Source organism: Mesorhizobium sp. WSM3879, assembly GCF_002294915.1.
GTDB lineage: Bacteria > Pseudomonadota > Alphaproteobacteria > Rhizobiales > Rhizobiaceae > Mesorhizobium.
This window is the reverse complement of record NZ_NSFZ01000001.1, coordinates 1-110135: the sequence shown is the minus strand read 5'-3', so window position 1 is coordinate 110135 and position 110135 is coordinate 1. Positions and strand designations below refer to the sequence as shown.

Annotated in this window: 107 protein-coding genes, 1 tRNA gene and 3 pseudogenes (1 of these 111 running past the window's edge); 59 read left to right on the top strand and 52 right to left on the bottom strand. The window is 63.4% G+C overall.

From position 1 onward, the window contains the following. Both CK218_RS00585 and CK218_RS00580 read left to right on the top strand, forming a co-directional pair. Nucleotides 1–40, top strand: partial view of a branched-chain amino acid aminotransferase gene (locus tag CK218_RS00585; protein ID WP_066994408.1) — the end only. Its footprint begins 854 nt before the window's first position; the window shows 40 of its 894 coding nt (coding positions 855–894); the start codon falls outside the window, past its left edge; its stop codon occupies nt 38–40. A 338-nt stretch (nt 41–378) separates the two neighbouring features. Beyond that, nucleotides 379–1020 carry an MBL fold metallo-hydrolase gene (locus tag CK218_RS00580; RefSeq protein ID WP_066994919.1) on the top strand — a complete coding sequence of 214 codons (642 nt, stop codon included), beginning with the start codon at nt 379–381 and terminating at the stop codon, nt 1018–1020. A 66-nt stretch (nt 1021–1086) separates the two neighbouring features. Here CK218_RS00580 and CK218_RS00575 read toward each other — a convergent pair whose 3' ends face one another. The 3 genes from CK218_RS00575 to CK218_RS00565 all read right to left on the bottom strand — a co-directional run bounded on the left by CK218_RS00575 (nt 1087) and on the right by CK218_RS00565 (nt 2351). After that, nucleotides 1087–1497 carry a BA14K family protein gene (locus CK218_RS00575; protein WP_095826565.1) on the bottom strand — a complete coding sequence of 137 codons (411 nt, stop codon included), beginning with the start codon at nt 1495–1497 and terminating at the stop codon, nt 1087–1089. 190 nt (nt 1498–1687) lie between these two features. Further along, nucleotides 1688–1900: a cold-shock protein gene (locus CK218_RS00570; protein ID WP_006202521.1), complete on the bottom strand. Its 213-nt coding sequence runs from the start codon at nt 1898–1900 to the stop codon at nt 1688–1690. Nucleotides 1901–2138: 238 nt separating this feature from the next. After that, on the bottom strand, nt 2139–2351 hold the full coding sequence (locus CK218_RS00565) for a cold-shock protein (protein WP_006202520.1): 213 nt from the start codon (nt 2349–2351) through the stop codon (nt 2139–2141). A gap of 457 nt (nt 2352–2808) precedes the next feature. On the opposite strand from CK218_RS00565, the gene CK218_RS00560 reads away from it, so the two are divergent. Both CK218_RS00560 and CK218_RS00555 read left to right on the top strand, forming a co-directional pair. After that, entirely contained in the window at nt 2809–3204 is a 396-nt protein-coding gene (locus tag CK218_RS00560; protein WP_066994414.1) for a Kazal-type serine protease inhibitor domain-containing protein, read from the top strand. A 170-nt stretch (nt 3205–3374) separates the two neighbouring features. After that, nucleotides 3375–5015, top strand: coding sequence for a tetratricopeptide repeat-containing sulfotransferase family protein (locus CK218_RS00555; protein ID WP_095826564.1), 1641 nt, complete (start codon nt 3375–3377; stop codon nt 5013–5015). Between the two features lie 143 nt (nt 5016–5158). Here CK218_RS00555 and CK218_RS00550 read toward each other — a convergent pair whose 3' ends face one another. The 6 genes from CK218_RS00550 to CK218_RS00520 form a co-directional block, all read right to left on the bottom strand. Continuing rightward, nucleotides 5159–5512 carry a DUF1428 family protein gene (locus CK218_RS00550; protein ID WP_095777316.1) on the bottom strand — a complete coding sequence of 118 codons (354 nt, stop codon included), beginning with the start codon at nt 5510–5512 and terminating at the stop codon, nt 5159–5161. Nucleotides 5513–5621: 109 nt separating this feature from the next. Then, on the bottom strand, nt 5622–6038 hold the full coding sequence (locus CK218_RS00545; RefSeq protein ID WP_066994423.1) for a glyoxalase/bleomycin resistance/extradiol dioxygenase family protein: 417 nt from the start codon (nt 6036–6038) through the stop codon (nt 5622–5624). 147 nt (nt 6039–6185) lie between these two features. Then, the gene (locus tag CK218_RS00540) at nt 6186–6368 is read right to left on the bottom strand and encodes a hypothetical protein (RefSeq protein ID WP_067326607.1); all 183 of its coding nucleotides are present in this window, start codon (nt 6366–6368) and stop codon (nt 6186–6188) included. 158 nt (nt 6369–6526) lie between these two features. After that, nucleotides 6527–8053, bottom strand: coding sequence for an ABC-F family ATP-binding cassette domain-containing protein (locus CK218_RS00535; RefSeq protein ID WP_095826563.1), 1527 nt, complete (start codon nt 8051–8053; stop codon nt 6527–6529). A 391-nt stretch (nt 8054–8444) separates the two neighbouring features. Continuing rightward, a complete protein-coding gene (gene uvrB, locus CK218_RS00525) occupies nt 8445–11522 on the bottom strand; it encodes an excinuclease ABC subunit UvrB (protein ID WP_095826562.1) in 3078 nt (1025 codons plus the stop codon). Nucleotides 11523–11640: 118 nt separating this feature from the next. After that, the gene (locus tag CK218_RS00520; RefSeq protein ID WP_095826561.1) at nt 11641–12894 is read right to left on the bottom strand and encodes a hypothetical protein; all 1254 of its coding nucleotides are present in this window, start codon (nt 12892–12894) and stop codon (nt 11641–11643) included. Nucleotides 12895–13012: 118 nt separating this feature from the next. On the opposite strand from CK218_RS00520, the gene CK218_RS00515 reads away from it, so the two are divergent. Beyond that, entirely contained in the window at nt 13013–14056 is a 1044-nt protein-coding gene (locus tag CK218_RS00515) for a CapA family protein (protein WP_095826560.1), read from the top strand. 74 nt (nt 14057–14130) lie between these two features. Here CK218_RS00515 and CK218_RS00510 read toward each other — a convergent pair whose 3' ends face one another. After that, nucleotides 14131–14655: a DUF2314 domain-containing protein gene (locus CK218_RS00510; RefSeq protein WP_348626854.1), complete on the bottom strand. Its 525-nt coding sequence runs from the start codon at nt 14653–14655 to the stop codon at nt 14131–14133. Nucleotides 14656–14905: 250 nt separating this feature from the next. On the opposite strand from CK218_RS00510, the gene CK218_RS00505 reads away from it, so the two are divergent. Further along, nucleotides 14906–15394 carry a hypothetical protein gene (locus CK218_RS00505; RefSeq protein WP_245434827.1) on the top strand — a complete coding sequence of 163 codons (489 nt, stop codon included), beginning with the start codon at nt 14906–14908 and terminating at the stop codon, nt 15392–15394. 56 nt (nt 15395–15450) lie between these two features. Here the strand turns inward: CK218_RS00505 and CK218_RS00500 are convergent, their stop codons facing one another. Continuing rightward, nucleotides 15451–15972 (bottom strand): hypothetical protein, encoded by a 522-nt coding sequence (locus tag CK218_RS00500; protein ID WP_095826559.1) that lies wholly within the window; start codon nt 15970–15972, stop codon nt 15451–15453. A gap of 828 nt (nt 15973–16800) precedes the next feature. On the opposite strand from CK218_RS00500, the gene CK218_RS00495 reads away from it, so the two are divergent. Beyond that, entirely contained in the window at nt 16801–17739 is a 939-nt protein-coding gene (locus CK218_RS00495; protein WP_095826558.1) for a diacylglycerol kinase family protein, read from the top strand. 72 nt (nt 17740–17811) lie between these two features. Here CK218_RS00495 and CK218_RS00490 read toward each other — a convergent pair whose 3' ends face one another. The 3 genes from CK218_RS00490 to CK218_RS00480 are packed head-to-tail and all read right to left on the bottom strand — an operon-like array spanning nt 17812 to nt 21556. After that, entirely contained in the window at nt 17812–18735 is a 924-nt protein-coding gene (locus CK218_RS00490; RefSeq protein ID WP_095826557.1) for an NAD(P)-dependent oxidoreductase, read from the bottom strand. Continuing rightward, nucleotides 18732–19943: a mandelate racemase/muconate lactonizing enzyme family protein gene (locus CK218_RS00485; RefSeq protein WP_095826556.1), complete on the bottom strand. Its 1212-nt coding sequence runs from the start codon at nt 19941–19943 to the stop codon at nt 18732–18734. Before CK218_RS00485 ends, CK218_RS00490 begins: the two co-directional genes overlap by 4 nt. Next, nucleotides 19940–21556, bottom strand: a complete 1617-nt coding sequence (locus CK218_RS00480) for a GMC family oxidoreductase N-terminal domain-containing protein (protein ID WP_095826555.1) — start codon at nt 21554–21556, stop codon at nt 19940–19942. The genes CK218_RS00485 and CK218_RS00480 overlap by 4 nt, the downstream gene beginning before the upstream one ends. Nucleotides 21557–21744: 188 nt before the next feature. On the opposite strand from CK218_RS00480, the gene CK218_RS00475 reads away from it, so the two are divergent. Beyond that, nucleotides 21745–22140: an acyl-CoA thioesterase gene (locus CK218_RS00475; RefSeq protein WP_066994459.1), complete on the top strand. Its 396-nt coding sequence runs from the start codon at nt 21745–21747 to the stop codon at nt 22138–22140. A gap of 481 nt (nt 22141–22621) precedes the next feature. Here the strand turns inward: CK218_RS00475 and CK218_RS00465 are convergent, their stop codons facing one another. Beyond that, nucleotides 22622–22990 (bottom strand): helix-turn-helix domain-containing protein, encoded by a 369-nt coding sequence (locus tag CK218_RS00465; protein WP_066994462.1) that lies wholly within the window; start codon nt 22988–22990, stop codon nt 22622–22624. A 92-nt stretch (nt 22991–23082) separates the two neighbouring features. Here CK218_RS00465 and CK218_RS00460 point away from each other — a divergent pair, with 92 nt between their 5' ends. Further along, entirely contained in the window at nt 23083–23688 is a 606-nt protein-coding gene (locus CK218_RS00460) for an NADPH-dependent FMN reductase (RefSeq protein ID WP_067326641.1), read from the top strand. Between the two features lie 174 nt (nt 23689–23862). On the opposite strand, the gene CK218_RS00455 is transcribed toward CK218_RS00460, so the two are convergent. Further along, the gene (locus CK218_RS00455) at nt 23863–24306 is read right to left on the bottom strand and encodes a gamma-glutamylcyclotransferase family protein (RefSeq protein ID WP_095777325.1); all 444 of its coding nucleotides are present in this window, start codon (nt 24304–24306) and stop codon (nt 23863–23865) included. A 36-nt stretch (nt 24307–24342) separates the two neighbouring features. On the opposite strand from CK218_RS00455, the gene CK218_RS00450 reads away from it, so the two are divergent. Continuing rightward, nucleotides 24343–24765: a GNAT family N-acetyltransferase gene (locus tag CK218_RS00450; RefSeq protein ID WP_095777326.1), complete on the top strand. Its 423-nt coding sequence runs from the start codon at nt 24343–24345 to the stop codon at nt 24763–24765. A gap of 35 nt (nt 24766–24800) precedes the next feature. Here the strand turns inward: CK218_RS00450 and CK218_RS00445 are convergent, their stop codons facing one another. The 5 genes from CK218_RS00445 to CK218_RS00425 form a co-directional block, all read right to left on the bottom strand. Then, on the bottom strand, nt 24801–26114 hold the full coding sequence (locus CK218_RS00445; RefSeq protein ID WP_095781308.1) for a hemolysin family protein: 1314 nt from the start codon (nt 26112–26114) through the stop codon (nt 24801–24803). 94 nt (nt 26115–26208) lie between these two features. After that, nucleotides 26209–26916, bottom strand: a complete 708-nt coding sequence (locus CK218_RS00440) for an LssY C-terminal domain-containing protein (RefSeq protein WP_066994473.1) — start codon at nt 26914–26916, stop codon at nt 26209–26211. Between the two features lie 72 nt (nt 26917–26988). Further along, nucleotides 26989–27741 (bottom strand): extensin family protein, encoded by a 753-nt coding sequence (locus CK218_RS00435; protein ID WP_245425815.1) that lies wholly within the window; start codon nt 27739–27741, stop codon nt 26989–26991. A 185-nt stretch (nt 27742–27926) separates the two neighbouring features. Then, nucleotides 27927–28961: an extensin family protein gene (locus tag CK218_RS00430; protein ID WP_066994925.1), complete on the bottom strand. Its 1035-nt coding sequence runs from the start codon at nt 28959–28961 to the stop codon at nt 27927–27929. A 193-nt stretch (nt 28962–29154) separates the two neighbouring features. Next, on the bottom strand, nt 29155–29580 hold the full coding sequence (locus tag CK218_RS00425) for a DUF3775 domain-containing protein (RefSeq protein ID WP_095781310.1): 426 nt from the start codon (nt 29578–29580) through the stop codon (nt 29155–29157). A gap of 179 nt (nt 29581–29759) precedes the next feature. On the opposite strand from CK218_RS00425, the gene CK218_RS00420 reads away from it, so the two are divergent. Both CK218_RS00420 and greA read left to right on the top strand, forming a co-directional pair. Then, nucleotides 29760–30299, top strand: a complete 540-nt coding sequence (locus CK218_RS00420) for a tetratricopeptide repeat protein (RefSeq protein WP_095781311.1) — start codon at nt 29760–29762, stop codon at nt 30297–30299. Between the two features lie 276 nt (nt 30300–30575). Then, nucleotides 30576–31049 (top strand): transcription elongation factor GreA, encoded by a 474-nt coding sequence (gene greA, locus CK218_RS00415; protein WP_027168132.1) that lies wholly within the window; start codon nt 30576–30578, stop codon nt 31047–31049. A 3-nt stretch (nt 31050–31052) separates the two neighbouring features. Here greA and waaC read toward each other — a convergent pair whose 3' ends face one another. From waaC to rfaD, 3 genes are read right to left on the bottom strand one after another with little or no spacing between them, the layout of a single operon-like run. Beyond that, nucleotides 31053–32027: a lipopolysaccharide heptosyltransferase I gene (waaC, locus tag CK218_RS00410; protein ID WP_095826554.1), complete on the bottom strand. Its 975-nt coding sequence runs from the start codon at nt 32025–32027 to the stop codon at nt 31053–31055. Continuing rightward, nucleotides 32024–33031 (bottom strand): lipopolysaccharide heptosyltransferase II, encoded by a 1008-nt coding sequence (gene waaF, locus CK218_RS00405; protein ID WP_095826553.1) that lies wholly within the window; start codon nt 33029–33031, stop codon nt 32024–32026. Before waaF ends, waaC begins: the two co-directional genes overlap by 4 nt. Further along, on the bottom strand, nt 33004–33954 hold the full coding sequence (gene rfaD / locus CK218_RS00400; RefSeq protein ID WP_095826552.1) for an ADP-glyceromanno-heptose 6-epimerase: 951 nt from the start codon (nt 33952–33954) through the stop codon (nt 33004–33006). Before rfaD ends, waaF begins: the two co-directional genes overlap by 28 nt. Before the next feature lie 240 nt (nt 33955–34194). Between rfaD and CK218_RS00395 the strand changes: the two genes are divergently transcribed. The 5 genes from CK218_RS00395 to CK218_RS00375 all read left to right on the top strand — a co-directional run bounded on the left by CK218_RS00395 (nt 34195) and on the right by CK218_RS00375 (nt 38157). Next, complete coding sequence (locus CK218_RS00395; RefSeq protein ID WP_095826551.1) at nt 34195–34629, top strand: thioesterase family protein; 435 nt, start codon at nt 34195–34197, stop codon at nt 34627–34629. A gap of 47 nt (nt 34630–34676) precedes the next feature. Beyond that, complete coding sequence (locus tag CK218_RS00390) at nt 34677–35309, top strand: LysE family translocator (RefSeq protein ID WP_095826550.1); 633 nt, start codon at nt 34677–34679, stop codon at nt 35307–35309. Nucleotides 35310–35461: 152 nt separating this feature from the next. Continuing rightward, nucleotides 35462–36952, top strand: coding sequence for a D-glycero-beta-D-manno-heptose-7-phosphate kinase (gene rfaE1 / locus CK218_RS00385; protein ID WP_095826549.1), 1491 nt, complete (start codon nt 35462–35464; stop codon nt 36950–36952). 7 nt (nt 36953–36959) lie between these two features. Further along, on the top strand, nt 36960–37532 hold the full coding sequence (locus tag CK218_RS00380) for an SIS domain-containing protein (RefSeq protein ID WP_095826548.1): 573 nt from the start codon (nt 36960–36962) through the stop codon (nt 37530–37532). Beyond that, nucleotides 37525–38157, top strand: coding sequence for an HAD family hydrolase (locus CK218_RS00375; RefSeq protein WP_095826547.1), 633 nt, complete (start codon nt 37525–37527; stop codon nt 38155–38157). The genes CK218_RS00380 and CK218_RS00375 overlap by 8 nt, the downstream gene beginning before the upstream one ends. A 68-nt stretch (nt 38158–38225) precedes the next feature. Here CK218_RS00375 and CK218_RS00370 read toward each other — a convergent pair whose 3' ends face one another. Next, nucleotides 38226–38702 carry an Lrp/AsnC family transcriptional regulator gene (locus CK218_RS00370; RefSeq protein WP_066994506.1) on the bottom strand — a complete coding sequence of 159 codons (477 nt, stop codon included), beginning with the start codon at nt 38700–38702 and terminating at the stop codon, nt 38226–38228. Between the two features lie 217 nt (nt 38703–38919). Between CK218_RS00370 and trxB the strand changes: the two genes are divergently transcribed. Together trxB and CK218_RS00360 are read left to right on the top strand one after the other, a co-directional pair. Next, a complete protein-coding gene (gene trxB / locus CK218_RS00365) occupies nt 38920–39894 on the top strand; it encodes a thioredoxin-disulfide reductase (RefSeq protein ID WP_066994509.1) in 975 nt (324 codons plus the stop codon). Between the two features lie 72 nt (nt 39895–39966). Continuing rightward, nucleotides 39967–40863, top strand: a complete 897-nt coding sequence (locus tag CK218_RS00360; protein ID WP_095826546.1) for a LysR family transcriptional regulator — start codon at nt 39967–39969, stop codon at nt 40861–40863. An 822-nt stretch (nt 40864–41685) separates the two neighbouring features. Here the strand turns inward: CK218_RS00360 and CK218_RS00355 are convergent. Further along, on the bottom strand, nt 41686–43737 hold the full coding sequence (locus CK218_RS00355; protein ID WP_095826545.1) for an elongation factor G: 2052 nt from the start codon (nt 43735–43737) through the stop codon (nt 41686–41688). A 273-nt stretch (nt 43738–44010) separates the two neighbouring features. Between CK218_RS00355 and CK218_RS00350 the strand changes: the two genes are divergently transcribed. Further along, nucleotides 44011–44406, top strand: coding sequence for a cupin domain-containing protein (locus CK218_RS00350; RefSeq protein WP_066994518.1), 396 nt, complete (start codon nt 44011–44013; stop codon nt 44404–44406). A 59-nt stretch (nt 44407–44465) separates the two neighbouring features. On the opposite strand, the gene CK218_RS00345 is transcribed toward CK218_RS00350, so the two are convergent. Continuing rightward, nucleotides 44466–45668 carry a pyridoxal phosphate-dependent aminotransferase gene (locus CK218_RS00345; RefSeq protein ID WP_066994522.1) on the bottom strand — a complete coding sequence of 401 codons (1203 nt, stop codon included), beginning with the start codon at nt 45666–45668 and terminating at the stop codon, nt 44466–44468. Nucleotides 45669–45873: 205 nt separating this feature from the next. Here CK218_RS00345 and CK218_RS00340 point away from each other — a divergent pair, with 205 nt between their 5' ends. The 3 genes from CK218_RS00340 (at nt 45874) to CK218_RS00330 (ending at nt 48346) form a co-directional block, all read left to right on the top strand. After that, a complete protein-coding gene (locus CK218_RS00340; RefSeq protein ID WP_095826544.1) occupies nt 45874–46773 on the top strand; it encodes an EAL domain-containing protein in 900 nt (299 codons plus the stop codon). Then, entirely contained in the window at nt 46770–47645 is an 876-nt protein-coding gene (locus CK218_RS00335) for an EAL domain-containing protein (protein ID WP_095826543.1), read from the top strand. Before CK218_RS00340 ends, CK218_RS00335 begins: the two co-directional genes overlap by 4 nt. A gap of 86 nt (nt 47646–47731) precedes the next feature. Next, nucleotides 47732–48346: a glutathione S-transferase family protein gene (locus CK218_RS00330; protein WP_095777344.1), complete on the top strand. Its 615-nt coding sequence runs from the start codon at nt 47732–47734 to the stop codon at nt 48344–48346. A 276-nt stretch (nt 48347–48622) separates the two neighbouring features. On the opposite strand, the gene CK218_RS00325 is transcribed toward CK218_RS00330, so the two are convergent. Then, entirely contained in the window at nt 48623–48835 is a 213-nt protein-coding gene (locus CK218_RS00325) for a cold-shock protein (protein ID WP_066994534.1), read from the bottom strand. Nucleotides 48836–49108: 273 nt separating this feature from the next. On the opposite strand from CK218_RS00325, the gene CK218_RS00320 reads away from it, so the two are divergent. After that, nucleotides 49109–49438, top strand: a complete 330-nt coding sequence (locus CK218_RS00320) for a hypothetical protein (protein WP_095777375.1) — start codon at nt 49109–49111, stop codon at nt 49436–49438. A 20-nt stretch (nt 49439–49458) separates the two neighbouring features. Here CK218_RS00320 and CK218_RS00315 read toward each other — a convergent pair whose 3' ends face one another. After that, nucleotides 49459–50028 carry a methylated-DNA--[protein]-cysteine S-methyltransferase gene (locus CK218_RS00315; protein WP_095777376.1) on the bottom strand — a complete coding sequence of 190 codons (570 nt, stop codon included), beginning with the start codon at nt 50026–50028 and terminating at the stop codon, nt 49459–49461. 175 nt (nt 50029–50203) lie between these two features. Here CK218_RS00315 and CK218_RS00310 point away from each other — a divergent pair, with 175 nt between their 5' ends. The 6 genes from CK218_RS00310 (at nt 50204) to CK218_RS00285 (ending at nt 55931) form a co-directional block, all read left to right on the top strand. Next, the gene (locus tag CK218_RS00310) at nt 50204–51181 is read left to right on the top strand and encodes a lytic transglycosylase domain-containing protein (protein ID WP_095826542.1); all 978 of its coding nucleotides are present in this window, start codon (nt 50204–50206) and stop codon (nt 51179–51181) included. A gap of 44 nt (nt 51182–51225) precedes the next feature. Beyond that, nucleotides 51226–51723 (top strand): N-acetyltransferase, encoded by a 498-nt coding sequence (locus CK218_RS00305; RefSeq protein WP_095826541.1) that lies wholly within the window; start codon nt 51226–51228, stop codon nt 51721–51723. A gap of 401 nt (nt 51724–52124) precedes the next feature. Continuing rightward, entirely contained in the window at nt 52125–53393 is a 1269-nt protein-coding gene (locus tag CK218_RS00300) for an ABC transporter substrate-binding protein (RefSeq protein WP_095826540.1), read from the top strand. 5 nt (nt 53394–53398) lie between these two features. Continuing rightward, the gene (locus tag CK218_RS00295; protein ID WP_095826842.1) at nt 53399–54337 is read left to right on the top strand and encodes a sugar ABC transporter permease; all 939 of its coding nucleotides are present in this window, start codon (nt 53399–53401) and stop codon (nt 54335–54337) included. 1 nt (nt 54338) lies between these two features. Next, the gene (locus tag CK218_RS00290) at nt 54339–55163 is read left to right on the top strand and encodes a carbohydrate ABC transporter permease (protein ID WP_095823228.1); all 825 of its coding nucleotides are present in this window, start codon (nt 54339–54341) and stop codon (nt 55161–55163) included. 210 nt (nt 55164–55373) lie between these two features. Then, a complete protein-coding gene (locus CK218_RS00285; RefSeq protein WP_095826539.1) occupies nt 55374–55931 on the top strand; it encodes a DUF4142 domain-containing protein in 558 nt (185 codons plus the stop codon). Between the two features lie 28 nt (nt 55932–55959). Here the strand turns inward: CK218_RS00285 and CK218_RS00280 are convergent, their stop codons facing one another. Further along, complete coding sequence (locus CK218_RS00280; RefSeq protein ID WP_066994550.1) at nt 55960–56280, bottom strand: DUF1476 domain-containing protein; 321 nt, start codon at nt 56278–56280, stop codon at nt 55960–55962. Nucleotides 56281–56511: 231 nt separating this feature from the next. Between CK218_RS00280 and CK218_RS00275 the strand changes: the two genes are divergently transcribed. Both CK218_RS00275 and CK218_RS00270 read left to right on the top strand, forming a co-directional pair. After that, on the top strand, nt 56512–56895 hold the full coding sequence (locus CK218_RS00275; RefSeq protein ID WP_095826538.1) for a DUF6152 family protein: 384 nt from the start codon (nt 56512–56514) through the stop codon (nt 56893–56895). Then, nucleotides 56896–57363 carry a hypothetical protein gene (locus CK218_RS00270; protein WP_095826537.1) on the top strand — a complete coding sequence of 156 codons (468 nt, stop codon included), beginning with the start codon at nt 56896–56898 and terminating at the stop codon, nt 57361–57363. It abuts the gene before it with no gap. On the opposite strand, the gene CK218_RS00265 is transcribed toward CK218_RS00270, so the two are convergent. The 5 genes from CK218_RS00265 to CK218_RS00240 all read right to left on the bottom strand — a co-directional run bounded on the left by CK218_RS00265 (nt 57347) and on the right by CK218_RS00240 (nt 63584). Continuing rightward, nucleotides 57347–57736, bottom strand: a complete 390-nt coding sequence (locus tag CK218_RS00265) for a hypothetical protein (protein WP_179294409.1) — start codon at nt 57734–57736, stop codon at nt 57347–57349. The two genes, CK218_RS00270 and CK218_RS00265, sit on opposite strands and share 17 nt — an antisense overlap. Nucleotides 57737–58170: 434 nt before the next feature. After that, nucleotides 58171–61662 (bottom strand): carbamoyl-phosphate synthase large subunit, encoded by a 3492-nt coding sequence (gene carB, locus CK218_RS00255; protein WP_095826536.1) that lies wholly within the window; start codon nt 61660–61662, stop codon nt 58171–58173. 372 nt (nt 61663–62034) lie between these two features. Further along, nucleotides 62035–62823, bottom strand: coding sequence for an SH3 domain-containing protein (locus CK218_RS00250; protein WP_348628706.1), 789 nt, complete (start codon nt 62821–62823; stop codon nt 62035–62037). A 189-nt stretch (nt 62824–63012) separates the two neighbouring features. Then, the gene (locus CK218_RS31010) at nt 63013–63228 is read right to left on the bottom strand and encodes a hypothetical protein (RefSeq protein ID WP_245434826.1); all 216 of its coding nucleotides are present in this window, start codon (nt 63226–63228) and stop codon (nt 63013–63015) included. After that, on the bottom strand, nt 63228–63584 hold the full coding sequence (locus CK218_RS00240; RefSeq protein ID WP_095826534.1) for a helix-turn-helix transcriptional regulator: 357 nt from the start codon (nt 63582–63584) through the stop codon (nt 63228–63230). The genes CK218_RS31010 and CK218_RS00240 overlap by 1 nt, the downstream gene beginning before the upstream one ends. Nucleotides 63585–63776: 192 nt before the next feature. Between CK218_RS00240 and CK218_RS00235 the strand changes: the two genes are divergently transcribed. Further along, nucleotides 63777–64955, top strand: a complete 1179-nt coding sequence (locus CK218_RS00235) for an MFS transporter (protein ID WP_095779710.1) — start codon at nt 63777–63779, stop codon at nt 64953–64955. A 29-nt stretch (nt 64956–64984) separates the two neighbouring features. Here the strand turns inward: CK218_RS00235 and CK218_RS00230 are convergent, their stop codons facing one another. Continuing rightward, nucleotides 64985–65584: a LysE family translocator gene (locus CK218_RS00230; RefSeq protein WP_095826840.1), complete on the bottom strand. Its 600-nt coding sequence runs from the start codon at nt 65582–65584 to the stop codon at nt 64985–64987. Between the two features lie 99 nt (nt 65585–65683). On the opposite strand from CK218_RS00230, the gene CK218_RS00225 reads away from it, so the two are divergent. Next, nucleotides 65684–66550: a LysR substrate-binding domain-containing protein gene (locus CK218_RS00225; protein WP_082980449.1), complete on the top strand. Its 867-nt coding sequence runs from the start codon at nt 65684–65686 to the stop codon at nt 66548–66550. Between the two features lie 50 nt (nt 66551–66600). Here CK218_RS00225 and CK218_RS00220 read toward each other — a convergent pair whose 3' ends face one another. From CK218_RS00220 to CK218_RS00210, 3 genes are all read right to left on the bottom strand, one after another. Next, complete coding sequence (locus CK218_RS00220) at nt 66601–67251, bottom strand: dihydrofolate reductase family protein (protein WP_066994573.1); 651 nt, start codon at nt 67249–67251, stop codon at nt 66601–66603. A 96-nt stretch (nt 67252–67347) separates the two neighbouring features. After that, a complete protein-coding gene (locus CK218_RS00215; RefSeq protein WP_095826533.1) occupies nt 67348–68190 on the bottom strand; it encodes a protein-L-isoaspartate O-methyltransferase in 843 nt (280 codons plus the stop codon). 45 nt (nt 68191–68235) lie between these two features. Next, nucleotides 68236–69585 carry an Nramp family divalent metal transporter gene (locus tag CK218_RS00210; RefSeq protein ID WP_095826532.1) on the bottom strand — a complete coding sequence of 450 codons (1350 nt, stop codon included), beginning with the start codon at nt 69583–69585 and terminating at the stop codon, nt 68236–68238. 228 nt (nt 69586–69813) lie between these two features. Between CK218_RS00210 and mntR the strand changes: the two genes are divergently transcribed. From mntR to CK218_RS00195, 3 genes are all read left to right on the top strand, one after another. Beyond that, a complete protein-coding gene (mntR, locus tag CK218_RS00205; protein WP_066994948.1) occupies nt 69814–70266 on the top strand; it encodes a manganese-binding transcriptional regulator MntR in 453 nt (150 codons plus the stop codon). A gap of 367 nt (nt 70267–70633) precedes the next feature. Further along, nucleotides 70634–71551 (top strand): neutral zinc metallopeptidase, encoded by a 918-nt coding sequence (locus tag CK218_RS00200; RefSeq protein ID WP_067326758.1) that lies wholly within the window; start codon nt 70634–70636, stop codon nt 71549–71551. A gap of 144 nt (nt 71552–71695) precedes the next feature. Further along, complete coding sequence (locus CK218_RS00195) at nt 71696–72964, top strand: TCR/Tet family MFS transporter (RefSeq protein WP_066994589.1); 1269 nt, start codon at nt 71696–71698, stop codon at nt 72962–72964. Between the two features lie 6 nt (nt 72965–72970). On the opposite strand, the gene CK218_RS00190 is transcribed toward CK218_RS00195, so the two are convergent. Further along, on the bottom strand, nt 72971–73342 hold the full coding sequence (locus CK218_RS00190; protein ID WP_095826531.1) for a helix-turn-helix domain-containing protein: 372 nt from the start codon (nt 73340–73342) through the stop codon (nt 72971–72973). 323 nt (nt 73343–73665) lie between these two features. Next, nucleotides 73666–74865, bottom strand: coding sequence for a glutamine-hydrolyzing carbamoyl-phosphate synthase small subunit (gene carA / locus CK218_RS00180; RefSeq protein WP_095826529.1), 1200 nt, complete (start codon nt 74863–74865; stop codon nt 73666–73668). A gap of 271 nt (nt 74866–75136) precedes the next feature. Between carA and CK218_RS00175 the strand changes: the two genes are divergently transcribed. Continuing rightward, nucleotides 75137–75586, top strand: coding sequence for a GatB/YqeY domain-containing protein (locus CK218_RS00175; RefSeq protein WP_095779703.1), 450 nt, complete (start codon nt 75137–75139; stop codon nt 75584–75586). Nucleotides 75587–75595: 9 nt separating this feature from the next. Here the strand turns inward: CK218_RS00175 and CK218_RS00170 are convergent, their stop codons facing one another. Then, nucleotides 75596–76585: a hypothetical protein gene (locus CK218_RS00170; protein WP_095781339.1), complete on the bottom strand. Its 990-nt coding sequence runs from the start codon at nt 76583–76585 to the stop codon at nt 75596–75598. 294 nt (nt 76586–76879) lie between these two features. Here CK218_RS00170 and CK218_RS00165 point away from each other — a divergent pair, with 294 nt between their 5' ends. Next, nucleotides 76880–77590, top strand: coding sequence for a DNA helicase (locus tag CK218_RS00165; protein WP_095826528.1), 711 nt, complete (start codon nt 76880–76882; stop codon nt 77588–77590). 51 nt (nt 77591–77641) lie between these two features. Further along, the gene (locus tag CK218_RS00160; RefSeq protein ID WP_067326778.1) at nt 77642–78199 is read left to right on the top strand and encodes a GNAT family N-acetyltransferase; all 558 of its coding nucleotides are present in this window, start codon (nt 77642–77644) and stop codon (nt 78197–78199) included. 27 nt (nt 78200–78226) lie between these two features. On the opposite strand, the gene CK218_RS00155 is transcribed toward CK218_RS00160, so the two are convergent. Next, nucleotides 78227–78616 (bottom strand): DUF983 domain-containing protein, encoded by a 390-nt coding sequence (locus tag CK218_RS00155; RefSeq protein ID WP_245434825.1) that lies wholly within the window; start codon nt 78614–78616, stop codon nt 78227–78229. A 105-nt stretch (nt 78617–78721) separates the two neighbouring features. Between CK218_RS00155 and CK218_RS00150 the strand changes: the two genes are divergently transcribed. Further along, nucleotides 78722–80098, top strand: coding sequence for a PLP-dependent aminotransferase family protein (locus CK218_RS00150; protein WP_179294408.1), 1377 nt, complete (start codon nt 78722–78724; stop codon nt 80096–80098). A 25-nt stretch (nt 80099–80123) separates the two neighbouring features. On the opposite strand, the gene CK218_RS00145 is transcribed toward CK218_RS00150, so the two are convergent. Together CK218_RS00145 and CK218_RS00140 are read right to left on the bottom strand one after the other, a co-directional pair. Further along, the gene (locus CK218_RS00145) at nt 80124–81305 is read right to left on the bottom strand and encodes an MFS transporter (RefSeq protein ID WP_095826526.1); all 1182 of its coding nucleotides are present in this window, start codon (nt 81303–81305) and stop codon (nt 80124–80126) included. 244 nt (nt 81306–81549) lie between these two features. Beyond that, nucleotides 81550–83214 (bottom strand): Na/Pi cotransporter family protein, encoded by a 1665-nt coding sequence (locus CK218_RS00140; protein WP_095826525.1) that lies wholly within the window; start codon nt 83212–83214, stop codon nt 81550–81552. Nucleotides 83215–83576: 362 nt separating this feature from the next. Here CK218_RS00140 and CK218_RS00135 point away from each other — a divergent pair, with 362 nt between their 5' ends. The 7 genes from CK218_RS00135 to CK218_RS00105 all read left to right on the top strand — a co-directional run bounded on the left by CK218_RS00135 (nt 83577) and on the right by CK218_RS00105 (nt 90723). Then, nucleotides 83577–83939, top strand: coding sequence for an RcnB family protein (locus CK218_RS00135; protein ID WP_066994606.1), 363 nt, complete (start codon nt 83577–83579; stop codon nt 83937–83939). A 138-nt stretch (nt 83940–84077) separates the two neighbouring features. Continuing rightward, the gene (gene dnaG / locus CK218_RS00130) at nt 84078–86030 is read left to right on the top strand and encodes a DNA primase (RefSeq protein ID WP_095826524.1); all 1953 of its coding nucleotides are present in this window, start codon (nt 84078–84080) and stop codon (nt 86028–86030) included. 410 nt (nt 86031–86440) lie between these two features. Further along, complete coding sequence (rpoD, locus tag CK218_RS00125; protein WP_066994612.1) at nt 86441–88471, top strand: RNA polymerase sigma factor RpoD; 2031 nt, start codon at nt 86441–86443, stop codon at nt 88469–88471. A gap of 203 nt (nt 88472–88674) precedes the next feature. Next, nucleotides 88675–88968 (top strand): GYD domain-containing protein, encoded by a 294-nt coding sequence (locus CK218_RS00120; protein WP_066994615.1) that lies wholly within the window; start codon nt 88675–88677, stop codon nt 88966–88968. Nucleotides 88969–89043: 75 nt separating this feature from the next. Then, nucleotides 89044–89412 carry a DCC1-like thiol-disulfide oxidoreductase family protein gene (locus tag CK218_RS00115; RefSeq protein WP_066994954.1) on the top strand — a complete coding sequence of 123 codons (369 nt, stop codon included), beginning with the start codon at nt 89044–89046 and terminating at the stop codon, nt 89410–89412. A 144-nt stretch (nt 89413–89556) separates the two neighbouring features. Beyond that, nucleotides 89557–90228, top strand: coding sequence for a PadR family transcriptional regulator (locus tag CK218_RS00110; protein ID WP_066994618.1), 672 nt, complete (start codon nt 89557–89559; stop codon nt 90226–90228). 201 nt (nt 90229–90429) lie between these two features. Then, nucleotides 90430–90723 (top strand): HlyU family transcriptional regulator, encoded by a 294-nt coding sequence (locus tag CK218_RS00105; RefSeq protein WP_067326794.1) that lies wholly within the window; start codon nt 90430–90432, stop codon nt 90721–90723. Between the two features lie 30 nt (nt 90724–90753). Here CK218_RS00105 and CK218_RS00100 read toward each other — a convergent pair whose 3' ends face one another. Continuing rightward, entirely contained in the window at nt 90754–91686 is a 933-nt protein-coding gene (locus tag CK218_RS00100) for a 3-keto-5-aminohexanoate cleavage protein (protein WP_095826523.1), read from the bottom strand. Nucleotides 91687–92034: 348 nt separating this feature from the next. Beyond that, the gene (locus CK218_RS00090; RefSeq protein WP_095826522.1) at nt 92035–92679 is read right to left on the bottom strand and encodes an FMN-dependent NADH-azoreductase; all 645 of its coding nucleotides are present in this window, start codon (nt 92677–92679) and stop codon (nt 92035–92037) included. Between the two features lie 110 nt (nt 92680–92789). On the opposite strand from CK218_RS00090, the gene CK218_RS00085 reads away from it, so the two are divergent. Then, on the top strand, nt 92790–93737 hold the full coding sequence (locus CK218_RS00085; RefSeq protein ID WP_066994956.1) for a LysR family transcriptional regulator: 948 nt from the start codon (nt 92790–92792) through the stop codon (nt 93735–93737). Here CK218_RS00085 and CK218_RS00080 read toward each other — a convergent pair. Then, nucleotides 93679–94305, bottom strand: coding sequence for a TetR/AcrR family transcriptional regulator (locus CK218_RS00080; RefSeq protein ID WP_095826521.1), 627 nt, complete (start codon nt 94303–94305; stop codon nt 93679–93681). The genes CK218_RS00085 and CK218_RS00080 overlap by 59 nt on opposite strands. A 66-nt stretch (nt 94306–94371) precedes the next feature. Here CK218_RS00080 and CK218_RS00075 point away from each other — a divergent pair. Then, nucleotides 94372–94798, top strand: a pseudogene (locus tag CK218_RS00075) (VOC family protein). A 15-nt stretch (nt 94799–94813) separates the two neighbouring features. Here the strand turns inward: CK218_RS00075 and CK218_RS00070 are convergent. Further along, nucleotides 94814–95762: pseudogene (locus tag CK218_RS00070) on the bottom strand (trypsin-like peptidase domain-containing protein). Nucleotides 95763–95932: 170 nt separating this feature from the next. On the opposite strand from CK218_RS00070, the gene CK218_RS00065 reads away from it, so the two are divergent. The 3 genes from CK218_RS00065 to CK218_RS00055 all read left to right on the top strand — a co-directional run bounded on the left by CK218_RS00065 (nt 95933) and on the right by CK218_RS00055 (nt 98435). Next, nucleotides 95933–96808, top strand: coding sequence for a S1C family serine protease (locus CK218_RS00065; RefSeq protein ID WP_095781349.1), 876 nt, complete (start codon nt 95933–95935; stop codon nt 96806–96808). A gap of 8 nt (nt 96809–96816) precedes the next feature. Continuing rightward, on the top strand, nt 96817–97464 hold the full coding sequence (locus CK218_RS00060; RefSeq protein ID WP_095781350.1) for a helix-turn-helix transcriptional regulator: 648 nt from the start codon (nt 96817–96819) through the stop codon (nt 97462–97464). A gap of 104 nt (nt 97465–97568) precedes the next feature. Continuing rightward, on the top strand, nt 97569–98435 hold the full coding sequence (locus CK218_RS00055) for an NAD(P)-dependent oxidoreductase (protein WP_095826520.1): 867 nt from the start codon (nt 97569–97571) through the stop codon (nt 98433–98435). 422 nt (nt 98436–98857) lie between these two features. On the opposite strand, the gene CK218_RS00050 is transcribed toward CK218_RS00055, so the two are convergent. Next, on the bottom strand, nt 98858–100453 hold the full coding sequence (locus tag CK218_RS00050; RefSeq protein ID WP_245434823.1) for an OmpA family protein: 1596 nt from the start codon (nt 100451–100453) through the stop codon (nt 98858–98860). On the opposite strand from CK218_RS00050, the gene CK218_RS31005 reads away from it, so the two are divergent. The 3 genes from CK218_RS31005 to CK218_RS00040 all read left to right on the top strand — a co-directional run bounded on the left by CK218_RS31005 (nt 100430) and on the right by CK218_RS00040 (nt 102454). Next, a complete protein-coding gene (locus CK218_RS31005; protein ID WP_245434820.1) occupies nt 100430–100948 on the top strand; it encodes a hypothetical protein in 519 nt (172 codons plus the stop codon). The genes CK218_RS00050 and CK218_RS31005 overlap by 24 nt on opposite strands. Before the next feature lie 315 nt (nt 100949–101263). Next, the gene (locus CK218_RS00045; RefSeq protein WP_066994651.1) at nt 101264–101710 is read left to right on the top strand and encodes a YcgN family cysteine cluster protein; all 447 of its coding nucleotides are present in this window, start codon (nt 101264–101266) and stop codon (nt 101708–101710) included. Nucleotides 101711–102103: 393 nt separating this feature from the next. Then, a complete protein-coding gene (locus tag CK218_RS00040) occupies nt 102104–102454 on the top strand; it encodes a hypothetical protein (RefSeq protein ID WP_095779689.1) in 351 nt (116 codons plus the stop codon). Between the two features lie 204 nt (nt 102455–102658). Here the strand turns inward: CK218_RS00040 and CK218_RS00035 are convergent, their stop codons facing one another. Then, complete coding sequence (locus tag CK218_RS00035) at nt 102659–103369, bottom strand: SIMPL domain-containing protein (protein WP_095801601.1); 711 nt, start codon at nt 103367–103369, stop codon at nt 102659–102661. A gap of 214 nt (nt 103370–103583) precedes the next feature. Between CK218_RS00035 and CK218_RS00030 the strand changes: the two genes are divergently transcribed. The 3 genes from CK218_RS00030 to CK218_RS00015 all read left to right on the top strand — a co-directional run bounded on the left by CK218_RS00030 (nt 103584) and on the right by CK218_RS00015 (nt 107441). Then, a tRNA-Ile gene (locus tag CK218_RS00030) sits at nt 103584–103659 on the top strand. Between the two features lie 509 nt (nt 103660–104168). Further along, entirely contained in the window at nt 104169–105899 is a 1731-nt protein-coding gene (locus CK218_RS00020) for a hypothetical protein (RefSeq protein WP_095826517.1), read from the top strand. Nucleotides 105900–106820: 921 nt separating this feature from the next. Beyond that, nucleotides 106821–107441 carry a hypothetical protein gene (locus CK218_RS00015; protein ID WP_095826516.1) on the top strand — a complete coding sequence of 207 codons (621 nt, stop codon included), beginning with the start codon at nt 106821–106823 and terminating at the stop codon, nt 107439–107441. Between the two features lie 2526 nt (nt 107442–109967). On the opposite strand, the pseudogene CK218_RS31000 reads toward CK218_RS00015, so the two are convergent. Then, nucleotides 109968–110135, bottom strand: a pseudogene (locus CK218_RS31000) (IS630 family transposase); the annotation flags it as partial.

Below are 110135 nucleotides of genomic sequence, written 5' to 3'. Positions count from 1 at the left end.
TGCCGCGGTGCAGCCAAAGCACGCCATCGCCGCAGAATAGCGATAGTCGCAGCCTTTTTGTGCAACGGGGCGGTTTTCGGGCCGCCCCTTTTATTTGGGCGCCTGCGCAGCAATTCGGCGTCTCATGGGTGCGGGCGATCCGGCGACGGCAGCGGAGCAGCCGGTGGGATTGGCAGGGCGATGGACATACAAAGCATCATCGTCGGCGCCATCCTCACCGACATCATGCGCGCGGTCATGACCGTGATGAAGAATGGGCTTGGCAGAATTTCAGGCTTCCCATGGACGGCTATGGCCGCCCATTTCTTTTGGAGGGATCACCGGTGGACGCAGTCGGCTGTGCCCTCTACATCAGGGCAACACCTCGAAAGGAAAGCCATGGGTCAGCTCAATGCCGGCATCGTGCCGGTCACGCCCTTCCAGCAGAATTGCACCATTCTCTTCGACATGGACGACAAACAAGGTGTCGTCGTCGATCCCGGCGGCGACGTCGACAAGATAGTGGCGGTACTCAAGGACAACGCGATCAGGGCGAAGGCGATCTGGATCACTCACGGCCATATCGATCATGCCGGCGGCGCGATGGATCTGAAGGATGCACTCGGCATCGACATCATCGGCCCGCACGAGGCCGATCGGCCGCTGCTTGCCAATCTCGAGACCCAGGCCAAGCGCTTCGGCCTTACCGATCCGGTGCGCAATTGCATTCCGGACAGTTTTCTCAGCGAAGGCGACACGGTCTCGTTCGGAGAGCATGTGTTCGAGGTGCTGCATTGTCCGGGGCACGCGCCGGGCCATGTCGTCTACTACAACCGCGCGGCCAAATTCGCCCATGTCGGCGACGTGCTGTTTCGCGGCTCGATAGGCCGCACCGATCTGCCGGGCGGCGATCACGCCGCGCTGATCGCCTCGATCAAAGACAAGCTGCTGCCGCTCGGCGACGATATCGGCTTCATCTGCGGTCACGGTCCGGGCGGCCGCTTCGGCGAGGAGCGCCGGACGAATCCCTTTCTGGCCTGATCCTCTGCGCAAAGAAAAAGCGCCGCTGGAGGGCGGCGCTTTTGCCTGGACTGGAAACCGTAAGTCTTAGTTGGCAACACAGAAATGCTGTTCGCCATCGTTGCCCGTGAATGTGCCGGTACGCGAGTTGAAGGTGCGGTACCGGTCGGAGCAATACTCGTACCATTCGCGGGTCCACGGCTCGGCATAGCGGTCGGCATAGACGACGCGCGGCTGTGCATAGTAGCGGCGAACGGGGCGGTCGACATAATAGCCGTCATCATAGGCGGGATCGTAGTATCTCGGCCCAGGGTTGCTGAGAGCACTACCGATCAGGGCGCCCGCCGCCAGGCCGACAACGCCCGCGGCAAGGGCGTCGCCGCCATTGTGATGATGACGACGCCAGCGCCAATCATCAGCATTTGCCGCCGAGAAGGTGGCCAAAGTGGTCGCGGCGACGCCGGCGGTCACAATGGCGGTCTTGAGAATTCGGTTCATTTTCGGTCTCCTTCGCGCCGGCCCGCGTATTTCAGGGGATGCGGGTCGGCTTTAGCAGGGGTTAATAGAAGACCGTGGCTGAACGGAGGCTGAACGGCACTGCGCGAACGATTTCGCGGCTCGACAAAATTCCGAGCTCTGCGGGAGCGCCCCGCCTGCTCAGTCTCCGTCGGATCTGTCTTGAGCCGGCTTAGCCGATAGACAGGTTGACGGCCTTCGGACCCTTGCCTCGCTTGTCGGGCTCGGTGTCGAATGTCACTTTCTGCCCATCCTCAAGACCGGGAAGGCCCGACGCCTGCACGGCCGAAATATGGACGAAGACGTCCTTCGCGCCATCGTCGGGCGTGATGAAGCCGAAGCCCTTGGCATGGTTGAAGAATTTGACGGTGCCGGTCTGCGGCATGGGAAGCTCCTTTGATCCCATCAAGTCAGTCTCGGGCCGGCAAACTGCCCGAGAGGAAATTTGTCCTTTATTTTAGCGCTATCGGCAAGAGAAAGTTTTCGCCTGCCAATACAACTATTTGCCGGACAAAAAAGGGCGCGACGGAACCGTCGCGCCCTTGAAAACTCAAGCTTCCTGCGAAGCCGATTCATGATCCCGCCGCGCCGTTCATCAGCGGAAGGACGGCAGCGTCGCCCGCTCAGGCGGCGCGGAGGTTGACCGCCTTCGGACCCTTGCCCATGCGGTCAGGCTCGACGTCGAAGGTGACCTTCTGGCCATCGACGAGCGTGCGCAGGCCGGAGGCCTCGATCGCGGAGATGTGGACGAACACGTCCTTGGCGCCGCCGTCAGGCGTGATGAAGCCGAAGCCTTTGGTGGCGTTGAAGAACTTTACGGTGCCGGTCTGGGCCATGGGGGAAACTCCTTCACCCGTATCAGTCTCGTGGGCTCGCCCGCTTCCTTGGGCTGATCCCGGTGTTGCTTCGGCAGTCATGCATTCGCGCATGGTCAAAGCCCCCGCCGAAAAACGGGGCCGTCAGAGATTCACACTATCGGGGAAAGGTCGTCCAAAACGTGCCGCTCTCCGGGTCGCAAATGCCCGAACACCAAATTTATTACACGGAAATGTGATGGTTGCAAGACAGCACCGCGGGCCGCCCTCGGCGCGCCCAACGCGAGGCCATCGATAGACCCGGCGCCATGACCGGTCATCGGCCAGTGAAAAGCCGGGCATGGGCCAGTGCGAAAAGCCGACCGGCGATAAATTTCGCCCCGGGCAAAGCACAAGCCGGGGTTGCGTTCGATCCCAAAATGGCGAGGAATTGCGCGAGCTGGCGCGATCGCGCCTGAGCCAGATAGGAGAGGGACCTATGCGATTTCTTGCGGCAATCGTTTCGCGGCAGGGCCTTGTCGCCCTGCTACTGTCGGCATTGCTGGCGGCCTGTACCGTGGTCGTCGACGAAGGACCGCGTCCGCGTCCGCCGAGGCCGCATCCGCAGCTCTGCACGATGCAATACGAACCAGTGTGCGCAAGACGCGGCGGCGACCGCCAGACCTTCGCCAATGCCTGCCTGGCGGAGCGGGCAGGGTATCGTATCGTGCGTGACGGGCCTTGCCGGGATGGCGGCGGTGGCGGCGAGCAAACCTTCTGCACCCGCGAATACGCGCCGGTCTGCGCCAGACGCTACGGCGAGGTGCGCACTTTCCCGAATGCGTGCGAGGCTCGCGCGGCGGACTATCGCATCATCGGCGACGGGCCTTGCTAGCGGTATTGCGGGCAAGTCGTCAGAGCGCTGCCCACACACTTGCATCTGCCGCCCGCTTGGCTTAGGTCCGGCGGGCGGACAAATACGGCAGGTTTCCCATTAACAGAGATCAGAGAAGAGCGGCAAACGCGGGCGGCAAGCCAGGATCGGCGAGCCCCCTCGATCCCTATGTGCAACGGGCGCTGCAGCTGCATCAGGCAGGACGCCGGCAGGAGGCGGAGTCGCTTTACCGGCAGGTGCTGGGGCAGCAGCCTAATCATGCCGCCGCGCTGCATTTCCTCGGGCTCCTCCTGCACCAGACAGGTCGTAGCGAGGAAGGGCTGGACCTCATCGAGCAGTCGGTCACGCTGCAGCCCCAAAATGCCGATTTCCTCAACAACATGGGCACGGTGATGCGCGACCTCGGCCGCGTTGCCGCCGCCGTCGATTTCTTCCGCGGCGCGGTGGACATCCGCCCGGACCAACTCGCGGCGCGCGACAATCTCGGCTCGTCGCTGAAGCAGCTCGGCCAGTTCGAGGGCGCTGAGGAGATCTATCGCGGCACGATCGGCCGCAACCCGTTCCATGTCCGCGCCCGCATCGGCCTTGCCGAAACGCTGCAGGAAGCCGGGCGGCTCGACGAGGCGATTGCGCTCTTCCGCGAGTCGCTGTCGATCCGGCCCAAGGATGCCGAGCTGCTCTACGGGCTGGGCGTCGCCCTGATGGAGAAGGGCAAGCTCGCCGAGGCCGCCGATCTTGCCCGCCAGGCGGTGGCGATCGCTCCGGCGATGGCGAAAGCCTGGCTTCTGCTGACCCAGGTCAAGCGCCAGACCGAGCGCGACGCCGAGCTTGCCGGCATGGAGGCCGAGCACGCCAAGGCGCCGCAGGACAGCCTTGCGCGCATGCAGCTTTCCTTCGGCCTCGGCAAGGCCAATGACGATCTGAAGGATTATGGCCGCGCCTTCGACTATTTCGCCGAGGGCAATGCGATCCGCCGGAAGGGCATCGATTACGACCCGGTGAGAACGCGCGACGAGTTCGAAGCGATGAAGTCGGCCTTCGACAAGGACTTCTTCGAAAAGCACAGGCCGAGCGACATTTCCGACGACACGCCGATCTTCGTCGTCGGCATGCCGCGTTCCGGCACGACGCTGGTCGAGCAGATCATCGCCAGCCATCCGCAGGTCTTTGGCGCGGGCGAGCTCAGCATCCTGAAGTCGGTCGTCGGCAAGCAGTTTCCGATGAGCATGCCGGGCGGTTTTCCCTCAGGGATAGCCGACATGCCGGACAAGGCCTTTGCCGAGGCCGGGCAGGCCTATATCGACATGCTGCATGCCCGGTATCCGGGCTTCCGCCATGTCACCGACAAGATGCCGGGCAACTTCCTGCTGGTCGGCTTCCTGCACATGATGCTGCCGAAGGCGAAGATCGTGCATTGCGCGCGCGACGCCGCGGCCACGTGCCTGTCGATCTTCAAAGTGCATTTCCGCGGCGACAGCCATCGCTACGGCTACGATCTCGGCGAGCTCGCCGATTTCCATAACCTCTACACCGACATCATGGCGCATTGGCACAAAGTTCTGCCCGGCGTCGTCCACGACGTCCGCTACGAGGATTTCGTCGCCGATCAGGAAGGCCAGACGCGGGCGCTGATGGCGCATCTCGGCCTGCCTTGGGATGACAAGGTGCTGGCGTTCCACGAGACCGACCGGCCGGTGCGCACGGCGTCGGCCGCGCAGGTGCGCCAGCCGATGTATCAGGGCTCGGTCGACCTGTGGAAGCGTTATGGGGAGCGGCTGAAGCCGCTGCTCGTCAAGCTCCAGAACGGATAGGGCCGGGTTGGACTGGTAGGCCGCTTGCTCTCAGCCATCGCAGGCCTGTGAGATTAGCCGCTGCCTCGCAACCTCGGCATTCCAGGGCGAAGCAGGAGCTCCGCTCCAGCTCCGCCCGTGGATGAGGACCGAATCGGCTGTGCTCAAACCTCGATAAATGGCTGGAAGCCGCCGAAGATCATGCGCTTGCCGTCGAAGGGCATTGTTGACCAGTCCATCTTGAGACGTTCGTCGGCCATCACTTTCGCCATGACCGCGTCGCGGCTCTGCCTGGATTCGTAAACGACCCAGGCAAAGATGACGACTTCGTCATCCTTCGCTTGCACGGCGCGCGGGAACGAGGTCAGTTCGCCATAGGGCACGTCGTCGCCGATGCATTCGACATAGGCGAGCGCGCCGTGCTCCTTCCAGACGGCGCCGGCATTCGCAGCCATTTTCTTGTAGTCATCGAGATTTGCCTTCGGCACGGCAAGCACGAAACCATCGATATAGGACATGGGTAAACTCCTTCGCTGAAAACGAGCGCCGGGCCGGCGGGGATACGACCCGGCGCGGGTGAGCGCGTCAGCCCTGGGATTGGCGGGCGACGCTTGCTCGCTCGGAAACCTATTTTACCGGCGCGTTCATCGCCCAGGCGACGCCGAAGGGATCCTTCACCTGGCCCCAGCGGTCGCCCCAGAACATTACCTGGAGGGGCGTGACGACTTCGCAGCCGGCGTCTACCGCGCGCTTCCACCAGGCATCGACGTCGTCACTACCGAGATGGAGCTGGAGCGTATAACCCTGCGCCGCCTGATGCGGATGGCCGTGCTCGGGATAGGCGTCGCCCAGCATGAGCGTCGAGCCGTTGACATAGAGATGGATATGCATGGTGCGGCCCTTGTCGTCCGGCGGATAGGCAAAGACTTCCTCGGCCCCGAAAGCCTTCTTGTAGAACTCGGCCGCCTTGATGGCGCCGTCGACCTGCAGATAGGGGGTCAATCCGCCAAGAACTTTGGCGCGGGGCGGGTTCTGGTCGGTCATTTCACGTGTTCCTCTTCACGGGTTGATTGGGCGTTGCGATCAAAAGACGGACGAGGCGACAGCAATCCTACACGGGCAGCGGAATTTTTTTAGCGGGGCCGGGCCCGGACCGGCCGGGCAGCCGTCGCATGAACCCGTTGGTCACTTTCAAATGACGTCGGTCGAGAAGGTGGCTGTGCAGCGGCCGTTTCGCGTGTCGAGAATTTCCGGAAAACCGATGTCCTTGCGCAGGTCGGCCGGCAGCGAAAGCAGAATGCGCTCGCTGCGGTAGCGGGCGCGCGCCGTCGCATATTGGCTGGCGATGCGGCTGATGGATGACAAGATGGACATGATAAACTCTCCCTGGTTGGTGCCGTCAGCACCGTGTCGGCATCCCAAGGACGAGGAATGCTGCGGCAATCCGACAGGTCACCGGAATTTTTCATGCGCGCCCGGAAAGCCGGCCCGTATAGGCCGGCCCCCCGTATAGGCCGGCCTTGTCGTGGCTCTCAGCGCTCCGTCGCGGCCACCGAGCGGAAGAACCCTTCCGGACTGTCGACTTCGGTCAGCCGCCGCTTCTCGATCAGCCAGAACCGGTTGCCGATCGCGCGGATGAAGGAGCGGTCGTGCGAGGCGAGCAGGCAGCTTGCCTGATGCTTCAGCAACTCGTCCTCCAGCGCTTCCTGGCCGTCAATGTCGAGGTGATTGGTCGGCTCGTCGAGGAGGTAGAAATTGGGGTTGAGAAGCCGCAGCACCAGCAACATCAGCCTCGACCGCTGTCCGCCCGACAACGCGGCGATCCTTTTCTCCTGCATCTCTATGGCGACGCCGGCGCCGGCGAGAAGCGAGCGGGCGCGCTGCTCGCCGATCTCGAAGCGGCGCGAGACCATCGCCAGCGGGGTGGCGTCGGCGCCGATGCCGGACAGAGCCTGGTCGCTGTAGCCGAGCACGGTCGACGGCGTCACCTTGACGCTTTCTTCCGACCCCGGTTCGGCGATGGCGGCGCGGATCATCGCAATGAAGCGCGATTTGCCGACACCGTTGCGGCCGAGCAGCACGATGCGGTCGCCTTGGCAGATATGGCGCTTGCCGGTCCTGAACAGCAGCGTGCCGTCGGGCGTTTCGACCGCCGGGTCGTCGAGCGTGATCAGCACCTTGGCGTGGGTGCCGCGGTTGGCCAATCGGATCGCGCCGGCCGAACGCTCGCGATGCGCTGCCACGGCTGCATCTTCCAGCCTTTCGGCCCGCTCCCTGAGCTGCTTGGTTTTGACCGTCAGCAGGTCGCTGCCGGAATTGATGCCGATGTTGTTGAGCTTGGCTGCCTGCCGGCGCAACTGCTGTGCGACCTTCATGTCGCGCTCGAACCGCCGCGCCGTCGAGGCGTCGACCTCGTCGAGCGCCTGCCGGGCGCGCGAATAGGGCAGCGAAAACACCGGCGATTCTTCCGGGCGCAGGAAGAGCGTGCGGTTGGTGGTGGCGTCGAGAAAGGCGCGGTCGTGGCTGGCGATGATCACCGGGACCTCGCGTGGCAGCGCGTTGAGCCAGGTTTCGAGCTGGCCGATCTTGGCGAGGTCGAGATGGTTGGTCGGCTCGTCGAGCAGAAGCACGTCCGGGTTGGTGACCCAGACGCGGGCGATCAGCGCCAGCCTTTGCCAGCCGCCGCTCAAGGCCCGCATCGGCCTGTCGCGCATGTCCTCGGGCACATCGAGCGAATCCAGCACCACGTCGACGCGCCAAAGCTCGCTGCCAAGCTGCTCAGGCGGCAAGGCATCGGCAACCACCTGATGGAAGCTACGGTCGAGCTGCGCGCCGGGGACGGATTGCTCGACATGGCCGACGCGCAAGCCGCGCGTCCGGGTGATGTCGCCGCTCGTGGCGTCCAGCTCGCCCGCCAGGCATCTGAGCAGGGTGGTTTTGCCACGGCCGTTCGCCGCGACGATGCCCAGCCGGTCGCCGGCACCGATGATGAGGTCGAGGTTGGAGAAGAGCGGCGCACTCATGGTGACGCCGAGGGATTTGAGGCTGATCAGGGCCATGTCGATTTCTCTGGTCTTGCCGGAGCCCGGCTCAATGCACTTTGACGGTGCGCCGGTAGGCCATCAGGCCGAGATCAGCGGCACCACGAAGGGCAGACCAAAAATCGAAGCGGGGGAAAATTCCCGGACCGTCCTGGTCAGCCCTGCAAGCAAGCTCGCAGGGCACAGACAGGGCCGCGCTGACGGTGGTGATCGATAGACACGCAGCCCTCCTTTCCAGATGTTCGAGTTGGGGAAACTGGTACACCTGGGGAGGGGGCATGGCAAGGGGCGGCAGGACAGAGCGGGGGCGCTGAACCTACCGATCTCCCCTCTTGTGGGCCCATTGTGGGCGAGATGTCCGGCAGGACAGAGCGCTGTCCCGCCGGCAACATATCAATCTCTTCAGAAATCAGTGCCCCGGCCGCCCAGTCTTGCTCGGCCGGCGCTTTTGACGGCGCTCATCGGCTGGGTCTTCGTAAGAGCCGATGCCAGAGCGCTGGCGGACGATGGGTTTATCGTCGCGTTCCTTCGCGCCCCCCTCTGTCCTGCCGGACATCTCCCCCACAAGGGGGGAGATTGGCCGTGGCTTCGTAGGCACCGTTCCTTCGACGGGTTTTTCGGTCCGGCGCACCGTCATCTCGTCGAGCGAGTTCTTGCGGAACAGCGACCCGGTGCGGTCGCCCGGGATGCCGAAGTCGGAGCCATGCGCTTCCTGCGCCGATTGCTTCTTGAACAGCGAACGCGAGACCGCGCCAGCCGGCGTCGGCATGTCGGTGCCCGGTCCCATGTCGTCGATCGACGGCTTGGCGAAAAGCGGATTCTTCACCGGCACCGCGCCGTCGGCGCCCATCTCGTCGAGATGCGGCTTGCGGAACAGGCCCTTGGCGTCGTCATCGACGGAGCGGTGCACCGCACGTCCCTTGTTGTGCCTGCCTTTCTCGCGGCCGGAAACCGGGCTTTCCATATCGGCGTAGCGGGCAAGCGGGTCGTCCGAGATGGACAGTTCCATCTCCCGCAGCCGCTTGATCTCGTCGCGGATGCGGGCGGCCTTCTCGAAGTCGAGATTGGCGGCGGCATCGCGCATCTGCTTGTCCAGCGCCTCGAGATGGGTTTTCAGATTGTTGCCTATCATGGCGCCGGCATCGTCGGTGAACTGCGAGATGTCGGCGCGCACGTGGTCCTTCTCGTAGACGGAATCGAGGATGTCGGCGATGCGCGACTTGACCGATTCCGGCGTGATGCCGTTGGCCGCGTTCCACTCCATCTGCTTCTCGCGGCGGCGGTTGGTCTCCGCCATCGCCCGTTCCATCGAGCCGGTGATCTGGTCGGCGTAGAGGATGACCTTGCCGTCGACGTTGCGCGCGGCGCGGCCGATCGTCTGGATCAGCGAGGTCTCGGAGCGCAAAAAACCTTCCTTGTCGGCGTCGAGGATGGCGACGAAGCCGCATTCGGGAATGTCGAGGCCTTCGCGGAGCAGGTTGATGCCGACCAGCACGTCGAAGGCGCCGAGGCGCAGGTCGCGCAGGATCTCGATGCGCTCCAGCGTGTCGATGTCGGAATGCATGTAGCGGACTCGAATGCCGTTCTCATGCAGATATTCGGTGAGGTCTTCGGCCATGCGCTTGGTGAGAACCGTGACCAGCGTGCGGTAGCCCAGCCTGGTCGTCTCGCGGATTTCGCCGACGACATCGTCGACCTGGCTCTTGGCGGGGCGCACCTCGACCGGCGGGTCGATCAGCCCGGTCGGGCGGATGACCTGCTCGGCGAAGACGCCGCCGGACTGGTCGAGCTCCCAGCCGCCCGGCGTCGCCGAGACGGCGATCGACAGCGGGCGCATGGCGTCCCATTCCTCGAAGTGCAGCGGCCGGTTGTCCATGCAGGAGGGCAGGCGGAAGCCATACTCGGCCAGCGTCGCCTTGCGGCGGAAGTCGCCGCGATACATGCCGCCGATCTGCGGCACTGTGACGTGGCTCTCGTCGATGAAGATCAGCGCATTGTCCGGCACATATTCGAACAGGGTCGGCGGCGGCTCGCCCGGCTGGCGACCGGTGAGATAGCGCGAATAATTCTCGATGCCGGCGCAGGAACCGGTCGCTTCGAGCATCTCGAGGTCGAAGCGCGTGCGCTGCTCGAGACGTTGCGCTTCAAGCAGACGGCCAGCCTTTTCAAGCTCTTGCAGGCGGTATTGCAGCTCTTCCTTGATCGACTTGATAGCCTGATTCAAGGTCGGCCGCGGCGTCACATAGTGCGAATTGGCGTAGATCTTGACGCTCTTCAGCTCACCGGTCTTCTGGCCGGTCAGCGGATCGAACTCGGTGATCGCCTCGATCTCGTCGCCGAACATCGAGATGCGCCAGGCGCGGTCTTCGAGGTGGGCCGGAAAGATCTCGATCGTGTCGCCGCGCACGCGGAACGAGCCGCGCACGAAGTTGATGTCCTGGCGCTTGTATTGCTGGGCGACGAGGTCGGCAAGCAAGGCGCGCTGGTCGAGCCGGTCACCGACCTGCATCTGGAAGGTCATCGCCGTGTAGGTCTCGACCGAGCCGATACCGTAGATGCAGGAGACGGAGGCGACGATGATGACGTCATCACGCTCCAGCAGCGAGCGCGTCGCCGAGTGGCGCATGCGGTCGATCTGCTCGTTGATCGAGGATTCCTTCTCGATATAGGTGTCGGTGCGCGGGACGTAGGCTTCCGGCTGGTAGTAGTCGTAATAGGAGACGAAATACTCGACCGCGTTTTCGGGGAAGAATTTCTTGAACTCGGCGTAGAGCTGCGCGGCCAGCGTCTTGTTCGGCGCCAGGATCAGGGCAGGGCGCTGCGTTTCCTCGATCACCTTGGCCATGGTGAAGGTCTTGCCGGAGCCGGTCACGCCGAGCAGCACCTGGGTGCGGTCGCTTTGCTCGACACCCTCGACAAGGTCCTTGATGGCGGTCGGCTGGTCGCCGGCGGGCTCGAAATCCGACACCATCTTGATGGCGATGCCGCCTTCCGATTTTTCCGGCCGGGCAGGCCGGTGCGGCGTCCAAAGCTGGCCATCCTTGTGCAGCGGATTGCCGGATTCGATGAGCCTCGACAGTGCGGCGACGGTCGCGGTCACACCGCTCGAGGAAACCTGCTCGGCGTCCTCCAGGCTGATGTCGAGACCGGCCACCGGGTTGAGGCCGGCGGCGGCGCGTTCTTTCGCCGATGCCGCGCCGCCCATCGAGGTGCCGCGCGCCGTGCGCCCGGGCGCAGCAGAGCGCTCGGGGACCTTCCTCGGCGCTTTAGCCTTCGGCTGCTTTTGCGCCTCGCGCTCGATCTGCCCGGCCCAATCGGAGATCGAGCCGGTGAGAGGCGCGCCGGAGAACTCGCTTTGCGGTGCTTCGGCGAAGCCGCCGCGCTCCAGGGGCTCGGCGGCGTCGAGGAATTCGGTCAGCGGACTGCGCCGTTTCGGCGCGCCCTCTTGCGCCGGCGAGGGCGTTTTCTTGTCGGTGCGTTTGGCCATGGCCCGAATATGGGAGGACTCGGCCGAAATGGAAAGAGCGGAGTGAAATGGCGGGTGCGCGCTGCCGAGCCTGCTGACAGAAGCCTGTCAGGAGGCATGTCGCGCGCGCCGTTTCGTTTCAGTTGAACCACAGCGCGAATATCAGGAAGCCGGCGCCGCCGAACTCGCGCTGAATCTGATTGAAATCGTCGCTGGTGAGGATTTTTCCACTTTCGAGGTAAGGCGCGATGGCCGGGCCGGTGATCGACAGGACGAGGTCGAAAGGTTTCGGCTCGTCGAAGAAGCGCTTCATGTTGATGCCTTTGCCGATGACGCGGAAATGCGGCAGCAGCACGCGGCCTTCGAGAAGGTCCTCAGCCATGGTCAGGGCGGCAAGCCATGCCTGCACTTGCGCCTCGCCGACCTCGAGGCCGGTGAGCGGGTTGACGCCCTTCTGCTGCGGTCCCGGCAGCCATTCGCGGTCATTGTCGGTTTCGGCGCGTATCGCTTTCCAGTCCTCGCGCGAAAGCCGGATCATCTCCAGCAGGTGACGGCGCGCCGCCTTCCGGCGCTCCGGCTCGATCACCGGCCAGTTGACGAGATGCACCAGCGAGATGAAGTCGGCAAAGCGCCATTCCGAGGCGAAGATGCTGCCGCTCATGCCGCCATCCGGCGGGACCAGCGCGTCCTGCAGCGGCAGTTTCGCGTGCGGAAACAGCATGTGGAAAGAGCCGTCGAACATGGCTCTGAAATCATGCGCCAGCCAGAAATCGGCCTGCGCCATCAGGAACTCGGCATAACCTTGCAGCCAGAAACCGTCGGCGCGGTCGAAGCGGAAGGTAAGCGAAGGGGCGGCATCGCTTGCGTCGACGCCGCCGCGTGAGAGCGAGGCCATGATCGCGGCGATGCTTTCGTCCGGCGCGATGCTGCCGTCCTCGTTGAGATCGATACCGGCATGAGCGAGGTCGACCACCATGCCGATATCGGCGTCGGTGGGCACCGAGCCCAGCGTGGCGGCGGATTTCTCCAGACGGTCGCGGAAAGCGATCAGGATGGCGCGGAACTTTTCATAGGTGAGCGGCTCGGGACTGGGATTGTCCGGCACGGGCAGCCGCATCAGCGGTAGCATGAAGGATTGCGGGCTCTCGAAACCGTGCCGATGCAGACCGCTGGCCAGGATTTCCAGCGCGGTAAAGAATTCGCCGGCGCCGGCGGCATAGGCCGATGCCGGATCGCTCGGTGCCGCCGCCTCCAGTGCCGCCAAGGCAGTATTCCGATCCGCTACGGTCTTCGCCTCGAACAGGGCGGCCGGGTCGGGGCTAGCCGCTTTGGCGTAAGCAAACGGCAGGAGCAGCAAGAGTGTGAGTGCCACAAGGCCCGACAGTCGCTTCACGATGGATCCTCCCGTCCCAATCCCGCCAGCCACAATATACGGATTTGCGGCGCTTCGCCTGCAGCTTTCTCCTGTCGCGTAGACGGTCTACACACGATGGCAAACGGTTGGGCATCGCGTGTCGAATTATCCGCTCTCCTACAAATTGTCGTGGCTGCCGCGTTTTCTGAAGCCGTCGCTTGGCGGCGACAGAAACGGTTTCGCGGCCCCGGCAGCGACGCTGATGGTGCCGGGGCCAACGCAAACTGTGCGGCTTGCCTTCATCGGCGACCTGTCGGCGGTCGCCAATCGCAGGGTGCCGGAATGCGACCCTGCGATCGCGGCGCTGCTCGCTTCGGCCGATCTCGTGGTCGGCAATTGCGAAAGCCCGATCGTCGAGCGGCCGAGCGCGGTGGCGGGCACGCGGCTTGGCACGCATCACGCGATGAGCGAACGCTTCCTGGCGGATTCGCTGGCAGCCGTCGGCATTGCCCGTGACAGGCTCGTGCTGTCGCTCGCCAACAATCATGTCCTCGACCAGGGCGTTGCCGGCTTCGACGAGACGGTCGCGGCGCTGAAGCGGCTCGGCATCCGCACCATCGGCACCGCGGCCGGCGGCCCGGTCCAACACCAGGCCGCCGGGCCGCTGACGATCGGCTTCGCCGCGTTCACGCTTTGGCGCAACGCTGACGAGGCCGAATTTCGGGCGCGGATTTCCATGGCGGGCGATCCGGCCGAATGGCCGCTCGGGATCCTCGCGGACGTCGACTTGCTCTGCGCGGCGCCGCATTGGGACTGGGAGTTCCGGCATTTTCCGAGACCTGCGACGCGGGCACTGGCGCGACGGCTGGCGGGTCGCGGCGTCCGGCTGATTGCCGGCCACCACGCCCATGTCGTACAGCCGCTCGAGCGCATCGGCGATGCGCTCGTCGCCTACGGTCTTGGCGACTTCCTCGGCACGGCTTTTGCCAGGCAGCCATGGCCCGGCCGCATCGGTTCGATCCTGGTCGTCGACGTCCGCACGGACGCAGCCGCGCGAGGCAAGATTGCCGCTTACAAACTGCATTTCTTCATGCGCCTCGCCAAAGCCGGCCATGAGCAGCTGGTGCCGGTGGAGGCGCTGAAGGAGGAATTGTTGAAGCGGAAGGTTACCGAACGCCTGAGCGCGATCTTTTCCGGCTGACAGCCGACTGCTGACCGGCCCGACTGGCCGCGGCGAGCTTGCCGCAAAGACAGCTGTAATGCCTTGGATGCAGTTCAGCAGTCGAAGCCGTATTGGGTGCGCATGTAATCCGCTTCTTCCTTGGACATTTTCTTGAACATCACGCAGACGGTGAAGCTGCCGACCTGATGGCCGTCCCTGGTGTATCCCCAGTCGGAGATATCGTCCTTGGAGAATTCGATGTTCTGGCCGAATACGACGTTGCGGACGAGTTTAGGCTCGTTCGCCAATATGCCGACAAAGCCGGTGGCGGTCCGCTTGAAGGGGATGACCCAGAAATGCTCCGTCGCATGTCCGTCGACCACCATGACCTTCAGCTTGAACCTGCCGGTTCCCGGCGGCGGCGCGTCGGACAAAGCCAGGAAGTCGTCCAGGCTGGATCGTGCCTTTGCAATCGCCGCCGCCATTTCGGCATCGTCCGGGGCTACCATCACCGTTTTGTCGTCACCCTGATCGGTGTCCTGCGCTCGAACAGGCAAGGGCGCGAGTGCCAGTAACAAGCTTAGTGTGGCGCGAACGGCAAAGGTCATGAAGCCCCCCAACTCCAGGTAGGCGCTCATCTTCCCGCATCGTGCCGGCATTATCAATCAGGCACTGCATTGTTCCGACGCGCCAGCGGCGGCCTTCGTCTGCAGCGTTCCGGTACCCCTATGGTTTTGCCGGGTGGTCAGTCTATCCGTCACGAGCGGATGGTAACGGGAACGGAAGCGCTCTAGGTCGTCAAAGAGTCGAAAGCGCCGAGCGCCGGAGAGGACAGGACATGCGAATGAAACTTGGTGCCACGGCGATGATCCCGGCGAGGATGCAGACGTGACCTTGCCCGGCGGTAAGAGGGCCAGGGTGCGGCTCGACCGCAACGACTTCGCCACTTTCTCCGGCGGCAGGTTTTCCTTTGTTCATCCGAGCAGCATTTCCGTCACCAAGACGGATCTCGGCGAGAGCATCACCCAATACCTCGCTGCCTCGGCCCTCGGCACCGTCGTCGTGGTGCAGGAATACGGCAAGATGAATCCGGTGTCGCTCAATCAGCTGATGCTGCAGGAGATGACCAAGGAGTCGGTTCAGGCGGGCGGCACGCTGATACAGGAGCCGACGACCCGCAAGCTCGCCGACGGCAAGCAGTTGACCGGCATCAAAGCCACGGTGAAGACGCGTACCGACAAGGCCGATTTCGAGATCGTCGGCTTCGGTCTTGCCGATCAGGGGCTGCTGTTCATCACACGCATCGGCGATCAGGACACCGCAACCGAGCAACCGATGATCGACAAATTCTGGCAGACGCTGAAGGTCAAACTGTAAGGCGCGCTGATATTCAAGTGCCTGGAATACCGGTTTCGTGCGCTTCCGGTGCTGGATTACAGCCCGCTCGGCACCAGTCCCGCCAGCCAGTTCGCCGATCGCTTTGCCATGTCCACCGTCGCGTTGGCCGCGCGGCCGAGATCGGTCTTGACCACGGCATAACCAGCCTTGGTGCGATAGAGCACGGCGCTGCCGCCGTCGACCGCGGCCTCGAAGGCAACAGGCCGCGCGGCTTCCGTCTCGCTGGCCGTCACCGTCGTGCCGACCGGGACGCTCGGCCGACGGCTGAGCTCGGGCGGCAATGGGGCAATGGGTTCGACGACGCGGTTCGGCGGCCTCAGCTCCGGCCTTGACGCTTTGGCTGCGAGCTCCGAAGTCGATGCCGACCCTTTGGTGCGGCAGATGCCGGAAACCAGCGGATAATTGAAATTGCGCTGATGCAGCATCTGGCTCTTCATCGCCGCTTCGCAGTCGGCAATCGTCGCCCATTTGGCGGGAGTCTCGCCGATATACTCGCAGAGCTTGGCGTCGCAGTCGCAGCCGACAATGGTCATGGCGACAAGGGCGGTCTTGATCACGGTCTTGTCCCTTTGAACTTCGTTCCCAGGCGATCAATCGCCGGGGAACAAGGCGGGATTTGGCCGCGATTGTGAATTGAGCGTGTCGGCGCGTTGCTTGGCTTGCGACTGTGGCGGGGAAGCATCAGTGGCAGATGCTGGAGCGGTGCCGGACGCTGGGAAGGGCCGGTGAAGGGGCAGCCCAAAAGACAGTCGGCGCTGGGATTGCTCCCAGCGCCTCCCTGTCAGATCAGGAACCGGTTACGGCAGCAACTTCCGTAAAGTCGTCGCGCCAGGCCGGCCTTGATTTTGACGGTCCTGCCAGTCGCCACCCGAAGGCAGCGTCCGTTCCAGACCACGCCGATCTCCGCCCTTGCGGGCTTTGCCGGCGCACCATCGAAGGTTTCACCCGCCTTCATGGCAGCATCGGTCCGCCGTCGGCGTTCGCACGCTTTCCGCGGCACCCCGTAGGTCTCGGCATCCGTCCCTCCAGCAGGCGAACCTGCTCTCGTTCTGGGCCGTACGGGCCTCAGGAAATCCGCCTTGCGCTTCTGCCTTTCGGCCGGGGCGTTCGGTAGCCGCCTGAGATGGGTTCAATGTATGCCGGGTAAGGAATTTGCGGAATAGACGCGGACCTGTGGATAGCGGGATTATCGGGGACCGATGCGACAAGTCTCGGAATTTGCGGGCCGAACGCCTTAGACAGCCTGTCCCCATTTTCCGCGGTCCTTTCGACGATGAGCCTTGCCCCGCCAGTCGGCCCGCGTTTGAATGCCGGCAAAGTGCTGTGGCGCTGCATCAGCCGAGTCGCCTTGCGCTTCCACGCAACATGCCTCGGGGGAGATCAGGTTGAAGGTCGGGGTGGTTCTCAATCCGATAGCGGGAGGGGGCAAGCTCAAGCGGCATTGGTCCGAAGCCGCCGCATCGCTCAAGAGGCATTTCGGCGATTTCGAGCTGCGCGAGACGCAGACCAGCGGCGACGCCGAGCGATTGGCAATCGACCTCGCGGCCAGCGGGTGCGATCTGGTGATCGCGGCCGGCGGCGACGGCACCGCCAGCGAGGTGGCGGACGGACTGCTGCAGGCAGAGCATGAGACCGGCCGGACCAGCGCGCTCGGCCTTTTGCCCTGCGGCACCGGTATCGACTTCGCCAGAGGGCTCGGCCTGCCCGACGAAATCGAGGAAGCACTGGCGCGTATCGCCGGCGCCGGCGCGCGCAAGGTCGATGCCGGCCGCGTCTGCTACATCGACGACCACGGCGCGCTCGCCAGCCGTCACTTCATCAACATCGCCAGCCTCGGCCTCTCCGGCGCCACCGATCGCGCGGTCAATGCGGACAAGCGCAAGGGCAGGGTCGCGGCCAAAGCGCTTTTCTTCTGGCGCACAGTGCTGGAATTCATCCGCTATCGCTTCCAGGAGGTCAGGATCACCATAGACGACGGCGAGCCGGTCGAGGCGCGCATGGCGCTGGTGGCGGTAGCCAACGGGAAATTCTTCGGTGGCGGGATGATGATTGCGCCGGACGCCGATCTGTCCGACGGCCAGTTCGATGTCGTCATCCTGCGCGCCGCCGGCAAGCTTGGGCTGATCCGCGACATCCGTCTCCTCTATGGCGGGCGCCACCGCAACCATCCGGCGATCACCATCCTGCGCGGTCGCAAGGTGCTGGTCGAACCGCTAGGCGACGTTGAGAAGAACGGAGCGCTAGTCGACATAGACGGCGAGTCGCCAGGTCGGATTCCGGCAACTTTCGAGATATTGCCCGGCGCATTGACGCTCAGGTGTTGAATCGCCTGCCTGAAGGTTTGATTCCGCCGGTGTGATTAGGCGATTGAAATAGCTGGCTAAAGTTTTGGCGGATTACAGTTCGAGCTTGGCCGGGAAGCCTGGCGCGCGAAGCTCCGTGCCGACCGCATCCTCCAGAAGCTTGACGATCTGGGTCGACCAGGCGCCACCGCCATACTTCTGCCTGCCGACCTCGAAAATCTGGTTGACGAGTGGTGCCAGTTGCAGCGGCACGCGAAAATCCCTGGCCATGCCCAACGCGAAACCGAGATCCTTCAAAGCCAGGTCCATGGTGAAGCCGATGTCGTAGGAGCCGTTCAGGATGAGCTGGCTTTCGGTCTCGTGGACGAAGCTGTTGCCGGAAGAGGCGACGATGGCGTGATAGGCCTGGGCGAGGTCGAGCCCGCCCTGGTTGGCGAGCATCAATGCCTCGCCGGCGGCGACCAGATGAATGAAGGCCAGCATGTTGGTGATGACCTTGATCACCGCCCCCGAGCCGACCGGTCCCATCAGCAACGACTTCGCGCACATCGCCTCGATCGCCGGCCGGTGGCGCTCGTAGAGCGCGGCGTCGCCGCCGACCAGCGCGGTGATCTTTCCTGCCGCCGCCAGGTGCACGCCGCCGGTGACCGGACATTCCAGCGTCTCGACACCTTTCGCCGAAGCAAGTGCGGCCAGCCGCAGGATCTCGTCGCGGCCATTGGTCGACATTTCGATCCAGGTGCCGCCGGCGGCCAGGCCGTCCAGCAATCCGTCAGAACCGGCGAGCACAGCTTCGCTCACTTTCGGCGAGGGCAGGCAGGTGATCGCATTCCCGGCGCGGGTCGCGGCATCCGCCGGGCTCGCCGCCGCCGTAGCGCCGAGCGCGACCAAACGCGCAACCGCCGCTGGGTCACGATCGAAAACGGCAACAGCGAAGCCGTGGCGCAGCAGGCTGGCGGCAAGGTTGCCGCCGAGATGACCAAGGCCGATGAAGGCGTAGGCGAGGCGCGCGGTCACGGCATCAGCGGCGTCTGCATCATCTGCAGATGCAGGTCCTTGGCGCTATAGGGGTGCGCCTCGCAGATTTCCTCGTTGAGCTCGACACCGAGGCCTGGCTCCTTCGACGGGATGACGTGGCCATCCTGCCATTCGATCTTCTTCTTGAGCAGCGTGGCGTGAAAACCGTCCCACTGCTTCAACGATTCCAGGATGAGGAAGTTGGGCAGAGTCACCGCAAGCTGGATGTTGGCGGCGCCGACGATCGGCCCGCAATAGCAATGCGGCGCCACCTGGATGTGGTAGGCCTCGGCCATGGCGGCGATCTTCTTGGTTTCGAGAATGCCGCCGGAGCGGCCGAGATCCGGCTGCAGGATGGTTGCGGCGCGGTTCTCGATGACGCGCGCGAATTCGAATTTCGTCGTCAGCCGCTCGCCGGTGGCGATCGGGATCGATGTGCCGCGAGCGACCTGCGCCATCACCTCGGGCATGTCCGGCGGCACCGGCTCCTCGAACCACAGCGGATCGTAGGGCTCGATTGCACGCGCCATACGAAGCGCACCGGAGGCGGTGAACTGGCCATGGGTTCCGAACAGGATGTCCGCCCTGGTGCCTACCGCCTCGCGGATCGCCTTGATCATGCGCACCGAGAGGTCGATGTCGATCAGGCGCGGCTGATGGCCGTCATAGGCCGTGTAAGGCCCGGCCGGGTCGAGCTTGACGGCGTTAAATCCCTGCTCGACATATTCCAGAGCGCAGGCCGCGGCCATGTCTGGATCGTTGTAGACGTTCTGGCCGCGGGCGTCTTCCGAATGGACGCTGCCGGTGTGCGGATACAGATAGGTGTAGGAGCGCAGCGTCTCGTGCACCTGGCCGCCGAGCAGCTTGTAGGCCGGCTTGCCGGCCTCCTTGCCGATGATGTCCCAGCAGGCCATTTCGAGTGCCGAAAAGCAGCCCATCCCGGAAACGTCGGGACGCTGGGTGAAGCCGGAGGAATAGACGCGGCGGAAGAGGTTCTCGATATCGTGCGGATCGCGGCCGATGAGGTAGCGCTCGGCCATATCCTCGATCATTTTTGCGGTGACATGCGCCGAGAAGGTGGCGTTGTAGGCCTCGCCATAGCCGACCACGCCGCCATCGGTGGTGAGCTTGACGAAGATGAAATACTTGCCGCCGATGCCGGGCGGCGGGTTGCCGACAACCCAGGTCTTGACGTCGGTGACTTTCATTTCTGATCCTCCAGAACCCGCTCGGCGCCTTTCCATCCGGTGAGGATTGCGGCGGCGTTGGTGTTGCCCGTGATGTTGTCGGGAAAGATCGATGCGTCGATCACACGCAAGCCCTCGAGCCCATGCACCCGAAGCCGGGGATCGACGACGGCGCGCGAAGCGTCCGGACCCATGCGACAGGTCGAGACGGGATGGTAGACGGTGCCCGAGCGCTTCCTGAAATCCTGAATCAGATCGGCATCGGAAGTAATTGACGGACCAGGCAAAACTTCTTCCTCGATGATCTCGGCCATCGCCGGCATCGAGGCGATCTTGCGCACGAACTTCACCGCCGCCAGCATCTCGTCGACATCGGCGTTGGTCGAATAGGCGTTCGCCGTGATCTTCGGATAGTCGCGCGGATCCTTCGAGCGGATCATGATCTCGCCGCGACTCGACGGCCGGCAATTGGAAAGTCCGATGGAGAAGCCCGGCCACGGATCGGGCGTCAGGATCGGGCGCTCTCCGCTCTTGGGGATGACGGTGGAGAAGGCCTGGAAATAGAGCTGCATGTTCGGCCGCGCCATCGACGGGTCGGTGCGGAAGAAGCCGCCGGCATTGTTCATCGACAGCGACAGCGGACCGGAACGCAGCAGGATGTACTGCATGCCCACCAGCAGCTTGCCCCACCATGGCCGCAGGATCTGGTTCAGCGTCGGCAGCTTGCCCTTGAAGGTGTAGTTGATGCCGACATGGTCTTGCAGGTTGGCCCCGACATTGTCGTTGGCGTGGACGACCGGGATGCCGAGATCGCCGAGCAGCGCCGACGGGCCCACACCGGAGAGCTGCAGCAGTTGCGGCGAGTTGACCGAGCCGCCGGAGAGGATCACCTCGCGGCCCGCGCGGACCCTCTTGGTTTCGCCGTTTTGCTGGTACTCGACGCCGACGGCGCGCTTGCCCTCGAACAGGATTTTCGTCGCCAGCGCGTTGGTCTCGACGCGCACATTGTTGCGCTTCATCGCCGGGCGCAGGAACGCGCGGGCGGCGGACATGCGGCGGCCGTTCCTGGTGGTGATCTGGTAGACGCCGACGCCCTCCTGGGAGGCGCCGTTAAAATCCGGATTTAACGGCAGTCCGGCCTGCTGGGCGGCCGCCAGATAGCGCTTGGTCAGCGGATGCACCGCATTCGAGCAATCGGTGATGTGCAAGGGGCCGCCGACCCCGCGCCATTGGTCGGCGCCGGCCTCGTTGTCCTCCAACGCTTTGAAAGCGGGGAGCAGGTCGTCATAGCTCCAGCCCGCATTGCCGGCGGCGGCCCAGGCATCGAAGTCCTCGCGCGCGCCGCGGATGAAGACCATGGCGTTGATCGAGCTCGAGCCGCCGAGCAGCTTGCCGCGCGGCCAGTGGTCGGCATTGTTGCCGAGGCCGGGATCGGGATCGGCCTTGTAGTTCCAGTTGACGGCCGGATCGAAGAAGGTCTTCCCGTAGCCGAGCGGCATCTGGACATAGAAGCGGCGATCGCTGCCGCCGGCTTCAAGCACCAAGACCGAGAAGCGGCCCGAGGCCGAGAGCCTTTCCGCGACCACCGAACCGGCCGAGCCGGAGCCGACGATAATGAAATCATAAGTCTGCATGATGCGCGGGCGGGCTCCGAGATCCGGCGCTTACCCTAGACATTGCCGGCTCACGTCGTCGCTGGGGCTTCCGGCATGGCTTGTGAAAAAAGCGACCGAGCCGCGACGCGTCCTTCGCCTTCAGCAAAGCTTGCGACATCGCGATGGCATTGGTACGGCTTCAGGAAGCAGCGGCTGGAGGACCCCTCATGGTGCACTACGCGGACGGCAAGCCGCTCGGCGACCTGACATTGAGGACGCTCGCCATGCCGTCGGATGCCAATGCCGCCGGCGACATATTTGGCGGCTGGGTGATGGCGCAAATGGACCTGGCCTGCGGCATCCGCGCGGCCGAACGGGCCAAGGGCCGTGTGGTGACGGCGGCGGTCAAGGAGATGTCCTTCGCCAAGCCGATGAAGATCGGCGACACGCTCTGCATCTACACCCATGTCGAGCGCGTCGGCCGCACCTCGATGACGCTCAAGGTCGAGGCCTGGGCGCAGCGTTATCTCGCCGACCTGATGGAGAAGGTCACCCATGCCGATTTCGTCATGGTGGCGCTCGACGGCGACGGCAAGCCGAAGCCGGTCCCAGCCGAAAGCTGACGGCGAACGCTTTTCCGGACAGGCAAATTTGTAACAACTCTTGCGCGGGACGTGCGTCCGACGACGTCCGATGGTTGCTTCCGCGCCCGAGGGTGCGTGCCGCTGGAGGAAAGACAATGCGTCAACATATGCTGAACGGCTGGCTCGTGGCAGCCCTTCTCGCACTCGCCTGTCTGCTCGGCATAACTGCCTATGTAGAAGTGAAAAAAGAGCTCCCGCGCACGGTGTGGATGCATGGCCTCGGGGCGGAGCAGAGTCAGGGAGCGATGCGCGCAATCTGCTCCTTGGCGCCGCGTGGCAGTACCACGTCAAAAGCCTGAATGGTCGTCTCAGACGCGACCAAAGCCGTCAGGGTCGGGCGGGGCACTAAAGGTTGATGTGCCCTCCGAATACGACAGGTCAAAAAGACACAACTGCAGACTCCTTGCGCAGTCAGCAACGCTGCGACGCGATGCTTGCAACACGTTGAGCTTCAAGGCTTTCAGGGATGCTCGCCATCGAATTTCGCGCGTGCCGCGCGTACTCGATTGGTATTCTTTCGTGCCCATTCGCCGAGCGCGCCAACCGGCACCAGCAACTCGTGGCCGAGCTCGGTCAGCTCGTAATCGACGCGCGGAGGAATGGTCGGAAAAACCTTGCGCGTGACAAAGCCGTCCCGCTCCAGGCCGCGCAAGGTGATGGTCAGCATTTTCTGTGAGATGCCGCCGACGGCCGTGCGCAATTCATTGAAGCGCATCGGTCCGCCGCCCAGCTTGCCGACCACCAAAACGGTCCATTTGTCGCCGACCCGTTGTAGGATTTCCGATACGGCCCGGCAGTCCTCAGTGTTGTACGGGTGCCTCGGTAACAAAAATGTGCCTCCTTGCGCGCCACTTTGTCAGTATCACATATAGCGCCGGTATCCAAACGATACCGAAATTCCCCCGCAAGGAGAGCCCCCTTATGTCCAAACCCAAAATCGCCATTGTCGTCGGTTCGACGCGCGCCGCCCGCTTCGCCGACGTCCCGACGCAGTGGATCGCCAAGATTGCCAAGACGCATGCCGATATCGACGTCGAAGTCGTTGATTTGCGCGACTGGCCGCTGCCGTTCTTCGATGAGGTCGCATCCTCCGCCTGGGCACCGTCGCAGAACGAGGTGGCGCAGCGCTGGCAGAAGAAGGTCGCCGAGTTCGACGGCTTTATCTTCACCGCGGCCGAATACAATCACGCGCCGACCGCCGTCTTGAAGAACGCCATCGATTACGCCGCCAATGAATGGAACAAGAAGCCGGCCGGTTTCGTCGGCTATGGCAGCGTCGGCGGCGCGCGCGCCGTCGAGCAGCTTCGCCTGATCGCCGTCGAGCTGCAAATGGCGCCGGTCAAGTCGGCAGTGCACATCGCCTGGGGCGATTTCCTTGCGGTCCGCCAGGGCGACAAGAAGCTGGAAGAGATCGAACATCTGAACCAGGCGGCGGCGGCGCTCATCAATGACGTTGCCTGGTGGGCGAAGGTGCTGAAGGCGGCGCGCGCCGCCGACGCGATCGCCAGTGAAGCCCAGGCGGCTTAAGCCGCTTCATCCTCCCAAAATATCATCTACGGGCGGCGCTTGCGCCGCCCCTTTTATTTGCGGAAGCCTCGGTCGTCGACAGACGATCGCTCAAGGATTTCGCTCTGCTGCCGCTTTTATGTCAGACATACTGGAGAAAGTCGGATTTCAATTGGGCATCCTTCGGGCGCAACCTTAGTCGTTCGCGTGAAGTTTGAAACGCCGATCGTCGTAGAAATCCAGATATCCCGAATGGACGGGATCCGCGAGACGGCGGGATTTCATGTAAGCCTGCGCCACCACATGCGGACCGCCTTCAATGGGCTCAACCTCGATCGGGACGCGCAGGTTGCCGGGCTTGCCAACGGATTCGATCCGGTCAAGCCCAGCCAGGGCGCGGTCGTCGACCGCGTAGAGCTCGCCCCTGACGTGGAAGCCGAGACCCGGTTCATTGAACATCATCGGAGCGAAGCGAGGTCCGGCAATCAGCATCGGGAAACGCTCACGGGTCCTGCAGGCACCGATGCACGCGGCCCCGGACAAACCCGCCTTGTGAAGAGGAAACCCTCTCTTCAAGGTTCCGAACACGAAGAGGTTGACGAGCATTCTCCGGAACGCCGGCCGAAGCTGGAAGTTCATCCGTTTTCGCCATGTTCAGGGCAGGTGCAAATCCGCATGACTCAAGAATTCTCAATTATCCTGTCTGCGGACGAAGCCGCGAAAGCGGAGGCCGCCGCGGCGCTCTACCGCTATAACGTCGCCATCACAGGGACGGACGACCGCATTCCCATAGGCGCCGTATTGTGTGATGGCTCGGGCAAAGCTTTGGGCGGCCTATGGGGAAGGACCGAACTCGGCCTTCTGTTCTTGGACATGTTTTTCGTGCCCGCGCATTTACGCGGTCTGTCTTACGGCGCCCGGTTGCTTGCCGCCGTCGAAGAAGAGGCAAAGGCGCGGGGCTGCAGACGCGCCGTCGTGGAGACAAGCAGCTTTCAGGCGCCTGGATTCTACAGCCGCCACGCTTATGTGGAATTCGGCCGCGTTCCGTTCGGGTTCGATGGGCAGGCCCGCGTCTTTCTTCGCAAGGAACTGGCCTGAATGGACGTTGGGAAAACCCGGCAGATCCAGGCTCGCTATCGGCGCGCCATCGGACGGTGGCCGTCGGGCAGGCGGGTGGCGATCAGTTTGTCGATACGGCGGCCGTCGAGGTCGACCACCTCGAAGCGCCAGCCTTGCGCGTCCACGCATTCGCCGGTAGCGGGAAGGTGGTGCAGATGCGACAGCACATAGCCGGCCACCGTCTCGTAGTCGCGGTTCTCCGGCAAGTCGATGCCCAGCACCTCGGCCATCTCGTCAGCCTGCATGTAGCCGGCGAGCAGCCATGAGCCGTCCTCGCGTTTGACCGCGTTCTCTTCCTCGCCCGCGTCGAGGTCCGAGCGGAAGACGCCGGTGATCGCTTCCAGGATGTCGGCCGGCGTGACGATGCCTTCGAAATGGCCGTATTCGTCATGGACGAGCGCCATCGGCACGTCCGATTCCCGCAGCCTTTGCAGCACGTCGAGCGCGTCTGCCTGATCATGGACGATTGGCGCGGTGCGCACATGCTGGCGCGGATCCAACACCCTGCCGGCAAGAAGGGCGGCCAGCACGTCGCGCGTCTGGATGACCCCTATCATGGCATCGACATTGCCGTCGCCCGCAGGCAGGCGCGAATGCTGGCTCTCCATCAAAAGCCGTTTGATGGTCGCCTCGTCGGATTGCAGGTTGATCCAGTCGACCTCGGTGCGCGGCGTCATCACGGCGCGCACAGCGCGGTCGCCAAGGCGCATGACGCCGGCGATCATGCGGCGCTCGTCGGATTCGATGGTGCCGTGATGCTCGGCCTCGGCGACCAGCATCTTGATCTCCTCGTCCGTGACCTTCTCTTCCGCCTCGCCGGCCTGGCCGAGCAACCACAGAACCGCGCGGCCGGAAATGTCGAGCAGAAAGACGAGCGGCGCCGATACCTTGGCGAGAATGGTCATCGCCGGTGCGGCGCGGACTGCGACGCGCTCGGGATCCCTGAGCGCGATCTGCTTCGGCACGAGCTCGCCGACGATCAGCGAGGCGTAGGTGATGACCGCGACGACAATGCCGACGCCGATGGGGTCGGCGATGTTCTCGCGGATGCCCGTCGAGGCCAAATATTGAGCCAGTCGCTCGCCGAGCGTGGCGCCGGAAAAGGCGCCGGAAAGAACGCCGACCAGGGTGATGCCGATCTGCACCGAGGACAGAAACTTGCCCGGGTTGGAGCCGAGCGCCAGCGCGCGGCCGGCACCCCTGACATTGCGGTCGATCATCGCCTTGAGACGGGCCGGCCGCGACGAGACGATAGCCAGCTCCGACATGGCCAAAAGGCCGTTCACCAGGATGAGGGCGGCCACAACGGCGATTTCGACGTATAGCATGCGGCGTCAATAGCATTGCTGCGGTGCATTCGAAAATAGCGGGTTGGGCGTTTTTCGAATTGCGCCGTTTGCCGCTTCGAGAATGCCGGATGCGCTAGGGCAATCGCTTCAACACGCCAACCACCGCCATACCGTCGGTGAAATAGGGATCGCCGCCGCCGTTCCTGCCGTTTTTCGTCGCGCCGATCCCCGGGATCTCGCTGGACGATGTCAGCATGCCTGCGGTGCTGAGGTCGCCGATCAGCAAGTTGCGCTCGGCGTCGATGTCCGGGCCGATATGATGGGTGATGGCACCGGTGTCGTGGCTCAGGCCGACGCCGCGGTCGAAGCTGGCAGCGCCCAGCCAGAGCGGGCGGCCGTCGTCGCCGACAGTATTTGTCTGCCAGAAGCGGACGTGGTGGCGCCGGTCGGCGCTGTCGCCCACGGGCTTTTCGAAAGCGAGGTCCTGGGCGCGGCCTTCAAATAGCAGGCGGCTGATCGGCGCATCGGGATAGGGTCGGGAGAACAGGACGCTCTCGCCGATGTCGATCGCTGTCCTGAGCGTGACGGCGTCGGCCGTGTCCCAGCCGGCCACGGCAAAAGCGTGGACCACCTCCTTCTCGGTGCCGACAAGTCCAACATTGATCGGGTCGCCGGGAATGCCCTGCGGCGTATGCGTCACCATCTCGAAGCGCTGCGTGCGGAAGCCGCGCTCGCGCCACGTCCAGAATTCCGGCGCGGCAAGATAGGCAAAGCCCAGATAGAAAGCACAGAAAGCCGCCAGCCAAATCGCCGCGCGTCGCCTAAGGCTTCGCTCACCCACGAGAGACCACTCCCAAGCCTGTGCCCGGCCCACTCTATGCGGTGTTGGGCCGGTTGGGCAGTAGGCTGAGGGTCAGCGGCAGGCGCGGTAGCCGTTCCTGCGGTTCTTGACGTCGAAGTGAAAGTGGTTGCGGTGGTCGTAATTATAGCCCGGGCCGAGCACCGTGTTGAAATATTGGCAGCCGTCGGCGCGAACATTGTTGAGGAAGCCGCGGGTGCGAAACGCAAACAGGCCAGGCTTGCGAACGTCGATGTCGTTGCCATTGTTGAGCTCGATGCTCATGACATCGAGCGCATTGCCCTTGCCGTGCTCCGACAAGACGCCCTCGCCGGCGATCTTACGGCAGGAATAGCTCGAGCCCTGGTGGATCGCCCTGACGCCGGAGAAATAGCGCCAGCGGGCTGCCGGCACGAGCTCGTTCCTGGTCCAGGCGGCGAAGGTCGCGGCCATGTTGCAGGTCAGTGTCGCTGCCGGTTTCATCTCGACGCTGCCGATGGCTGAAACTTTCACCGGGAAATCGATGCCGCACTGGCCTTCGTGGATCGGCTGGATGTCCTGGTAAACGACGCCAAGCCGTTTCAGTTCATTGCGGCAGTCGATCTCGCTGGCCGGCATCTGCTCGGGCGAAGACAAGGGCTCATCCATGCGCGGATAGGCTGCCTGGGTCAGGTAGGGATCGGACGGAACAAGCCTCTGCATGCCGGAATATTGCGGAGCCTCGGGCATGGCGGAGGTCTGGCTGCCGACGTCGACGGCCGGCTGCAGCGAAAAGACATCGCCGGTGGTGCAGGCCGAGACCGCTGTGATTGCGAGCCCCGTTGTCATTCTGACGGCAACGGAGCGCGCACGAGTGCTTAGTCGCGCCAAGGCGAGGCTGGCGCCAAATATTGCGGCCATCGAAAGGCATCCTGTCCCCGGATGGCACAAGTCTAGTCGGCAAGAGTAAAGGAAAGATCAGCGCCGGCATTCACGCCTGGGGCCGAATTGCGGCATCTGTTCTTCGCACCCACTCATTGGCAGAACGTTCCGCCATTCCGTCTCGGTTCGAGGTCGAAGTGGAAGTGCAGCGCATGGTCCGGATCGCTGCCTGGGCCGAGCACCGTCTTGAACGGCCCGCAGGCGGCCTTGCGGATCGTGTTCAGGAAGTTTGCATCTTTTTCGGGCGGCACCGGGCCGACCTCGATCGTCCTGCCGTCGGAGAGTGTGAAGGACGCTATGTCCAGCGCATTGCCGAAGGCGTGCTCCGAAAGCTTTCCACCACCGTTGCGCGGGCGGCAAACAAAGGCGGAGGCCTGGCCGATCGATTTGAGATCGGCGCCAAATTCGGCCTTCGCGGCGGGTTGGATGACTTCGACGGCAAATCGTGCCGCAGCCTCCGCCATTTGGCAGTTGAGTTCGGCTCCGGCGCCTATACTGATCGATTTTCCTAATGTTTTCATGACGATGGGATAGGGAATGGAGCAGCCGATCTCGGCTTCGTGCTCGGCCTTGTGCTCCTCGAATTCGACGCCGAGCGTCTTGAGGCGCTCACGGCAGGCAACCTCCTCCGCCGGCATCTTGTCGGCTGGCAGCTCAGCGGAGCGCGGATCGGGCAGTATTTTGTTGTCGTGGGTATCAGCCGGCTTTTCAGGTGGCTTTGGTGCGGCAGCGGGCGGCTTCGGTTCCGCGATGTCGGGTCGTTGCGTCGGAATCGGCACCGCAGACGGCGCCTCAGGTTCGCCTTCCGTGTCGGTTGACGGCTCGGTGGCCGAAGACTCGGGATGCTGCCGCTTTCCCTCACGAGACTTTTCTTGATTGATCTGGTCGGATGCGTCAGCGTCCTTTGGACCGGCAGCCTTCTGCTCTTCCAGCGTTGCGGTGCCGGCCTTTTGCGCTTCTGCGGGCCGTGGTTCTGGCACCGGAGCATCGGCGGGCAAGATCGGCTGGTCCTGCGTTTGCTGTTGCGCCAGCTTTGGCGCGACTTGCTGCTTGCCGCGCGGTCTCACGCGGTGCTTGATCCTCGGCCGCAGTGGCTGATCGGCCCGCTGCGTCAACGGCTGCTCCATGCGCGGTGTCAGCGGCTGCCTGTGACGATGCTTGGCATCGGCCGGCGTGACCAGCAAAATCCCCGCCGCCAAAGGCAGCGCCAGTCTGCAAAATCCGGAAAAGCTCAGCCTCGCCATCGGCCGGAAACGGGCCGGGCATCGCAAGGTTGCCTTGAACGCTGCGGCGCTGCGATCAAAATCGGTTACCGGTTCGTTACGCGCCGATCGCCTCCAGGCCTTCCTCCAGCCAATCGGCGAGCTGCGGCAGTCCGAGCAGGTACTTTGCGGTGCGCTTGTTGGCGCGCTCGCGCGCGGCCGCCACCGCGTCGATCCATTCGGAAGCTTCGTAGTCGCCGCGGCCCACCCAGGCCAACGCTACGAGCTCGGCCGCTTCATCGACATTGAGGTCGTTGATAAGCTCGCGGAATTCCTCCTCGGTGAGGTCTTCCGATGCCTCCTCGACAAGGCCGTCGTGATGATGATTGTCGTGCCTGTCGCCATCGAACTCGACCTCGTGCTCGGCGCCGTCGTCGTAGTCCTCGTTGACGGCTGCGCTCAGCGCCTTGGCCTTCAGGATGAACAGGCGCACGGTATCCGGGTCGATGGAAAGCTCCCATTCCTTCTCGAGGCGCTGCTGCACTGGCCTTTCCCCTCGTCGTGCGCTCGACTGATGATAGCGGATTTGCGGCCCGCGTCACATCCGTTCGCAGAGGCGATGCGCTCCCCGACCTCCAAATAGTTTGGCTTTTGACAGGTTTTCGGGATGAAACCGCATCGAAGCGGCGTTAATCTGCCGTTGTCACGCTTAAGGAGGCTCCGATGCGCAGACGTTTGCTTGTTCAGGTCTTGGCTGCTGCCGTTAGCCTGCCGCTGTTCGCGGCGCCTGCATTCACCGCCGGCGAGGGCGGTGGCGGTGGCAGCCAGACTACCACTCAATGCAAGAAGGGTCAGGTCTGGGACAAGAAAAAGAAGAAATGCGTCGTGCCGCAGTACGGCATGCTGGATGACGACAGCATCTATGAGGCAGGCCACGACCTGGCGATGGCCGGGCGCTACGACGAGGCGATTTCGGTGCTGACGCTCGCCGCCAACAAGCAGGATCCGCGCATTCTCAACTATCTCGGCTATTCGCATCGCCATTCCGGCCGTGTCACGGTCGGCCTCGGCTATTACGAGGAAGCGCTGCGCATCGACCCCGACTACACGCTGGTGCGCGAATATCTCGGCGAGGCCCATCTGCAAATCGGCGATCTTGCCGGCGCGCAGGAGCAGCTCAAGGAAATCGAGAAGCGGACCGGCAAAGGCTCGCGCGAATACGGCATGTTGTCAGAGCAGATCGAACGTTTCCTGAGGAGCTGATTCTTCTCAGATGCTTTTCGAAGCCGGCTGCGAGCAATCGCGGCCGGCTTTTTGCTGGCGGCATTGCGGATTTAGCGCCGGATGGCCTTGCGAAAGCGGTGGTGATTTTACTGAACATCATTTTTGAGCGTGAAAATCGCGCGGAGATCGCTATATTCAGGGAAATTGTGGTGAAACGGTTCCGTTAGCCCGAGGCTGCCGGACCGTTTTCTTTTTGTACCCAACGACAAGGCTATTCCCGAAAAGCGGGGGTAGTGGCAGGAAAGGTCAGGCATCATGATCAAGGTCCCGATGACAGGCGAGGGGTTCGCGTCATTGAAGGAAGAACTGCGCTGGCGCCAGCAGGAAGAGCGTCCACGCATCATCGAGGCGATCTCCGAAGCGCGCTCGCATGGCGACCTGTCCGAGAATGCCGAGTACCATGCGGCTAAAGAGTCGCAGAGCCATAATGAGGGCCGTATCAACGAGCTCGAGGACCTGATCGCGCGCGCCGAGGTGATCGACGTCTCGAAGCTCAGCGGCGACAAGGTGAAGTTCGGCGCCACGGTCGTGCTGGTCGACGAGGACACCGAGGAAAAGAAGACCTATCAAATCGTCGGCGACCAGGAAGCGGACGTGAAGTCCGGCCGTATCTCGATCTCCTCGCCGATCGCGCGCGCGTTGATCGGCAAGGAAGTCGGCGATGCCATCGAGGTCAACGCCCCGGGCGGCGCACGGGGTTACGAGATCGTCCAGGTGCAATTTATTTGAGGGCTAGACTGGCGTTTCCGATCTAGGCGCCAGCAGCCGCTCTGCTTCAGCCATAACTTCGGCCGGCGTGACTTTGCCGCCGGCGGGCGCCAGCAGTGTCGATGAATAGGGCCCGCGCGGGCCGGTCAGGCCGGGCTCCGTCGCCAGGAATATGGCGACGGTCGGCAGGCCGAAAGCGCTGGCGAGATGGGTGAGGCCGGTGTCGGCGCCGATGACGAGCGTCGACCGGCCGAGGATCGCGGCGACATCCGCTAGCAGCGATTTCGGAACCAGCACCGTTTCCGGCACGGCGCCGGCGATCGCCTCGGCAACACGCTTCTCCGCTTCGTTCGACCAGGTGACGATCGGTGTAAATTGCTGCGACACCAATCGGCGCGCAGTATCGACCCAGTCTTCGACCGGCCATTTCTTGTCTTCGCGGCTGGTGCCGTGCAGCAGGAAAGCCGTTTTACCTTCGACGCCGGAAAGTCCGCCTGCCGGCGGCACTATGCCGGAGCTGAGCGTCGAGAGGTCCGCCTGATACCCCAGCGCCAGGCCGAACAGGCGTCTGGTGCGCTCGATGGCGTGCAACTCGCGCGGCACGGCGTATTTGCGCTCGTAAAGCAGCGTCGCCGAGGGCTCGCGGGCGCTGGAGCGGTCGAAGCCGGCGATCGGCGCGCCGGATTGCTTGGCGACCACGGCCGATTTCAACAGCCCCTGTGCATCGATAACCAGGTCGTAGCGGCGCGAGCGAAGCGCACGTCGCAGGCCGGCCATCTCGCGCCATGTGCCGCCGTCGAACGGCTTCTTGCGCCAGCGCCGGAGCGCCACCTTGTGGATGGTTCCGATCGCCGGATGCAAGGCGACGACGGCGGCAAAGGCCTCTTCCACGCACCAGTCGAAGCTTATGTCCGGGCGATTGCGGAGCGCGTCCTCGACGGCCGGGAAGGTGTGGATGACATCGCCCATCGATGATGTCTTGACGATGAGAACCCTCATGCGGCCGCAGGAATTTCAAGCAACCGGTCGGCGGCAGCGGCGACCCGCGCGACATCGAGCGTCTTAAGGCAGTTGAGATGGCCGAGCGGGCAGACCTTGCTGTGGCAGGGCGAGCAGGAGAGATGCAGCCAGATCAGTTCCGAACGATCGGTCAGCGGCGGCGTGTTTTCGGGCGAGGTCGAGCCATAGACGGCGACGATTGGCGTGTCGACGGCGGCGGCCACATGCATCAGTCCGCTGTCGTTCGAGACGGCTAGCTTCGCCGCGGCGATCAGGTCGATGGCATCCTCCAGCTTCGTCCGGCCGGCAAGGTCGACGGCGCCCGGCGCAAGCCTCGCGATCTCGCCGGTGACCTCAGAGTCGTTCTTCGAGCCGAGCAAGGCGACGCCCAGGCCTTTTGCCATCATCCCGCGGGCTAGCTCAGCATAGTATTCGCTCGGCCAGCGCTTCGCCGGGCCGAACTCGGCGCCCGGCAACAGGGCGACGAATTCTTTTGCACCCAGCCCGAACCGCGCCAGCAGATCGGCCTGATTGGCCATATCGACGGTGAGCTTCGGCGGGCGAAAAGTGCCGCCGCGCGCCAGGCCGAAATAGGCCTGAGCCGTGCGCCGCTTCACCGCATCGGGCAGCGGAACGATGTCGGTCAGCAGGCCGTAGCGCATTTCCCTCAGATGGCCGACACGGCGCGGAATCCGGGCGAAGAACGGGATCAGCGCCGATTTCCAACTCCCCGGCAGCACATAGGCCATGTCGTAGCGGCCGCGCAGCAGGCGGCCGAAGCGCCTGCGGCTGCGGAATTCGAGCGTGCCGGGCATCAGTGGAAAGTCGATCTGGCAGCGTATTTCGGGCATGCGCTTGACCAGGGGCGCTGCCCAAGCCGGCGCGAGCACGTCGATGGCCGCATTCGGATGCTTTTCCTTCAGCGCGGCGAACAGGCACTGGGCCATGACCATGTCGCCCACCCAGCGTGGGCCGATCACGAGGATCGTTGGGCTTTCAGCCATTGGACATAGTCTCTGACGCCGGTTTCGACGGTGCGGAATTGGCCATTGTAGCCGGCCGCGCGTAAGCGGGACATATCCGCCTCGGTAAAACTCTGATAGCTGCCCTTTAGGTGTTCGGGGAAGGGAACGAACTCGATCTCACCCTTGCCGAGCGTGTCGATCACCGTCTCGGCAATGGCGCGGAACGGCTGGGCGCGGCCGGTGCCGCAGTTGAAGATGCCGCTTGAGCCCCGCTTCCATAGCCATAGATTGACGTCGGCGACGTCGCCGACATGGATGAAGTCGCGGCTCTGCTCGCCGGGGCCGAACCCGCCATAGGCGCCGAACAGCTTCGGGTTCTGGCCCTGCTCGACCTGGTTGAACAAATGGAAGGCAACCGAGGCCATGGCCCCCTTGTGCGCCTCGCGCGGCCCGTAGACGTTGAAATAGCGCAGGCCGGCGACCTGCGAGTGATCGGTGTCGAAGACATTGCGGCGGACATAGTCGTCGAACAGCTTCTTCGAATAGGCGTAGACATTGAGCGGCCGCTCGAATTCGGGCTCTTCGCGAAACTCGCTGCCGCCGCCATAGACCGAAGCCGAGGAGGCATAGAGGAAGGGCACCCGCAGCGCCAGGCAGGCGTGCAGCAGGCGCTTCGAATAAGCGTAGTTCACGTCCATCATGAACTTGCCGTTCCATTCGGTGGTGGTCGAGCAGGCGCCCTGATGGAAGACGGCCTCGATGCGGCCCAGCCCGCCATCCTCGAGCCGGGCCGGAAGCTCGTCCTTGTCGAGATAGTCGGTAATGCGGAGATCGGCCAGATTGGCGATCTTGTGGCCGTCGGTCAGATCGTCGACGACCAAGATATCGTCATGGCCTTCGGCATTCAGCGCGGCGACGATGTTGGAGCCGATCATGCCGGCGCCGCCCGTGACGATGATCATCCTTGTGAGCCTTGTTTCGTTGCCGATTCCGGCCCTTATAGGGGAGGCGCGAGCAGGTGTCGATAAAAGGTCCCCGGTTGTGGAGCATCGGCTACGACGAATGTAGGGATGGATCGGCAGAACGGCTCGCGAGATAAGCTCTGGCGCGCCGAACGGTACGTCTTCGGTCGAAGCAAGCTATGGTGGTTTTGAGGGCCGTGGCATGAGCCGTCGGTGTGCGTTCTTGCCGTTGGTATAGCCATGACATCCGATCTAAAGCCCGGCCTTCACTACCTTCAAACCCTGCGGGTCGACGACTCCCTGACGGTTCCGGCAATGACAACGGCCTTTGCGGGTTTCGGCGACATGCCGCCGGTTTTCGCCACCGCCTTCATGGTCGGCTTCATCGAATGGGCGTGCGTCGAGGCATTGCGTCCGTTCCTGAGCAGCCATGAGAGAACCGTCGGCACCCATGTCGACGTCAGCCATGTCGCCGCGACGCCCGTCGGCATGACTGTCACCGCCGATGTCGAGCTTGTCGCGGTGCAGGGGCGAAAGCTGCGCTTCAAGGTATCGTGCAGCGACGAGAATGGATTGATCGGCGAAGGTTTCCACGAGCGCGCGGTCATCGACCATGACAAGTTCATGGCCCGCGTTCTTGCCAAATCAGGGCAGACCGGTTCGTCGCCACAGTGAGGCCGCAAAGCTCCCGCTTCAGTCGGCTCTCATCGTGAGGGATCAAGATGCCGTCGACCGAACTGCTTATCGCCTTTTTCGTCACCACGGCTATCTTCGCCTATATTCCCGGACCGGCCATGCTCTATGCCGCCGCGCAGACCATGGCGCGCGGGCGTTGGTCGGGGCTGACGGCGGCGCTCGGCATCCATCTCGGCGGCTATGTCCATGTCCTTGCCGCCGCAACCGGGCTGTCGGTGTTGTTCCACGCCGTGCCGCCGCTTTACATGGCCGTCAAACTTGTCGGCGCGCTGTACCTGATCTGGCTCGGTGTTTCGCTGTTCCGCGCCAAGATCCAGGGAAACGGAACGCTTCCTGCCATAGAGCGAAAATCGGCGCGTCGCGCCTTTTTCGAAAGCATCACGGTCGAGGTGCTCAATCCCAAGACAGCCATCTTCTTCATGGCGTTCCTGCCGCAGTTCATCGATTTTTCGGCGACCTTTCCGGTTTGGCTGCAGTTCGTGGTGCTGGGAACCGTCGTCAACCTGATGTTCTCGTCGGCCGACATCGTTTGCGTCTTTCTCGCCGGCGCGATGATTGCGCGGCTGCGGCGCTCCGGTCGCGCGCAGCGCCTTATGCAGCGCGCAGGTGGCGCCGTGCTTGTCGGTCTCGGCGTCCATGTCGCCTTGCAGAAGAGCTGATCCGTCCGGCGCCTTGGCCGGCGCGCGTGCACCGGCCCGCCGTTGCGCTGGCCCCGATTGCGGTATATCGGCATCGCGAAGAATGAAGAGCGCCGCATTTCCGGCGCTGCAACCCCGATCAAGAACCGCCGTTCTCGGCGCGCGCCAGTGAGATGATCAAGCACCATCTGCCTTCCCCGGAGCCCTTGCATCGCACCATCGCCCACTTCGGCGAGGTCACGGTGCTGGTGGTCGGCGATTTCATCCTCGACCGTTTCGTCAACGGCGTCATCGAGCGGATCTCGCCTGAAGCGCCGATCCCGGTGCTGCATGGGCGGGGCGAGGTGGTGGCCCTGGGCGGCGCCGGCAACGTCGTTTCCAACATCGTTTCACTGGGCGGCGCCGCGATCCCGGTCTCCGTCATCGGCGCCGACCAGGCCGGCGACAATCTCATGCGCATGCTCGGCGATCTTGGCGCCGATACGGACGGCCTTGCACAGCGGCAGGACCGCATGACCTCGTCGAAGAGCCGCTTCAGCGCGCTTAACCAGCAGGTGCTGCGTTTCGACGAGGAGGAAATCAAACCGTTGTCCAGTGGCGAGCGGGCGACGCTTGTCGAGCATTTCCAGGCTGCCCTTGCGCGCGCCGATATCGTCATCCTGTCCGACTACGGCAAGGGCATCCTGCTCGACGGCGTGGCGGCCGAACTGATCGCGATCTGCCGCGATGCCGGAAAACCGGTGCTGATCGACCCGAAGGGCCGCGACTATGCGCGCTATGCCGGGGCGACGGCGGTCACGCCCAACCGCAAGGAACTCGGCGAGGCGGTCGGACGCCCGGTCTTCGGCGATGACGAGATCGTCGCTGCGGCACGCGACCTGATTGCCGCGCATGACTTCGAGTTCATCGTCGCGACGCGCAGCGAAAAGGGCATGAGCGTGGTCACCGCGGAGGATGCCCGCCATATCTCCACGCAGGCGCGCGAAGTGTTCGACGTCTCCGGCGCCGGCGACACGGTCATCGCCACCTTCGCGCTGTCGCTCGCCGCGGGCGCCGACCGGGTGCAGGCTGCTACAATCGCCAACGCCGCCGGCGGGGTCGTGGTCGGCAAGCGCGGCACGGCGCGGCTGACAGTGGAGGAGCTTTCCGGCGCGCTGTTGCGCTCGCATGGACCGGTCGCCCACAAGGACGCCATTCTCGACGCCAATGCGGCGGCCAGGATGGTGGCGGCCTGGAAAGAGGAGGGGCTGTCGGTTGGCTTCACCAATGGCTGCTTCGACATTCTGCATGCCGGCCATGTCAGCCTGCTGCACGCCGCGCGCAGCCGATGCGACCGGCTGGTGCTCGGCTTGAACAGCGACGCCTCGGTGCGCAGGCTGAAAGGGCCCGGACGTCCGGTCAACGACCAGCACGACCGCGCCTGCGTGCTCGCGGCGCTCGCCTCGGTCGATGCCGTTGTCGTCTTCGAGGAAGACACGCCGCTCAAGCTGATCGAGGCGCTTCTGCCCGACATCCTGGTCAAGGGCGCGGATTACACGATCGAGACCGTGGTCGGTGCCGACGTGGTGCAGAAGGCGGGCGGGCGTGTGGTGCTGGTCGACCTCGTCGCCGGCAAGAGCACCACCAAAACCATCGGCAAGCTGCGCGCCGGCGGCGCGAATTGAGGGTTTCATGTCCGAGCTGAACGACTATCTGGTCCGCTCCGCGGCGGCGATCTCGGCAATGGTCGAGCGCGATCTCACCGGCGAGATGGAGCGCGCGGTGAGCGCGGTCGTGAAGGCGCTGTCACACGGCAAGGCGCTGCTGATCTGCGGCAATGGCGGCTCGGCGAGCGACGCCATCCACATCGCCGGCGAACTGGTCGGCCGGTTCCTTAAAGAGCGCAAGGCCTACAATGTCATCGCGCTGCCGGCCAATGCGGCGGTGCTGACCGCCTGGGGCAACGATTACGGCTTCGACACCGTCTTCTCACGCCAGGTCGAGGCGCATGGGTCGGAAGGCGCGGTATTGCTCGCCATCTCCACCAGCGGCAATTCGCCGAGCATCCTTGCCGCCGCCGAGCAGGCGCGGGCCATGGGCATGACGGTGATCAGCCTCACCGGCGACACCGGCGGCAAGCTCAAGCCGCTCACGGACATCTTGCTCAACGTGCCGTCGAGCTCGACGCCGATCATCCAGCAGGGGCATCTCTGCCTCTATCACCACCTGTGCGAGGCGGTCGAAGCGCGTCTCAGCAATGGCTGACCGCGAAGGGGATTTTCCGCTCGTCGAGCCCGGCCTGTGGATCGAGCGGATTGGCGCCAAGGCGTTTGCGGCTGGCCTGCCGGCACTGTTTCTAGACCGTGACGGCACCATCAATATCGATACCGGCTATCCTGACGATCCGGACGCCATGGTGCTGCGCGACGGTATCGCGACTGCCATAGAAGCCGCGAATCGGCGCGGCATTCCGGTCATCCTCATCACTAATCAGTCCGGTATCGCGCGCGGCTATTTTGGCTGGGACGCCTTCGCCCGGGTCAATCAGCGGGTGCTCGAACTGCTTGCCGAGAAGAACGCAGCCGTCGACATGGTGCTGGCCTGCGCCTACCACGAGGCCGGCTCGGGCCCGCTGGCGATCGCCGATCATGCGATGCGCAAGCCCAATCCGGGCATGCTGCTCGAGGCAGGGCGCCGCCTCGGCCTCGATCTCAAGCGATCGCTGATCGTCGGCGACAAGCCGGCCGACATGGAAGCAGGCCAGCGCGCCGGCCTGGAGCGCGGCTGGCTTGTCGATGGTGAAGCCATGGCGATGGGCGGGCTTTCGGTTTTGCCGCTGCGCGGGGCGCAGGACCTAGAGAGCCTGCTGACCGCGATACGGTCGCTCTGATCGCGGATTGATTCAAGATTGATCGCCAAATCGCTGTTTTTCCAGCGGCTTCATCGGAAGCCGGCGCATTAAGCCGGAAAGGCGACCAGCCCCTCGTCCTTGACCCGGCGGATGGTCAGCGCGGTGCGCACCGTGTCGACATTGGGCGCCGAGGCGAGCTCCTCGATGACGAAGGTCTGGAAGGTGCCGAGGTCGCTTGCCACGCAATGCAGCAGGAAATCGGACTCGCCCGACACCATCCAGGCATCGCGAACGATCGGCCAGCCCCTCGTCCGCTCGGCAAAAGCCTTGAGCTCGGCGTCGGCCTGATGGTGCAGGCCGATCAGGCAGAAGGCGACGACATCCATGCCGAGCGCCGGCGCATTGAGGAGCGCACGGTAACCGCGGATGATGCCGGCCTCTTCCAGTCGCCTGACGCGGCGCAGGCAAGGCGGCGCCGAGATGCCGACGCGGCCGGACAACTCGACATTGGTCATACGACCGTCACTCTGCAGCTCTCGCAGGATCTTCCAGTCGATGGCGTCGAGATCGGCTTTGAGCGGCATGATCGGCTTTCGCGCAAGAATCTTTCGCGATTTTGTAATTTGGTTTCGCGCGCGAGGCCATCCCTTTGCGATGATTTTCTGCAACTGGCTGCGATATGGCCCTGTATACCGCTATGAAGCTTTCCGGGGACGAAGGCCAAGCTGCCTTGCTGGCTTGGCGGGCAGCACTTACATTACCGGCAACAAACCACGGCTTCGCGCCGCAGGGGACTTTTTCATGAACACCAAACACGCGCCCGTTCTCATCATCGGTTCCGGGCCGGCCGGCTACACCGCGGCGATCTATGCCGCCCGCGCCATGCTGAAGCCGATGCTTGTCGCCGGCCTGCAGCAGGGCGGTCAGCTGATGATCACCACCGACGTCGAAAACTATCCGGGCTTCGCCGATCCGATCCAGGGCCCCTGGCTGATGGAGCAAATGCTCAAGCAGGCCGAGCATGTCGGCACCGAGATCGTCAACGACATCATCACCGAGGTCGACCTCAACGTGCGGCCGTTCCGCGCCACCGGCGATTCCGGCACCGTCTACGCCGCCGACGCTTTGATCATCGCCACCGGCGCGCAAGCCAAGTGGCTGGGTATCCCGTCCGAGCAGACCTTCATGGGCTTCGGCGTCTCGGCCTGCGCCACCTGCGACGGCTTCTTCTATCGCGGCAAGGATGTCGCCGTGGTCGGCGGCGGCAATTCGGCGGTGGAGGAGGCGCTCTACCTCGCCAACCTCGCCAAGAGCGTCACCGTCATTCACCGCCGCAACGATTTCCGCGCCGAGCGCATCCTGCGCGAGCGGCTGTTCAAGAAGGACAATGTCCGCATCATCTGGGATACCGTCGTCGACGAGATCACCGGGCAGCCGGGCAAGGCACCGCTGCCGCCTTCGGTCGACGGCTTGAAGCTGCGCAATGTGATGACGGGCGAAGTGTCGCGGCTGCAGGTCGATGGCGTCTTTGTCGCCATCGGCCATGCGCCGGCGGTCGAGCTTTTCATCGGCAAGCTGAAGCAGAAGCCGAACGGCTATCTGTGGACGGCGCCCGATTCGACCCGTACCGACGTTCCTGGCGTTTTCGCTGCCGGCGACGTTACCGACGATGTCTACCGGCAAGCGGTTACAGCTGCCGGGCTCGGTTGCATGGCCGCGCTCGAGGCGGAGAAATATCTGGCGGGGATCGAGGTTCACCGCGAAGCGGCGGAATAATCGATCGGCTGAAAAAAGCCGTTTAAAAGCCTGATTTTTCATTCAGACGCCAAAGGCAACACGAGGGGAATCATGGCGCTGGACTGGGACAAGCTACGCGTGTTTCACGCTGCGGCAGAGGCTGGGTCGTTTACCCATGCCGCCGAAACGCTGCACCTGTCGCAGTCGGCGATCTCGCGGCAGGTCAGCGCGCTCGAGCATGACGTCGGCGTGGCGCTGTTCCATCGCCACGCGCGTGGCCTCGTGTTGACCGAGCAGGGCGAGATGCTGTTCCGCACGGCACATGACGTGCTGATGAAGCTGGAGACGATCAAGTCCCGGCTGACCGAGACCAAGGATCGCCCGTCCGGCGTGCTGAGGGTCACGACAACGGTGGGGCTCGGGGCCGGCTGGCTGACCGAGCGCGTGCAGGAATTCATCGAGCTCTACCCCGAGATCAGCCTGCAGCTCATCCTCGCCAACGAGGAGCTCGACCTCACCATGCGCCAAGCCGATTGCGCCATCCGCCTGCGCCAGCCGCAGCAGCCGGATCTTATCCAGCGCCGGCTGTTCACGGTGCATTTCCACCTTTATGCGTCGCCTTCCTACGTGGCGAAGTTCGGCAAACCGGCCTCGATCGCCGAGCTCAGGAACCACCGGATCGTCACCTTCGGCGTGCCGGTGCCCTCGCATCTGTCGGAGCTGAACTGGCTGGAGACGGTCGGCGATTTCGAGGGCGGGCAAAGGGTGCCGACGCTGCAGATCAACGACATCCTGTCGATCAAGCGCGCGGTCCAGGGCGGCGCCGGCATCGCCATGCTGCCCGACTACGTCATCAACAAGGACTCGAACCTCGTCCAGTTGCTGCCCGATACCGAGGTGCCGTCCTTCGACACCTATTTCGCCTATCCCGACGCGATGAAGAATCAGGCGAAGCTGCATGTGTTCCGCGATTTCATCATCGCCAAGGCGCGCAGCTGGTCCTACTAGCAGGGACCTGCCGATATTCGGGTGGTGCCGGCCTGACCTGGCCCACGACCGGGACTTAAGCGCGCCATGGCGTGGGGCAGCCAGCCGGAGACAGTGCGCCCGGGGCGGAGACAAAGAACACAGCGCTGCCGGCAATTGCCGCAAAAGTTCGCATCGGGCTCTCCTGCCGCAGAAATAAACGCGACCAGCCCAAGTTTGCATCATTGTGAATTTAGCGTATTTCGGCACCAAAATCTGACCCGGTTTGCATATCAGCGATCGCTTTCAGTCCGGAACGGCTCTGGATTCGTCGATTTTTTCTGGTCCTATCGGTTCTCGCGACGGATTTGACCACAGCCTACCTCTTTTTGCATGCGTGTGTTGCAAAATAGATGCTTGTTTCTTGAGCATGATGAGCACATATATAGTTCATCTCCAGGGCGCGTTCTCCTCCCATTAGCGCCCTCGAGTGTTCCCCTCTGGAGGTTAGCCCTAATCGGCACTTCCAATCAAACTCAGCCGGATCTTTATTGATCCGGCTTTTTTGTTGCGCCGAAGTCACGCCGACACCAGAAATGCGTGCGCGCGGCCCGCGTAACAGTGACATGTAACATCGGGTAACATGTCGCAGACGCACTCTATCGATTAGGTAGATCATAGGACGCGGTTGGTCGGTCCGGGAGATGGGGGCATCACTCGGACAGGCCGGGCTCAGGCAGCTACCGCGTCCGATCCATTTCCTGATGCGGCGGACCTGCCGTTGCCTCCCAAGGAAGACAGTCCGCAATAAGAACGGCGCCCGGACGATCCGGGCGCCGTTTTCGCGTCTTCAACAAGATCCGATCAGGCGGCCTTGCCGTTGGCGTTCATCGCCTCGTCGGCGAGGCGCCCGGTCAGCTCGGCCATATGGTCGAAGACGGCCTTGTAGCTGGCGACGCCTGCCGTCGCCGAGCGCAGCTCGATGATCAGGTCGCCGATCTCGGCCTGGGGCATGGTCGCTTCGACCACGTCCCAGCCCGGCCAGCCGGGCCGCGCGTCATAGCCAAGGATCTGGCCGCGCCGCTGCGGGATCAAAGCGATAATCCTCGAAGTCGCATCTGAAGGCGTGACGATCTCGACCTTCATGATCGGTTCCAGCAGAACCGGCGAACAGGCCGCCATGCCTTCCTTCATCGCCAGCTTGGCCGCCATCTGGAAGGCCATGTCGGACGAGTCGACCGCATGATAGGAGCCATCCGAAAGGTTGACGGCGACATCGACCACCGGGAAGCCGAGCGGACCGGATTTCAGATAGTCGCGGATGCCGGTCTCCACCGACTGGATGTAGGTTTTTGGCACGACGCCGCCGGTGATGGTGTCGGTGAACTGGAAACCCGTGCCGCGCGGCAGCGGCTTGATCTCGATCACCACGTCGCCGAACTGGCCGTGGCCGCCCGACTGTTTCTTGTGGCGGCCGCGCTGCTGCGCGGATTTGCGGATCGTCTCGCGATAGGGAACGGCCGGCGAATGGCCATCGATCGGGATCTGGTTCTTGCCTTCAAGCCGCTCGCGCACGACGCGCAGGTGCATCTCGCCATGGCCCGACAATACGGTCTCCGCGGAGTCCTGGTTGTGGTGCAGGCTGAGCGAGGGGTCTTCCTCGGCTAGCCTCTGGATCGCTGCCGACATCTTGACCTCGTCCTTGCGCTCCTTGGGGCGCAAAGCGAATGCGAACACCGGTTGCGGGGGCTCCAGGGCGATCAGCGGCCTGATGCCGCCTTTGGCCGAACTCAGCGTTTGGCCGGTCCTGACATTGTCGAGCTTGCCGAGCGCGACGGTATCGCCAGCCTTGGCCGACGGCAGCTTCAACTGGTCTTTGCCAAGCATCTTGTAGATGCCGGAGACCTTCGTCGTGTCGCCGCTAGAGAGGAAGAGTTCGGCTGCGTCGGCCACCTGGCCGGAAAGCACACGCGAAATAGACAGTTTGCCGCCATGCGCGGTGTGGATGGTCTTCATCACCTGCACGACCGTCTGGCTGCCATCGGGCGCGCCAAGGCGCTTGCGCGTCGCCTCGACGTCAGGCGCGTCGTGGCGGATAGCTTTCAACAGGCGCAGCACACCGTTGCCCTTCTCGGCGGTACCGATCAGCACCGGCGTCACCGAGCCGGCGCGCAGGTCGGCGGCAAGGTCATCGAAGATCGCGTCCTTCGGCGGCTCGATCTCCTCCAGCAACTGCTCCATCAACTGGTCGTCATGGTCGGCCAGCGTCTCCAGCATCGAGAACCGTGCCTCGAGCTCGCGCGCCTTGTCGTCGTCCGGAATCTCGGCGACCTGGCTTTCGGCATATTCGCGGTAGACATAGGCGCGCTCCAAGGCCAGATCGATCGAGCCGATGACGACACCATCCTTGCGCAACGGAATCTGGCGCAGCAGCAGCGGCGCCGAGCTGGCCGGCTGCAGCATCTTTAGCGTCTCGCGCACGCCGGCGACCGCCTTGTCCACCTTGTTGAGGAACAGGATGCGCGGCACGCCGAGATCGTCGAGCTTGCGCATGATGAGCTGAAGCGCGGGTATCTTCTTTTCGTCCGCTTCGGCCACGACCACGGCGACATCGCAGGCGGCAAGCACCGGCTCCGCCTCGAAGGCGAACTCGATGGAACCGGGGCAATCGACGAAGGTGAACTGCTCGCCCATGAATTCCGTCGTGGCAAAGGTCGCCTCGACGCTCATGGCGTGGGCGCGGGCTTCTGGCGAATGATCGGAAACCGTGTTGCCCGATGAGACGGGATTCTGGCGGGGAATGGCGCCCGTGCGGGCGAGGATAGCTTCGAGAAGTGTCGTCTTACCGCTTGCGAAGGGACCGACTATGGCGATGCATTTCGGTCCCGTGCGTCGTCCTCCGGCGCGATTACCCATGGCTGACCTCCACTCAGGCGTTTCCCTGGGAGCGGCGGCCGGCCTGTTCAGCCGTCGCGGGCGGGGTTGTTGCTCACCACCTGCCAAGGCCATCGTCACACGGGTTAGCGGAGAGGGCAAGGAAAATAGGAAATGCGCCGGCTTTGGTTTTGTGCTCGGTTTCGAACAGCCCGGTGGCTCAAGCGCTCAAAGGCGATTGCGTCGGTCGCCATATAGCAAGAAACTGACCTCCCGCTGCGGCGGACAGTCCCTAACGATTTGAGAGTTTCTACGATGAAGATCATTGCGTGCGGCAGCGTGCCGACGATCATCGCGCCTGAAAAGTATTTCACCGGCAAGGTGCTGCAGACGCCGATCATCGAGAAGGAGGCGCCGGCGCGGCTGAGGGCAACCCTGGTCAGTTTCGAACCGGGCGCCCGCACGCATTGGCACACGCACCCGCTCGGCCAGACGCTCTACGTCACGGCCGGCGCCGGGCTTGCGCAAACGTGGGGCGGGCCGATCGAGGTGATCAGGGCCGGCGACGTCATCTCCTTCGCGCCGGGCGAAAAGCACTGGCACGGCGCCGGGCCGAAGACCACGATGACGCATGTCGCCATGCAGGAAGCGCTGGACGGCGTCCATGCCGAGTGGCTCGAGGCGGTCTCCGACGAACAGTATGGCGGCTGATTGCCGTCCAACAAAAACCCGGCGCGAAGCCGGGTTTTTGTGGATTGCGGCCTTGCCGATCAGGTCAGCGACGCAGTGAAGCGCTGGATGCGGGTGCAGGCTTCCTCCAGCAGCGCCTCCGATGTTGCGTAGGAGATGCGGAAGTTCGGGCCGAGGCCGAAGGCCGATCCGAACACAACGGCAACGCCTTCGGCGTCGAGCAGCTCCGAGCAGAAGGCTTCGTCATTGTCGATGACCTTGCCGGCCTTCGTCTTCTTGCCGATCAGCTCAGCGCAGGACGGATAGACGTAGAAGGCGCCTTCCGGCGATGGGCAAGAGATGCCGCGCGCCTGGTTGAGCATCGACACGACGAGGTCGCGCCGGCCCTGGAAGATCGCCTTGTTCTTGGCGATGAAGTCCTGCGGGCCGTTGAGCGCCTCGACGGACGCCCATTGCGCGATGGTGCAGGCGCCGGAAGTCTGCTGGCCCTGGATCATGTCCATTGCCTTGATCAGCGGCACCGGGCCGGCGGCGTAGCCGATACGCCAGCCGGTCATGGCATAGGCCTTCGACACGCCGTTCATGGTCAGCGTGCGCTCGTAGAGGCTCGGTTCGACCTCGGCGATGGTCTTGAAGACGAAGTCGCCATAGGTCAGGTGCTCATACATGTCGTCGGTCAGCGTCCAGACATGCGGGTGCTTGAGCAGCACGTCGGCCAGGGCCCTGAGTTCACGCTCGGTGTAAGCGGCGCCCGATGGGTTGGACGGCGAGTTCATCAGCAGCCATTTCGTCTTCGGCGTAATCGCCCTTTCCAGCACCTCAGCCGTCAGCTTGAAGCCGTTGTCGATCGAGGTGTCGGCAAAGACGGACGTGCCGCCACAGATCGCCACCATTTCCGGGTAGCTCACCCAATAGGGGCGCGGGATGATGACCTCGTCGCCGGGGTTCAGCGTCGCCATGAAGGCGTTGAACAGGATCTGCTTGCCGCCGGTGCCGACGATGGTCTGCTCCGGTCGGTAGTCGAGGTTGTTCTCGCGCTTGAATTTTTTCGCGATCGCCTCGCGCAGCGGCGCGATGCCGGAGACCGGCGGGTACTTGGTCTCGCCACGGCGGATCGCCTCGATCGCCGCGTTCTTGATGTTATCGGGCGTGTCGAAGTCCGGCTCGCCGGCGCCGAGGCCGATGACGTCACGGCCGGCATTTTTCAGCTCACGCGCTTTCTGCGTCACCGCGATGGTCGCGGAAGGCTTCACGCGGGAAAGGGCGTCGGCAAGAAAGGCCATGACAGAGCGTCTCCAAGAGAAGGGCGCGGCCAGGAGCGGCCGCGGCGCCTCTCATGTCGCATCATCGGGCCAAGCGCAAGCATTGTCGGATGATCCAGAGGTCAAGGTGGCGTGAGCGGCAACTATAAATTCATCAACGAGCGGTAAACCCTTGGCTGGCAGGATGGCAGATCGAATTGCGCTTACTCTGCGGAGCGAGGGACCTTTGTCGCGCAGCATCGGGCTTGCCCATATCATCCGTCATGATGACGGCACCTCAAGCGGTGTCTGGGGAATCTACACGCTGCAGAGCGCCTTCCAGCCAATCTTCGCCTTCGATGGAGGCAAGCTTTCGCTCGTCGCCTTCGAGGGGCTTATCCGCCCGTTCCGCGACGGTGAGCCGCAATCGCCGATGAGCTTCTTCGGCACTTGCCCCGCAGGCGACCGGCTGCACATCGAGGCGCTGACCAGGACGCTGCATCTGCTCAACGCCGGCGGCTGTCTGCCGCAAGAGGCGTCGATCTTCGTCAACTTCGATCCGTCGGTGTTCACCGACCGCGCCATCGTCGACAAGGCGCTGCGCGACATGCGGCTGGTGCTGCACGAGGCCGGTATCGACCCGCGCCGTATCGTGTGCGAGGTCACCGAGCAGAAATCGGCTTCGCAGGAAACGCTCTACAGCTTCGTCGAGGCGCTGCGCGCCAACGGGTTCCGCATCGCCGTCGACGATTACGGCGCCGACGAATCCGACATCAACCGCATCAAGGAATTGCGGCCGGACATCGTCAAATTCGACGCCAACTGGATCACGCAGCTGATGGAGTCCGGGGCCGGATTCGCGCTGCTGACGACGATGGTGACGAGCTTCGAAAATCAGGGCATCCGCACGGTTTTCGAAGGCATCGAGGAAGGCTGGCAGCTCGAGCTCGCCGAGAAATCCGGGGCGTCAATGGTGCAAGGCTATGTGCTTGCCCGGCCGGAGCTGGCCTCGACCAGTCTTCGCGTCTTCGGCAAGAGTGTGCAGGCGCCCGCGCCCGGGCAGGGCAAAACGACAGCGGCCGCCAGTCCCGCTCCGGTGGTGTCAGCTCGCCCAACCAAGGCGTTTGGGCGCAAGGTGACGCCATGATCGGGCGGCCCGACAGGCGGCGCCCCGAAAGGCGGCGAAGTATCGCCGAAGCGATCTTCGAAGACGAGATCGGCCTTCAATTCGGCGTCTATGGCGAGTTCCGGCTGTGGAGCGCCTACCAGCCGATCTTCGCGCCGCGTGGCAGATCGCTGCAACCCGTCGCCGTCGAGGCGCTGATCGAGCCGCGCCGCGTCGCGACGCCCGTTGCGCCGCAAGTTTTCTTCGACAGCGTTGCAGCAAAGGACCGTCTGTTCGTCGAGACGATGTGCCGGATGCTGCATCTCGGCAACTACCGCAACATCGGCGTCGATGGCCTTACCCTGTTCTTCAACTACAATCCGATGATCAACGATCATCTCGGACGGGCGCTCGCCGAGATCCGGCTGATGGCCAGGCATCTCGGCGATTTCGGCCTCGAGCCGGCCATGCTGGTCTGCGAGATCACCGAGCAGGCAGCCGACGAGCATGTGCTCGCCCGCCTCGTGCGCGAGATGAGGCGTGACGGTGTCCGCATCGCCATCGACGATTTCGGCACCGGACATTCGACCGAAGCGCGCATCAGCCTGCTGTCGCCCGACATCGTCAAAATCGACGGCGGCTGGTTCGCCGAGTTCTGCCGCCATGCCGCCGCCGAGCGGTTCTTCCGGCCGCTGGTTTCGACGCTGCACGACCGCGGCGCCAAGGTGCTGGTCGAGGGCATCGAGCATGCCACGCATCTGCGCGTCGCGCTCGATGGCGGCGTCGACCTCCTGCAAGGATATCACCTCGCCCGCCCGGCGCTCGCCGGCACCATCTTCAACGAAGAGCCGCTGGCGATCGATGCGCTGCTCGGCATGGACAACAAGGTAGTGCCTTTGCATCAGCGCCGCTGATGCTTTCACTCAAAAACAAATCACTGGATGAACTCCGCACAGGCGAGTTAGAGGCTGCCGATCGTTCGTCGCGCGCGGAGAGGGCCATGATCCTTTATGACATGATCGACAGCGGCAATTGCTACAAGCCGCGTCTGTTGATGGCAAAGCTCGGCATTCCCTTCACCCGCATCGAAGTGAGCTCGCACACCGGCGAGACGCGCAAGGCCGACTATGTCGCCAAGAACCCCAACGCGATGGTGCCGCTGCTCGAGCTCGACGACGGCCGACGCATCGCTGAATCCAACGCCATTCTGCTCTATCTCGCCGAAGGCACGCGCTTCCTGCCGGCCGACAGATATGAGCGGGCGCTGGCCTATCAGTGGCTGTTCTTCGAGCAGTACAGCCACGAGCCCTATATCGCGGTGCGCAAGGCGCTGCTCACATTTCCCGAGAGGGCTAAGGATGCGACGCCGGAACGGTTGGCGCTGACCTTGGAGCGCGGCAACAAGGCGCTCGGCGTGATGAACAAACATCTGGAGCAGAACGCCTTTTTCGCCGGCGGCATCTACAGCGTCGCCGACATTGCGCTCTATGCCTACACTCACACCGCCGAGATGGGCGGTTTCCAGCTCGACGCCTATCCGGCCGTGGTGGAGTGGCTGAAGCGGGTCGAGACGGACAAGAGGCACGTGCCGATCGAGTGGGTTGGGCCAATCTAGTTCTTCCCCACGCCGTTTCCAAATCTAAGCAACAAAAAAGGCGGGACAATGCCCGCCTTCCTATGCCGGTAGCCTGATCGGGAGCGTTGGGCCGGGCCGGCAGCTATCTGCTGTTCCAGCTTGTCGGGTCCTTTCGCTCCGGCGCGCTTATCGCACGACCGTCAGTACATCCGTGACTTGCCGCCCGCTCCAGGCTCTCGCCCGGTGCGCGTCGCTAACTAGGCGCATTGTGCAATGCCAGGCGATCACGCCCGGCTGCAAAATGCCAGCGCCAAATCAGGCTGCCTTGCTCAGAGACCCAGCAGCGGACTTGCCGGTGCGGCGGTCCTGCTCGATCTCGAAGCTGATCTTCTGGCCTTCAACGAGGGTGGTCATGCCAGCGCGCTCGACGGCGGAGATGTGGACGAAAACGTCCGCGCCGCCATTGTCGGGCTGGATGAAGCCGTAGCCCTTGGTGGCGTTGAACCACTTAACCGTACCAGTTGCCATGTAGAGTCCTTCACATTTGCTTCGTTTGACCGGACCAAAGCCCGGCCGGTGGTATCGAAATTTTGGAGATAGACGTCAGCAAACGCGAAGATCGCGGCCCGATCGATCGGCCAAATTCAATGCGCCGGATATAGTATGGTTCGCGAACGAAAACAAGATGGCGTTACCGGCATGTGCCGCGATAGCGTCCAACGGAGCCCACTGCGCTTGGAAGGTTTGCAGCCGGGGATGCGTTGTGGAGGGAAGATACGCTTGCTGTTGCGGGAGAAGATCATGAGGAAAATTCTGCTTGCCGCCTGCCTGATGTTGGTGGCCGCCGAGGCGCAGGCCGTCTCGCGCTACGACCCGACGCGCATGAGCTGCGACCGCGTGCGGGCGACGATCGCCAGGCAGGGCGCGGTCATCCTGCGCTATCAGTCGACGCGCGTGCCGGGTCTGCCGCTTTATGACCGCTATGTGCGGGACGAGCGCTTCTGCAACATGGGCGAGGTGAGAGCGCGGGCCTATGTGCCGAGCGCCGATACTAAATCCTGCCCCGTCTATATCTGCAAACGGCCGGACTTCGACCGGCATTTCCGACGGCGGATCTTCCCACGCCATTAGAGTCCTTTCGGCAAGCTGTGTCAGAACGCGAATGATGCCTGAGCGGCCGGCGGCGGACCGACCCGCACGCCTTCCATGGCCAGCATCTTCTCCTTGGTGGCGGAGCCGCCAGTAGCCGAGAAGCCGCCGATCTTGCCCCCCGCGGCAAGGATGCGGTGGCAGGGAATGACCAGCGGCACCGGATTGGCGCCGAGGGCTGCACCGGTTTCGCGGGCAAGCCCGGCATGGCCGGCCCGCTTGGCCAGTTCGCCATAGGTGGTGGTCTCGCCGAAGCCGAGCTTGCGCGCAGCGTCATAGATGGCGAGGCGGAAATCGTCGACGCCGTCGAGATCGACCGGCACGCCGGAGAAATCGACATCCTCCCCGGCCGCATAGGCCTTGATCGAGGCGATCAGTTCGACCACCCATTGCGGCTGTTCGGTGGAGGTGGAGACTCCGGCATGGCGAAACAGGCGGCGCTCGACCGCTTCGCGGCTACGCTCGGGCAGGCAGAGCCGGATCAGGCCCTTTTCGCTCCAGGCGACGCCCATGAAGCCGATCACTGTTTCTAACACTGCGTGGCCGGCCGTGATTGGCAATGCCTTTTCCATGGTGCGCTCCTTTCCGCAAACTGCGAAAAACGGGTACATCTCCAGTACAGATGGGGAACAATATCGCAGTTTGCTTCGAGTCTCGCCACCCGAAAGCTGCACACTGGCCCTGATTGCCCGGCTGGAATCGCTGGTGTAAGGACTCTTCAACAACCGACAATCGGACCTGCAGGGCTTGGCAGCGAAAATCATCCTCACCGCGATCGGCGTGCTCGTTGCCGCTGCCGGCCTCAGCGGCTGTACCTCGACCTCACAGATGAAACCCTCGCCGGCGCTTGCGGCGGCATCGACGCCGGCCGCCGAGGACGACACACCGACCATCGCGCTGCCCGAAACCGTTGCTGTGCTGCCGGAGCCTTCCGGCCTCGCTCAGGTGCAAACGGCGGCGCTGACCGGCGATGCTGTGGCCCTGGCGACGGCACCTGGGGCGACGGCGCCTGGCGCGACGACGGCTGGCGCGCCGTTGCCGCCGCCCGCGCAGCCCGGCGCCGCCCTTCCGCCGCCGGCGCAACCTGCCGCGTTCGCCGGCTCGACACCCGTCGCCGGGCAGTTTCCGCCGCCGCCGGTGCTGCTGGCCGGCGCATCGCCGACCGGCCCCGGTGCGCTCAAGCAGGCCGCCGCCTACAAGAGCGCCGCTGTTGCCATGCCGGTCACCGGCCAATCAGCGAAGGTGGCTCCCATGCCGGGCGTGCAGCAGGTCGCCTATGTGATGCCGCAGAACCCGGCGCTGCTTGCCCAACCGGGCCAGCCCGAACAGCATGCCACAGGTCCGCGCGCCGAGATCGAGCGGCTGATCGAGAAATATTCGGCGATCTACGAAGTGCCGGTCGATCTGGTGCGCCATGTCGTCAACCGCGAGAGCACCTTCAATCCGAAGGCCTATAATCACGGGCATTGGGGGCTGATGCAGATCAAGCACGCGACCGCACGCGGCATGGGCTATGACGGGCCGGCAGCCGGCCTGTTCGACGCCGAGACCAATCTCAAATACGCTGTCAAATACCTGCGCGGCGCCTGGCTGGTCTCGGGCGGCAATGCCAAGCGGGCCGACCAGCTCTATCAGACAGGCTATTATTACGACGCCAAGCGCAAGGGCCTGCTCGATCAAACGGGTCTCGGCGTCGACCGGCGCCGCCTGCAGCCGGGCGCCTGAGCGCCGGCAACGAGGCGCGTCCCATCGGTCTTTGGGGCAGTTGCATGCGTGACACTGACAACCGCCGGCCGCCGGCCCTCAACGATGTCCGCCTTCGCAAGCTTCTCGACGATGCGCTGACCGCGCCGCATTGGCCGGAAGGCTTCGTTATGCGCCCGTTCGAGCACAGGGATGCGCAGGCCCTGCACGCACTGCTGGAAGAGGCATTCGACGACGGCGCCGAAGGTCCGTTCGACGAATGGTGGCAGCGCATCTCTGGCGATACCGAGTTCGATCCGGACCTCTGTTTCCTGGTCATCGACGGCAAGGGGCTGCTGGCGGGCGCCGCGCTTTGCTGGGCGTCGGGCTTCGTCAAGGATCTCGCCGTTCATCCGGACTCGCGAAGGCACGGCATCGGCGAGGCGCTGATGCGGCACGTGTTCCTGACTTTCCGCGACAAAGGTGCCGCCCATGTCGACCTCAAGACCAACACGGTGAAGAACCCCGCAGCCTTCAGGCTTTACGAGCGGCTGGGCATGGTTCCGGTGGCCTGGGAAGGCTAGGCGCTTCGCAGCATTTGCCTTCAGCGACACAACCGAATGCAGGGCGCATTGTGAACCGCTTCACACAAGCTGACGTTAGGACATGCTAATGCGTCGTGGTGCAGGGCGGCCGATCGGCGGATCGACGCTGGCAAGGCGTCGGAGAGGCTGTGCCGGCATGCGTCAGCCACTCCAAGGCGGGCTCCGGGGCGGCGGGTTTCGGAGCCCGCCCGCTTTGGGCCTGCGGCCAATCGCGAGATCTCCCTAAACTGAGTGACTGGGGTCAGTCCGCTCCCGGACCCGTCCCCGATGGCCATGTCGGGAACCCCGAAGCGTCGCTCCGCATTCAATGCGGGCGGAGGGTCATCATCAGCCGACGCGGCAAGGTCCGCGTGGACGGTTCCGAGGCGAGGCCCACCAGCATGAAATTTTACCGCGCATTCCTTGCACTTGCCGTCGGCGTGATGCTCGCGGTGGCGCCGGCTCGCGGGGTCGAGCTGTCGATCGTGTCGGGCGACACGGGCAACGGCATCAAGGTCTTGCGCGAGATACTCGACCGCTACCAGAAGCAGAGCGGCAACAAGGTCGACGTCGTGGTGATCCCGCCGTCGGGCACCGACCAGTTCGGTCAGTTCAGATTGTGGCTCGCGGCGGGAAACAGCGACATCGACGTCTACCAGACCGACGTGATCTGGGCGCCGCAGCTTGCCAGCCAACTCGTCGATCTCACCGCGGCGACCAGGGATATCGTGGCCGAGCACTTCCCGTCGATCATCCAGTCGCAGACCGTGAACGGAAAGCTGGTGGCGCTGCCGATCTTCACCGACGCGCCGGCACTCTATTACCGCAAGGATCTGCTCGACAAATATGGCGGCAAGGTGCCGACCACCTGGCAGGAACTGGCCGACACCGCCAAGCTCGTCATGGACAAGGAGCGCACCGCCGGCAACAAGGACCTGTGGGGTTTCGTCTTCCAGGGCAACGCCTATGAGGGGCTGACCTGCGATGCGCTCGAATGGGTGATGTCGAATGGCGGCGGCCAGATCATCGAGCCCAACGGCACGGTCTCCATCAACAATCGACAAGCCGCGGCCGCGCTCGACATGGTCAAGGGCTGGATCGGCACCATTGCGCCGCCGGGCGTGCTCGCCTACCAGGAAGAGGAATCGCGCGGCGTCTGGCAGACCGGCAATGCCGTCTTCATGCGCAACTGGCCCTATGCCTATGCGCTCGGCAACAGCGAGACCTCACCGATCAAGGGCAAGTTCGATGTGGCGCCGCTGCCGGCAGGAACCGGCGAGGGCGCCCGGCCGACGGCAACGCTCGGCGGCTGGAATCTCGCGGTTTCCAAATATTCCAAGCACCAGGACGCGGCGATCGATCTGGTGAAGTTCATCGCCTCGCCCGAGATGCAGAAGTATCGGACGCTGAGGACGTCCAACCTGCCCACCATCAAAGCGCTCTATGACGATCCCGATATCGCCAGGGAACAGCCGATCGTCCCGCGCTGGAAGCAGATATTCCTCAACGCGGCGCCGCGCCCTTCGGCGGTCGCCAAAATCAAGTACAACGAAGCCTCGAGCCAATTCTGGACGGCCGTCCACAACACCATGTCGGGCGACGGCAGCGCCGCCGACAATCTGGCCGATCTCGAAGCCAGGCTGACCAGGCTGAAGGGCAAGGGCTGGTGAGGGCGATGCCTGTGAGCCGCTCGCGCCTGATGCGGCAACGCGTGCGCTCGGCCTGGCTGTTTCTGGCGCCGATGCTTCTGGTCCTTGCCGCCGTCGCCGGCTGGCCGCTCCTGCGCACCTTCTACTACAGCTTCACCGACGCCTCATTGGCCGATCTCGACGCCCGTCAATGGGTCGGCTTCGACAATTATTTCTCGATGCTCAGCATGCCGAGCGGCCGCGTGCTCTATGACGGGCTGCTCGCCGATCCGGTCTGGTGGCGCGCCGTGTGGAACACGCTGCTGTTTGCCGTGGTGTCGGTGAGCTGCGAAACGGTCCTCGGCATGATCGTGGCGCTCGTTCTCAACGCCGACTTCAGAGGCCGCGGCTTCGTCAGGGCGGCGATCCTCATTCCCTGGGCGATCCCGACCATCGTCTCGGCCAAGATGTGGCAGTGGATGCTCAACGACCAGTTCGGCATCATCAATGCGGTGCTGCTCAACCTTGGCCTGATCGACGCCAAAATCGCCTGGACCGCGAGCACCGACACGGCGATGATCGCGGTGCTGATCGTCGACATTTGGAAGACGACACCGTTCATGGCGCTGCTTTTCCTCGCCGCGCTGCAGATGCTGCCGCGCGATGTTATCGAGGTCGCCAGGCTCGACGGCGCCAATCCGTGGCAGATCTTCTGGAAGGTGACCTTGCCGCTCATCCGCCCGGCGGTCATGGTTGCGGTGATCTTCCGCGCGCTCGACGCGCTGCGCATCTTCGACCTGATCTACGTGCTGACGCCCAACAATGTGCACACCAAATCGATGTCGGTGTTCGTGCGCGAGAACCTGTTCGAGTTCGACAAGTTCGCCTATGGCTCGGCCGCCTCGACGCTGCTTTTCCTGATCGTCGCGCTGCTCACCATTTCCTACATCCGCATTGGCCGGATAGAGCTGGAAGGAGGCCGCTGAGATGGCGATGTTGAAGCGTTTAGGCTTCTTCCTGCTGGTGGGGGCAATCGTCTTCGTCGCGGTGTTTCCGCTCTATTACGCCGTCGTCACCAGCCTGAAATCCGGCACCGAGTTGTTCGAGGCGAGCCTTTGGCCGCAGGCGTTAAGCCTCGCCAACTACAGGAACGTGCTGGTCGAAGGTCCTTTCCTGCGCAATCTCTTGAATTCCTTGGTCGTCTCGGGCGCGGTCGTGCTCATCTCGCTGCTGCTCGGCGTGACCTCCGCCTATGCGCTTGCACGCGTCCGGTTCCGCGGCCGTTCGGCACTGATGCTTGCCATACTGTCGGTGTCGATGTTTCCGCAGGTCGCGGTGCTGGCCGGCCTGTTCGAGATCATCCGGGCCTTTGGCCTCTACAATTCGCTCATCGCACTGATCTTCTCCTACATGATCTTCACGCTGCCGTTCACGGTCTGGGTGCTCACCGCCTTCGTGCGCGACCTGCCGGTCGAAATCGAGGAAGCGGCGATCCTCGACGGCGCGACGCCATGGATCATCGTCACTCGCGTCTTCCTGCCGCTGATGTGGCCAGCATTGGCGACGACAGGGCTGCTCGCCTTCATCGGCGCATGGAACGAGTTCCTGTTTGCGCTGACCTTCACCTCCAACAACGCGCAGCGCACGGTGCCGGTGGCGATCGCGCTGCTTTCCGGCAACTCGCAATTCGAGATCCCCTGGGGCAACATCATGGCCGCTTCGGTGATCGTCACGGTGCCGCTGGTGGTGCTGGTGCTGATCTTCCAGCGCAAGATCGTTTCCGGCCTCACCGCCGGCGGCGTGAAGGGGTAGGCCTTGCTGATGTTCAGGTGATGCCGGGCTGCACATGGCGGTGTCCTGCGCTTCCGGTGTTCACGTACTTCAAGCACGCTCCGGTCCTCGGAACCACCATCCTCGGCTCGGCCTGACCCTGAATCTAAACACAGCCTTCTTCACGGCCCTCAACGCAACCGGCAGCGCCATTTCGCGTTGGAAGTGCAAGGGGCTGATCGGAGATTCCAGATGAAAACGCTTCTGACCGCGGCCGCCATGGCGCTCCTTGCCGGCGCGCCGGCCACTCTTGCTCAGTCGAGCGACAGCAACGATGTCGCGCCAATGGCGGCAGACAATAAGGTCGACACGCAGACTTTCGTCACCACCGTACCCAATGCCAATGAGTTCGAAATCCAGGCGAGCAGGCTGGCCGAGGAGAAGTCGCAGTCGGACGAACTCAAGGCTTTTGCCGACGAGATGGTCAGGGACCACACCAAGGCCGGGGAGGATTTCAAGGCGGCGATGAGCCAGGGCCAGACGACGGCTTCTATCAAGCCTGCCGGCCCCGCCCTGGGGCCTAAGGAACAGCAGATGCTAGGCGAGCTCAAGCAGGCGAGCGGCACGGAGTTCGACCGGAAGTATATCAAGATGCTGATGGATGCGCACAGGGACGCGGTCGCGCTGTTCAGCACCTATGCCAATTCCGGCGACGACCCGGCGCTGAAGGAATTCGCCAAGAAGACTCTGCCGGTGCTGAAAATGCACGAGAAGCATGTGAAGGAACTGGCGGTGGCGCAGCACGAGTGAGGGTGGTTTCTGCCCCCGCAGCGGATCCTCAGCTCGCCTTGATCTGCTCGACCGCCGTTGCCAGCAACTCGTCCATGGCCTGGCGAATCTGGGCATCCGACTGGACGACGCCCGCCGCGTCGAAGTCGGCGCGGACCTTGCGGAATACGTCGTTGTCGCCCGCTTCCTCGAAATCCGCGCGCACCACCTCTTTCGCATAGGCGTCGGCATCCACGCCGGATTTGCCGAGCTTTTCGGCGGCCCACAGGCCAAGCAACTTGTTCCGGCGCGCCACGGCCTTGAACTTCGTCTCCTCGTCCATTGCGAATTTCTTTTCGAAGCCTTCCTGACGATCCCTCATGCTGCTCATGGTTTGCCTCGCTCAGACGTGAGTTCGACCGCCTTCGATGCATGAGAAGAGCGGCCAGGAGAAGCGAAAATGGGGAGCATGAAGGCCTGTAGCAAGGCCTGATCGTGCTGTGGACGCCGCAGACCCGAAATTCGTGTCATGCCGGGTCGAAGCTCCGATGTGATTTGACCTGGCCGGGCCGTAGCCTAGTTTCGTTTCGACCCCTGGCGGGAGGAGTGGAGGAGACGGGCGATGCAGTTGCCGTTGAACCATATGCAGGGCGTCGTGCTGGCGGCGGCGTTGATGTTTGGCACTGCCGCCTATGCCCATCACGGCTGGTCGTGGACGCAGGACGAGTTCTTCGAGCTCAAGGGCAAGATCGCGGCGATCTATATCGGCAATCCGCATGCGACGCTGGACGTCGATGCGCAGGGCGAGGTGTGGCGGGTGGAGATGGCGCCGCCGGGCCGCACCATCGCCGCCGGCTTCACCGAGGAGGTCGCCAAGGTCGGCGACGCGGTAACCGCGATCGGCCATCGCTCGCGCGAGGAGGCGGAAAAGCGCATGAAGGCGGTGCGCATCATCGTCGGCGGCAAGCGCTACGACGTCTATCCCGACCGCCTGCCGCCGGCCTAGATGGCGGAGTTTCTGGCCGGCATCGAGCAGCTTGCCTTGGTGCGCGGGCTGAAAGCCTCCTTCATCGCCTATCCGATCGTCAATGCGCTGCACATCATGGCGGTCGGCGCGCTGCTCACCAGCGTCGGCCTCATGGATTTCAGCGTCCTCGGCGCCTTCCGCTCGCTGCCCCACGCGCCGTTCGTCGCGCTGCTGCGCCGCGTAGCCCTTGGGGCGTTTGGCGGGGCGATCATCACCGGGGCGGTGCTGTTTTCGGTAAAGGCGGGCACCTATGCGGCGATGCCGGTCTTCCTTGCCAAGATGACGCTGATCCTGCTGGCGGGGGCCAATTTCCTTGCCTTCACGCGCTTGACGCGCACGAGCGGCGTGGCCGAGTCGGCCGGGGGCATTGCGGCTGTCCTGGCCGTGATTTCGCTCGGCCTGTGGACCTGCGTGCTTTTCGCCGGCCGGTTCATAGGGTTTCTGTGAAGCAAACCCAGGAAGAGCCGGCTGCTGCTCCGATGTCCGGCGCGTTGCCGACCTTCTTCTTCATCTCCAGCGCCCAGGCGCGGCCTTCGTCGCCGCCCCACAGCAGCCAGGCGATGTAGCCGGCAGAGGGATTTTCCTCGTTGCCGTAGTTCTTGCCGCGCTTGTCGACCTCATGGCGGGCGAAATAGCTGACCATGCGGCGGATGGTCGAGGGTGAAAGGTTCTTGCGGTTCTTCAACTCCGTGGCCCTCGCGACGCCGATCTCGGTGCCGCCGCGGCCGAACTGCTTGCGCAGGCGCAGCCCCTTGGCGGCGTTGTCGGCGACCACCTGCGGGCAGCACAGGTCGATTTCGTCTTCGGAGATGTCACCCATCGCAGATTTTTAGCCTACGGGCAGAATGCGGGGAAGCGGGGTTCCGGAGTTGCTAATCGGTGCCGGTACCAAAATGCGCTGAGATGAACGGGCACGAAGTCGCGCTCTACGGCGCCCCCCTCTGTCCTGCCGGACATCTCCCCCACTTGGGGGGAAATTGGCAGCTTCGCCGCCTCGCCGATCCTGCACCGTTGGCGATTGGCGAAAGCCGCGATGACGGGTGATCTCCCCACTTGTGGGGGAGATGTCCGGCAGGACAGAGGGGGCGCCGTAGAGCGCAACGGCGGCGGCATCGCTCCAATATCTTGGAGAATTCCCGCAAGCTGGCTCTGTGGATGCGCTCGCCGCGAACTAAACTGCGCCTCTGTGAAAGCAGATTACCTAAACATCATGCCTTTAAATTGGTGATGTTCCTTACCCTGCCAAAGTTGCCCTTACCCAAAATACTCCTGCAGCGGCCGAACCTCGAGGTTTCCCGCGCGCAGCGCCGCGATCGCCTCGGCCACGGCCACAGCGCCCGACAGCGTCGTGTAGTAAGGCACCTTCTGCATCAGTGTCGCCCGCCGCAGCGACTTCGAATCCGACACTGCCTTCTGACCGTCGGTGGTGTTGAAGACGATCTGGACCTGACGGTTGCGGATGGCGTCTTCGATGTGGGGGCGGCCTTCGAGCACCTTGTTGATCTTTTCCGCGACCACGCCGTTCTCGGCGAGGAAGCGGGCGGTGCCGGAAGTGGCAAGCACCTTGAAGCCCTGCTCGGCGAGGCGTTTTACGGCGGGCAGAATCCCCTTCTTGTCTTCGTCGCGCACCGAGACGAACAGCGTGCCCGCGCGGGGGAGATCAACACCCGCCCCTAGCTGGCTCTTGGCGAAGGCCAGCGCAAAGTCGCGGTCGAGGCCCATGACCTCGCCGGTCGAGCGCATTTCCGGCCCGAGCAATATGTCGACGCCGGGGAAGCGGGCGAAGGGGAAGACGGCTTCCTTGACCGCGATATGGCCGGGATTTCGCGCGTCAGGCATGGCGCCGTAATGCGCGAAGGCGTTTTCCAGCGTCTCGCCGGCCATGATGCGGGCGGCGATTTTCGCAATGGGACGGCCGATGGTCTTGGCGACGAAGGGCACGGTGCGCGAGGCGCGGGGGTTGACCTCAAGCACATAGACCGTGCCGTCCTTGATGGCGTATTGCACGTTCATCAGGCCGCCGACATTGAGCGCCCGGGCAAGTGCGGCGGTCTGGCGTTCCAGCTCGTCGACGAGTTCCGGCTGCAGCGAATATACCGGCAACGAGCAGGCCGAGTCGCCCGAATGGATGCCGGCCTCCTCGATGTGCTCCAGGATGCCGGAGACGAAGGTTTCCTTGCCGTCGCAGAGGCAGTCGACATCGACCTCGGTGGCGCCGGTGAGATAGGTGTCGAACAAAAGCGGGTTCTTGCCGAGCAGCGTGTTGATCTGGCCGGTCTTGTCGGCCGGGTATTTCTGCTTGATGTCCTCCGGCACCAGGCCGGGCACGGTGTCGAGCAGATAGGTCTGCAGCATGCCTTCGTTGTAGATGATCTGCATGGCGCGGCCGCCGAGCACATAGGACGGGCGCACCACCAGCGGAAAGCCGAGCTCGGCAGCGACGAGGCGCGCCTGCTCGACCGAATAGGCAATGCCGTTCTTCGGCTGGGTGAGCCCGAGCTTGTGCAACAGCTTCTGGAAGCGGTCGCGATCTTCGGCAAGGTCGATCATGTCGGGCGAAGTGCCGAGGATCGGGATGCCGGCCTTCTCCAGCGCGTCGGCCAGCTTCAGCGGTGTCTGGCCGCCGAATTGGACGATGACGCCGACCAGTTCCCCGGAGGCCTGCTCGGCGCGCAGGATCTCCAGCACGTCCTCCGGCGTCAGCGGATCGAAATAGAGCCGGTCGGACGTGTCGTAGTCGGTCGACACGGTCTCCGGGTTGCAGTTGACCATGATCGCCTCGAAGCCGGCATCGCGCAGCGCAAAGGCGGCATGGCAGCAGCAATAGTCGAACTCGATGCCCTGGCCGATGCGGTTCGGGCCGCCGCCGAGGATGACGACCTTCTTGCGCGACGACACACGCGCCTCATTGGCGAGCTCGCCGGCGAAGGGCGTCTCATAGGTCGAGTACATATAGGCGGTCGGCGAGGCGAACTCGGCGGCGCAGGTGTCGATGCGTTTATAGACCGGATGAACGCCGAGCTTTTGCCTGGTCTTCTGAATGACTTCGGCGTCGGTTCTGGTCAGCGACGCGAGGCGTGCGTCGGAAAAGCCCATCGCCTTCAGCATGCGCAGGTTCGGCGCGTCCTGCGGCAGGCCGTGCTCGCGGATGCGCTCTTCCATGGCGATGATGCCGGCGATCTGCTCGAGGAACCACGGGTCGATCTTGCACATGGCGTGCACGTCTTCGAGCGAGGTACCCATGCGGATCGCCTGCGCCACCATGCGCAGCCGGTCGGGGGTCGGCGTGCCGAGCGCGGCGCGGATGGCATTGCGGTCGTCGACGTGGTCTGCCGAGCCAAGGCCGGGGATCTCGATCTCGTCGAGGCCGGTGAGGCCGGTTTCCAGTCCGCGCAGGGCCTTCTGCAGCGATTCCTGGAAGCTGCGACCGATGGCCATCACCTCACCCACCGACTTCATGGCGGTGGTCAGCACCGGCTCGGCGCCGGGGAATTTCTCGAAGGCAAAGCGCGGGATCTTGGTCACCACATAGTCGATCGACGGCTCGAACGAGGCCGGCGTCGCGCCGCCGGTGATGTCGTTCTCCAGCTCGTCCAGCGTGTAGCCGACGGCAAGCTTTGCCGCGACCTTGGCAATCGGGAAGCCGGTCGCCTTCGAGGCGAGCGCGGACGAGCGCGAGACGCGCGGGTTCATCTCGATCACCACCAGGCGGCCATCGGCCGGGTTGACGGCGAACTGCACATTGGAGCCGCCCGTCTCGACGCCGATCTCGCGCAGCACCGCGATCGAGGCGTTGCGCATCATCTGATACTCTTTGTCGGTCAAGGTCAGCGCCGGCGCGACGGTGATGGAATCGCCGGTGTGCACGCCCATCGGGTCGAGGTTCTCGATCGAGCAGATGATGATGCAGTTGTCCGCCTTGTCGCGGACCACTTCCATCTCGTACTCCTTCCAGCCGAGCACGCTTTCCTCGATCAGCACCTCGGTGGTCGGCGAGGCGTCGAGGCCGGACTGGACGATGTCGTAGAATTCGGCGCGGTTGTAGGCGATGCCGCCGCCGGTGCCGCCCATGGTGAAGGAGGGGCGGATGATCGCCGGCAGGCCGACATGGTCGAGCGCTTGCGCCGCGATCGCCATGGCGTGGCTGATATAGCGCTGCTTGCGGTCGCCTTCGCCGAGGTTCCAGCGCGTCTCCAGCGCGTCGAGCGCGGCATCGAGGTTTTCGGGGTTCTCGGCTTTGAGCGCGGCGCGCTCGGCCTCGTGGATCTTGCGGTCGGCGTCCTTGACCTCGGTGGCATTGGCCAGCATCGAGCGCGGCGTCTCCAGGCCGATCTTGCTCATCGCCTGGCGGAACAGCGCGCGGTCCTCGGCCTTGTCGATGGCATGCGCATCCGCGCCGATCATCTCGACATTGTAGCGGTCGAGCACACCCATGCGGCGCAGCGACAGCGCGGTGTTGAGCGCGGTCTGGCCGCCCATGGTGGGCAGCAGCGCGTCGGGGCGCTCCTTGGCGATGATCTTCGCCACCACTTCGGGCGTGATCGGTTCGATATAGGTGGCGTCGGCCAGCTCCGGATCGGTCATGATCGTGGCCGGGTTGGAGTTGACCAGGATGACGCGGAAACCCTCTTCCTTCAGCGCCTTGCAGGCCTGGGTCCCGGAATAGTCGAACTCGCATGCCTGGCCGATGACGATGGGGCCGGCCCCGATGATCAGGATCGACTTGATGTCGGTGCGTCTTGGCATGGTCTATGGATTCCGTTCGGCGAGCGGCTTGCACGAAAAACCGGGCGGGGAGGACCCGGCCGGTTGTGCTTGCGATTCTGGTATCAGGCTAGGAGGGCCTTATAGGGAAGAGTTTTGGCGGATGTAACCCCGAAAATGAGGGTTTGCGGGTTGGCGTGACGGAACAAACCAGGCGTCTCATTCCTTCGCGCCCCCCTCTGCCCTGCCGGGCATCTCCCCCCTCGAGGGGGGAGATTGGACGTCACGACTGCTTTCGCCAATTTTCGACGGTGAAGAAAAAGCGAGGCGCCAAAACAGCCGATGTCCCCCCAAGTGGGGGAGATGTCCGGCAGGACAGAGGGGGGGCGCTGTCCCGCCGGCGTCTTCAGCCTGTCAATTCCCCAGGGCCAGCTGATCCGTGATCTCAAAGCGCTCCGAAACGCCGATGCGGATCATGTTCAAGCTGCCTTCGCGGGTGAAGCGGAATTCGTCGGAGGAGTCCGAGCCGGCCGGCTTGCCGTCATGGAAGTGGATGATGCGCGTGCCGCCGTCCGGCCAGGTCACGGTCACGACGCTGTCGCCGGCCTCATGTGCGACGCTGATCTGGCAGCGGGTCATCGGCTGGCCGATCCGGCGCGCGCAGGGGATGCCGCCGGCGGCGTCTGGGGCAGGGGTGTCGGACTCCGTGATTGCCGAGGCGGCGAAGGCGAGGGTGTAAGCGTCCTGCATGGCGATCGCGCTGATATCGGCCGCGGATGGCGGAGCGGCCGGCTCGCTGCGGCCCAGGCGCGCGGCGATGTCCGGCTGCGGTTCTTCAGAGGGCTCGGGCGCGTTCGCTTCCTGTGGCGGGCCGGCGTCAGTTGCCGGCACGGCTGCATCCTCGGGCGCCGGGGCCGGGTTGTTCGGGCTGAGATAGCGGGCCGGCGCCCATCCAGTGATGTGCGCGTCCTGCGTGTCCTCGACCTTGCACCAGGGATAGTTTTTGACGGTTTTGCAGCCGTAGTTCTTCACGGCTGCGCCGTTGGGCAGGCGCGCCGCGATCTTTCCATCCGGGGAGGCGGTGGTGCGGATGTTGAGGAGATCGTCCGGGGCGAGGCCGCCGATGATCGAAATGATCGTGGCTGGCGCGTCCTGGGCCAAAGCCGGCACGGCGGCCAGCAGCAAAGGTGCGGCGATCAGCAATGTCGATCGGAGCGTGACTTTGCGCTTCATCCTTAATGCACTGCAGTCCTGGCGTTTCCGCTCAATCAGATATGAACTTCGTTCAACCCTGCATATGAGCTTCGCTCAATCCTTGTGAATCCGGTCCGCGGCGCGTGCGCCCATTCCGGCCGTCCCGCTGCTTCGGCCTGCTTTGCGGCAGCTTAATGGTCATAATCCACGGCGATCGCCTCGAAGCGGTCGCAGCGGCCGGGAGGCATCCATCTCGACGATGCCGTAGCGCGCATGCCGGCTGTCCTGCTCGGAGACATGCGCCGGCGGGAATGCGGATGAGCTCGCTGCGATGGCTATTGCCGCACAACGCGATCCGGCAGGCTGGAGGGCCAGCACGTTGCCATGGATATCGGCCAGAACGGCAATGCGCATCAGGCGTCGATCTCCGAATCGGCGGTGCCGACCGCTGGAAGCGCCTTGTCCTCGCCGGCGGCCGCGATCACGCTGTCGAGCAGGCCGGGAAAGCGCCTGTCGAGGTCGTCGCGGCGCAGGGTGATCAGCCGGCTGGTGCCGACCGCTTCGGTGCGCGTGACGCCCGCCTCGCGCAGCTTGGCGAGGTGGTAGCTGAGATTGGTCTTGGAGGCGAGGTCGAGGAACTTGCCGCAGTTCATCGGCACGCCTTCCTTGCTGGCGAGAAAGCGCACGATGGCCAGCCGGGTCGGGTCGCCAAGCACGGCAAGCACGATCGGCAGGCTGATCTGATCGGCGGTCGGATGAGGCAAGGTCATCGCTGAGAATTAAGCGCAAACGGCACCGACTTCAACGCGTCTCCTCTTCTTGCTTGGTTACACAGCTTCCCGGTTTCTACGCGTCCTGACACAGGGCTGTCAGGAGGGTTCGGCTAATTTGCCCAAGCGCCGTTGACATCATGGCCCTTCAGGTCCAATTGTTCAATAACTTTTGAACAAAGGACATATCCAATGGACAAGCGGATCTTCTGGCTTGCGCTCGGATCGTTTGCGATCTCGACCGAAGGCTTCGTCATCTCCAGCCTTCTTCCCGATATCGCTGCGGATGCCGGCATCTCCGTTCCGCTCGCCGGCTCGCTGATCACCGCTTTCGCGCTCGCCTATGCGATCGGCGCGCCGATCCTGGCGACGCTGACCGGCGAGTGGGACCGGCGGCGCGTCATCCTGTGGACGCTGGTGTTCTTCGTCATCGGCAATATTGTCGCGGCGCTAAGCTCGTCATTCGAATTGCTGCTCCTAGCACGCATCGTCATGGCGCTATCGTCCGGCCTGTTCGCGGCAACCGCGCAAGGCACCGCCGTGGCGCTGGTCGACGACCATCACAGGGCCCGCGCCATCGCGGTCGTGGTCGGCGGCACCACGGTGGCGGTCGCGGTCGGCGCGCCGCTCGGCGCGCTGGTGGCGGCGATTGCCGGCTGGCGCGGCACCTTCTTCGCCATTGCCGGCCTCGGCGCGCTTGCCGGGGCGATCCTGTGGTGGCGGCTGCCGCGCGGCATTGTCGGCACCAGGCTGCCGCTCAAGGCGCGGCTCGCGGCGGCGGTCCGTCCCGGCGTGTTGCCGATCCTGGTCACGACCGTGCTGGCGCTGGTCGGCGCCTTCACCGTCTTTGCCTTCATCGCGCCTCTGGCGATCGAGGGCGGCGGCCTCAGTCCGCTGGCGCTTCCCGGCATGCTGCTCGCATTCGGCGTTGGCGCCGTCATCGGCAACATCGCCGGCGGTCAGGCGGCGGACCGTTTCGGCGCGGCGCGCACGGTTTGCTGGTCGCTGGGGCTGAGCGCAGCGATGCTCGTTACCCTCTCGCTGATCCCGACCTTCCTGCCGCATTCGATCGCCGGGCCGGCGCTGATGGGCATGATGGTGCCGTGGGGCATCGTCGGCTGGGCCTTCCCGCCGGCCCAGGCGAGCCGGATCATCAAAATAGCGCCCGATGCCGCCCCGATCGTGCTCTCGCTCAACGCCTCGGCGCTCTATTTCGGCGTCGCGCTCGGCGCGGTGGTCGGCGGTGCGGTGCTGCGTTTCGGCGCGCCGGCCGATCTCGGGCTGGTCGCGGCGGTATTCCCGATCGGCGGGCTGGGTGTGGTGCTCGCGGGTCGCGCGCTCACTCGCCCGGTCGCCATGCCGGCGGAATAGACTTCGCAAACCTGAAGGACTTGCCGGCCTCAGGCTGGCCGCCACATCTGCAGGATGGAGGCGGCCAGCAGCAGGCCAAGCACGATGTTGAGCGCGCGCCATTGCCGCTCGGTTCGGAGCAAACGTGCCAGCAGCGTGCCGGCTACGCACCAGAGCGACAGCGAGACGGCCGCGGCAAGGCCGAACACGGCGCCGAGCAGCAATGCCAACTGCAAGGGGCCGTCGGCAAGCGCCGCGAAGGAAGCGGCCGCACCCAGGCCCATTGCCCAACCCTTGGGATTCATCCACTGAATGCCGGCGCCGCCGAAGAAGCTGTTCGGCCTAGCCATGCTCACGTCGAGCTTGGGCGGGCCGCTGCGGCCGATCCTGATCGCCAGCCAGATCAGATAGAGCGAGCCGGCGATCTTCATCGCAAGCTGGAGCGAGGGGACGGCGGCGATCAGCCCGGCCAGGCCGGCAGCACCCGCCGCCGCTACCGACGCCAGTCCCGCGGCGCTGCCGGCCATCAGCGGCAACGATCGGCGAAAGCCGAACTGCGCCCCGGATGCCGTCGACAGCGTCGTGGCGATGCCGGGCGTCGAGGTCGAGATCAACGCGAACAGGACAAGGGGGATGATGGTTTCGGACATCCAAGCCTCCACGGTGGAAGGAGCCTGCATGTTAGGCGCTCGGCGCTATCAGTAAATGCAATGTTGGATATGGTCTGCATTAGTGATTATAATGCAGCGATGTTCCGCGATCTCGACACCTCACTTGTCCGCACCTTCGTGACGACGGCCGACAAAGCCAGCATGACGGCCGCGGCCAACGCCCTCAACCTGACCCAGGGCGCCGTCAGCCAGCAGATCAAGCGGCTGGAGGAGATCCTTGGCCAGATGTTGTTCGAGCGCGACCGCCGCGGCTTGAGACTGACGCGTTCCGGCGAGCGGCTGCTCGACAAGGGCCGGCGTCTCTTGCGGCTCAATGACGAGATCCTGGCGGAGATAAGCGGCAAGGCGGTCGCCGGCGGGGTGCGGATCGGCGTGCCCTACGACCTTGTCGGCACATTGCTGCAACCTGTTTTGAAAACCTACGCCGAAGCCTATCCGCAGGTGGAGATTTCGCTGGTCTGCGCCTCTTCGCCGGAACTCGCGGCGGCGCTGGCGGCGGGGACAATCGACCTTGCGGTCATCGAGGAGCGGGCCGGTCCGACGGCCGGCGAATGCCTGGTGGTCGACCGGCTGGTCTGGGTCGGCGCCAAAGGCGGCTCCGCGCGCCTGAAGCGGCCTTTGCCGATCTCCATGGTCGCGGATACCTGCGCCTTCCGTCCGGCGGTGCTGGCGGCGCTCGGCACGCATGGGCTCGATTGGCGCACCGTGTTCGAGAACGGCAACATCGACGCAACGACCGCAACGGTACGGTCGGACCTTGCGGTGACCACCTGGCTCGCCTCGACGGTTCCGGCCGACCTCGACATCCTGTCCGACGCCGACTTACCGGCGCTGCCGAATTTTTCCGTCAACCTGCACCTGCCGAAGCATGCGGTCACGCCGACGGCAGAGGCATTCGCCACTCATATCCGCGAGGGTCTGGCGCGGCATCGCCAGGCAGCGTGAGCGACACTTTTCGTTCCTCGCCCCCGCTTTGGGGGCGAGGAACCTTGGCGCTACTTCCAGTTCTTGCGCCGTTCGAGCTCGGCTTCCGAAGGCTGCTCTGTCGCAAAAGATCCGGTCTTGACGTCGCCGCCACGTTCATAGGTCGCCATGATGACACCCGTGCTGGTGGTTTGCGACTTGATGAGCTTGAAGGCGGCGGGCATCGCGTCATCGCCGAACAGGCGCTTTCCCTTGCCCAGCAACAGCGGGAAGATCATCAACCGGATCTCGTCGATCAGCCCATTGGCGAGCAGGGTCTGGATCAGATTGCCCGAACCCTGGATGAGCAGATCGGGTCCGTCTTCCTGCTTGAGCTGCCTGAGCCTGGCAACGACGTCTGGTCCAAGCGGCTGCGTGTTCTGCCAGGTCAGGCTATCCGGCCGATGCGTCGCGACATATTTGGTCGCCGGGTTGAAGGCATCTGCGATCGAATCTTTCTGATACGGCCAATACGCGGCGAAGATGTCATAGGTTCTGCGGCCGAGCAGCAGGGCGAAGGGCTTGGAGAACAATTCGTCCATTGCCTCCCCCGCCACCTCGTCAAAGTAATGGAAGGTCCAGCCGCCGAATTGAAAGCCGCCGACCGGGTCTTCTTCCGGGCCGCCCGGAGCCTGCATGACGCCGTCGAGGCTGACGAATGTGGCGGCGATGATCTTGCGCATCTGTCTTCTCCTTTTCGTGATCCGCGCCGTCGCGGCCGGATTTCGGCCTAAGGACGGGCGACGAGCCTACGTTCCGACACAGGCTCCCGCAGATTTCTATCGTTCGCTGTCGGCGCGCATGGCGCGGGACGAGAACCAGACATCGCCGAACACGGCAGTGGCAGTGCGATCGGGCGCCTTGTCTTCGGTCAGCCAGATCGAGCGCGTGCGGCTGGCGCGTTCGCGAGTTGGCACTCTTGCCTCCGGGCCGGCGAGGGAGGCGCCGACGCAAGGGATGAACCAGGAACCCATGAAGGGCCTGCAGGCGAAACCCGCCTGCATGCGGGTGACCAGCACGGCGAGGCCGATACGCTGCGCCGGCCGCCAGGGGAAGATCAGCCGGCCGCCGGGCCTGAGCGCCCTCAGCCACGCAGGGGGCGGGGCAATGACGGCAGCATTGACATAGATGATGTCGGAGGGCGGCAGCGGGCCGGCGACAGCGTCGCCGGCAACGACCTCGACATTGCCATAGGCCGCGAGGTTCACCTTGGCTTGCGCGGCGAGATCCGCTTCGATCTCGAAGGCGGTGACGCTGCCGCCGGGCTCGACCAGCCTTGCCAGCAGCGCGGTATAGTAGCCGGTGCCGGCGCCGATATGGGTGACGGCTTCGCCGGGTTTCGGTTCGATCTTGCCGATCCACATGGCGTGCAGAACCGGTTCGCCGTTGTTGATGCCCTTGTCGGCATCGAGCACCACCAGCACGTTCTGGTAGATGTAGCTTGGATCGGCAGTCGGGGTTTTGAACGCTCCGTCGCCGGCAAAGACTGTCCAAGGTCCAGGGCCGAGAAAGGCCTCGCGCGGCACGGAGGCGAACGCCTCCTCGATGCGGGGATCGGCGGAGCGCGCATGCGCGGCCATCAGTTTGGCGTAGAATTTTCGGGCGTCGTCCGAAACGGTCATGCTTTTACAAGATAGCGCGGCCGGCCGGGATGTCGCGGCTCGAACTCAGCCGGCAAAAGTGTCGAAGAGCAGCTTGAAGTTGAGCACCAGGATGATCGCCGCGACTACCCAGGCGAGTGCGGCGACGCCGCGCGAGATGACGAAACTGCCCATCTTCTTCTTATCCGAGACGAACTGCACCAGCGGCACAACGGCGAAGGGCAACTGCATCGACAGGATGACCTGGCTGAAGACCAGGAGCTGGGCCGTGCCCTTTTCGCCGTAGAGCGCGGTGACGATCACGACGGGGACGATGGCAAGGCCGCGCGTCAGCAGGCGGCGCGCCCATTGCGGAATGCGCAGACGCAGGAAGCCTTCCATCACGATCTGGCCGGCAAGCGTGGCGGTGACCGTCGAGTTGAGCCCGGAGGCGAGCAGCGCGACCGCGAACAGGATCGAGGCGATGCTCAAGCCCAACAGCGGCGACAGCAATTCGAAAGCCTGACCGATCTCGGCGACATCCTGGTGCCCGGTGCCGTGGAAGGCCACTGCCGCGACGATCAGGATGGACGCGTTGACGAACAGCGCCAGGATCAGTGCGATGGTCGAGTCCGTAGTCGCCCACTTGATGGCATCGCGCTTGCCCGCATCGGTGCGCTCATAGGCGCGGGTCTGCACGATCGAGGAGTGCAGGTAGAGATTGTGCGGCATCACGGTGGCGCCGATGATGCCGATGGCGATGTAGAGCATCGTCGGGTTGGTGACGATCTCGGACGACGGCACGAACATCGAATGCAGGATTGTGCCGGCGGGCGGGGCGGCGACGAAGATCTGGATGGCGAAGCAGCCAAAGATGATGATCAGGAGCGCGACGACGAACGCCTCGAGATAACGGAAGCCCCTGTTCATGAGCAGCAGCACAAGGAAGGCGTCGAGCGCGGTGAGCACGGCGCCGCCGATCAGCGGGATGCCGAACAGGAGCTGCAGCGCAATCGCCGTGCCGATCACCTCGGCGAGGTCGCAGGCGATGATCGCCAGCTCGCAGGCGATCCAGAGCAGGAAATTTACCGGACGCGGATAATAGGCGCGGCAGGCCTGCGCGAGGTCGCGGCCGGTGGCGATGCCGAGGCGGGCGGCCAGCGCCTGCAACAGGATCGCCATCAGGTTCGACAGCATGATGATGAAAAGCAGCGTGTAGCCGAACTGGGCGCCGCCGGCGAGGTCTGTCGCCCAGTTGCCCGGGTCCATATAGCCGACCGAGACCATGTAGCCGGGACCCATGAAGGCGAACATGCGGCGGAACCAGAGACCGGTGTCGGGCACCCTGATCGAGGCATTGACCTCGCGCAGACTGGGCTGCTCAGTCTCATCGGAGCGGGCGAATTGCCACGAGGGGCGGGACACTGCTTCTGACATCGGGGGGGTCCGCTGGAAGGGTATCGAGGATCGCCAGTATGTATGCTAAGGCTGAACATTATGCAACAGGCTATACTTCATTGTTCAAGCTCTTGTGATGCACGCCGACAGGCGCCGCGTGCAGCAGCAAACGCCGGGTTGCGCCGGCCCTGGAATGCAAATAAACGGCCAGAGCACCACGCTCCGTGCTATGAGTGCGGAGCCGATTCAGCCATGAAGGAGCGCGTATTGGCGCTGAGGAACAGACCGGTTCGACGCGAAAAGCCGCTTCCTGATGCCGAAATCCATTCGGAAGGGTTCCGACAGACCCGCGAAGCGCGTCGCAGCGCGCTTGTCGAGGACTATGTCGAGCTGATCGCCGATCTGATCGAGGACGGAAACGAGGCCCGTCAGGTCGATATCGCGGCCAGGCTTGGCGTCGCGCAACCCACCGTGGCAAAAATGCTGACACGGCTCTGCGCCGATGGGCTGGTGTCCAGGAAACCCTATCGCGGGGTGTTTCTCACGGACGCCGGTCGCAAGGTGGCGCAGGAGAGCCGCATCCGTCACGAGACTGTCGAAGCCTTCCTGCGCTCGCTCGGTGTCAGCGCCGAGACGGCACGGATCGATGCCGAGGGCATCGAGCACCATGTCAGCGCCGAGACGCTGGATGCATTTCGCAGGGCGATGACGACACGCTGAGCCCCGCCAGCGTTAAACTTCCCGACCGACGAGTCGCTGGAACCGCCGAACGGTACGCACGTTGCTCCTGACGTTGCGCGATGATCGCGTGGAAGGGAGGAAGCGACGGGCGTTGAACAGGCACGGACCACGAAGGGCTAGCAAGCGGCCAACGGGTTGAGACAGGCGGCGGCTCGTGACGAGCGCAAAGACCGAGGCCGAAACCGGTCGAAACAAAAGCTCTGAATTCTCCTCCCATCTGGAGCCGGACGCGCGGTCTTTTGGTCAGCAAAAATGCTGTGACTCGGCGTGACCGTTGCGATAATTGTCTGAAGGGGGCGGTCTTAGGCCGGACCTTCCAGAACATCTGCATTGCGAGGAAGTTGCCATGCTTTGGAGAGGCCGCCGTCAGAGCGACAATATCGAGGACGAGCGCAGCGACAGCGGCGGCGGGTTCGGCGGTGGCGGTCCGCGGCAGTTCCGCGTTCCGATCGGGGGGCGAGCGGGCGGCGGCGGCAGCATCATCTTCGTCATTCTGGTGGTTCTCGCCGGATGGTATTTCGGCTTCGATCCATCGCAGATCCTGGGTGAAGGTGGTGGCCTTGTGCCGGGCGGCGGCGGCCAGATTACCGAAGACAGCAGTTCGCCGGACAGCGGCGCGCCCGCCTCGGACGAGATGAAACAGTTCGTGGCGACCGTGCTCGCCGAGACCGAGGACACATGGAGCGGTATCTTCAAGGCCAATGGCCTCACCTATGAGGACCCGAAACTGGTGCTGTTCAGCAGCCAGATCCGGTCGGCTTGCGGCTTTGCCTCTTCGGCGGCGGGACCGTTCTATTGCCCGGGCGATCACAAGGTCTATCTCGACATGACCTTCTTCCAGCAGCTCGACCAGCAGTTCGGCGCCTCGGGTGAATTCGCCCGCGCCTACGTGATCGCGCATGAGGTCGGCCATCACGTGCAGAACCTCACCGGCATCATGTCGAAATTCAACCAGATGCGGCAGGGCATGGGCGAGGCCGAGGCCAATCAGATGTCGGTCCGGGTCGAGCTTCAGGCAGACTGCTTCGCCGGTGTCTGGGCGCACTATACCGCGCAGAAGGGCATTCTGGAGCAGGGCGACATGGAAAGCGCGCTGAATGCCGCCAAGCAGATCGGCGACGACACGCTGCAGAAAAAAATGCAGGGCTATGTGGTTCCGGAAAGCTTCAACCACGGCACGTCGGCGCAGCGGCAGACCTGGCTGGCGCGCGGCTACAAGAGCGGCAAGCTTTCGGACTGCGATACATTCAATAATCCGGTCTGAACAGCGACGCAGGGCTGCGGCACCGCGGCGGGCTGCCGGGAACTGATGTCAGGATGAGGCAGTTGCGGTCGTTCGCTTATTGTTCCGGCCGGCTGTCTCGCCTATAAGAGCCTCCCGTCCAAGGCGGCCGAGGAGCTTGTCACCATGATCGACCCCAAGACCGCCAAGCGGGGCCTTGCGCTCGTTTTCACGACGCTGCTGCTCGACGTCATCGGCTTCGGCATCATCATGCCGGTGCTGCCGGCCTATCTGCAGGAGCTGACCGGCGCCGGCGTCAGCGAGGCGGCTATCGAGGGCGGCTGGCTGTTCTTCGTCTATGCGGCGATGCAGTTCTTCTTCGCGCCTGTCATCGGCGGCTTAAGCGACCGTTTCGGGCGGCGGCCGATCCTGCTTGCCTCGGTGCTCACCTTCTCCATCGACAATCTGATCTGCGCCATCGCCTGGTCCTATCCGATGCTATTCATCGGACGCGTGCTCGCCGGCATTTCCGGCGCCAGCTATTCGACGACGTCGGCCTTCATCGCCGACATCTCGAACGACGAGAACAGGGCCAAGAATTTCGGCCTGCTCGGCATTGCCTTCGGCGTCGGCTTCGTCATCGGCCCGGTGCTCGGCGGACTGCTCGGCACATTCGGGCCGCGCGTGCCGTTCTACTTCGCCGCCGGGCTCGCCTTGGTGAACTTCCTCATCGCGATGTTCTTGCTGCCGGAGACACTGGACGAGCAGCATCGTCGCCGCTTCGAATGGAAACGCGCCAATCCGGTCGGCACGCTCATCCAGATGCGCAACTATCCCGGCATTGGCTGGATCGGGCTGGTCTTCTTCCTGATGACGCTCGGCCACATGATGTATCCGGCGGTCTGGTCCTTCGTTTCAAGCTACCGTTATGGCTGGAATGAGCAGCAGATCGGCTTCTCGCTCGGCGCCTTCGGCCTATGCGGCGCGATCGTCATGGCGACGGTGCTGCCGCGTGTCATCCCGAAGCTCGGCGAGTGGAGGACGGCGGCGATCGGCCTTACCTTCACCGCGCTCAGCGCCTTCGGCTACGCGTTTGCGACGCAGGGCTGGATGATCTACGCGGTGATCGTCGCCGGCTGCCTGGAAGCGCTCGCCGACCCGCCATTGAGGAGCCTTGCGGCCGCCAAGGTGCCGCCTTCGGCGCAAGGCGAATTGCAGGGCGCGATGACCTCGATCTTCTCGATCACCTCGATCATCACGCCGCTGCTTTATACGGCGATCTTTTCCTGGTTCACCGGCCCAAGCGCGCCGGTTGAGTTCGGCGGCGCGCCCTATGTGCTCGGCGCGGTTTTCCTCACATTGGCGGTGATCGTCTTCGTGACGAAGGTGGCCAAGCCGACACCGAAGGAGGTCGAGCGCATGCACGCGCAGGAAGCGGCGACCGACGCGGCCTGAGAACGACTAAGGCTCGATCCATTCTCCGGGGATATCGAGCGCCTTCGCCAGCATTGCGCTGGTCTGCTCAGACGGCTTACGGCGATTGGATTCGAGGTCCGATAGGAAACCCTGGCTGACACCGATCGCCGCAGCCAGTTCGGCTTGGGTGAGCTTTCGCCAGTTGCGCAGCGCCTTTAGTCGACTGGAGCCGCGCAAGACATCCATGGTCACGTCCGCCGGTAGCGTCCTTTCGGTTTTGAGGTCGGCTTTTCGCTCGTCATAGATGGCGACATCCGCAGCATCTTCGAGAGCATGCAGCAACGCCTCGTAGTCCGCCTTGGGGATCACGACCAATTCCTCGCCGGTTGAGGTTTTGATGATTTGCGGGGCATTCATGACACTTGTCCCGTTATGACCTGCTGTAGGTTGTTGTCGTGCGTTTTCCTATGTAGATAGCTAGGATAGTAGCGCGATCCTCGTCGAATATAACTCGGTAGCGACCGATCCGCAGCCTGTAGCCATCTCTGCCAGCCAAGCGCTTTACATCTCCTCGACCGCTTATCGCGTAATCTACCAAGCCCTCGGATACTTGGTTCCGAACGTCAGCGGGTAGATTGTCGAGATCACGAGCCGCGGCCGCCGAGAGGATGATAGTCTTCACCGGATATCGCCACTCTTATTTTTATTTCGGCGATATTATAGCTAACACACAGCGCGTGTCAACGTTCTGCCAGCGCCGGCTCGCCGCGCCGCTCGCGAATGAGATTGACGAAGCGGCGGAAGAGATAGTGCGAATCCTGCGGGCCGGGTGAGGCCTCGGGATGGTGCTGGACCGAGAACACCGGCCGGCCAGTCAGCGCGATGCCGCAATTCGAGCCGTCAAACAGCGAGACGTGGGTTTCCTCGACGCCTTCGGGCAGCGAGTCCGCGTCGACGGCGAAGCCATGGTTCATCGAGACGATCTCGACCTTGCCGGTTGTGTGGTCCTTGACCGGATGGTTGGCGCCGTGATGGCCCTGATGCATCTTCTCGGTCTTGCCGCCGAGCGCCAGCGCCAGCATCTGGTGGCCGAGACAGATGCCGAACACCGGGAGATCGGTTTTCAGCAGGTTCTGGATGACCGGCACGGCATATTCGCCCGTCGCTTCCGGATCGCCGGGGCCATTGGACAGGAAGATGCCGTCCGGCTGTATGGCTAGGATCTCTTCCGCGCCGGTCTTGGCCGGCACGACGGTGACCTTGGCGCCGAGGCCCGCGAGCAGGCGCAGGATGTTTCGCTTGACGCCATAGTCGATGGCCACGACATGCAGCGACGGCTCGTCCTGCTCGCCGAAGCCTTTGTTCCAGGCCCAGGGCGTCTCGCGCCAGACCGAGGATTGACCCGAGGTGACCTCCTTGGCGAGGTCCAGCCCGATAAGACCCGACCAGGCGGCGGCGCGCCGCTTCAGGTCGTCGAGGTCGAAAACGCCATCCGGTGCATGGGCGATGACGGCATTGGGCATGCCTTTCTCGCGGATCAGCACGGTGAGAGCGCGAGTGTCGATCCCCGAAAGCGCGACGATGCCGCGCCTCTTCAGCCATTGATCGAGATGCCCGGCTGCCCGGTAATTGGAGGGGTCGGTGACATTGGCCTTGAAGATCGCGCCGACGGCGCCCGCGCGGGCAGCCGGATGCAAATCCTCGATATCCTCGCTGTTGGTGCCGACATTGCCGATATGCGGGAAGGTGAAGGTGACTATCTGGCCGGCATAGGAGGGGTCGGTAAGGATCTCCTCGTACCCGGTCAGGGCGGTGTTGAAGCAGACTTCGGCGACCGCCGATCCGGTGGCGCCGAGGCCGCGGCCTTCGATCACCGTGCCGTCGGCGAGCACCAGAAGGGCGGTCGGCTTTTCAGTGGCCCAAGGGGCGGTCGTGGCCATGGCGGCACTCCTAGAGGCGGCTTCCGGATCATCCCGTTGCAGGGGACGATCCGCGCAGCAAACGACGCGCGGCGGCGAATTCGCGAGCCTGCGCGCAACCAAAGTTTCAGTTCATGCGAGGCTCAGTACATAGGGGATAGCTCCAAAGCGGTCAATGACGCTTCCTCCGAGCGGAATCGATTTGTTTAGCCGAGCAAAATCAACGGTTTGCCTGGATTTGCCTTGAGCATCCGGCGAAGCTATTGTCCGCCGCGATCGAAGGAGAAGCATCATGCGCGAGAAAATCGCCGAATCCATGAAGAGCGCGATGAAGGCGCAGGACAAGCATCGGCTGCCGACGCTCAGGCTGATCCAGGCCGCCATCCACGACCGCGACATCGCCAATCGCGGCGCGGGCAAGCCGGCGGCGAGCGAGGAAGAGATCCTGCAGATCCTTTCCAAGATGGTGAAGCAGCGCGAGGAATCGGCCAAAGCCTTCGAGGACGGCAAGCGGCCGGAACTGGCGGCGCAGGAGCGCGGCGAGATGGAGATCATCCGCGAGTTCCTGCCGGCACAGCTCGACGATGTGGCGATCACGGCGGCGGCGCGCGAGGCGATCGCGGCGACGGGTGCCGCCAGCCAGAAGGACATGGGCAAGGTGATCGGCGCGCTGAAGCAGAAATATGCCGGCCAGATGGATTTCGCCAAGGCGAGCGCCATCATCAAGGGGCTGCTCCAGTAGAAGACCGGCTCAGTTCTTGCAGATCGGCACCGGCTGCGGCGGCGGTGCCGGATGGTCTTTCTTGTACAGCGCGATTATCGGCTCGAGGGTCTTCTTCGGCCAGAACTTCGGAGAGCCGATTTCCTTCAGGCAGGATGCGTTCCAATAGACGCCCGCAGCCGACAGCGCTTGGCCGGCGGCCTTTGCGCGCGCCACAGCGGCGATGTCGCGCGATTCAGGATAGATGTAGAGCGTGGTCGGGTTGTTCTTCACCAACGGGATGATCTGCTCGGCATCGGCCGGCGACCAGCTGGTGCAGCCATTGCTGCGGCCGCCGGCATAATTCACCAGCTTGCCGAACGGGACGAAGCCGTCATGGTCGGCGTAGGAGCTGTTCGGATCTTTGCGCAGGCACATGCCCCTGAGCAAGGCTGCCGGATGGCCGCCGATCACGCGCTGCCTGGCGTTCGCCGCTTCGCCTTCGCCATCGAACTGGATGAAGGTACGCATGAACACCGCGTTCTGCGCACCGACGCGATAATAGCCCTTGAAGGACGTCTTGGTCTCGGCGGTCATGTAGGCTCCGCCTGCCGTCAGCTCCGAATCCATCGCGTTGCCGAAGTTTTTCGCGCAACGCCTGCCATTGGAGAAATCGGCAACGCCTTTGAGATTGCGGCCGCCGCCATGGCCCGAAGAAACCGCTCGAAAGAGCTGCTTGGCCTCGCAGATGATATAGTAGCGTTGGCCAAGCACACTGTTGCCCAGGTCGCCGGGCCGCGTTGCATCCATGGCGAAGTAGCAGGGGTTGCTGACCGAACCTTCACTGACCTTCTTCTGGTAGAGGGCGCGCGCCCGCTCCAGCACGACCTGCGAGATCTGACCTTCGTTGTCGCCGACATGGCGCTGCAGCCAGTCCGGAATGTTCGATGGGCGCAACGCCGCGAACGAGCCGACCGATGCCGTCAGAGCGGCGAGGACGAAGAGGACGGCGGCACCAAGCGGAACAGATATCAACCGCACCGGATTAATCCCCCCTCGAACTGGTATCGCTTGTGGTGAATCACCTGCGCCAATCATAAGAGCATAGCGCCGATGGGCGAAACACTTCTTGTGTCTAGTGCGATCTGCCGAAGCTGGCGCATCTGCGATTTTCGACAGGCAAGAAGTTGGCTACTATCTGATTCCGGCGCGCCCACGCCTCCTCCCTCCGTTGGGAAAGCATTGTTCATGCAGGGCATTCGATCGCTAAACCGACTGTTCGAGCATCGGCATAAGGAGGGATTGCGAAGACTGCTCGCAATAGGAGGTTTTTTGATGCGGCTTTCCGCACCCGTCTATCATCTGAAGCGCCAGGCGAGGTTGCTGTCGCGCAAGGAAAATGTTCCCCTTCATGAGGCGCTTGACCGCATGGCCTTCAAGGAAGGCTTTGGCAGCTGGAGCCTGCTTGCGGCGAAAGCCGCCGAGGCCGCACCCGCCGGGAGGCTGCTGGCGCAACTGATACCCGGCGACATGGTCCTCGTGGCGGCCCGGCCGGGTCAGGGCAAGACGCTGATGAGCCTCGAACTCGCCGTGGCGGCCATGAAGCAGGGCAGTCGCGCCGTATTCTTCACCCTGGAATACATGCATGCCGATATCCTCGACCGGTTCCGCGACATCGGCGTCGACCCTGCCGTTTTCGACCATCTGTTCGAGTTCGACAATTCCGACGCCATCAGCGCCACCTACATCATCGAGGCGTTGGGGTCGGCGCCGTGCGGCACGCTGGCGGTGATCGACTATCTGCAACTGCTCGACCAAAAGCGCGAGGATCCCGAGCTCATGGTCCAGATACGCGCCTTGAGATCGTTTGCCCGGGAACGCGGGCTGGTGCTGGTGTTCATCTCCCAGGTCGACCGGTCATACGATGCGTCCAGGAAGCCTTTTCCCGACCTTGACGATGTCCGGCTACCGAACCCACTCGATTTATCGCTCTTCGACAAGATGTGCTTCCTCAACAAGGGCGAAATCCGCTTTCAGTCAGCTTGAGGGCGATCCTGACCGGGGCTATGCCTGCCGATCTCGCAAAGGACACGGCTCATGGTCGAAATCGTCAAACCAGCGCTCGAGCATCTGCCGTCCTACAAGGCGGCGCTGGAGCGCGGCTGGTCGCCGGACAATGTGCGGCTGCTGGAGGCTACGCGCGAGCAGCTTGAGGCGATCGAACAGGATCCGGCGGCATTCCTTGCCGGCCTTGACGATCCCGAAGCCAAGGGGCCGCCGATCGCGCTGCCGGACGGCACAATGGTGCCACGCCTGCCGGGCTTCCGGCGCTGGATCTGGGACGGCGAGGCCGCCGGCTCGATCGGGCTTCGCTGGCAGAAGGGCACGTCGGCGCTGCCGCCGCACGTGCTCGGCCACATCGGCTATGCCGTGATGCCATGGAAGAAGGGGCGCGGCTATGCCACCGAAGCGCTGCGGCTGATGCTTCACGAGGCAAGGGCGGTCGGTCTCGACTATGTCGAGATCACCACCGATCTCGACAATCTTGCATCCCAGAAGGTGGTGCTCGCCAATGGCGGCATTCTCGTCGGGCGGTTCGCCAAAGTCGCCGCCTATGGTGGCGCGGAGAGCCTCAAGTACCGGATCGACCTTTAGGTCTCAAGGCAAGCGAACTTGAGAACCTTATTCGCCGGGCCTGGCCAGTCTTCCTTCTGCGGCCTTGTAGTAGAACTGGCTCGCGACAAGCCAGCCTTTCAGCGGCCTGAGCGGCGGAATGCAGGTCGCAAGGATGATCGGCACCGAAACGAAGGCGTGGAACCACATGGATGGCTCGAACGTCACCTGCGCCCAGACGGCGAACAGGACGGAGGGCACGCAGGCAAAGCAGATGACGAAGAAGGCGGGTCCGTCGGCCGGATCGGCAAAAGAATAGTTGAGCCCGCAGACTTCGCATTTCGGCGCCAGCTTCAGAAATCCGTCGAACAGCCGGCCCTCTCCGCAACGCGGGCATCGCCCGCGGATGCCGATCCGCCAGGGTTCGAGGTGGGGATAGTGCGCGTCGTGCATGGTCATCACTCCAGGACCTCGCATGCATTCGATCGGCCTTGAGGTCACGCATAGATACTAATATGATTTTTGTATGCATACAATGCGACAAAATGTATGGATACCGGTGGCATGAACAGTGAAGGGGACCTCAGCTGGCTTTCTCCCTTGGCAGAAGACTCACGACCGCTCTATCTCAAGATCGTCGAGGCGCTTGCGGCTGCCCGCTCGATCGGGCGGCTGCAACCGGGGGACAGGCTGCCGCCGCAGCGAGAGCTTGCCCGCTTCCTTGGCGTGGATCTGACCACGGTCACCCGGGCGTTCACCGAAGCCCGCCGCAGGAACCTGATCGATGCAACGACCGGTCGCGGCACCTTCGTCACCCCCGGCGAGCCGGAAGAGCCGATCCTCGATCTGAGCATGAACATTCCGCCGGCGCCTTCGGGCCTCAGCCTGCCGGCATTGATCCGGAGTGGCATCGAGGGACTGCTCAAACGTTCCAGCGCCGAAGCACTGCTTTCCTACCATCCCGGCCCGGGTTCTCCCGCCGAACGCGCCGCTGGCTCGTTTTGGCTTGCCACAGCCGGCGACAGGTTGCCTGTCGAGCGCGTTGCTGTTGGTTCGGGGGCGCAGGCGCTGCTCGCCGCCGTCCTTCTGTCGCAAACCCGCGAGGGCGATACGATCCTCACGGACGCGCTGACCTATCCCGGCCTGATCGAGCTGGCGCAGGCCACGGGGCGAAAGCTGGCTGGGGCGGGCCGCGACGATGACGGCATGCGCCCCGACTATCTGGAGGAAGCGGCGCGACGATACGGCGCCCGCGTTCTCTATCTCAACGCGACACTTCACAATCCGACCACGCTCACCATGCCGGCGGGCCGGCGCCGGGACCTGGTTCGGATGGCGGGCAGGCTTGGCCTGGTGATCGTCGAGGACGATCCCTACAGTCCACTGCAGACCACTTCACCGCCAGCCTTCCTCAGCCTGGCGCCGGAGCGGACATTCCATGTGGCTACATTGGCGAAATGCATCTCGCCATTTCTGCGCACGGCGTTCCTGGCGGCGCCTGACGCGAAATCCGTCGAGCGGATCGCGGCGACAATCCGGGGCACCACCATGATGGCGCCGCCACTGATGACGGGGCTCGCCTGCGAGTGGGTGCGAAGCGGCCTGGCCGGCGAGATCACCGCCGCGGTGCGTGCCGAAGCAGAGGCCAGGCAGACGATCGCGCGCAAGATCCTGCCGGCCGGTTTCGCCTCGACGGAATCAAGCCTGCATCTTTGGTATCCGCTGGATGCGCGATTGTGTTCATCGGATATCGCCGAGATCGCACGCCGTCGCGGATTGGCCCTCAGCCCGGCGGAAGAGTTCTCCGTCGTGCCCAGTGCCGCTGATGGCTTGCGGCTGGCGTTGGGTGCCGCATCCAGCCACGAAAGGCTGGAGGAGGGGCTTCACAGTTTGGGGTCGATCCTGTCGGGCGGCTCTGGCTCCTTGCGTCCTCACGTCTGAGGCGGCAGAGCGCCACGCCGAGGCTCTATTCCGCCGCAGCCGGCAACGGCGGCGTCGCTCGGGTGCGCGATTCCCAAGCCTGCGAGGCAAGCGCGACCGCCAGGGCCACCAGCATGGCAAACGCGCCGGCGACCGGCAGGCTGCGATAGCCAAGACCGGCATTGAGCATCGCAGCGCCCAGCGAGGCGGCGAGCGCGATGCCGACATTGAAGCCCGAGGGAATCAACGACGAGGCAAGGTTCGACGCATCTGCCGTCCAGGCCAGGATCCGGGTCTGGATCGGCGCGCCGATGGCGAAGTTGAGGCCGCCCCATATGACGATCGCGACGATCATCGGCACCGGGTAGGGACTGACCGCATAGATGACGCCAAGCATTACCGCCTGCAGGAAAAGCATGGCGATCAGCGACGGCATCAGCTTCCAGTCGGCAAGCTTGCCGCCCAAGAGAACGCCGATCGTCGCGCCGACGCCGTTGAGCAGCAGCACAAACGGGATCAGGCTTTCGTGGAGGCCGGTGACTTCGAGCAGCGTCGGCGTGATGTAGGTGAAGAGGCCGAACTGGCCGATCATCAACATCACCATCAGGATGAGCGAGGTCCAGACCTGCTGACGCCCCAACACGCGCACCTCGCGCGCGAGGCCGGCGGGTCGGTTGGCGGCGCCTGCCGTGCGGGGCAGCAGCGCAAGCATGGCAACGATCGCGATGACGCCCAGCGCGCACATCACCCAGAAGGTCGCCCGCCAGCCCCAGAGACCGCCGATCGCGGTGCCGGCCGGAACGCCGATAACATTGGAGACGGTCAATCCAGAGAGGATGACCGCGACCGCCCGGCCGCGCTGGTCCTCGCGCACCAGGCCGACCGCGACCACCATGGCGACGCCGAAATAGCAGCCATGCGCCACTGCAGTGGCAATGCGCAGGAGAAGCATCGAGGTGAAATCGGGCGCCAGCGCGCATGCGGCCTGGCCAAGAGTGAAGGCAATGGTCAGGGCGATGAGCAGCGACTTTCGCGAGACCCTGCTGGTTGCGAGCGCCAGGAGCGGACCACCAATGGCGATGCCGCAGGCATAGCCGGAGACGAGATAGCCGGCGGTGGGCACGGAAACACCCAGACCCTGCGCTACCTCCGGCAGCACGCCGGCGATGACGAACTCAGTCGTGCCGAAAGCGAAGGCGGCAATGAACAGGGCAATGAGGGGCAGCATGGCGCGGACAGCGATCCTGAATGAGCTGGCCTCAAACCATGGATGGACGCTGCGGGCAATGCAGAAATTGTCGATGCCGCTTTAGGTTTTCTTGACCGGGTTGGGCAGTGGTCCCGCCTAAACGAGCACAAGGCCCTCTTCGTGCCGTGAGGACGCCCAGTCCGAGCCGTCTGTCAATCTCACCGTCACCTAGCCGACGGCGAGGATCAGCAAAGGCTAATTTTGTGCGGCCGGTCGGTCGATGCTAGCTCGCCTTCAGCCGCGAGCCGCCGAGCAGCCCGCGCTCCTCCAGCACCGGGTAGGCCATGGAGGCGAGCAGCGAATTGATCTGCTTGAGGTCGCGGATGGTGTCGAGATGGATCGAACTGGTCTCGACGCTTTTCGCGGTCCCGTCGCGCAGCCGCACGAAGTGGCTGGCGCTGGTCTCTTTCTCGCGCTCGCGCAGCAGGTCCTTCTCGAGCACCAACTGGCGGGCGGTTTCCGGGTCGCGCGAGACCAGCACGTTGAAGGCAAGCCGCGCATTGGCCAGAACCGAGGCATGGAAAGCACAAAGCTCGCGCCAGCCCTCGGGCGTGAATTCCAGCCCGCGCTCCAGCTTCTTCCTGACATGCACAAGCATGTTGCGCACGATGATGTCGCCGACCTGCTCCAGCTTAACGCAGGCGCCGATCAGTTCCTGGCAGCGCAGCGCCTCGTCCTCGCTCAGGGGGTTCTTGGTGACCTTGGCCAGATAGAGCTTGATCGCGGCGTGCTTCTGGTCGACCCGGTCGTCGAGCGCGGCCAGCGCCTTGATCTTGCCGGCGTCGGCGCTTTCATAGAGCTCGATGATCCGCTTCAGCATGATCTCGACCGTCTCGCAGACCCGGACCACCTCGCGCGTGGCGTTGGCCAAGGCCTGGCTTGGCGTGTCGAGCGCGCTCTCGTTCAGCGCCGACAGTTCGACCACGTCGAGCGCTGCCGCCGGTTCGGGCTTAGTACCGAGCGCCACGATCTTCTGCGAAGCGCGATAGACGAGGCCGGCGAGCGGCAGCCCGGCAAGCAGGATGATCACGTTGAACAGGATATGGGCGTTGACGATCTGGCCGGAGGCCGTCGTGCCGAGGAAGGAGAAGTGCGGTCTGAAAATCATGAACAGGATCAGCATCACGAGCGAGCCAAGCCCGCGCATCAGAAGATTGCCGATCGGCACGATGCGGACTTCCGCCGCTGCCGAGCGGGTGAGCATCGGCGCGATGATCGAGGAACCGAGATTGACGCCCAGGATCAGGACGACGCCGAGCTCCGGAGTGATCAAACCCCGGCCGGCGAGCGTGGCCATGAGCAGGACCGCCCCGATGCTCGACTGGAACAGCCAGGTGATCAGTGCCGCCAGCAGGTAGGAGCTGATCGCATCGCCGGAGAAGTAGTCGATGATGACCGGCATGAGCTGGCTGTCGCGCAACGGCTCGGAAGCTTGGCCGATCATCTCCAGCGACAGGATCAGAAGGCCGATGCCGACAAGGATGCGGCCGGTCTGACGCCAATCGCGGCGCTCGGTGGCCATGAACATGATGGTTCCTGCGACCAGGCACAACGGCACCACGAGCGACAGATCAAAGGTAAGAAGCTTCGCGACCAAGGCCGAGCCGATCTCGGCGCCGCGCACGGCAAGCTGCCCGGCGGCGCCCGACACGATGCCGGCGCCGGCGAAGGAGCCGACCAGCAGCGTGACGGCGGTTGAACTCTGCAGCGCGATCGCGAGGCCACAGCCGGCCAGCACCGCCATCAGCGGCTTGCGCATGGTGGCGCGCAGCCTGTGACGCAGCACATCGCCATAGGCGCGCTCGACACCGGTTTTTACCATGCGGGTGGCGAACAGCATCAGCGCCACTGCGCCGGCAAGGTGCAGAAGGACAACGGATCCGCTCATGCCGAGCCTCGCAACGAGGCGGCCAGGAAGCGGAAAAAGGTGCGAATCGCAAGCATTTCGAAGGTCGAGACTAAAGCAGTTTACATTAGCCGGATAATAAATTTTACCCGATTCGGCCGACATTCGGCACACGACGGCCTGTGTCGGAAATGGATAGAAGGTGCTTTGGTTGCAGATCGCGGTCGGACAGGCGGCAAATGTCGCGTCGACGCGAAGCCTGGGCTTGAACCGGTTTCTGTAAATTGGTGAAGCTGCTTGCGTAACCAACGGAATTCATTACGGAATTGTAACCAGGGTGTTCAGTTTCGGTTCATGCCAGCCGGAATATCTCCCTGCCTATCGACAACCAAGGAGCACTGACCATGAAGCGTCTCATACTTTCCACCGTGACCGCCGCGATGCTGACCGCTTCGGCCTTTTCGGGCCAGGCGGCGCCGCTCGTTCAGCCGAGCGAGACGCAATCGACCTACACACAGGTCGACTGGCAGAAGCCGGGCCGGCATGTCGAGAAGCGCGTCGTGAAGAAGAAGGTCGTGGTGAAGCGCAGCCATTGGCGCAATGGGCAGAAGTATTCCAGCTGGAAGCGCCATCAGGCGGTTCGCGACTGGCACCGTTATGGGCTGCGCCGTCCCGGCCCCGGCCAGGAGTGGATTCGCGTCGGCAACGACTACCTTTTGGTCAGCATCGTCTCCGGTATCATCTTCGGCGCGATCGCCGCGCACTGAGCGGGGAATGGTCCGAAAGACGGGAAGGCGGCCGCGCGGCCGCCTTCTTTTTGTCTGTGAAAAGCGGGTACGATCGGGCTTATCGAGTCGTCGCGCCCAAGCGGCTTGATTATATGGAGGGTAAACGAGCCTTTCCCGATGCGCTTTCCACCCGCCTTCCTCGACGAGATACGCGACCGCGTGCCGATTTCTTCGGTGATCGGTCAACGCGTTTCCTGGGATAGGAAGAAGTCCAACGCATCGCGCGGCGATTATTGGGCGTGCTGCCCGTTTCACGGCGAAAAGAGCCCGTCGTTCCACTGCGAGGACAAGAAGGGGCGCTATCACTGTTTCGGCTGTTCGGTCTCGGGTGATCATTTCAAGTTCCTGACCGAGCTCGACGGCATGAGCTTTCCCGAAGCGGTCGAAAGGATCGCCGAGATGGCCGGCGTGCCGATGCCGGTGCGCGACGCTCAAGAAGAAAAGCGCGAGAAGGAACGCGCCAGTCTGACCGACGTCATGGAGATGGCGACGGTCTTCTTCCAGGAGCGCCTGCAGGGACCGGAAGGCGCCAAGGCCCGCGCCTATCTGCGCGACCGCGGTCTGACGCCGGCGACGCAGCAGTCCTTCCGGCTCGGCTATGCGCCGGACAGCCGCAACGCGCTCAAGGAATACCTCGCCGCCAAGGGGGTGCCGAAGGCCGATATCGAAGCCTGCGGACTGGTCCGGCATGGCGACGACATCCCGGTCTCCTATGACTGGTTCCGCGACCGCATCATGTTCCCGATCCCGGATTCGCGCGGCAGGATCATCGCCTTCGGCGGTCGGGCGCTGGCGCCGGACGCTTTGGCGAAATACATGAACTCGCCGGAGACCGAGCTCTTCCACAAGGGCAACGTGCTCTACAATTTCGCCCGCGCCCGCAAAGCGGTGGCCAAGGGCGGCACGGTGATCGCCGTCGAAGGCTATATGGACGTGATCGCGCTGGCACAGGCCGGCTTCGAGAATGCCGTGGCGCCTCTCGGCACGGCGCTTACCGAAAACCAGCTCGAGCTTTTGTGGCGCATGGCCGGCGAGCCGGTGCTTTGCTTCGACGGCGACCAGGCCGGGCTGAAGGCCGCCTGGCGCGCCGCCGACCTCGCCCTGCCGGCGATCCAGCCCGGGCGCTCGGCACGCTTCGCGCTGCTGCCCGAAGGCAAGGACCCCGACGATCTGGTCAAAGCGGATGGGCCGGACGCGTTCCGCGCGGTGCTTTCGGAAGCGCGGCCGCTCGCCGATCTTCTGTGGATGCGCGAGACGGCCGGCGGCGTGTTCGAGACGCCGGAGCGGCGGGCGGAGCTCGAGAAGACGCTGCGCGAGCTTACCGGCCGCATCCGCGACGAAAGCCTGCGCTACCACTATCAGCAGGAGATGCGCGAGCGCGTCCTGAGCTTCTTCGGCTCGCAGCGCGGCGCGCGGCAAGGCCTACACGGGGGACGCCAGGACGGGCGGCCAGGCGAGCGCGGCAGAGGTTCGGCGCCCGGCGGGGCGTTTGGCCGAAGCGCTGCCGGCGCGCGCACCGCCATCACCGAAAGCCTCGGCCGCTCGGCGCTGGTCAAGCGCACGGGCGAGGCCATGTCGGTACGCGAGGCGACGATCATCGTGGCGCTGGTCAACCATCCGCCGCTGATCGACGAGAATTTCGCGCATGTCGAATTCCTCGATCTTGCCAATTCGGATCTCAGGCGGCTGCATGCCGCCATACTCGACGCGATGGCGCATGACGCGGCCGACGACCGCGACGCAGTCATCGCCACCATCGAGCGCGCCGGATGCGGCGACATCTGGGGACGCGCGGTGGCGCTGATCAAGCGGGCGCGGCAGTGGCCGGCGCTCGAAACCGCGGGACTTGACGATGCCCGGGACGCCTTCAACCAAGCGCTGCACTTGCAGCGCAGCGCGCGCACCTTACATAGGGAGCTGAAACAGGCGCAGGCGGCGCTCGATGCAGACCCGTCGGACGAAAACTTCCGGCATCTCGTCGAGATTCAAGCGCAATTCAACGATGTACAGGCAACGGAAGCGCTGATCGAAGGGTTCGGCGTTTCGTCGGGCAGGGCTGGGCGCGCTTAGGCCCAGATGAAGTGGAAATGCTCAAGGCGCGTCGATTCGACGCCTCTAAGTCGGGCAATTGATTCGCTTTTTTCATGCGAATCATGCCAGAGGCGCTTGACCTTCTGGCAGATTGGCGGAATCAGGACGATTCGAAACGTTAACCGTGCCCGGCGTCGGTGGGAAATTTTGAGCGATGTAAGGTTCTGGCGACTGGACAGGCAAAAGGCCTGCCACAGATACCAGGGTTAATCTGGACTTAATGCATGTCGCCCAAAAGTGGAACCGGTTTTGGGGCAACGACAGGCAGCAAACAAAAGAGATGATGCGGTCACTGGCCCGGTAAGAAGCGTTCTGGGGCGAGCGCATCCGGTTTGACCGGCCCGGCAGTTTACGCGGCTTCGATTACGGCCGCTTGGAGACGACAAAGAATGGCGACAAAGGAAAAGGAAGAGGTCGAGACCGAACGTGAAGGCGCCACCGATGGCCCGCTGCTCGACCTTTCCGATGATGCTGTCAAGAAGATGATCAAGGCCGCCAAGAAGCGCGGCTATGTGACCATGGACGAACTGAACTCGGTGCTGCCCTCGGAGGAAGTGACATCCGAGCAGATCGAGGACACGATGGCCATGCTGTCCGACATGGGCATCAACGTCGTCGAGGACGACGAGCAGGGCGAGGAGGCGGAAGGCGGCGACGCGGGCGCCGACTCCGAGGAAGACGCTAACGAGCTTGCCGAGCAGACCGGCACCGCCGTTGCCACCACGACCACCAAGAAAGAGCCGACCGACCGCACCGACGATCCGGTGCGCATGTATCTGCGCGAGATGGGCTCGGTCGAGCTCCTGTCGCGCGAGGGCGAAATCGCGATCGCCAAGCGCATCGAGGCCGGCCGCGAGACGATGATCGCGGGCCTATGCGAGAGCCCGCTCACCTTCCAGGCGATCATCATCTGGCGCGACGAGCTAAACGAATCGAAGATCCTGCTGCGCGAGATCATCGACCTCGAGGCGACCTATGCCGGCCCCGAGGCCAAGCAGGCGCCGGTCGTCGAACGCGTCGAGGAAGCGCCCAAGGCCGAAGAGAAGCCGCGCGGCCGCTCGGCGGCGCGCGAGGAAGAAGACGACATCACCAATGTCGGCGGCGACACGCGCGGGCTGGAAGAAGAGGAAGACGACGAGGACGAGGCAAGCCTGTCGCTGGCCGCGATGGAAGCGGAATTGCGCCCGCAGGTGATGGAGACGCTCGACGTCATCGCCGATACTTACAAGAAGCTTCGCAAGCTGCAGGACCAGCAGGTCGAGAACCGGCTGGCGGCTGCCGGCACGCTTTCGCCCAGCCAGGATCGCCGGCTGAAGGAGCTCAAGGAGCAGCTCATCAAGGCGGTGAAGTCGCTGTCGCTCAATACCGCGCGCATCGAGGCGCTGGTCGAGCAGCTCTACGACATCAACAAGCGCCTGGTGCAGAACGAGGGCAAGCTGCTTCGGCTCGCCGAAAGCTACGGCGTGCGCCGCGAGGAGTTCCTCAAGGAGTATCAGGGCTCGGAGCTCGATCCGAACTGGACCCGCTCGATCGCGAATCTCACCTCGCGCGGCTGGAAGGAGTTCACCAAGAACGAGAAGGACGCGATCAAGGAGCTGCGCGCCGAGATCCAGAACCTCGCCACCGAGACGGCGATCTCGATCTTGGAATTCCGCAGGATCGTCAACCAGGTGCAGAAGGGCGAGCGCGAGGCCGCGATCGCCAAGAAGGAAATGGTGGAAGCGAACCTTCGGCTCGTCATCTCCATCGCCAAGAAGTATACCAATCGCGGCCTGCAGTTCCTGGACCTGATCCAGGAAGGCAATATCGGCCTGATGAAGGCGGTCGACAAATTCGAGTACCGCCGCGGCTACAAGTTCTCGACCTACGCGACATGGTGGATCCGGCAGGCGATCACCCGCTCGATCGCCGATCAGGCGCGCACCATCCGCATTCCGGTGCACATGATCGAGACGATCAACAAGATCGTCCGTACCTCGCGCCAGATGCTGCATGAGATCGGCCGCGAGCCGACGCCGGAAGAGCTGGCAGAGAAGCTCGCAATGCCGCTCGAAAAAGTGCGCAAGGTGCTGAAGATCGCCAAGGAGCCGATCTCGCTCGAAACCCCGGTCGGCGACGAGGAGGATTCGCATCTCGGCGACTTCATCGAGGACAAGATGGCGATCCTGCCGATCGACGCGGCGATCCAAGCCAATCTGCGCGAGACGACCACGCGCGTGCTGGCTTCGCTCACCCCGCGCGAGGAGCGTGTTCTGCGCATGCGCTTCGGCATCGGCATGAACACCGACCACACGCTGGAAGAGGTCGGCCAGCAGTTCTCGGTGACACGCGAGCGTATCCGTCAGATCGAGGCCAAGGCGCTGCGCAAGCTCAAGCACCCGAGCCGCTCGCGGAAGCTGAGAAGCTTCCTGGACAGCTGAGCGGAAACGCAACATATGAAAAAGGGCGCCTCGGCGTCCTTTTTCATTTCCTGTCATTTGTTATGACGCCTTGCCGGGCTTGCTCAACAGGAGGATAATTTCAGGGTCGGATGCATTTGTGGGCGACAAGCCGGATGCCCGCCCCGGACGCCGGTCGCAACTGCCAGGCGTCGCGCTCCGTGGCTCCCGGTGGGAGGTGTGCCATGACAACCTACATCGTGCTTATCAACTGGACCGAATTGGGCGCCAAGAACGTGCGGGAGTCGCCGAAGCGGCTCGATGCCGCCAAGAAGCTGCTCGGTGAAATGGGCGGATCGTTCAAGGCATTCTATCTGACCATGGGCGAATGCGACATGGTCGCCATTGTCGAAGCGCCGGACGATGCCGTGCTTGCCCGTTTCGCGCTGATGTTGTCGTCCGGCGGCAATGTCAGGACGCGGACGATGAAGGCGTTTCCGGAATTCGCCTACCGCGAGATCATCAGTTCGCTGGGGTAGAACGCCGGAAACAGCCCGGCTCGATGCTGTTGCGGTGCCGCGCTCGGTCGCCGATAGTCGCGCGCGCCTGAACCGTTGCTGACTGTCTGGTACAATACACGCTGCCCGGTCTGCGATGCCGGCATCAACCGCCAGAAACGGCGGCTGATTGAAGCGGTCAAATCCGGCCGCGTCGAATTCCGCGATATCAATCTCGAACCGAAAGCGCTTTTAGCCTTCGGCGCCTCGCTCGAGGATGTCCGCCGTCGGCTGCATGCGACCGATGCCGAGGGCAAGCTGCTGGTCGGTGCCGATGTGGCGATCGCGGTCTGGCGGCTCACGCCTGGCGAGGGATGGCTGGCCACCCTGTTCGGCAATCCGGCCGTGCTGCGGCTGACGCGCTTTGTCTATGATCGCTTGGCCGATCTTCTCTACGCCTGGAACCGCCGCACAGGCCGCTGGTAGCCGGTTTTCGCAGCGCGTGGCGTCGCATTTCGGACGCCTGGCGGTTCGCTTGGCGTCAACGAAGATACATCGTAAGATATATCTTGACTTAACGGCCGCCGCCTACTTAAGATATATCGTAAGATAGAACTCAAGGAGCGATCCATGCACAAGCATAGTCCCTTCGGGTACAACCATTTCGGTCAGCGCATGTTCATGCACATGGCCGGTCGTTTCGGCGGTCGCGGCGGCGGCTTTGGTCCCTTCGGGCAGGGCATGCGGGGCGGCGGCCGCGGCGGTCCGGGCGACATGTTCCGCGCCGGCCGCATGCTGGCCGACGGCGATCTCAAGCTGATCACGCTGTCGCTTCTGGCCGAGGCGCCGCGGCACGGCTACGACATCATCAAGGCGCTGGAGGAACGCACCAGCGGCATCTACAGCCCGAGCCCGGGCGTGGTCTATCCGACGCTGACCTTTCTCGAAGAGGCCGGCTATGCCGTCTCGTCAAGCGAAGGCAACAAGAAGGTGTTCTCGATCACCGAGGCGGGCAGGGCGCATCTCGAGCAAAATCGCGAGATGATCGATCACGTGCTCGACCATCTCGAGCGGTTCGGCCGCAAGATGGCCAAGGCTCGCGACTGGTTCGGCTGGAACGACGAGGGCGAGGACGGCGGCCGGCGCGGCCGTCACGAAAAGCGCGACCGGTTCCGCGCACTGCGCCACCGCCTACGCGCCGCACTCAGCGATATTGTCGATGCGCCGGAGGACAAGCAGGCCGAGGCGATCAGCATTCTGGAAGACGCCGCCGCAGCGCTCGAAGCCCTCTCACGTCGATGAGCCGCCCCGGGCACTGAAGGAGCTATTGCTGGCTCGCCCAACGATCGTCAAAGCGGGATGACTTCCAAAAGTCATCCCGTTTATCTTTGTGAGCATGCTCTTCCCGAAACCGCTGCACCGTTTTCGGGATCATGCTGTAGTGAAAATCGTCCTGCGGCACGCTATGTGATGCCAGGACGATTTGCCGTTGGAGGATGCGCTATGTCTTTTCTGAAACGTCTTTTCGGCGGCGGCGGTGGTGAGGCGACGGACACCGGAGCCGCGAAGCCGGCAAAGCAGGTCGAGCACAAGGGATTCCTGATCAGCGCCACGCCCTACAAGGCGGACGGCCAGTACCAGACCTGCGGCGTCGTCTCCAAGGAAGTGGACGGCGTGATGAAGGAGCACCGCTTCATCCGCGCCGACCGTTTCGCCGGGCTGGACGATGCGGTCGACATCTCGATCAAGAAGGGCATCCAACTCGTCGACGAGCAGGGCGAGCGGATGTTTGGATAGGCGTTGCCGCGGGGTCCGTTTTTGTCGGGATCAGAACGCGACTTTGTCGCCGCCCTTCAGTTGCAAGATCTGCCGCGCCTCGTCGGGCGTGGCGATCGAGGCGCCGAGGCCCTCGATGATCTGGCGGACCTTCGTTACTTGTTCGGCGCTCGAGCGGGCAAGCTTGCCCTTGCCGATCCATAACGAGTCCTCCAGGCCAACCCGCACATTGCCGCCCAGCGCGATCGCCTGCGTGGCGATCGGCAGTTGGTGGCGGCCGGCGCCCAGCACCGACCAGTGATAGTCGTTGCCGAACAGCCGGTCGGCCGTGCGCTTCATATGGGCGACGTCCTCCGGATGCGTGCCGATGCCGCCGAGGATGCCGAACACGCTCTGGACGAAGAACGGTGCCTTCACCAGCCCGCGCTCGACGAAATGCGCCAGGGTATACAGATGGCCGATGTCGTAGCACTCGATCTCGAAGCGCGTGCCGTTGTCGGCGCAGGTGCGCAATATGTGCTCGATATCGCCGAAAGTGTTGCGGAAGATCCGGTCGCGCGAGGATTCGAGATAGGGCCGCTCCCACTCGTGCTCGAACGTCTTGAAGCGCTCCAGCATCGGAAACAGCGCGAAGTTCATCGAGCCCATGTTGAGCGAGGCGACCTCGGGCGCGAAGACTTTCGCGGGCCTGACGCGTTCCTCCACGCTCATCGTCGCCGCACCACCGGTGGTGATGTTGACGACGCAGTTGGAGCGCTGCTTGATGACCTGCAGGAAAGGGGCGAACGCCTCGGTCGACTGGTCGGGGCGTCCGTCGACCGGATTGCGGGCATGAAGGTGGACGATCGCGGCACCCGCCTCGGCCGCCTCGATAGCGGCGGTCGCGATCTCCTCGGCCGTCACCGGCAAGTGCGGCGACATTGACGGCGTGTGGATCGAGCCTGTGACCGCGCAGGTGATGATGATCTTGTTCTGGCTTGCCACTTTTTGATGCCCTGATCTGATCTCTTCGCTATTCGGCCGCGCCCTGTTCGACCGCGTCCTGTTCGATCGCTTGGGTGATGCCGGCAATGAACCGCTTCGACAGCACGACATAGAACAGGGTACTCGGCAGCGCCGCCAGTGTCAGCCCGGTGAACAGCTAGTCGGCGTGAATCCGACGAACACCGTCAGGCCCTGGGGCAGTTTCCTCAAATTGTCGAAGGTGATCAGCACCAGCGGGAAGAAACAGTCGTTCCAGATCGGGACGGCTTGACGAACATGCAAAAAAGGCAGGCGCCAATCGGCGCCCGCGTTCTCATTCTCAGGGTATCTTCATTCTCAGGGCAATGATTACGCGGCCACGGCGATCCCGTCCGCGTTAGCAGCCGCGGCAGCGATCGCATCCACCTTGGCGGTCGCCTTGGCAAGCGCGGCGGTAACCGCGTCGGCGCCCATGCCGACGCCTTCGACGCGGATCACTTCGACGTCCGTCATGCCCAGGAAGGCAAGCACGCCGCGCAGGTAGGGGATGGCGTGATCCATCTGCACCGCGGCACCCTCGGAATAGATGCCGCCCGAAGCAAGCACGATATAGACCTTCTTGCCGGCGACCAGGCCCTTCGGGCCATTCTCACCATAAGCAAAAGTCCTGCCCGAGCGTGCGACGTGGTCGATCCACGACTTCAACGTCGAGGAAATGTTGAAGTTGATGAAACCGGTGGCGAGGATAATCGTGTCAGCCGCGAACAGCTCGTCGAGCACTGCGTCGGACACGCCGACCACCTCGGCCTGACGCGGGCTGCGCGCCTCGGCCGGGGTGTAGATGCCGGTGGCGTAGTCAGGATCGATATGCGGCAGCGGATCGGCAACCAAATCGCGCAGGACAAGTGTGTTGGACGGATCGGCGGCGACCAGCTTCTGAGCAAGATCGGTGGCGACGCGGGTCGAGTGCGAGGCGGCGCCGCGCGGGCTGGAGGTAACAAGCAGTATGGACATGGCGGTGTCCCCTTTGGGTTGGATTGACTTTCCCGTCCAATATGGGGTTGCCGCTCTATCCGGAAAACCGGTATTATTTGCATAGTATCCATCGAGAATGTGGATTGATCATGCAGCCAAATCCGACGCTCGACCAATTGCAGATCCTGGTGGCGGTGGCCGACACCGGCAGCTTCTCGGCCGCGGGGCGCAAGCTAAACAGGGCGCAGTCGGTGGTGAGCTACGGCATCGCCAACCTGGAAGCGCAACTGGGCCTGAAACTGTTCGAGCGCGAAGGCCTGCGCGAGCCGCAGCTGACCGATGTCGGAAAGGCCATGCTGGAGGACGCGCGGCGCATGATCGGTGTGCTGCAGCGCATCCGCTCGCGCGCCGACGGCTATAGACAAGGGCTGGAGGCGGAAGTGAGCCTGTCGGTCGACGTGGCGCTGCCTTCGCCGGCGCTCGTGCGGGTGCTCAAGGCTTTCGAGGCCCAGTTCCCGGCGGTGATGCTGCGCCTCTATATCGGTTCGCTCGGCCTGATCGTCGATCAGGTCGTCAACGGCCAGTCGGACCTCGGCTTTGGCGGCCTGCAAGGCGATGCGGACGTCAATCTGCTGCGCATCGGCTTCATCTCGCTGGTGCCGGCTGCCGCACCCGACCACCCGCTGGCGAAACTGCCGAAGCCAATTGCGATCGAAGATCTGCGCGACCACATCCAGCTTGTCGTCTCCGACCAGTCGGAGCGGACGCGGGGCCGCGACTATGGCGTGTTTGCCTATCGCACCTGGCGGCTGACCGATGTGCGCACCAAGCACGCCCTGATGCGTGAGGGTCTCGGCTGGGGCGGGCTGCCGCGCTGGCTGATTGCCGACGACATCGCCAGCGGGCGGCTGGTCGAGCTCGATCTCGAGCCTTATCGCGAGGTGCGTGCGCCGATGTACGCGATGCACCGCAATGACCGGAGCCCCAAGCCGGCGGCGTCGTGGCTCATCGACGAGTTCAAGCGGCAGCTCGGCTGCTTCAACGAGCTGGAACCGGGCGTTTGGACGGAGGAGGAGCCGGAGACAAGCCGTCCATGAGCGCGATCAGCACGGCGCGATAATCCTCGACCGATGCGCCGGCCTCGATGGCCAAAGCCGCACGATCGAAGGCGGCGGCCAGCAGGGCGGTCAGCGCCTCGGCCGGCAGCTTGACCGTCGAGCGCGCGCGCATGGCTGCGACCAGGCCTTCGCGCAACGAGCGGTTGCCGTGGCGGTTGTCGATCCCGTCCATCGCCGCGCGGCCAAGCACGGCCGGTCCATCGAGGAGCAAAAGCCGCGTGCGGCCGGGCGCGCGCATCGCCGCGAGATAGGCGTCGGAGCCGGCGATCAAGGCATCGCGAGCCGAGAGCGAGGCGGGCGAGGCGCGGTCGATCTCCGCTGCGACGGTCGCTGCCTCCTGATCGACGACCGCGGCGAACAACGCCTGCTTGTCGGCAAAATGATGATAGAGCGCCCCACGCGTCACGCCGGCGGCGGCCACGATCTCCGGCGTGCCCGTCTCCGCATAGGATTTTTCCGTGAACAATTTGCGCGCCGCGCGGATCAGATCGGCGCGCGTCGCCTCGGTGCGGTCGCGGTTGGAGCGGCGTCCAGACTCTTGTTGCATACATACAGCCTGTATGTTATTTGCATTTACATACAGACTGTATGTCGGATGGCAGGAGAAAGAAAGATGAAGACGACCAGCTATTATCCGGTGCTGATGACCGGCGACGTGTCCGCCACGGCCGCCTTTTACATCGAGCATTTCCGCTTCAAGGTGCTGTTCGACAGCGACTGGTACGTCCATCTGCAGTCGTCCGAGGCATCGCCGCGTCAATCTCGGCATCGTCAGCGGGGACCATGAGACAATCCCTGAGGAGGGTCGGGGACGCACGTCCGGCCTGCTGATTAATTTCGAGGTCCGCGATCCCGACGCCGTCTATGAGCGCATCGTCGCCGCAGGCTTGCCGATCCTGCGCAGCTTGCGCGACGAGCCCTTCGGCCAGCGCCATTTCATCACCAAGGATCCCAACGGCGTACTGATCGACGTGATCAAGCCTATTGCGCCGAGCGAAGAATTCCTGGCGCAATACGCCAATGGCGCGGCCGGGAGCTAGGCCAGTCAGCGGGTCTCAGTTCGTCCGCGCCACCGGCGTCACGGCGACCTGGCTGACGCCGGTGCGGCGCACGACGGTGCAGAGCGTCTCGCGACCGATACGTTCGGCGTCGAGCATGCGCACGAGATCATCGACGCCGGTGACCGGCCGGCCGTCGATAGCGGCGACGATGTCGCCTTCCTTCAGGCCAGCCCCTCGCGGCGGGGCCGTTCTTCTCGACACTGCGCAGGCGCACGGCCGTGTTGGTCGTGACCTGCGAGAGAAGTGCGGCACGGCGCGGCAGGTTGGTCGTATCGGCAGAGACGCCGATGAAGGCGCGGCGCACGCGGCCGAAGCGGATGATCTCGGAAATGACGAAATTGGCGGTGTTGGAGGCGACCGCGAAGGCAATGCCTTGCGCGCCGTGGATCATGGCGGTGTTGACGCCGATGACTTCGCCGGCCGACGACACCAGCGGTCCGCCGGAATTGCCGGGGTTGAGCGCGGCATCGGTCTGAATGACGTCGTCGATCAGCCTGCCGGTCGAGGCGCGCATCGAGCGGCCGAGCGCCGAGACGACGCCGGCGGTGACGGTCCATTCGAAGCCGAGCGGATTGCCGATGGCGATCGCGATCTGGCCGCGCCTGAGGCGCTTGGAATCGCCGAGCGGGGCGACGTCGGCAAAGCTGCCGTCGGCGCGCACCAGCGCGATGTCGGTGTCGGGGTCGCGGCCAAGCACGCGCCCCTCGCGCGAAGCGCCATCCGGCATCGTGACCCGAACGTCGCGGGCGTCGCCGACGACGTGGAAATTGGTGACGACCAGCCCGTCCTGAGCGATCACGAAACCCGAGCCATGGCCGCCGGCACCAATGCGCTCGATGCGGCAGACGGCCGGTCCGATTCGATCGACGGCGTCGGCGACCGTCGCCGAGTAGGCGTCGAGCAAGGCGTCATCGGATTGGAGTTTTTCGGCGGCGAAGGCCATGGGTGGGCTCCCGTGTGATCTGGCGCAAACGATGCCTATATGTGCGGAGCGGCAGCAATTGCCGCGACCTGACCACATGGCCAGTCAGGCACTCGACTAGCCGTCAGGCGAGTATCCGCGGCAGCGCCATGGAGCGATATCTGGGTCACAGAACCCAGGAGATCATCGATATGAGCAACTTCAACCTCAGTGCCTTTTCCGATGCCGTTGCCGATGTCGCGGCGGCCGCCGCGCCGGCGCTGGCAAGCTTCGCTACGCATCACCACCGCACCGCCAGCGCCTTCCACTGGCGCGACGGCTTCTTTGTTACCGCGGAGGAAGCGGTCGAAGCCGGAGAGGAGATCGAGCTGACGCTGGCCTCGGGCGAAACTGTGAAAGCCGAGCTTGCCGGCCGCGACCCTTCGACGGGCGTTGCCCTGCTGAAGCCGGCTTCCGCCGCCGCCGGTCTGCCGCAACTGGCTGAGGCCGCTGCCGTGCGCCCCGGCAATGTGGCGATCGCCGTCGGCAGTAGCGAAGGGGCAGCACTTGCGGTCTTTGGCACGGTCGGCGAGGTCGGGTCCGCCTGGCGCTCGATGCGCGGCGGCGCGATCGACCGCCGCATCAATCTGGCCATCAACACCGGCGGCCGCTTCGAGGGCGGTCCGGTGCTCGATGCCAAGGGCGGCCTGATCGGCATGCTCTTGTTCGGGCCGCGCCGGCGGGCGCTGGTCATGCCTTACGAGACGATCGAGCGGGCGGTCGCGACGCTGCGCCAGAAGGGACATGTCGCGCGCGGCTATCTCGGTGCCGGGCTGCACCCGATCCGCAACAGCGACACCCACGGCGCCATGGTGATGAGCCTCGACGACAGCGGCCCGGCGAAAGCCGCCGGCCTGCATGTCGGCGACATCATCGTCACCTGGAATGGCGAGGCCGTGCATGGGCCGCGCGAGCTTATCCGCAAGCTCGGGCCGGACAGCGCCGGCACCACCGTGACGCTCGGTATCTTGAGTGGCGGCGCTGAGCGCGATGTTTCGATCACCATCGGCGAAAAGCCGTTGAGCTGAGAGGGCCGATGGCAAGCAGCGCGATACAAACGATTGCTCGACTGGAGCCGGCAAGCAACCGGCTGACGGTGCTGATCGCGCTCGGCGACGCGGCGCGAGCCGAGCAACTGGTCGATGCGCTTGCGGCGAGCGAGGACCTGCTGCCGATCCTCGCCGGGAGCGGCATGGGTCAAACGGCGGATGTCGCCTTGGTCGATGAGGCTGCTTCGGAAAGCCGGGCCGTGAGCCCGGCAACGCCATGTGTGCTGCTGTCGCGCCGCGCCGGCCATGAAAGGCCGGGCGGCAATGTGTTTGCGACGCTCCCGGCCTCCGCCGACGGCCTGCTGATTGCCGCCGCCTTGCGCTTGGCGGCGACCGGCTATCGCATCGGCCGGGCAGGACCGTCAGATCTTGGTGCACATGGCGAGTTCCACGCGGGGGTGTCCGAGGACGAGACGCCCGACGACAACCAGCCCCGCGCGGCGTTGTCGCCGCGCGAGGCTGAAGTGCTCGCACTGCTGGCGGAAGGCGCGCCCAACAAGGTGATCGCCCGTCGGCTCAACATCTCCGTCCACACGGCGAAATTCCACGTCGCCGCGATCCTGATCAAGCTCGGCGCCGCCAACCGCACCGATGCGATCGCCATCGCCATGCGGCAAGGGCTGGTGCTGGTCTAGACCCTTTCAGCACGACGCTGCGTAACCTCGGTCCGGTGCCTTTGGCCTTGCGCCACGGCTGCCCGCCGCGCAAGTTGCCTCCCTGTTGCAGAGGGAGCCGAGACATGTCGCTCAAGGGAAAGACGCTGTTCATCTCGGGCGGATCGCGCGGGATTGGGTTCGCGATCGCGCTGCGCGCGGCGCGCGACGGCGCCAATATAACGATTGCGGCCAAAACCGCCGAGCCGCATCCGAAGCTGCCGGGCACGATCTACAGCGCGGCCGAAGAGATCGAGCAGGCCGGCGGCAAGGCGCTGCCGGTGCTTTGCGACATCCGCGACGAGGCTCAGGTCGGCGAGGCGGTGGCAAAGACCGTCGAGCGGTTCGGCGGCATCGACATCTGCGTCAACAATGCCAGCGCCATCCAGCTTACCGGCACGCTGGAGACCGACATGAGGCGCTACGATCTGATGCACCAGATCAACACGCGCGGCACGTTCCTGGTGTCCAAAATGTGCATTCCACACCTGAAGTTGGCAAAGAATCCTCACATCCTGAATCTGGCGCCGCCGCTCGACATGAAGGCCAAGTGGTTCAAGAACCACGTCGCCTACACGATGGCCAAGTTCGGCATGTCCATGTGCACGCTCGGCATGAGCGCCGAGTTCGCCAAAGACGGCATCGCCGTCAATTCGCTATGGCCGTTCTCGACCATCGACACGGCCGCCGTGCGCAATCTCCTGGGTGGCGCCACGGTGGCTGCGATGAGCCGCTCGCCCGACATCATGGCCGATGCCGCGCGCGCGATCTTTCTGCGGCCGGCGCGCGAGGCGACCGGCAATTTCTACATCGACGAAGAGGTGCTGCGGGCAGAGGGCGTCACGGACTTTTCGGCCTATGCGCCAGGCGCGGCGGATCAGCTTGCCGGCGATTTTTTCGTGCCTGACGAGGTGTTCGCCAACTCGCCGACGAAGGTCAGAAGGATCTACTGAAAGCCCGCGGCCGCCTCATTCCGCGGCGCCCTTCCTGCCTTTCGACGGATTCGACGCGAGTTCGAGACGCTTCCTGAGATGTTCCGGGGCGGTTTCGCCCTGATCTACGCAATTCCGAAAACCGCTGCGCATTCTCCTGGAATTGCTCTGTGGGGTTCCACCGTATTTCCGGCAGGTGGACTTATTTTCAAGATAAAGCCCCGCCGGAGAGGGGCGCCGGCGGGGCTCATGTGTCCCGCTGGAGTCGGGACAGGGCAGGGAACGCCCTGACTGGAATCTGGGTGCCGCAATGCGGCGATTCAATGAGCACGGCGGGATGAGCGGGACAATTCTTCTTGAATTTCAAGAGAAAGGGCCCGTCCGGATCCGGACGGGCCCAATCTTGTCGCGCTGATTCCGAAAATCGGCTCAGGACCTTGAAGTCATTGCTCGTTGCTCGCCACAGGCGCCACCAGCGAGGTGATGCGGCGGATGGCGACACGACGGTTCTCGCGATTCGGGCTAGACGTATTCACCTTGAGATATTCCTCGCCATAGCCCTGTGTCGTGAGGTTCTCGGCCGGGACGCCGAAAGCGTTGGTCAACGCTTCGGCGACCGCCTCGGCACGCCGATCCGACAGTGCGAGGTTCGCGTCAGGCGTACCGACGGCGTCGGTGTGGCCCTCGATCAGGAAGGTCTCGGCCGGGTTCTTCTTGAGAAGTTTGTCCATGGCGGTGGCCACGCCTTCGAGCTTCTGCACTTCGGTGTCGGAAAGAGTCGCCGAGCCGAAATCGAAGTTGAGCGTGTCGAGGTCGATACGCCGGGCGATGTCGCGCACGCGGGCCGAGCGCTTGACCTCGTCGATCGAGTAGAGACGCTGCACCCTCTCCACCGGCGGCTGCTCGAGGAAGGTGTAATACTCGTCCGGATCCTCGACTTCTTCCGAATCCAGGATGTAGTCCCGACGCGATATGTCGAGACGCATCGGCGGCAGGTCGTCGCCTGGATCGCGCCAGTCGTCGACATCCTGGTAATAGCGCTCGTCGACATAGCTCAGCACATATTCGCGCCCGTCAGGCGTGATGCGCGAACGCTGGACAATGTCGCCATTGCGGTTGCGGATGGTGACGATCTTGACGCCATTCTCGCGCTCGACGGTCTCGCGGGTGCGGCCGCGCGGCAGATCCTCGTAATAGACGTCCCTGGCGCCACGGGTGATGCGAGGAGCCTCGTTGCTTTCCACGAAAGTCTGGTTGTTGAACTGGAGGATCACGCGGTCGCCGAACTGCTTCACCACATCCGCGCCCTGGGGCCGGCGGCGCTCGCGGACCACCTGCTCGGGCGTAAGCTCGATCCGCTTGCCCTTTTCCTCGGTGACCGGAACAAGCTTCTCAGGCTTGATCGCCTGCTGGGCCGCCTTGTCGTCGGTGGGCGGCGGCCCCTGATCGACCGCGGCAGGCCGCTGCTCGGCCTGATTGCCGCCCTGCTGTCCAGCCTGGTTGCCGCCTTGCTCGACACCGGCCTGGCCATTCTCGTTCTGGCCGGCCGGCTGGCGACCCTTGCGCTTGCGAACGACATCCTTCTGGCTGTCGAGAATGGGAGTCTCGTTCGCGTTGGCAGGGGCTTCGCCCTGTGCGGCAGCGCCGGCGTTCGCGCCGCCTTCAGCCGGCTGCTCACCGGTAGCGGGCTGGGTGGTTGCCTGGCCTTCGCTGGAGGGCTGCTTGGTCGAAGGTTGCTCTCCCGTCACCGCCTGACCGGTGCCGGGCTGCTCGCCGACCGTCTTTCTACGCTTGGTCTTGTCCAGAGGCTGTTCGCCTTCTGCCGGTGCTGCTTGCTGATTGTTCTGCATCGGCTCGGCCTGCTGCGCTTCGCCGGCAGGGGCTTCGGTCTTCGGCGCCTGCTCGGCCGGGGCGGTCTCGGTTTGCTGCTGATCCCGCTTCTTCCTGCGCAGCTTCGTGTTGTCGTTGGCGGGCGCCGCCTGTTCGGCAGGCTGCTCGGCCGGTGCGGTCTCGGTTTGCTGCTGCTGGCGCTTCTTCATGCGCGGCTGCTGTTCGTCGCTCGCCGGCGCCGTCTGTTCGGCGGGCTGCTCTGCCGGCGCCGTTTCGGTTTGCTGCTGCTGGCGCTTCTTCCTGCGCGGCTGCTGTTCGTCGCTCGCCGGCGCGGCCTGTTCGGCCGGCTGCTCGGCCGGTGCGGTTTCGGTCTGCTGCTGGCGCTTCTTCTTGCGCGGCTGCTGCTCGTCGGTCGCAGCCTGTCCGCCCTGATCGGCAGGGGCTGCCTCGATCTGCTGCTGTTGATCGCGTTTCTTGCGCGGTTTGAGCTGCTGCTCCGCCGGGGCCGCCTCTTCCGCCTGGCCGGACTGCTGCTGGTCCTGCCGCTTCCGGCGCGGCTTCTGCTCGGGCTCGGCGGACTGTTCGGCCGGCGCCGATTCCGTCTGCTGCTCGCGCTTCTTTTTCCTCGGCTGCTCGGCTTGCCCCTGCTGGCCTTGCGCACATTCCTCAGCCGATGGGCCTTCTGCGCAGTTCGACTGCGCTAGGATAAACGGCGTCCCCCGCGAAGGGCCGAGATCGGCCTGCAGCGGATACGCGCCCAACGGCGCGGATGCCATTAGCAGGCCGATTGCCGTACCTGCCAGAATCCGTGGTTGGCGTTTCATATCGATTTTCTCCTACTGGGGTCCCATCCCTGCCCAAACTTTCAACAGCATCAATTGGTTCCGCCGGGCATTGTTGTCAGCCAAGGATGCCCGGCCGGCCTTTTGAAGGCAATTTCGTGTTTTTCTAATGTTGATAATGGGTCACTGTGACAGCAGTGCTTGACCGACAGGTCCCGGAGGGCCAAATCCAGCCGCATGAATGCGCCATTTTGGAAAACCAAGACGCTCGAGGCCATGACGCCGGCCGAATGGGAATCACTCTGTGACGGCTGCGGCAAATGCTGCCTGTCCAAGCTCGAGGACGAGGATACCGGCGAAATCTATTGGACGAGCGTCGGCTGCCGGCTGTTCGACGCCGAAAAATGCCTTTGCTCGGATTATGCCAACCGGCTGGCGCGCGTGCCCGATTGCGTCGGACTGACACCGCAGAATGTGCGCACCATCACCTGGCTGCCCAAGACATGCGCCTACCGGCTCATCGCCGAGGGACACGACCTCTACTGGTGGCACAAACTGGTTTCGGGAAGCGCGGAGACCGTGCATGAGGCCGGGATCTCGATCCGCGGCCGGGTGAAGGCCAAGGAAACGGATCTCGCCGAGCCGGACGACTATTTTGATTATGTGCTTGATGACGAACCCTGACGGGTTCGCATCTTGATGAGGAACCCTGACGGGTCCGCAACTTGATGACGAACCCTGACGGGTTCGCATCTTGATGACGAAGCCTGGCGGCTTCGCATCTTGATGACGAAGCCTGGCGGCTTCGCATCTTGATGACGAAGCCTGGCGGCTTCGCATCTTGATGACGAGCCTGGCGGCTTCGCATCTTGAAACTCGAGGGAACTGGGGCCTCGGTGACGCGTTCCCCGCGTCAGATTTGGAAGTGCATTCGGGTGAGGGTTTTGCGTTTCTTCCACATGAACCGGACATGAACGGCCGGTTCGCACAAAGTTCAGACACAAAAAGGCATTTTGTAATCATTGGTTCGCCAATCATCCGTTCAAGGGCGAGAGGCCCACAACAAGGAGAGAGACAATGTTCAACCAGATCAAGACGGCAGCCCTTTCGGCCCTTGTCGGGCTTGGCACGCTCGGCGCCATCCCGGCGGCGCATGCGGACAGCCTCTATCTCGGCTTCGGCAACAATCACGATCCGCGCTTCGGCGTCTACACCGGCGATGATGGCTATTACCGCCGCGATCGCGACTGGCGCCGCCGCGGCTGCTCGCCGGACCGCGCGCTCGACAAGGCCGAGCGTATGGGCCTGCACCGCGTTCGCATCGTCGACATCAGCCGCCGAACGGTGAAGGTGGCCGGCCGTCAGTATGGCGACCGCGTGGTGGTGGTCTTCGCCAACGAGCGTGGCTGCCCGATCATCTATCGCTGAGGCTTTTCTGGAGCCTGCGAGGACCGGCTTGGCATGATCCTCTGCAGGACCAGCTGACCTTCTGCGAGGCCGGTAGAAGGGACTCGCTGAGGGTCACCTGTGAGTAGTGGAGCCCCTTCGGCCAGTGCTGAAGCGCGGCTCAGATAAACCCCGGAGGATCGTCCTCCGGGGTTTAGTTTTGTCCGATTAGCAGAAGCGGGCGGGCTATTTCAGCTCGAACGTGACGGTCACCTGGACGGTGTAGGAATTCTCGCCGGCCTGCACCGGCACGGCGGCGCGGGCGGCATCGAAAGCCTTGGCGTTTAGCGGCATCGGCGCCGGCGCGACGTTCTGGTCGGTGATCTCGATCACCTTGCCAAGGTTGACGCCGGCGGCCGCGGCGAGCGTCTTGGCCTTGGCGAGCGCGTCGGCAACCGCCTTCTTGCGCGCCTCGGTGATGGTGGCCTTCGGATCATCGTTGGTGAAGGCGATGCCGCCGCCCTGGTTGACCCCGAGCGACACCGCCTTGTCGAGGATGTCGCCGGTCTTGTCGACGTCGCGCACGCGCACCGACAGTGTGTTCGTCACCTGGTAGGCAACGAGCTCGGCTTCCTGGCTGCCGTCCGCCTTGTTGGTGTAATTGTAGCGCGGATTGATCTGGATGCCGGCTGTCTGCAGGTCGCGATCGGCAATGCCGGCCGATTTCATCGCCGCGATCACGGCCGCCATGGCATCATTGTTGGCATCGAGCGCGGCGCGCGCGGTCTTTGCCTCACGCATGACGCTGAGCGTCAGGATCGCCATGTCCGGCGCGACAGTCGCTTCGCCTTCGCCCGAGACGACAATGCGCGGAGGCGGCTGCGTGTCGGCGGCGCTTGCCAGCGCCGGAAACGCGATCGCGGCAGCGAGCGCGACAGGCAAAAGATACTTGGTCATGAAAACTCCTCGAAATCTGCGATCCGGTATCACCTCTGCCCAGACTCGAAAAAGGCATCGATTCCCGGCGTTGCGGGCAGTCCGGACCAGTTCACGCGCCTGATGGGCGCGCACGCCGCTGTACGAAGCGAATATGAGCTGATTTTGGCATTTGCCGCCAGCGCTTTCGAAAGCCTTGTGCCGGGCGGCGAAAAACACTAAGCCAGCCCGCGTGGGGCCTGTAGCTCAATGGTTAGAGCCGGCGGCTCATAACCGCTTGGTTGGGGGTTCGAGTCCCTCCGGGCCCACCATTATCGGGGTAGCCCACCCGGCAGGCTCATTTCGACGCAAGCCGAATGTGTCGCTCGCGACTGACGTGCCGGGTAGGATACCAGTATTCGACAGCTCCATCTACGGCGACCGGAAACCTAGCCGCCACGGCAACCCACTTTCTTATGCACCAATAGGTTACGAGGCAGTTCGCCGAAATAGATTCAAGAAGCCGATCCGGCCACTCGCCCATTTCTTTGGCGCTGTGGATGGCTGCTTTGCGCCTGATGGCCGCCATTGATTTCTACTTGGTCGTTTCCCGAAAGCAGACGTTCGGGTCAGGCGGCATGATGTCCGGATTGGGACCCGCAACTGCCTTCGCCTGGTTCCCGGAGGGTATAACGACTCCACAACTTGGAACAGGGAAGGGAATCCCCAGTTGCTTCGCTTTTGCCTCGATTTTCCGGTCCGAGCTTTGCGTGTCCTAAACTTCAACTACGGTCTCTGCTACAAATCGGTATGAAATAACGCCGAAGGATTCGGGCTCAGAATGTCGACCAAGCTGGTTCGTGAAAAGATTGTCGAATTTCTGAAGTCTGGGTTGCCGGAGGTGCTTTGCATCCGCGGCAACTGGGGCACAGGAAAGACCTACACATGGAACGACGTTCTTAACACTGCCGCCAAAGCCGAGGGTGGCCTTGCCTGCGAAAAATACGCCTATGTTTCCCTCTTTGGCTTGAACAACGTCGAGGATGTGAAGCGGGAGATCGTAAACCAGACCATCGCACGTGATCGTATCGGTGCGGAATTCGATCCCAACAACTTAAGCTCGATCTACAATGACGGGGTTTCGGTCTTCAAAAAGAATTCCGGGTTTGTCGGGAAGCTCTTTGAAAATTACTACGGGGCCGCCATTTCAGTGATGACGCTCCTCATCCGCAATCGGCTGATCTGCATCGACGACCTTGAAAGAAAGGGAGACCAGCTTCGGATCACCGACGTGATGGGTCTGATCTCTCAGCTCAAGGAAGAACGACAATGCAAAGTTGTGCTGCTCCTGAACGATGAGCAGCTTCGCGACCGCACTGCGTTCGAAGGATATTTGGAGAAGGTTGTCGACATAAACCTAAGCTTTACGCCCACCGCTCAGGAGAGCGTCGAGATAGCGCTCAAAGGCCTTGAGGGCGATCCAAAACTTAAAGAGATGGTGAAGGGCCGCGCTACTGCCCTCTCCATCGACAACGTACGCGTCATCCGAAAGCTTTTTGGTTTCGCCGAGCAGGCCGAGCCGCTGGTGAAGGGTTACAAGGCCGGCGTTCTGGAAAGTGTGGTTAGTTCCATCGTGCTGCTGGGGTGGTGCCATCTCCAACCTGAGGTGGCGCCCTCAGTTAACTTCATCATGAGCAGGCAGGGTATCTACGCTGGGTACAACGACGACAAGGAAGGCGCTTTAACGCCCGAGCAGCAGAAGTGGGTAAAGTTGCTGGATGATTATGGGTACGCCCACACGGACGAGCTTGATACCGTGCTATTGAATGGCATCCAGGATGGGTATTTCTCGAAAGAAAAGGTCGACCGTCACGCCGACGCGCTCAATGATAGGGTGGAGGCGAACGAGGCTGCCGAGCAGATACGGCGAGCGTGGCGGACTTTGTTTGATACATTCAACGGCACCGTAGACGAAGGTTTGGCGCCCTTTTTGGAATGCTTTTCGACCAAAGCCAAATACTATTCTCTTAACGAGACCATAGGCGTCGTAAATGCCCATCGGACGCTTGACCGGGCGGCGCGGGGCAACGAGCTCTTCGAGTTTTACGTGCAGGCAAATCGCGACTTCAAAGGCGCTTTTGATATTAGCGGCATCGAAATGTACGGAACTCCGGTGCCAGAGGATCTGCAAGTCCGCCTTGCGGAACTGGATGTCGATCAAGATCCTAAGCCGGCGGTTGACGAGCTATTCCTGATGTTAGACGGCGAGGGTTACAATAGTGACGTCACCGAGGCCTTGGCAGCCGTTCCCGTTGAGGAATACGTGCAGGTATTGAAGCGTCATGAAGGCGAGGATTTCCTGAAAATACGACGGGGCCTTACGCAGTGGAGGCAACTGGTGAATCCCAGTGAGGCTCATGAGAAGATAATGAGAAACGCAGGGCTGGCCCTCAAACAGATTCAGGAGGAAAGCCCCTTGAATAAATATCGGGTTCAGAGTTGGGGGCTTGTTCAGCGACTGGACAGAGCGGCAGCAGTTGGCGTGGACGCTGCGCCGCAGGAACAAGCTTAGCGATATGTCGGCTACTCGCGGGGTCAGCGGCCCCTATCCGATTCAACGACCCGAATGCGGACCGAACGCTTCCGGCCCCCTTTCGGTCATTCACCAGGAGGAAGTTGCTGGCTAGTTAGGGCTCCATCGTCGATATCTCGAAGCCAGTAACTATTCTCGTCCATCGTCTTTGGGTTCGCCAGACCGACCGAGAGAATACGAGGGAAACGGGTAGGCGAACCACTCGCGGCATTCGCAATCGCTGCCGGGGCAGCACTCGGCCGCTGATCCATAACAGAGGTGCCAAGGCCGGCCTGTCAGGTGTGCGGGCTTATATCTAGCTGTTCCGCAACGACCGTGCTCCCGGCAAATCCCACCTCAATACAAATTTGGGCTCGTATCTTCGGTCCGCGATTAGACGACTGACCCACTACCAAAAAGCAGTTGCCAGACGATGAACTTTAGGTGTAGCTTAACTAACACGTGCGCAACCACTTGACCCAAGGGGAGGGAGTCTCATGCGCATCATCTTACAAATCCTACTTCTTCTATTGTGGACGGGGGTCACCGGCCCAGAACCTTCTGGCGGGGTCCATTCAAGCGCAGATCGCATTTGAAGCTTGCGGGTAAGGCACCCCAGGCCAAGTGCCGGAGGTGAGGCGGCATTGCTACAATGGGCGAGGCGCGACCGCTGTGAGCCACTACATTAAGAGTTCAGGTAATGCTTTGCTCGGGACTGTTACCCGCCATTGCAATAAGGATTGTGGAGGATATGTGGCCTGCGGCCTTACGGGCACTCAGGTAAGGAAATGACCCACTCCTCAAAGCGCTGAAACTGCCCAGTGCGAGTGCGCCGCCAAGGGTTACAGAACCGCTCAATGCAGTTATCGTTTGGTGTGCTCGCCCATACGGTGCGAGCATCCCTGATAGCAGGAGGGTAAGATGCGTACCGCAGCTGTCGGATTGCTTGCACTGTTTGCCCTAGGTTTGGTCTCGGCAGCCGCTGTCGGGCCGGCCACCGCTGGGACTGTCGGGGCCGCTGTCTGGAACGGCTGTAAGAACTCAATGTACAACCGGTACAATAACCTACGCGGCGCTAAGGTCTTTGTCGGGGGCTATAACAGGAGCACTGGCAGCACACACTGCTTCTGGACCTGGAACGATAAAAGGAAAGCAACGTCAGCCAACGCCAAGGCCATGATGGCCGAGACAGTCCGTGACTGCAAACGTGCCGGCTACGACTACTGCGAAGTGTACGCGCTCAACGGGTCTCTCACTGAAGCAGGCCTTTACGCACGTAATTTGGGTGTCGCTGAGTATCACGACGAGCAGCAAAGGCGGGAGCAGCAAACCAACGCTGACGTGGATATGTTCATGCGCTCGTTCCTCGGAGCAATGGGCAGCATGCAAAACAACTCCGAACCCGTTTATCGCCCACGGTATCGACCGGGCTACAGCAATTCTCCAGCCAAGGATAAATGGAATTATAATAACAATGGCACTGTCTGTACACCTGCACAGCGGGCCCGCGGATGGTCAGAGGAACGCTGCGCTTTGAACTGAGAACGTGTGCTTCGCCTACGGCCAAGTCCGGAACAGCGAGATCGTGCGGCGAACACTGGCGGCCAATTGCCAGAACAGCAGCAAAGGCGACGTGTGCATCGCTCGGTGAAGGTTGATTGGTCGCGTCGAGTGCTCGGCCGGCAACACAGTGGGCTAACTGCATATCATCTCGGGTAGCTAGCTGTGGAGCCTCAACAGATTATCCTCGGTAAGGCCGAGTCGGCTGACGTGACCTGGAGCTAGAGTCCGGCCTCGATTGAAGGACGGGCTGATGAGAAAATGCGTGCTGGGGAATTCGGTATAAAGGGGATGAGCAATAACCAAGGGAGGAAACTATCGTGCGTACAATTATCACCTATACTTGTCGGCCTGACCTGCGTATCTGGTTGCTCCACAGCTCAAATTAATTCAACGACGGACGCATTTGTGCCGTTGATGAACCAGACGCTTTCACAACCTCGGCGGCAGGCACCTGTTTACCGCCGACCTGCCCCTTATCGCCCGCCGCCGCCGCGACGAGCGCCCGTCTACCAGAATAGCCCAGATTGTCCATCAGGAGAGTATATGTCAGATGGTCAGTGCATAGCCACGAGCGCTCAATAGGATCTGGAATGTACTAAGCGCGAAATAACAAAGAGATTCTTCGGATGTTGAACTGACAGGTTCAGATTGAATATATGGGTTAGCCATGAAACAGCGTGTAGCAATCATTATTAGCCTGGCTGCAACCTTGATATGTTCGCAAGGTTCTGCGGCTTCGATAGGAAGCGAGTCGGGGCCCGCCTTCAAAGGTCCAGCCTCAGATCAGGTGGCTATGTCAGTCCTTCCCGGCGTCAAGCGTCAGGCGGAGAACATGTCTCCCATCATCAAAGTGGATCAGTGTACGAAGGGCTGTGAAATCGTCTACAGGCACTGCAAGGCAGTTGGCGCACCAGACTGCAGAGATAATTACAACGTATGCATGAATAGTTGCGATTGACTAACTGCACGCAGGAGACGGCCCTTGGGAGGCCCCATGGAAAGCCATCCCAATGGCGACCGTCGAGAGGAGGTTGAAAAATGTCATCGATAGCAAAGGCCCTAGTGGCCGCGGCCGTGGCGGCCTCAATTTTTGGGGGCGCGGCATCGGCTTACGCCGCCGGCTCGTGGTCTCGTGGCGACGACCAATCCAAAATTCGGCTCCAGTCCCAATGGTCCGCTGCCCACAAGGAAGGAAGGCGAATTCTGGCACAGGGCGGCGATGATCCCGGCGACGGGTTTGGTCCCTATCCACCGGGCTGCAGCAACAAGTACTCGTTTGACGCGTGCGCCGTCGGCGGAAAGGGATGCTCGCTGCATGATAGGGTGAGGTGCGCACCAATCTGCTCGGACCTCTGCGACGACTGAGCGATCAGGGGCCGATTCTTTATCCTCTGCAGGATTGCCCATGTTATCCCGTTCCGCCGGGTGGCGGCGGAGATTGGTGTTTGCGCGCCATCGCTCCGGGGGGCCGACCGCACCGATCATCGGTATCACGGCTCAGGCGCTAAGGCGGCGACAAAGTGCAAGTTTGCCCGCGCCGTCGGCGGCCCCAAAACGGTCGTTGGATAGCTCTACACGCCATCGGCGCATTCCCGGCATCATCGCCGGAACGCGCGAAGGCCTTCGCAAGTAGTGTGAAGGGCGGGGGTGCGAGAAACCCCTGTACGGGCTCTTCGCATCCAAAACGGCAACGAGCTGGCAACAAATGCGGTGTAGCTCTCGCCAAACCGGTGTAGGCTTGGCGGTGTTTCGAGCCCGTGTGTTGCCACTTTGGAAACATCGAGCCAAAACCGCGCAGGCTGCTAAACGGGCCCTCAAGCCTTGCAATTCAAGGCGGCAGCGGCCATTTAGGCGCGCGTCGCTGCGGTAACTCAGTGGTAGAGCACTCCCTTGGTAAGGGAGAGGTCGAAGCTACAACTCCCTCGCGCTTCAATGGCAGCCATTTGATTTCGATGCCGTGAAAGCGGACTGTCTGCAAACCATTTCGGTCATTCACCAGGAGGAAGTGGCTGGCTACTTAGGGCTCCATCGTCGATATCTCGAAGCCAGTAACTATCCTCGTCCATCGTCTTTCGGTTCGCCAGACCATACGAGAGAATACGAGGGAAACGGGTAGGCGAACCACCCGCTAACATATTGATTTCCTGTCGAACGACGACCCTCCGGGCCCACCATAACCTTTGATTTCGTTGCCGAAAATTGAGCGAGGCCAGAAACTTCCGGGCCCGTTGACGGGCTGGGCAAAAGGCGATCCCCGCGTTTGCTCCCGTCAAGTTGGAGGCGCAGCACCATCGAGTGACTAACCACCATTGCCCGGACGACACAAGCCTACACTGCCGCTGCATGCCCATGCTGGAAGGCCAAACTCGGGGCCGCCACTTGTTACCGTTCGCTTCCGGCCGCTGCTCCAGATTGTTGGGGCAGCATCTTATGAAGCGAGGTGAATAGCAGACGGCAACGAGTTGATGTCCTTGATCTCCAAGGTTTATTAGAAGCGGCGGATTTTCATGTGAGTCCATAGCCTGCGGCAGTGAAGTAGTTTCTGCATTCTGTTAGGGAGAACAGATTGCAGATATCGCCGATGGCCTGCCACAGAGCGTCGATGGTTCTGATGGCCTTTGCGCGCAGATGCGCCTTGAGCTTGGCGAAGGCCATTTCGATCGGGTTGAGATC

What these genes read in the sequence shown, in the direction of transcription:
- CK218_RS00220 (WP_066994573.1), bottom strand. Translation starts at nt 67,251, where the DNA reads ATGCGCAAGATCATCGCCGCCACATTCGTCAGCCTCGACGGCGTCATG.
- rpoD (WP_066994612.1), top strand. Translation starts at nt 86,441, where the DNA reads ATGGCGACAAAGGAAAAGGAAGAGGTCGAGACCGAACGTGAAGGCGCC.
- CK218_RS00135 (WP_066994606.1), top strand. Translation starts at nt 83,577, where the DNA reads ATGAAGCGTCTCATACTTTCCACCGTGACCGCCGCGATGCTGACCGCT.
- CK218_RS00265 (WP_179294409.1), bottom strand. Translation starts at nt 57,736, where the DNA reads ATGGGTGACATCTCCGAAGACGAAATCGACCTGTGCTGCCCGCAGGTG.
- CK218_RS00210 (WP_095826532.1), bottom strand. Translation starts at nt 69,585, where the DNA reads ATGTCAGAAGCAGTGTCCCGCCCCTCGTGGCAATTCGCCCGCTCCGAT.
- CK218_RS00565 (WP_006202520.1), bottom strand. Translation starts at nt 2,351, where the DNA reads ATGGCCCAGACCGGCACCGTAAAGTTCTTCAACGCCACCAAAGGCTTC.
- CK218_RS00015 (WP_095826516.1), top strand. Translation starts at nt 106,821, where the DNA reads ATGCGTACCGCAGCTGTCGGATTGCTTGCACTGTTTGCCCTAGGTTTG.
- CK218_RS00240 (WP_095826534.1), bottom strand. Translation starts at nt 63,584, where the DNA reads ATGACCTTGCCTCATCCGACCGCCGATCAGATCAGCCTGCCGATCGTG.
- CK218_RS00455 (WP_095777325.1), bottom strand. Translation starts at nt 24,306, where the DNA reads ATGAACTTCCAGCTTCGGCCGGCGTTCCGGAGAATGCTCGTCAACCTC.
- CK218_RS00320 (WP_095777375.1), top strand. Translation starts at nt 49,109, where the DNA reads ATGAGGAAAATTCTGCTTGCCGCCTGCCTGATGTTGGTGGCCGCCGAG.
- CK218_RS00065 (WP_095781349.1), top strand. Translation starts at nt 95,933, where the DNA reads ATGAGCAACTTCAACCTCAGTGCCTTTTCCGATGCCGTTGCCGATGTC.
- CK218_RS00150 (WP_179294408.1), top strand. Translation starts at nt 78,722, where the DNA reads ATGAACAGTGAAGGGGACCTCAGCTGGCTTTCTCCCTTGGCAGAAGAC.
- CK218_RS00360 (WP_095826546.1), top strand. Translation starts at nt 39,967, where the DNA reads ATGGCGCTGGACTGGGACAAGCTACGCGTGTTTCACGCTGCGGCAGAG.
- CK218_RS00235 (WP_095779710.1), top strand. Translation starts at nt 63,777, where the DNA reads ATGGACAAGCGGATCTTCTGGCTTGCGCTCGGATCGTTTGCGATCTCG.
- CK218_RS00550 (WP_095777316.1), bottom strand. Translation starts at nt 5,512, where the DNA reads ATGTCCTATATCGATGGTTTCGTGCTTGCCGTGCCGAAGGCAAATCTC.
- rfaE1 (WP_095826549.1), top strand. Translation starts at nt 35,462, where the DNA reads ATGATCAAGCACCATCTGCCTTCCCCGGAGCCCTTGCATCGCACCATC.
- CK218_RS00575 (WP_095826565.1), bottom strand. Translation starts at nt 1,497, where the DNA reads ATGAACCGAATTCTCAAGACCGCCATTGTGACCGCCGGCGTCGCCGCG.
- uvrB (WP_095826562.1), bottom strand. Translation starts at nt 11,522, where the DNA reads ATGGCCAAACGCACCGACAAGAAAACGCCCTCGCCGGCGCAAGAGGGC.
- CK218_RS00060 (WP_095781350.1), top strand. Translation starts at nt 96,817, where the DNA reads ATGGCAAGCAGCGCGATACAAACGATTGCTCGACTGGAGCCGGCAAGC.
- CK218_RS00035 (WP_095801601.1), bottom strand. Translation starts at nt 103,369, where the DNA reads ATGACCAAGTATCTTTTGCCTGTCGCGCTCGCTGCCGCGATCGCGTTT.
- CK218_RS00430 (WP_066994925.1), bottom strand. Translation starts at nt 28,961, where the DNA reads ATGGAGCAGCCGTTGACGCAGCGGGCCGATCAGCCACTGCGGCCGAGG.
- carB (WP_095826536.1), bottom strand. Translation starts at nt 61,662, where the DNA reads ATGCCAAGACGCACCGACATCAAGTCGATCCTGATCATCGGGGCCGGC.
- CK218_RS00375 (WP_095826547.1), top strand. Translation starts at nt 37,525, where the DNA reads ATGGCTGACCGCGAAGGGGATTTTCCGCTCGTCGAGCCCGGCCTGTGG.
- rfaD (WP_095826552.1), bottom strand. Translation starts at nt 33,954, where the DNA reads ATGATCATCGTCACGGGCGGCGCCGGCATGATCGGCTCCAACATCGTC.
- CK218_RS00390 (WP_095826550.1), top strand. Translation starts at nt 34,677, where the DNA reads ATGCCGTCGACCGAACTGCTTATCGCCTTTTTCGTCACCACGGCTATC.
- CK218_RS00475 (WP_066994459.1), top strand. Translation starts at nt 21,745, where the DNA reads ATGGTGCACTACGCGGACGGCAAGCCGCTCGGCGACCTGACATTGAGG.
- CK218_RS00295 (WP_095826842.1), top strand. Translation starts at nt 53,399, where the DNA reads ATGCCTGTGAGCCGCTCGCGCCTGATGCGGCAACGCGTGCGCTCGGCC.
- trxB (WP_066994509.1), top strand. Translation starts at nt 38,920, where the DNA reads ATGAACACCAAACACGCGCCCGTTCTCATCATCGGTTCCGGGCCGGCC.
- greA (WP_027168132.1), top strand. Translation starts at nt 30,576, where the DNA reads ATGATCAAGGTCCCGATGACAGGCGAGGGGTTCGCGTCATTGAAGGAA.
- CK218_RS00285 (WP_095826539.1), top strand. Translation starts at nt 55,374, where the DNA reads ATGAAAACGCTTCTGACCGCGGCCGCCATGGCGCTCCTTGCCGGCGCG.
- CK218_RS00345 (WP_066994522.1), bottom strand. Translation starts at nt 45,668, where the DNA reads ATGGCCTTTCTTGCCGACGCCCTTTCCCGCGTGAAGCCTTCCGCGACC.
- CK218_RS00230 (WP_095826840.1), bottom strand. Translation starts at nt 65,584, where the DNA reads ATGTCCGAAACCATCATCCCCCTTGTCCTGTTCGCGTTGATCTCGACC.
- dnaG (WP_095826524.1), top strand. Translation starts at nt 84,078, where the DNA reads ATGCGCTTTCCACCCGCCTTCCTCGACGAGATACGCGACCGCGTGCCG.
- CK218_RS00460 (WP_067326641.1), top strand. Translation starts at nt 23,083, where the DNA reads ATGTCCAAACCCAAAATCGCCATTGTCGTCGGTTCGACGCGCGCCGCC.
- CK218_RS00290 (WP_095823228.1), top strand. Translation starts at nt 54,339, where the DNA reads ATGGCGATGTTGAAGCGTTTAGGCTTCTTCCTGCTGGTGGGGGCAATC.
- CK218_RS00090 (WP_095826522.1), bottom strand. Translation starts at nt 92,679, where the DNA reads ATGTCCATACTGCTTGTTACCTCCAGCCCGCGCGGCGCCGCCTCGCAC.
- CK218_RS00540 (WP_067326607.1), bottom strand. Translation starts at nt 6,368, where the DNA reads ATGTCCATCTTGTCATCCATCAGCCGCATCGCCAGCCAATATGCGACG.
- CK218_RS00020 (WP_095826517.1), top strand. Translation starts at nt 104,169, where the DNA reads ATGTCGACCAAGCTGGTTCGTGAAAAGATTGTCGAATTTCTGAAGTCT.
- CK218_RS00510 (WP_348626854.1), bottom strand. Translation starts at nt 14,655, where the DNA reads ATGAGCGCCTACCTGGAGTTGGGGGGCTTCATGACCTTTGCCGTTCGC.
- CK218_RS00560 (WP_066994414.1), top strand. Translation starts at nt 2,809, where the DNA reads ATGCGATTTCTTGCGGCAATCGTTTCGCGGCAGGGCCTTGTCGCCCTG.
- CK218_RS00080 (WP_095826521.1), bottom strand. Translation starts at nt 94,305, where the DNA reads ATGCAACAAGAGTCTGGACGCCGCTCCAACCGCGACCGCACCGAGGCG.
- CK218_RS00085 (WP_066994956.1), top strand. Translation starts at nt 92,790, where the DNA reads ATGCAGCCAAATCCGACGCTCGACCAATTGCAGATCCTGGTGGCGGTG.
- CK218_RS00195 (WP_066994589.1), top strand. Translation starts at nt 71,696, where the DNA reads ATGATCGACCCCAAGACCGCCAAGCGGGGCCTTGCGCTCGTTTTCACG.
- CK218_RS00225 (WP_082980449.1), top strand. Translation starts at nt 65,684, where the DNA reads ATGTTCCGCGATCTCGACACCTCACTTGTCCGCACCTTCGTGACGACG.
- CK218_RS00570 (WP_006202521.1), bottom strand. Translation starts at nt 1,900, where the DNA reads ATGCCGCAGACCGGCACCGTCAAATTCTTCAACCATGCCAAGGGCTTC.
- CK218_RS00325 (WP_066994534.1), bottom strand. Translation starts at nt 48,835, where the DNA reads ATGGCAACTGGTACGGTTAAGTGGTTCAACGCCACCAAGGGCTACGGC.
- CK218_RS00140 (WP_095826525.1), bottom strand. Translation starts at nt 83,214, where the DNA reads ATGAGCGGATCCGTTGTCCTTCTGCACCTTGCCGGCGCAGTGGCGCTG.
- CK218_RS00370 (WP_066994506.1), bottom strand. Translation starts at nt 38,702, where the DNA reads ATGCCGCTCAAAGCCGATCTCGACGCCATCGACTGGAAGATCCTGCGA.
- CK218_RS00480 (WP_095826555.1), bottom strand. Translation starts at nt 21,556, where the DNA reads ATGCAGACTTATGATTTCATTATCGTCGGCTCCGGCTCGGCCGGTTCG.
- CK218_RS00055 (WP_095826520.1), top strand. Translation starts at nt 97,569, where the DNA reads ATGTCGCTCAAGGGAAAGACGCTGTTCATCTCGGGCGGATCGCGCGGG.
- carA (WP_095826529.1), bottom strand. Translation starts at nt 74,865, where the DNA reads ATGGCCACGACCGCCCCTTGGGCCACTGAAAAGCCGACCGCCCTTCTG.
- CK218_RS00280 (WP_066994550.1), bottom strand. Translation starts at nt 56,280, where the DNA reads ATGAGCAGCATGAGGGATCGTCAGGAAGGCTTCGAAAAGAAATTCGCA.
- CK218_RS00330 (WP_095777344.1), top strand. Translation starts at nt 47,732, where the DNA reads ATGATCCTTTATGACATGATCGACAGCGGCAATTGCTACAAGCCGCGT.
- CK218_RS00155 (WP_245434825.1), bottom strand. Translation starts at nt 78,616, where the DNA reads ATGACCATGCACGACGCGCACTATCCCCACCTCGAACCCTGGCGGATC.
- CK218_RS00355 (WP_095826545.1), bottom strand. Translation starts at nt 43,737, where the DNA reads ATGGGTAATCGCGCCGGAGGACGACGCACGGGACCGAAATGCATCGCC.
- CK218_RS00145 (WP_095826526.1), bottom strand. Translation starts at nt 81,305, where the DNA reads ATGCTGCCCCTCATTGCCCTGTTCATTGCCGCCTTCGCTTTCGGCACG.
- CK218_RS00045 (WP_066994651.1), top strand. Translation starts at nt 101,264, where the DNA reads ATGAATGCGCCATTTTGGAAAACCAAGACGCTCGAGGCCATGACGCCG.
- CK218_RS00580 (WP_066994919.1), top strand. Translation starts at nt 379, where the DNA reads ATGGGTCAGCTCAATGCCGGCATCGTGCCGGTCACGCCCTTCCAGCAG.
- CK218_RS00445 (WP_095781308.1), bottom strand. Translation starts at nt 26,114, where the DNA reads ATGCTATACGTCGAAATCGCCGTTGTGGCCGCCCTCATCCTGGTGAAC.
- CK218_RS00335 (WP_095826543.1), top strand. Translation starts at nt 46,770, where the DNA reads ATGATCGGGCGGCCCGACAGGCGGCGCCCCGAAAGGCGGCGAAGTATC.
- CK218_RS00305 (WP_095826541.1), top strand. Translation starts at nt 51,226, where the DNA reads ATGCGTGACACTGACAACCGCCGGCCGCCGGCCCTCAACGATGTCCGC.
- CK218_RS00535 (WP_095826563.1), bottom strand. Translation starts at nt 8,053, where the DNA reads ATGGCCCTGATCAGCCTCAAATCCCTCGGCGTCACCATGAGTGCGCCG.
- CK218_RS00120 (WP_066994615.1), top strand. Translation starts at nt 88,675, where the DNA reads ATGACAACCTACATCGTGCTTATCAACTGGACCGAATTGGGCGCCAAG.
- CK218_RS00435 (WP_245425815.1), bottom strand. Translation starts at nt 27,741, where the DNA reads ATGACAACGGGGCTCGCAATCACAGCGGTCTCGGCCTGCACCACCGGC.
- CK218_RS31010 (WP_245434826.1), bottom strand. Translation starts at nt 63,228, where the DNA reads ATGCGCATTGCCGTTCTGGCCGATATCCATGGCAACGTGCTGGCCCTC.
- CK218_RS00450 (WP_095777326.1), top strand. Translation starts at nt 24,343, where the DNA reads ATGACTCAAGAATTCTCAATTATCCTGTCTGCGGACGAAGCCGCGAAA.
- CK218_RS00485 (WP_095826556.1), bottom strand. Translation starts at nt 19,943, where the DNA reads ATGAAAGTCACCGACGTCAAGACCTGGGTTGTCGGCAACCCGCCGCCC.
- CK218_RS00420 (WP_095781311.1), top strand. Translation starts at nt 29,760, where the DNA reads ATGCGCAGACGTTTGCTTGTTCAGGTCTTGGCTGCTGCCGTTAGCCTG.
- CK218_RS00270 (WP_095826537.1), top strand. Translation starts at nt 56,896, where the DNA reads ATGGCGGAGTTTCTGGCCGGCATCGAGCAGCTTGCCTTGGTGCGCGGG.
- CK218_RS00160 (WP_067326778.1), top strand. Translation starts at nt 77,642, where the DNA reads ATGGTCGAAATCGTCAAACCAGCGCTCGAGCATCTGCCGTCCTACAAG.
- CK218_RS00050 (WP_245434823.1), bottom strand. Translation starts at nt 100,453, where the DNA reads ATGAAGAAGCGCCAGCAGCAGCAAACCGAGACCGCACCGGCCGAGCAG.
- waaC (WP_095826554.1), bottom strand. Translation starts at nt 32,027, where the DNA reads ATGAGGGTTCTCATCGTCAAGACATCATCGATGGGCGATGTCATCCAC.
- CK218_RS00300 (WP_095826540.1), top strand. Translation starts at nt 52,125, where the DNA reads ATGAAATTTTACCGCGCATTCCTTGCACTTGCCGTCGGCGTGATGCTC.
- CK218_RS00545 (WP_066994423.1), bottom strand. Translation starts at nt 6,038, where the DNA reads ATGACCGACCAGAACCCGCCCCGCGCCAAAGTTCTTGGCGGATTGACC.
- CK218_RS00315 (WP_095777376.1), bottom strand. Translation starts at nt 50,028, where the DNA reads ATGGAAAAGGCATTGCCAATCACGGCCGGCCACGCAGTGTTAGAAACA.
- CK218_RS00395 (WP_095826551.1), top strand. Translation starts at nt 34,195, where the DNA reads ATGACATCCGATCTAAAGCCCGGCCTTCACTACCTTCAAACCCTGCGG.
- CK218_RS00380 (WP_095826548.1), top strand. Translation starts at nt 36,960, where the DNA reads ATGTCCGAGCTGAACGACTATCTGGTCCGCTCCGCGGCGGCGATCTCG.
- waaF (WP_095826553.1), bottom strand. Translation starts at nt 33,031, where the DNA reads ATGGCTGAAAGCCCAACGATCCTCGTGATCGGCCCACGCTGGGTGGGC.
- CK218_RS00165 (WP_095826528.1), top strand. Translation starts at nt 76,880, where the DNA reads ATGCGGCTTTCCGCACCCGTCTATCATCTGAAGCGCCAGGCGAGGTTG.
- CK218_RS00175 (WP_095779703.1), top strand. Translation starts at nt 75,137, where the DNA reads ATGCGCGAGAAAATCGCCGAATCCATGAAGAGCGCGATGAAGGCGCAG.
- CK218_RS00215 (WP_095826533.1), bottom strand. Translation starts at nt 68,190, where the DNA reads ATGACCGTTTCGGACGACGCCCGAAAATTCTACGCCAAACTGATGGCC.
- CK218_RS00275 (WP_095826538.1), top strand. Translation starts at nt 56,512, where the DNA reads ATGCAGTTGCCGTTGAACCATATGCAGGGCGTCGTGCTGGCGGCGGCG.
- CK218_RS00200 (WP_067326758.1), top strand. Translation starts at nt 70,634, where the DNA reads ATGCTTTGGAGAGGCCGCCGTCAGAGCGACAATATCGAGGACGAGCGC.
- CK218_RS00105 (WP_067326794.1), top strand. Translation starts at nt 90,430, where the DNA reads ATGTCTTTTCTGAAACGTCTTTTCGGCGGCGGCGGTGGTGAGGCGACG.
- CK218_RS00040 (WP_095779689.1), top strand. Translation starts at nt 102,104, where the DNA reads ATGTTCAACCAGATCAAGACGGCAGCCCTTTCGGCCCTTGTCGGGCTT.
- CK218_RS00110 (WP_066994618.1), top strand. Translation starts at nt 89,557, where the DNA reads ATGCACAAGCATAGTCCCTTCGGGTACAACCATTTCGGTCAGCGCATG.
- CK218_RS00190 (WP_095826531.1), bottom strand. Translation starts at nt 73,342, where the DNA reads ATGAATGCCCCGCAAATCATCAAAACCTCAACCGGCGAGGAATTGGTC.
- CK218_RS00350 (WP_066994518.1), top strand. Translation starts at nt 44,011, where the DNA reads ATGAAGATCATTGCGTGCGGCAGCGTGCCGACGATCATCGCGCCTGAA.